109 protein-coding genes are annotated in these 115,343 nt (G+C 47.5%); all 109 read right to left on the bottom strand.

Annotated elements, in window-relative coordinates:
• Positions 1-176 precede the first annotated feature (176 nt).
• Positions 177-1,082 carry a helix-turn-helix domain-containing protein gene (locus tag FZD51_RS14595; RefSeq protein ID WP_148975765.1) on the bottom strand — a complete coding sequence of 302 codons (906 nt, stop codon included), beginning with the start codon at positions 1,080-1,082 and terminating at the stop codon, positions 177-179.
• A 20-nt stretch (positions 1,083-1,102) separates the two neighbouring features.
• A complete protein-coding gene (locus FZD51_RS14590; protein ID WP_148975454.1) occupies positions 1,103-1,897 on the bottom strand; it encodes a YmfK family protein in 795 nt (264 codons plus the stop codon).
• 210 nt (positions 1,898-2,107) lie between these two features.
• Positions 2,108-2,371 carry a DUF3243 domain-containing protein gene (locus FZD51_RS14585; protein WP_148975453.1) on the bottom strand — a complete coding sequence of 88 codons (264 nt, stop codon included), beginning with the start codon at positions 2,369-2,371 and terminating at the stop codon, positions 2,108-2,110.
• Between the two features lie 76 nt (positions 2,372-2,447).
• On the bottom strand, positions 2,448-3,170 hold the full coding sequence (ymfI, locus tag FZD51_RS14580; protein ID WP_148975452.1) for an elongation factor P 5-aminopentanone reductase: 723 nt from the start codon (positions 3,168-3,170) through the stop codon (positions 2,448-2,450).
• A gap of 60 nt (positions 3,171-3,230) precedes the next feature.
• Entirely contained in the window at positions 3,231-4,517 is a 1,287-nt protein-coding gene (yfmH, locus tag FZD51_RS14575; protein ID WP_148975451.1) for an EF-P 5-aminopentanol modification-associated protein YfmH, read from the bottom strand.
• Positions 4,518-5,798, bottom strand: coding sequence for an EF-P 5-aminopentanol modification-associated protein YfmF (yfmF, locus tag FZD51_RS14570; RefSeq protein WP_148975450.1), 1,281 nt, complete (start codon positions 5,796-5,798; stop codon positions 4,518-4,520).
• A gap of 212 nt (positions 5,799-6,010) precedes the next feature.
• Complete coding sequence (locus FZD51_RS14565) at positions 6,011-7,078, bottom strand: GGDEF domain-containing protein (protein WP_148975449.1); 1,068 nt, start codon at positions 7,076-7,078, stop codon at positions 6,011-6,013.
• A 152-nt stretch (positions 7,079-7,230) separates the two neighbouring features.
• Positions 7,231-8,190, bottom strand: a complete 960-nt coding sequence (locus tag FZD51_RS14560; RefSeq protein ID WP_148975448.1) for an ABC transporter permease — start codon at positions 8,188-8,190, stop codon at positions 7,231-7,233.
• Positions 8,191-9,240 (bottom strand): ABC transporter permease, encoded by a 1,050-nt coding sequence (locus FZD51_RS14555; protein WP_148975447.1) that lies wholly within the window; start codon positions 9,238-9,240, stop codon positions 8,191-8,193.
• Entirely contained in the window at positions 9,233-10,768 is a 1,536-nt protein-coding gene (locus FZD51_RS14550) for an ABC transporter ATP-binding protein (RefSeq protein WP_148975446.1), read from the bottom strand. The genes FZD51_RS14555 and FZD51_RS14550 overlap by 8 nt, the downstream gene beginning before the upstream one ends.
• A gap of 270 nt (positions 10,769-11,038) precedes the next feature.
• Positions 11,039-12,136: a BMP family lipoprotein gene (locus FZD51_RS14545; RefSeq protein ID WP_148975445.1), complete on the bottom strand. Its 1,098-nt coding sequence runs from the start codon at positions 12,134-12,136 to the stop codon at positions 11,039-11,041.
• Between the two features lie 89 nt (positions 12,137-12,225).
• A complete protein-coding gene (locus FZD51_RS14540) occupies positions 12,226-12,951 on the bottom strand; it encodes a GntR family transcriptional regulator (RefSeq protein WP_009791684.1) in 726 nt (241 codons plus the stop codon).
• A 405-nt stretch (positions 12,952-13,356) separates the two neighbouring features.
• Complete coding sequence (locus FZD51_RS14535; protein ID WP_148975444.1) at positions 13,357-15,711, bottom strand: DNA translocase FtsK; 2,355 nt, start codon at positions 15,709-15,711, stop codon at positions 13,357-13,359.
• Between the two features lie 270 nt (positions 15,712-15,981).
• The gene (locus tag FZD51_RS14530; RefSeq protein WP_009791636.1) at positions 15,982-16,200 is read right to left on the bottom strand and encodes a YlzJ-like family protein; all 219 of its coding nucleotides are present in this window, start codon (positions 16,198-16,200) and stop codon (positions 15,982-15,984) included.
• Positions 16,197-16,949, bottom strand: a complete 753-nt coding sequence (locus tag FZD51_RS14525; RefSeq protein ID WP_148975443.1) for a ClpP family protease — start codon at positions 16,947-16,949, stop codon at positions 16,197-16,199. Before FZD51_RS14525 ends, FZD51_RS14530 begins: the two co-directional genes overlap by 4 nt.
• A gap of 169 nt (positions 16,950-17,118) precedes the next feature.
• Entirely contained in the window at positions 17,119-18,792 is a 1,674-nt protein-coding gene (locus FZD51_RS14520; RefSeq protein ID WP_148975442.1) for a ribonuclease J, read from the bottom strand.
• A gap of 503 nt (positions 18,793-19,295) precedes the next feature.
• Complete coding sequence (gene dapA, locus FZD51_RS14515) at positions 19,296-20,165, bottom strand: 4-hydroxy-tetrahydrodipicolinate synthase (RefSeq protein ID WP_148975441.1); 870 nt, start codon at positions 20,163-20,165, stop codon at positions 19,296-19,298.
• A gap of 17 nt (positions 20,166-20,182) precedes the next feature.
• Complete coding sequence (gene dapG, locus FZD51_RS14510; RefSeq protein WP_148975440.1) at positions 20,183-21,427, bottom strand: aspartate kinase; 1,245 nt, start codon at positions 21,425-21,427, stop codon at positions 20,183-20,185.
• Between the two features lie 29 nt (positions 21,428-21,456).
• Positions 21,457-22,506 carry an aspartate-semialdehyde dehydrogenase gene (gene asd, locus FZD51_RS14505; protein WP_148975439.1) on the bottom strand — a complete coding sequence of 350 codons (1,050 nt, stop codon included), beginning with the start codon at positions 22,504-22,506 and terminating at the stop codon, positions 21,457-21,459.
• Positions 22,507-22,765: 259 nt separating this feature from the next.
• Positions 22,766-23,365 carry a dipicolinate synthase subunit B gene (locus tag FZD51_RS14500; RefSeq protein WP_009791644.1) on the bottom strand — a complete coding sequence of 200 codons (600 nt, stop codon included), beginning with the start codon at positions 23,363-23,365 and terminating at the stop codon, positions 22,766-22,768.
• Positions 23,355-24,263 (bottom strand): dipicolinic acid synthetase subunit A, encoded by a 909-nt coding sequence (dpaA, locus tag FZD51_RS14495; RefSeq protein ID WP_148975438.1) that lies wholly within the window; start codon positions 24,261-24,263, stop codon positions 23,355-23,357. The genes FZD51_RS14500 and dpaA overlap by 11 nt, the downstream gene beginning before the upstream one ends.
• A 294-nt stretch (positions 24,264-24,557) precedes the next feature.
• Positions 24,558-24,803: a YlmC/YmxH family sporulation protein gene (locus FZD51_RS14490; protein WP_148975437.1), complete on the bottom strand. Its 246-nt coding sequence runs from the start codon at positions 24,801-24,803 to the stop codon at positions 24,558-24,560.
• Between the two features lie 593 nt (positions 24,804-25,396).
• Positions 25,397-26,635, bottom strand: coding sequence for a M16 family metallopeptidase (locus FZD51_RS14485; protein ID WP_148975436.1), 1,239 nt, complete (start codon positions 26,633-26,635; stop codon positions 25,397-25,399).
• A gap of 93 nt (positions 26,636-26,728) precedes the next feature.
• Positions 26,729-27,682, bottom strand: a complete 954-nt coding sequence (locus FZD51_RS14480; RefSeq protein WP_148975435.1) for a polysaccharide deacetylase family protein — start codon at positions 27,680-27,682, stop codon at positions 26,729-26,731.
• Between the two features lie 225 nt (positions 27,683-27,907).
• Entirely contained in the window at positions 27,908-30,028 is a 2,121-nt protein-coding gene (gene pnp / locus FZD51_RS14475) for a polyribonucleotide nucleotidyltransferase (protein WP_148975434.1), read from the bottom strand.
• 238 nt (positions 30,029-30,266) lie between these two features.
• Positions 30,267-30,536, bottom strand: coding sequence for a 30S ribosomal protein S15 (gene rpsO, locus FZD51_RS14470; RefSeq protein ID WP_009795996.1), 270 nt, complete (start codon positions 30,534-30,536; stop codon positions 30,267-30,269).
• A 118-nt stretch (positions 30,537-30,654) separates the two neighbouring features.
• Positions 30,655-31,611 (bottom strand): bifunctional riboflavin kinase/FAD synthetase, encoded by a 957-nt coding sequence (gene ribF, locus FZD51_RS14465; RefSeq protein WP_148975433.1) that lies wholly within the window; start codon positions 31,609-31,611, stop codon positions 30,655-30,657.
• A 32-nt stretch (positions 31,612-31,643) separates the two neighbouring features.
• A complete protein-coding gene (truB, locus tag FZD51_RS14460) occupies positions 31,644-32,561 on the bottom strand; it encodes a tRNA pseudouridine(55) synthase TruB (protein ID WP_148975432.1) in 918 nt (305 codons plus the stop codon).
• A 91-nt stretch (positions 32,562-32,652) separates the two neighbouring features.
• A complete protein-coding gene (rbfA, locus tag FZD51_RS14455) occupies positions 32,653-33,024 on the bottom strand; it encodes a 30S ribosome-binding factor RbfA (RefSeq protein ID WP_022543722.1) in 372 nt (123 codons plus the stop codon).
• Between the two features lie 14 nt (positions 33,025-33,038).
• Entirely contained in the window at positions 33,039-33,320 is a 282-nt protein-coding gene (locus FZD51_RS14450; protein WP_009796000.1) for a DUF503 domain-containing protein, read from the bottom strand.
• Positions 33,320-35,566 (bottom strand): translation initiation factor IF-2, encoded by a 2,247-nt coding sequence (gene infB / locus FZD51_RS14445; RefSeq protein ID WP_022543721.1) that lies wholly within the window; start codon positions 35,564-35,566, stop codon positions 33,320-33,322. Before infB ends, FZD51_RS14450 begins: the two co-directional genes overlap by 1 nt.
• Before the next feature lie 19 nt (positions 35,567-35,585).
• Positions 35,586-35,888: a YlxQ family RNA-binding protein gene (locus FZD51_RS14440; protein ID WP_148975431.1), complete on the bottom strand. Its 303-nt coding sequence runs from the start codon at positions 35,886-35,888 to the stop codon at positions 35,586-35,588.
• Positions 35,888-36,169 carry an RNase P modulator RnpM gene (rnpM, locus tag FZD51_RS14435; protein WP_035403514.1) on the bottom strand — a complete coding sequence of 94 codons (282 nt, stop codon included), beginning with the start codon at positions 36,167-36,169 and terminating at the stop codon, positions 35,888-35,890. The genes FZD51_RS14440 and rnpM overlap by 1 nt, the downstream gene beginning before the upstream one ends.
• 16 nt (positions 36,170-36,185) lie before the next feature.
• Positions 36,186-37,376 (bottom strand): transcription termination factor NusA, encoded by a 1,191-nt coding sequence (nusA, locus tag FZD51_RS14430; protein WP_148975430.1) that lies wholly within the window; start codon positions 37,374-37,376, stop codon positions 36,186-36,188.
• A 42-nt stretch (positions 37,377-37,418) separates the two neighbouring features.
• Positions 37,419-37,892: a ribosome maturation factor RimP gene (rimP, locus tag FZD51_RS14425; RefSeq protein ID WP_170939423.1), complete on the bottom strand. Its 474-nt coding sequence runs from the start codon at positions 37,890-37,892 to the stop codon at positions 37,419-37,421.
• 339 nt (positions 37,893-38,231) lie between these two features.
• A complete protein-coding gene (locus FZD51_RS14420) occupies positions 38,232-42,554 on the bottom strand; it encodes a PolC-type DNA polymerase III (protein ID WP_148975429.1) in 4,323 nt (1,440 codons plus the stop codon).
• Positions 42,555-43,184: 630 nt separating this feature from the next.
• Positions 43,185-44,891: a proline--tRNA ligase gene (locus FZD51_RS14410; RefSeq protein WP_148975427.1), complete on the bottom strand. Its 1,707-nt coding sequence runs from the start codon at positions 44,889-44,891 to the stop codon at positions 43,185-43,187.
• A gap of 128 nt (positions 44,892-45,019) precedes the next feature.
• Positions 45,020-46,297, bottom strand: a complete 1,278-nt coding sequence (gene rseP / locus FZD51_RS14405) for an RIP metalloprotease RseP (protein ID WP_148975426.1) — start codon at positions 46,295-46,297, stop codon at positions 45,020-45,022.
• 248 nt (positions 46,298-46,545) lie between these two features.
• Positions 46,546-47,688, bottom strand: a complete 1,143-nt coding sequence (locus tag FZD51_RS14400; protein ID WP_148975425.1) for a 1-deoxy-D-xylulose-5-phosphate reductoisomerase — start codon at positions 47,686-47,688, stop codon at positions 46,546-46,548.
• Between the two features lie 43 nt (positions 47,689-47,731).
• Entirely contained in the window at positions 47,732-48,529 is a 798-nt protein-coding gene (locus FZD51_RS14395; protein ID WP_148975424.1) for a phosphatidate cytidylyltransferase, read from the bottom strand.
• Between the two features lie 19 nt (positions 48,530-48,548).
• A complete protein-coding gene (locus FZD51_RS14390; RefSeq protein WP_148975423.1) occupies positions 48,549-49,325 on the bottom strand; it encodes an isoprenyl transferase in 777 nt (258 codons plus the stop codon).
• A 286-nt stretch (positions 49,326-49,611) separates the two neighbouring features.
• Entirely contained in the window at positions 49,612-50,169 is a 558-nt protein-coding gene (gene frr, locus FZD51_RS14385; RefSeq protein WP_009795869.1) for a ribosome recycling factor, read from the bottom strand.
• Entirely contained in the window at positions 50,169-50,894 is a 726-nt protein-coding gene (gene pyrH / locus FZD51_RS14380) for a UMP kinase (RefSeq protein WP_148975422.1), read from the bottom strand. Before pyrH ends, frr begins: the two co-directional genes overlap by 1 nt.
• A gap of 104 nt (positions 50,895-50,998) precedes the next feature.
• Positions 50,999-51,880 (bottom strand): translation elongation factor Ts, encoded by an 882-nt coding sequence (gene tsf / locus FZD51_RS14375; protein ID WP_148975421.1) that lies wholly within the window; start codon positions 51,878-51,880, stop codon positions 50,999-51,001.
• A gap of 89 nt (positions 51,881-51,969) precedes the next feature.
• The gene (gene rpsB, locus FZD51_RS14370) at positions 51,970-52,671 is read right to left on the bottom strand and encodes a 30S ribosomal protein S2 (RefSeq protein ID WP_009795872.1); all 702 of its coding nucleotides are present in this window, start codon (positions 52,669-52,671) and stop codon (positions 51,970-51,972) included.
• A 144-nt stretch (positions 52,672-52,815) separates the two neighbouring features.
• Positions 52,816-53,415, bottom strand: coding sequence for a hypothetical protein (locus FZD51_RS14365; RefSeq protein ID WP_148975420.1), 600 nt, complete (start codon positions 53,413-53,415; stop codon positions 52,816-52,818).
• Between the two features lie 9 nt (positions 53,416-53,424).
• On the bottom strand, positions 53,425-53,730 hold the full coding sequence (locus tag FZD51_RS14360) for a hypothetical protein (protein WP_148975419.1): 306 nt from the start codon (positions 53,728-53,730) through the stop codon (positions 53,425-53,427).
• A 68-nt stretch (positions 53,731-53,798) separates the two neighbouring features.
• Entirely contained in the window at positions 53,799-54,560 is a 762-nt protein-coding gene (locus FZD51_RS14355) for a FliA/WhiG family RNA polymerase sigma factor (RefSeq protein ID WP_148975418.1), read from the bottom strand.
• Between the two features lie 264 nt (positions 54,561-54,824).
• Complete coding sequence (locus tag FZD51_RS14350; protein WP_148975417.1) at positions 54,825-55,322, bottom strand: chemotaxis protein CheD; 498 nt, start codon at positions 55,320-55,322, stop codon at positions 54,825-54,827.
• Positions 55,315-55,971, bottom strand: a complete 657-nt coding sequence (locus tag FZD51_RS14345; RefSeq protein WP_148975416.1) for a chemotaxis protein CheC — start codon at positions 55,969-55,971, stop codon at positions 55,315-55,317. Before FZD51_RS14345 ends, FZD51_RS14350 begins: the two co-directional genes overlap by 8 nt.
• Entirely contained in the window at positions 55,964-56,428 is a 465-nt protein-coding gene (locus FZD51_RS14340) for a chemotaxis protein CheW (protein WP_148975415.1), read from the bottom strand. Before FZD51_RS14340 ends, FZD51_RS14345 begins: the two co-directional genes overlap by 8 nt.
• A gap of 43 nt (positions 56,429-56,471) precedes the next feature.
• Positions 56,472-58,505, bottom strand: a complete 2,034-nt coding sequence (locus tag FZD51_RS14335; protein WP_148975414.1) for a chemotaxis protein CheA — start codon at positions 58,503-58,505, stop codon at positions 56,472-56,474.
• 20 nt (positions 58,506-58,525) lie between these two features.
• Entirely contained in the window at positions 58,526-59,617 is a 1,092-nt protein-coding gene (locus FZD51_RS14330; protein WP_148975413.1) for a protein-glutamate methylesterase/protein-glutamine glutaminase, read from the bottom strand.
• Complete coding sequence (locus tag FZD51_RS14325; RefSeq protein WP_148975412.1) at positions 59,618-60,490, bottom strand: MinD/ParA family protein; 873 nt, start codon at positions 60,488-60,490, stop codon at positions 59,618-59,620.
• Positions 60,483-61,628, bottom strand: coding sequence for a flagellar biosynthesis GTPase FlhF (gene flhF, locus FZD51_RS14320; protein WP_148975411.1), 1,146 nt, complete (start codon positions 61,626-61,628; stop codon positions 60,483-60,485). Before flhF ends, FZD51_RS14325 begins: the two co-directional genes overlap by 8 nt.
• Positions 61,625-63,661, bottom strand: a complete 2,037-nt coding sequence (gene flhA, locus FZD51_RS14315; RefSeq protein ID WP_148975410.1) for a flagellar biosynthesis protein FlhA — start codon at positions 63,659-63,661, stop codon at positions 61,625-61,627. Before flhA ends, flhF begins: the two co-directional genes overlap by 4 nt.
• 117 nt (positions 63,662-63,778) lie before the next feature.
• Entirely contained in the window at positions 63,779-64,861 is a 1,083-nt protein-coding gene (gene flhB / locus FZD51_RS14310; protein WP_009795885.1) for a flagellar biosynthesis protein FlhB, read from the bottom strand.
• On the bottom strand, positions 64,858-65,640 hold the full coding sequence (fliR, locus tag FZD51_RS14305; RefSeq protein WP_148975409.1) for a flagellar biosynthetic protein FliR: 783 nt from the start codon (positions 65,638-65,640) through the stop codon (positions 64,858-64,860). The genes flhB and fliR overlap by 4 nt, the downstream gene beginning before the upstream one ends.
• Before the next feature lie 4 nt (positions 65,641-65,644).
• Positions 65,645-65,914 carry a flagellar biosynthesis protein FliQ gene (gene fliQ / locus FZD51_RS14300; protein WP_009795887.1) on the bottom strand — a complete coding sequence of 90 codons (270 nt, stop codon included), beginning with the start codon at positions 65,912-65,914 and terminating at the stop codon, positions 65,645-65,647.
• Between the two features lie 12 nt (positions 65,915-65,926).
• A complete protein-coding gene (gene fliP / locus FZD51_RS14295; RefSeq protein ID WP_009795888.1) occupies positions 65,927-66,592 on the bottom strand; it encodes a flagellar type III secretion system pore protein FliP in 666 nt (221 codons plus the stop codon).
• Positions 66,589-67,278, bottom strand: coding sequence for a flagellar biosynthetic protein FliO (locus FZD51_RS14290; RefSeq protein ID WP_148975408.1), 690 nt, complete (start codon positions 67,276-67,278; stop codon positions 66,589-66,591). Before FZD51_RS14290 ends, fliP begins: the two co-directional genes overlap by 4 nt.
• Positions 67,279-67,306: 28 nt before the next feature.
• Positions 67,307-67,669 carry a response regulator gene (locus FZD51_RS14285; RefSeq protein WP_009795890.1) on the bottom strand — a complete coding sequence of 121 codons (363 nt, stop codon included), beginning with the start codon at positions 67,667-67,669 and terminating at the stop codon, positions 67,307-67,309.
• A gap of 21 nt (positions 67,670-67,690) precedes the next feature.
• Positions 67,691-68,917: a flagellar motor switch phosphatase FliY gene (gene fliY, locus FZD51_RS14280; protein ID WP_148975407.1), complete on the bottom strand. Its 1,227-nt coding sequence runs from the start codon at positions 68,915-68,917 to the stop codon at positions 67,691-67,693.
• Entirely contained in the window at positions 68,907-69,905 is a 999-nt protein-coding gene (gene fliM / locus FZD51_RS14275) for a flagellar motor switch protein FliM (RefSeq protein WP_009795892.1), read from the bottom strand. Before fliM ends, fliY begins: the two co-directional genes overlap by 11 nt.
• Before the next feature lie 44 nt (positions 69,906-69,949).
• Positions 69,950-70,378, bottom strand: a complete 429-nt coding sequence (gene fliL / locus FZD51_RS14270; protein WP_009795893.1) for a flagellar basal body-associated protein FliL — start codon at positions 70,376-70,378, stop codon at positions 69,950-69,952.
• Entirely contained in the window at positions 70,368-70,589 is a 222-nt protein-coding gene (locus tag FZD51_RS14265) for a flagellar FlbD family protein (RefSeq protein ID WP_009795894.1), read from the bottom strand. Before FZD51_RS14265 ends, fliL begins: the two co-directional genes overlap by 11 nt.
• A gap of 48 nt (positions 70,590-70,637) precedes the next feature.
• Positions 70,638-71,438 carry a flagellar basal body rod protein FlgG gene (gene flgG / locus FZD51_RS14260; protein WP_148975764.1) on the bottom strand — a complete coding sequence of 267 codons (801 nt, stop codon included), beginning with the start codon at positions 71,436-71,438 and terminating at the stop codon, positions 70,638-70,640.
• An 82-nt stretch (positions 71,439-71,520) separates the two neighbouring features.
• On the bottom strand, positions 71,521-71,907 hold the full coding sequence (locus tag FZD51_RS14255) for a TIGR02530 family flagellar biosynthesis protein (protein ID WP_148975406.1): 387 nt from the start codon (positions 71,905-71,907) through the stop codon (positions 71,521-71,523).
• A gap of 15 nt (positions 71,908-71,922) precedes the next feature.
• Positions 71,923-72,558, bottom strand: coding sequence for a flagellar hook assembly protein FlgD (gene flgD, locus FZD51_RS14250; RefSeq protein ID WP_148975405.1), 636 nt, complete (start codon positions 72,556-72,558; stop codon positions 71,923-71,925).
• A gap of 8 nt (positions 72,559-72,566) precedes the next feature.
• Entirely contained in the window at positions 72,567-73,856 is a 1,290-nt protein-coding gene (locus FZD51_RS14245; protein WP_148975404.1) for a flagellar hook-length control protein FliK, read from the bottom strand.
• 30 nt (positions 73,857-73,886) lie between these two features.
• Positions 73,887-74,492 carry a MotE family protein gene (locus FZD51_RS14240; RefSeq protein WP_148975403.1) on the bottom strand — a complete coding sequence of 202 codons (606 nt, stop codon included), beginning with the start codon at positions 74,490-74,492 and terminating at the stop codon, positions 73,887-73,889.
• The gene (gene fliJ, locus FZD51_RS14235; RefSeq protein ID WP_009795900.1) at positions 74,489-74,944 is read right to left on the bottom strand and encodes a flagellar export protein FliJ; all 456 of its coding nucleotides are present in this window, start codon (positions 74,942-74,944) and stop codon (positions 74,489-74,491) included. The genes FZD51_RS14240 and fliJ overlap by 4 nt, the downstream gene beginning before the upstream one ends.
• Positions 74,945-74,947: 3 nt before the next feature.
• Positions 74,948-76,264 (bottom strand): flagellar protein export ATPase FliI, encoded by a 1,317-nt coding sequence (gene fliI, locus FZD51_RS14230; protein ID WP_148975402.1) that lies wholly within the window; start codon positions 76,262-76,264, stop codon positions 74,948-74,950.
• Complete coding sequence (fliH, locus tag FZD51_RS14225; RefSeq protein ID WP_148975401.1) at positions 76,261-77,031, bottom strand: flagellar assembly protein FliH; 771 nt, start codon at positions 77,029-77,031, stop codon at positions 76,261-76,263. The genes fliI and fliH overlap by 4 nt, the downstream gene beginning before the upstream one ends.
• Entirely contained in the window at positions 77,015-78,031 is a 1,017-nt protein-coding gene (fliG, locus tag FZD51_RS14220) for a flagellar motor switch protein FliG (RefSeq protein WP_009795903.1), read from the bottom strand. The genes fliH and fliG overlap by 17 nt, the downstream gene beginning before the upstream one ends.
• 12 nt (positions 78,032-78,043) lie before the next feature.
• Positions 78,044-79,630 (bottom strand): flagellar basal-body MS-ring/collar protein FliF, encoded by a 1,587-nt coding sequence (fliF, locus tag FZD51_RS14215; RefSeq protein ID WP_148975400.1) that lies wholly within the window; start codon positions 79,628-79,630, stop codon positions 78,044-78,046.
• Between the two features lie 77 nt (positions 79,631-79,707).
• Positions 79,708-80,016: a flagellar hook-basal body complex protein FliE gene (gene fliE / locus FZD51_RS14210; protein ID WP_148975399.1), complete on the bottom strand. Its 309-nt coding sequence runs from the start codon at positions 80,014-80,016 to the stop codon at positions 79,708-79,710.
• 13 nt (positions 80,017-80,029) lie between these two features.
• Complete coding sequence (gene flgC, locus FZD51_RS14205) at positions 80,030-80,479, bottom strand: flagellar basal body rod protein FlgC (RefSeq protein WP_148975398.1); 450 nt, start codon at positions 80,477-80,479, stop codon at positions 80,030-80,032.
• 2 nt (positions 80,480-80,481) lie between these two features.
• Complete coding sequence (gene flgB, locus FZD51_RS14200; RefSeq protein ID WP_148975397.1) at positions 80,482-80,880, bottom strand: flagellar basal body rod protein FlgB; 399 nt, start codon at positions 80,878-80,880, stop codon at positions 80,482-80,484.
• A gap of 480 nt (positions 80,881-81,360) precedes the next feature.
• The gene (codY, locus tag FZD51_RS14195; RefSeq protein WP_148975396.1) at positions 81,361-82,140 is read right to left on the bottom strand and encodes a GTP-sensing pleiotropic transcriptional regulator CodY; all 780 of its coding nucleotides are present in this window, start codon (positions 82,138-82,140) and stop codon (positions 81,361-81,363) included.
• Between the two features lie 116 nt (positions 82,141-82,256).
• Positions 82,257-83,663 carry an HslU--HslV peptidase ATPase subunit gene (gene hslU / locus FZD51_RS14190; protein WP_148975395.1) on the bottom strand — a complete coding sequence of 469 codons (1,407 nt, stop codon included), beginning with the start codon at positions 83,661-83,663 and terminating at the stop codon, positions 82,257-82,259.
• 112 nt (positions 83,664-83,775) lie between these two features.
• Positions 83,776-84,318, bottom strand: a complete 543-nt coding sequence (gene hslV / locus FZD51_RS14185) for an ATP-dependent protease subunit HslV (protein ID WP_009795911.1) — start codon at positions 84,316-84,318, stop codon at positions 83,776-83,778.
• Positions 84,319-84,340: 22 nt separating this feature from the next.
• Positions 84,341-85,243 (bottom strand): tyrosine recombinase XerC, encoded by a 903-nt coding sequence (gene xerC / locus FZD51_RS14180; RefSeq protein WP_148975394.1) that lies wholly within the window; start codon positions 85,241-85,243, stop codon positions 84,341-84,343.
• A 62-nt stretch (positions 85,244-85,305) separates the two neighbouring features.
• Positions 85,306-86,613: an FADH(2)-oxidizing methylenetetrahydrofolate--tRNA-(uracil(54)-C(5))-methyltransferase TrmFO gene (gene trmFO, locus FZD51_RS14175; protein WP_148975393.1), complete on the bottom strand. Its 1,308-nt coding sequence runs from the start codon at positions 86,611-86,613 to the stop codon at positions 85,306-85,308.
• 231 nt (positions 86,614-86,844) lie between these two features.
• Positions 86,845-88,920 (bottom strand): type I DNA topoisomerase, encoded by a 2,076-nt coding sequence (gene topA / locus FZD51_RS14170; protein ID WP_148975392.1) that lies wholly within the window; start codon positions 88,918-88,920, stop codon positions 86,845-86,847.
• 455 nt (positions 88,921-89,375) lie between these two features.
• Positions 89,376-90,221: a DNA-processing protein DprA gene (gene dprA / locus FZD51_RS14165; protein WP_148975391.1), complete on the bottom strand. Its 846-nt coding sequence runs from the start codon at positions 90,219-90,221 to the stop codon at positions 89,376-89,378.
• A 100-nt stretch (positions 90,222-90,321) separates the two neighbouring features.
• Entirely contained in the window at positions 90,322-91,224 is a 903-nt protein-coding gene (gene sucD / locus FZD51_RS14160; protein ID WP_009795917.1) for a succinate--CoA ligase subunit alpha, read from the bottom strand.
• Between the two features lie 16 nt (positions 91,225-91,240).
• Positions 91,241-92,401, bottom strand: a complete 1,161-nt coding sequence (gene sucC, locus FZD51_RS14155; RefSeq protein ID WP_148975390.1) for an ADP-forming succinate--CoA ligase subunit beta — start codon at positions 92,399-92,401, stop codon at positions 91,241-91,243.
• 326 nt (positions 92,402-92,727) lie between these two features.
• Complete coding sequence (locus FZD51_RS14150; protein WP_148975389.1) at positions 92,728-93,027, bottom strand: EscU/YscU/HrcU family type III secretion system export apparatus switch protein; 300 nt, start codon at positions 93,025-93,027, stop codon at positions 92,728-92,730.
• Positions 93,024-94,901, bottom strand: a complete 1,878-nt coding sequence (locus FZD51_RS14145; protein WP_148975388.1) for a hypothetical protein — start codon at positions 94,899-94,901, stop codon at positions 93,024-93,026. Before FZD51_RS14145 ends, FZD51_RS14150 begins: the two co-directional genes overlap by 4 nt.
• A gap of 12 nt (positions 94,902-94,913) precedes the next feature.
• Positions 94,914-95,681, bottom strand: coding sequence for a ribonuclease HII (locus tag FZD51_RS14140; protein ID WP_148975387.1), 768 nt, complete (start codon positions 95,679-95,681; stop codon positions 94,914-94,916).
• A 161-nt stretch (positions 95,682-95,842) separates the two neighbouring features.
• A complete protein-coding gene (gene ylqF / locus FZD51_RS14135) occupies positions 95,843-96,715 on the bottom strand; it encodes a ribosome biogenesis GTPase YlqF (RefSeq protein WP_035403507.1) in 873 nt (290 codons plus the stop codon).
• A 30-nt stretch (positions 96,716-96,745) separates the two neighbouring features.
• The gene (gene lepB, locus FZD51_RS14130) at positions 96,746-97,297 is read right to left on the bottom strand and encodes a signal peptidase I (protein ID WP_148975386.1); all 552 of its coding nucleotides are present in this window, start codon (positions 97,295-97,297) and stop codon (positions 96,746-96,748) included.
• Positions 97,298-97,674: 377 nt separating this feature from the next.
• Positions 97,675-98,019 carry a 50S ribosomal protein L19 gene (gene rplS, locus FZD51_RS14125; RefSeq protein ID WP_009795926.1) on the bottom strand — a complete coding sequence of 115 codons (345 nt, stop codon included), beginning with the start codon at positions 98,017-98,019 and terminating at the stop codon, positions 97,675-97,677.
• A gap of 129 nt (positions 98,020-98,148) precedes the next feature.
• On the bottom strand, positions 98,149-98,898 hold the full coding sequence (gene trmD / locus FZD51_RS14120) for a tRNA (guanosine(37)-N1)-methyltransferase TrmD (protein WP_148975385.1): 750 nt from the start codon (positions 98,896-98,898) through the stop codon (positions 98,149-98,151).
• Positions 98,895-99,413, bottom strand: coding sequence for a ribosome maturation factor RimM (gene rimM / locus FZD51_RS14115; RefSeq protein WP_148975384.1), 519 nt, complete (start codon positions 99,411-99,413; stop codon positions 98,895-98,897). Before rimM ends, trmD begins: the two co-directional genes overlap by 4 nt.
• Positions 99,414-99,428: 15 nt before the next feature.
• Positions 99,429-99,815: a YlqD family protein gene (locus tag FZD51_RS14110; RefSeq protein ID WP_148975383.1), complete on the bottom strand. Its 387-nt coding sequence runs from the start codon at positions 99,813-99,815 to the stop codon at positions 99,429-99,431.
• Positions 99,816-99,932: 117 nt separating this feature from the next.
• Positions 99,933-100,163: a KH domain-containing protein gene (locus FZD51_RS14105; RefSeq protein WP_148975763.1), complete on the bottom strand. Its 231-nt coding sequence runs from the start codon at positions 100,161-100,163 to the stop codon at positions 99,933-99,935.
• Positions 100,164-100,174: 11 nt separating this feature from the next.
• Positions 100,175-100,447: a 30S ribosomal protein S16 gene (rpsP, locus tag FZD51_RS14100; RefSeq protein ID WP_148975382.1), complete on the bottom strand. Its 273-nt coding sequence runs from the start codon at positions 100,445-100,447 to the stop codon at positions 100,175-100,177.
• 169 nt (positions 100,448-100,616) lie between these two features.
• Positions 100,617-101,966: a signal recognition particle protein gene (gene ffh / locus FZD51_RS14095; RefSeq protein WP_009795932.1), complete on the bottom strand. Its 1,350-nt coding sequence runs from the start codon at positions 101,964-101,966 to the stop codon at positions 100,617-100,619.
• Between the two features lie 12 nt (positions 101,967-101,978).
• Positions 101,979-102,311: a putative DNA-binding protein gene (locus tag FZD51_RS14090; protein WP_009795933.1), complete on the bottom strand. Its 333-nt coding sequence runs from the start codon at positions 102,309-102,311 to the stop codon at positions 101,979-101,981.
• A gap of 108 nt (positions 102,312-102,419) precedes the next feature.
• On the bottom strand, positions 102,420-105,185 hold the full coding sequence (locus FZD51_RS14085) for a VWA domain-containing protein (protein WP_148975381.1): 2,766 nt from the start codon (positions 105,183-105,185) through the stop codon (positions 102,420-102,422).
• On the bottom strand, positions 105,169-106,935 hold the full coding sequence (locus FZD51_RS14080) for a vWA domain-containing protein (protein WP_148975380.1): 1,767 nt from the start codon (positions 106,933-106,935) through the stop codon (positions 105,169-105,171). Before FZD51_RS14080 ends, FZD51_RS14085 begins: the two co-directional genes overlap by 17 nt.
• A gap of 11 nt (positions 106,936-106,946) precedes the next feature.
• The gene (locus FZD51_RS14075) at positions 106,947-107,813 is read right to left on the bottom strand and encodes a DUF58 domain-containing protein (protein WP_262380922.1); all 867 of its coding nucleotides are present in this window, start codon (positions 107,811-107,813) and stop codon (positions 106,947-106,949) included.
• The gene (locus FZD51_RS14070) at positions 107,806-108,822 is read right to left on the bottom strand and encodes an AAA family ATPase (protein WP_148975378.1); all 1,017 of its coding nucleotides are present in this window, start codon (positions 108,820-108,822) and stop codon (positions 107,806-107,808) included. The genes FZD51_RS14075 and FZD51_RS14070 overlap by 8 nt, the downstream gene beginning before the upstream one ends.
• A gap of 5 nt (positions 108,823-108,827) precedes the next feature.
• The gene (locus FZD51_RS14065; RefSeq protein ID WP_148975377.1) at positions 108,828-110,396 is read right to left on the bottom strand and encodes a hypothetical protein; all 1,569 of its coding nucleotides are present in this window, start codon (positions 110,394-110,396) and stop codon (positions 108,828-108,830) included.
• 13 nt (positions 110,397-110,409) lie between these two features.
• Positions 110,410-111,249: an ABC transporter permease gene (locus FZD51_RS14060; protein WP_009795939.1), complete on the bottom strand. Its 840-nt coding sequence runs from the start codon at positions 111,247-111,249 to the stop codon at positions 110,410-110,412.
• Complete coding sequence (locus FZD51_RS14055; protein ID WP_148975376.1) at positions 111,246-112,181, bottom strand: ABC transporter ATP-binding protein; 936 nt, start codon at positions 112,179-112,181, stop codon at positions 111,246-111,248. The genes FZD51_RS14060 and FZD51_RS14055 overlap by 4 nt, the downstream gene beginning before the upstream one ends.
• Positions 112,181-114,547, bottom strand: a complete 2,367-nt coding sequence (locus FZD51_RS14050; protein WP_148975375.1) for a hypothetical protein — start codon at positions 114,545-114,547, stop codon at positions 112,181-112,183. Before FZD51_RS14050 ends, FZD51_RS14055 begins: the two co-directional genes overlap by 1 nt.
• Positions 114,548-115,343: the final 796 nt, after the last annotated feature.

Genomic DNA, 115,343 nt, shown 5'->3' with positions numbered 1-115,343 from the left:
GCTATGTAGTTTCGGCAGACTTGCGCTAAAGGCGGAGAAAACATCCATGCCCCCAGAAAAGTCTTACTCTATAGTTTTACAGCAAAAAAATAAATATAGCAATTTTTTCACTTTTTTATCGGGCTGAACCTTCTTTCTTTGGCCGCCGGGAGAAAAAATAGCCATCACACGGATGGCTATTCTGTCGTTTTTGTGTAGCGGATGGTAATATCCTGCTTTACACTCTGGGAAGAAGGAATAGCATATTCCAGCTTCTGGTCATTGATATACAGTTCAGTCTGGGAGGTGTTTCCAACTACGAGCACAGCCTCAGACTCTTTCGACAAATCGATTGTCTGGCTTCCGCCAGAACCTTTTAAAAGCATTCCCTCAAAGAAAGAATAGCCTTTGCCATTTTTGATGCTCACCCAGGTTTCGCCTGTGCTGACCACTTTCAGCACGAATTGATCAGCATTCTTCACTTCATATACAGTATCATTGCCAGCTGACTCGACGACAGCAACTTCCTGTGCAGGCGGTTCCGGCTTTTCTTCTTCAGCCGGCTCTTCTTCCTCAGCAGCACCATCGCCTTCTTCCTGGCCTTCCTCTTCCTTAGGCTCTTCTTTTGCAAGATCATCCGACTGTCCGTATTCAACACCCTGCGTATTGCCGTTATCGGCCGGCTCACCCTCATCTTTCCCGTTGTTTGCCATAACGATGAAATAATAGAGAAGCGCGATGACGCCGACAACAAAGACGCCAATCAGTATTTTCGGGAGAATGTCTGCCAGCTTGGAGCTGCTGCCTGAAATATTTTTCCTGGTCTGAACCCTTGATAGCTTTTCCGGTATGTCATCACTTGCAGCGGTGACAGGGATGTCATTCTTGTACTGCTCAAAAAGCTCTTCCGGATCTATGCCGACAGCCTCGGCATATTGCTTGATGAATGCCCGGACATAGAATTTGCCCGGCATCATGCTGTAGTTTCCTTCTTCAATGCCTACGAGATAGCGCTTCTGGATCTTTGTCGCTGTCTGAAGATCCTCAAGGCTCATGCCTCTTTCGATCCTCGCCTCTTTTAAATGATTGCCTAGTTCTGTCAATACAAACACCTTCCACCTTACTAAAAATCAAATCCTCCAAAATCAGTCCCGGAGAACATATCATTATTCTCAACCACATCATACTTGATCTCTTCATTGTGATCATGGCGCAGTTCAATAATATAATCAAAATCCTCCATCGAATATTCTGTGTTCTGTACAAAAATATCCGGATGCTCAACGACCTTGACTGCCGGAAGGCGCATGATTTCCCTCACCAGCTGCCAATGCCTTTCATTTGCCCTTCTGGTTGAAACGATCCCATCAATGATAAACAGATTATTTTCATTGTATTCGTCCTGAATCAGCTGATTCCGGATCGTCTGCTTAAGCAATGTCGAGGACATAAACAGCCATCTCTTGTTGGCGCAGACACTTGATGCCACGATCGATTCTGTTTTGCCGACGCGGGGCATGCCCCTGATGCCAATCAGCTTATGTCCTTCCTGCTTGAACAGCTCTGCCAGGAAATCGACGAGCAGCCCCAGCTCATCCCGGACGAAACGGAACGTTTTCTTATCGTCTGCGTCCCTCTGTATGTATCGGCCATGGCGCACCGCCAGCCTGTCCCTCAGCTTCGGTTCCCTGAGCTTTATTACCTTTATTGTGTCCATTGTATGTAAAATAGACTCCAGTCTTTGGATTTGTTCATGATCTTTTGCAAGGATCAGCAATCCCCTTCGCCCTTCATCAACTCCATTGATGGTGACAATATTAATCGAGAGCATTCCAAGAAGCGAAGAAATGTCACCAAGCAGACCAGGCCGGTTTTTTTGTATTTCGTATTCAAGGTACCATTCCGTTTTTTCTTCCATAGGTAAACCTCCCAGATCGTGACAAATCCGACATTTTCCTGCATATTTTTGTCTAGCTTCTATAATAAATGATTTTCCCTGAAGATGAAAGAAAAAACCAATGTCTTTCGAATCATTCCTCATATTTTTTCATTGACTGCAAATCAGCCTCCAAATGCAGAAAAAAAGAGAGGTTTGGCCTCTCTTTGGAATGAATCTGTATGGAAAGTTCTATTGCTGCTGTGTTCCGTCGTCCTGAACAAGCTTGACCATCATATTGGCAATGGCATGCTGCTCTTCCTGGCTTGCCACTGACCATAGATCAGCCAATACCTTTTCCTGATCATTTTGCGGATCAACCTGTTTTGCAAGATAGTCGCCGATCTGATAAGCAAGGTCATTGACCACATCTTTGTTCATGCCTTCATTCTGGGCATGGTGAAGACGGTCACCCAAGAAATCCTTCCAATGATTCCAGTTATCCAATACAGACATTGTTCGTACCTCCTTGTAGTATAGTACAAAGTTATTTTGCTTACAGGAGGGGCAAAATATGCATCTGTCTGTAATTTTACATGTACCAGCCGCCATTGATTCCCAGCACCTGGCCAGTGATATAGGAAGATTCTTCAGAAAGCAGGAAAGCTGCAGCATTCGCAACTTCTTCTGGTGCTGCCAGCCGCCCCATCGGTATTTCTTCCTCTATCTCCATTATTTCCGATTCACTGAATGATTCCATCATCGGTGTTTTTACAGCACCAGGGGCTATCGCATTCACTCTCACCCCATTTAGGGCGACCTCCTTGCTCAAAGCTTTCACAAAAGCGATCTGCGCACCTTTTGCTGCTGAATAGGCTGTTTCACAGGCGGCGCCTGCCTGGCCCCAGATGGAAGATACCATGATGATGCTGCCATGGCGCTTTTGGATCAATTTGGGCAGCAGCTCCCTGGTAAGCGCATAAGGAGATAGTACATGCACCCGCATCAGCCTTTCGAGAATCTGGTCGTCTGTATCTTCCAATAACCCATAAAAGCCTGCCCCGGAATTATGGATGATCGCATCCAGGGAGAAGATGCTGCCAGCGATTTTCTTATAGCCGAGAGGATCTGCCAGATCACCCTGGACCGGTATATATTCCCCTTCGAATCTTGCGAGCTCCCTCAGCAGTTCATCAATGGCCTCTATGTTCCTGTTATAGTGCAGGTAAAGCGAGTGCCCCTCTCCAGCAAGCTTGAGGGCAATTGCCCTTCCTATGCCTCCGCTCGCACCGGTAATCAACGTAAATTTCTTCATTTTCTGTCCCGCTCCCTTTTCCACAATGACAGAAAGCGCCGGAAACCGGCGCTTTCCTTTTTATTTGGGAACAACCTGGCAGACAGTAAATCTGTCCTCAGACAGAAAAACATTTGCTGTCTCTTTCAGCTGTTCTAAACTGATCTTCTCGATTTCAGGCACCACTTCGAACAGGTCCATACCATTGAATGCATAACGGGTGAACTGGTTGGCGATATATTCAGGCGAATTGACGGAACGGAGAAATGCCCCGATCTTTTTCTTTTTCGTCCTGTCCAGCGCTTCCTGGCTGAATACATCGCCATTCTTTGCTTCAAGCAGCATGCTCCTCAATGTGCCGGCAAGCTGATCCGGATCGCTTGTGTCGCCTCCGAGCATCGCAAAGCCGAATCCCTGCTCCTGTGTGTAATCATACGAGAAGGTTTCATCAATAAGCCCTTCCCTGTACAGCGTTTCGTAATTTTTGGAGCTTTTGCCGAACAGGATATCCAGCATAACATTCAGCGTCAGTTCATGCTTCAGCATCTCAGCGCCGTCCTGCTTCACATTAAGCGCTTTGACACCCAATAAGCATTTCGAGCTTTGCACATTCATCTTCAGAACCTGCTTCTTCTCCGCAACACCGGTCATTTCCTGCTCAAAACTGCGTTCGATTGCCGGCTGGTCACTATATTCCTTTTTCTCCTGATTGCTCCTGATCTGCCCCATGATCGCTTCAGGATCCACCGGACCGGTAACAAACAGCAGCATATTGCTCGGGTGGTAGAAGGTGTTATAGCATTCATACAAAAGATCCTTCGTAATATGGGAGATCGATTCCACTGTCCCGGCAATGTCAATTTTCACAGGATGGTTCTGGTACATATTCTGGATGAGGCCAAAATAAAGGCGCCAGTCCGGATTGTCATCATACATGGTGATTTCCTGCCCGATGATGCCTTTCTCCTTTTCTACGGTCTTTTCCGTAAAATAAGGATCCTGGACAAAGTCAATCAGTGTCTCCAGGTTCCGTTCAACGTCTGAGGTGCTGGAAAACAGATATGCTGTCCTTGTGAAAGAGGTAAATGCATTGGCAGAAGCGCCCTGCTTGCTGAACTGCTGGAAAACGTCGCCATCCTCTTTTTCAAACAATTTATGCTCAAGGAAGTGGGCGATGCCATCAGGAACCTTTACCAGCTCCTCCTGCCCAAGCGGGACAAAGTGATTGTCCACAGAGCCGTATTTGGTTGTGAAGGTAGCATAGGTTTTGTTAAAGCCCTGCTTCGGCAGTATATAGACATCAAGGCCATTGGCCATTTTTTCGTAATATAGTTTTTCTTTCAATTGGTCAAAAACGATCGTTTCCATTTATTCGCCCGCCTCCGTTCCTGTTAAGAAATATACGGTATCCATGCTGATTTTCTTTGCTGCGGCGACAATATCTTCTTTCGTGGCTTTGTCCATCTCATCCATCCACAGGTCAAGGGAAATTTCCTGGCCGGCAACTGCGTTATGATAAAGGATCTCTGTCATCCCCCTGGCAGTGTCGATTGTTTCAAGCAGCTGATTCTTGATCACTGCCTTTGTCTGTGCCATTTCTTCTTCCGTAAAGTCGCCGTTTACCATGGCTTCCATCTGGTCTTTGATTATGCCGACTGCCTGGTCATAATTTTTATTATCGATGCCGGACATGACCATCATCAATCCTTTATGGCTTTCAAGCCTGCTGGCGACGTAATAGGCAAGGCTTGCTTTTTCCCTGACATTGATAAACAGCTTGGAATGTGAAAAGCCGCCGAAAATGCCGTTGAAAACCTGGAGGGCGTAGTAATCTTTATCTCCATAGAGGATATTGGTCCGGTAGCCTATGTTGAGCTTCCCTTGTTTTACATCCTGGATTTCTTTAACTTCATTCACATCCCCAGCTTCAGCGGAAGAACCGCGCGGAAGCTGCTTAGGCTCTCTCGGAGAGAACTTCAGATACTCCCCGGCCATTGCTTCTACTTCATCAGGATCAACGTCGCCGATCACATAAAAATCGAGCTGATCTTCTGCAAATGCCCGTTCATAATACTGGTAGAGCTTTTCAGGAGTAATGCTGTCGACTTCATCCATTTCGCCGTTGACATGAAGGGCATAAGGCTCCCCTTTGCACATTTCTTCAACAAGCCTGAAATTGGAATATCTCATTTTATCATCAAAGACAGATTGAATCCGCTGCTTTTGCGTCCTTTTTTCCTGTCTGACTGTTTCTTCATTGAATTTCCCATCCTGCGCATTTGGCTTCAACAGGATTTCAGCCAGGAATTCAAAAGCCTTCCTTAACAGAGGTGCAGGATCCGAAAGAAATTTCTCATTGGCGATATCCATTGAAAAAGTAACAACATGGTACTCGCCCTTTTTCGCCAAGTCCACATACAGACTGGCGCCGTATAAATCATCAAGATGCGAGCGGAGAATTCCTGTGGCTGGAAATCTGCTTGAACTGCTCTGCAGGACATAAGGTAAAAGCGCTCTTACAGTCGCATCTTCTTTTTGAAGAGGGGCTTTCATTTTCCAAATCAGTGTATTGGTTTTGAATTTGCCGGTCTTGACTATATGGAGGTCATACCCTTCCATCTTTTTTACGATTTCATCCATAACGGCCATATACATCCTCCTAAATTCCTGCTTTTTTTATCTTATGTAGACGCTGCTCAGGTTATTTTTTAATCTTCTCCATAAAAATAAAACATATTCTAACTATAACGCTTCCTAAATTGAGATAGCAAATGATTGATGCGCAGGGAAGGTATGCCAAAGAGGGTATTTATGTGATAAACAAAGCAGCCCCTTTTATGGAGACTGCTTTTTGATTACACTTATCCGCTATTGGCACTCATGATTTTTTTTGATGGCAGCGTATTCTTCATGATAAGGCCGCTGCTGAAAATGGCCCTGCTTTTCCCGCTGGTTTTGGCCTGGTAAAGCAGGGCATCGGCTTCTTCAAGGGCAAGCTTTGCATTTCCGCTCTTTAAGAAACTGGCGCCAAAGCTCATTGTGACAGGCTGTTTCCCTCCGGCCAAAACCTCCTGAGCCACACTGTCCAGGAGGCCGGTCAGCATGTTAATGACCTTTTCCTCGCGGCTGCCCGGGATAATGAAGGCAAATTCTTCTCCTCCATAGCGGTAAATTCTGCAGCCGTTCAGCTTTTCAGCTCTCATGAAAGTGCTGCCCAGCTTTTTCAGCACTTCATCGCCTTCAAGATGGCCGTAATAGTCGTTGATACCTTTGAAATCATCTACATCAGCTAAAATGATGAAGCACGGCTCCGCTGTTTTTTCTATAGAGTTCAAGTGCTCATGAAAGGCTCTTCTATTGGCAAGCCCGGTCAGGTAATCTGTGTACACCATTCTTTTTAATTTTTCGATCTGAGACTTTTGCCTCAATTCCCTGGCAGCAGCACCACCGGCCAGAATCCCGGTAATCCATAGGATCCCCAATAACAAAAGAAGGCGTTCTGCACCTTGCCCTAAATCTGCCCCGGCCAGAATAGAACCTGAAAAGAACAATGCTGAAAACAGCGCACCTTTAGTGCCCATCCTGATGGCTGCATTCACGGTAAGCAGGATGGCCAGCGGATAAAAGACGGCAGCCCCGTTTCCAGAAAGCATAAACAGGACAGCTGCAGCAATATGGTCGCAGCCAGTCCATACAAGCGCAAGGCGCCTGCTTGCTTTTCCGTTTTTCATAAAGCTTGTACATATATGGGCGGCTGCAATATAGATGAAGGAAAATACGGCAAGGACTGCGGGAAGCGCTGTCTTCTCTGCCTGAAATGGAGCAGCTGGTGAATGGCTTATGAAGAGGACCAGAAGGAGAATGAACCATCTGCTATAGGAAACAATCTTATCTGTATGATAATCATAGGAAAACAAGGATTTTGGCATATGACGGCCCCGATCAGAAATGATAGAATATTAACTATTTAATTTTAAGGCAGGTTTTTCCAAGAGTCAATCTATTCAGTTAATTTTTTCCTTAAATGGCAATCTATTATAACAATTGAAAAACCCGGCCTGCATGACCGGGTTCTGAATGATTATCTTTTTCCTTTTATATATGGAGTACCAAGTGCCTTCGGTGCATCTGCGCGGCCGATGAAGCCTGTCAATGCCAGGATGGTCAGGACATAAGGCGCAATCAGCAGATAAACATTCGGAATGTTCTCAAGCAGCGGCAGGCTGGAGCCCACGATGCTTAAGCTCTGGGCAAACCCGAAGAACAATGCAGCACCCATTGCTCCCAGCGGATGCCATTTACCGAAGATCAGTGCCGCCAAAGCCATAAAGCCCTGCCCGCTGATGGTAGCGTGACCGAAGTCAGAAGAAATGGACTGTGCATAAACACCGCCGCCGACTCCAGCAAGCGCACCGGAGATGACAACTCCGATATAACGCATTCTTGTCACATTGATCCCCATCGTATCAGCAGCCATCGGATGTTCACCGACTGATCTCAGACGGAGGCCGAATGGCGTTTTGAACATCACGTACCATGCGATGATAGCAACGATGATAGCAACAAAGGATGTGTAATAGGTATTGGAGAAAAGGATTTCCCCAATGAATGGTATATCGCTTAATAAAGGTATATCGACCTTGCTGAAGCCCACCTGGATGATATCTGTCTGGCCTTTATCATAGATGAACTTGACAAGGAATAATGCCAGTCCGATTGCCAGCAGGTTGATGGCTACCCCGGAAACCGTCTGATCAGCCCGGAATGTGATGGAAGCTACCGCATGGATGAGGGCGAACAGTCCGCCGACGACCAGAGCTGCGACCAAAGCTAGCCATGGAGTTGCTTTTCCCAGTGAATCAACAAATGTCAGGTTAAATACAATTGCAGTGAACGCTCCTATAACCATTAATCCTTCGAGTCCGATGTTGACAACACCGGAGCGCTCAGAGAAATTTCCGCCCAATGCAGTGAAAATAAGCGGTGCTGCCCATAATAGCGTGGAAGGAACAATGATCAGCAAAATATCCATAAAGCCCACTTATTTCACCCCCTTCTTGCCAAACTTATCGATGACGATTCGAATCATGTAGCTCGCTGCTACAAAGAATACAATCAGCGCGATGATGATATCTACCAGTTCATTCGGCACTCCGGCCTCAAGAGGCATATTCAGTGCCCCTACTTTAAGTCCGCCGAACAGGATAGCTGCAAATACGATCCCGATCGGTCCGTTCGCCCCAAGGAGCGCAACTGCGATCCCGTCAAAACCGACGCCGGTGAATCCGCCTTTGATTGCTGCATAGCCGAAGGTACCCAGACCTTCCATTGCACCGGCAAGCCCGGCAAAAGCACCTGAAATGACCATTGATAAAATAATATTAGAGCTTACATTCATTCCGGCATACTGGGAAGCATGCTGGTTGAAGCCTACTGCCTTCAGTTCATATCCTTTGGAAGTCTTCTCCAGCAGGAACCACATGATGAACACACATACGAGTGCAATCAAAATGCCCCAGTGAAGCCTTGAATAGTCAGTGATGCTTTCAAAGAATGGTGATCTCAGAGTAGCTGACTCTGCGATATTTTCAGTTCTGTCCGCATTGTCAGTCAATACTGAACGGACAATATAGTTTGTTACATGCAGGGCAATATAGTTCATCATGATGGTCACGATCACTTCGTGAACCTTGAACTTAGCCTTCAGCAAGCCCGGGATGAAGGCCCAAAGTGCACCTGCTGCCGCTGCTGCCAGTACAGCAAGCGGAAGATGGATGAACTTAGGGAGATCATCGAAAGCAAGCCCGACCCAGACAGCCGCAAGCCATCCGACAATCAGCTGCCCTTCGACACCTATATTGAACAGCCCTGTCCTGAAAGCAAATGCTACAGCCAAACCGGCCAATATATATGGCGTTACCTGGCGGACTACCTCTCCAGTGTAATACACTTCGCCAAATGCTCCGTTCCACAATGCTGTATAACCGGCAACCGCATCATAGCCTGTCGCAATCATGATGATAGTGCCGACAATAACTCCCAGCAGAACCGCTATTAAAGGAATCATTATATTTTTCAAACGACTAGACATTAGACTTTTCACCCGCTTCCTTTCTTTTCGACCCTGCCATCAGCAGCCCCAATTCCTGCTCAGTCGTTTCAGCCGGATCCACGACCGCTACAATCTCGCCTTCATAAATAACGGCAATCCTGTCGCTGACATTCATGATTTCATCCAGCTCGAAAGAAAGAAGCAGAACAGCTTTCCCGTTATCCCGCTGCTCGATCAGGCGTTTATGGATGAATTCAATGGCCCCTACATCAAGGCCCCTTGTCGGCTGGGCAGCGATGAGCAAATCAGGGTCGCGGTCAATTTCACGGCCGATGATCGCTTTTTGCTGGTTTCCGCCTGACAATGCCCTGGCCTCCGTATACTCAGTCGGCGTTCTGACATCATATTCTTTTATCAGCTTGCGGGCTTTATCGTAAATTTCTTTAAAGTTCAATACCCCGTATTTGGAGAAAGGCTTTTTGTAGTATGTCTGCAGCACGATATTATCGCCAATCGGAAAATCGAGCACCAGTCCGTGCTTATGCCTGTCCTGAGGAATATGGCCGATCCCGCTTTCAGTGATTTTCCTCGGAGACAGATTTCTGATATTTTTGCCATTCAGGCTGATGGTGCCGTCCTCAGCTTTCCTCAGTCCGGTGATTGCTTCGATCAGCTCTGATTGTCCATTGCCGTCAACACCGGCAATTCCGACAATTTCGCCTGCTTTTATCTTTAAATTGAGATTGTTTACAACAGGGACGCCCCTCGAATCTTTAACCGTAAGCCCATTGATTTCAAAAGCAACCTCTTTCGGATCCGCAGCCTTCTTATCTGTTTTGAACGTGACTTCACGTCCGACCATCAGGCTTGCCAGTGCATTCGGGTCTGTCTCGCTTACGTTGACTGTGCCGATGCCGACACCTTTGCGGATGACTGTAACCCTGTCGCAGACCTCCATGATCTCTTTCAGCTTGTGCGTGATCAGGATAATAGATTTGCCTTCCTTGATCAATGTCCGGAAAATCTGGATCAGCTCGCCGATTTCCTGCGGAGTCAGAACTGCGGTCGGCTCATCAAAGATCAGGATTTCAGCTCCCCTGTATAACGTCTTCAGGATTTCAACGCGCTGCTGCATCCCTACCGAAATATCGGATATCTTTGCCTGGGGATCTACGGATAAGCCGTAGCGCTCAGAGATTTCCCTTACTTCCTGTTCAGCTTTTTTAATATCGATTCTCCCGGCAGTTGTTGTTTCTTTTCCGAGGATGATATTTTCAGTGACTGTAAACGTGTCGACCAGCATGAAGTGCTGATGGACCATGCCGATGCCAAGGTCATTGGCTATGTTCGGGTTTGTGATGCTGACCGGCTTTCCGTTGACGCGGATTTCGCCTTTTTCAGGCTGATAGAGGCCAAACAGCACGTTCATCAGCGTCGATTTTCCTGCCCCGTTCTCACCTAAGAGAGCGTGGATCTCACCCTTCTTCAATTGAAGAGTAATATTGTCGTTTGCGACAATGCCCGGAAATTCTTTGCGGATATTGAGCATTTCAATAACGTATTCCATTCTTCCACTCCTCGCACAAATTAATAGAAAATATAGTAGTAAGAGGTCATACCTTAGAAGCTGTAAAAAAATCCGGCAGGTGCCGATTCCTCCGGCCTGCGGCTTTGCATTCCGGTTTTCAAGGTTTCTTAAACATCTATATTTCAGAGAAGATATCTAAAACACTAAGTGAAAGGCAGAATCATTCTGCTCTTCAATTAATGTTCCAGCCTGCAATTTGCATTAAAAAGGAATAAGTGGGCCTTACAACCCCCTTATTCCCTTTTTGTATTATTCAGCCTTGAAGTTTTCCAGCTCAGCTCTTGTACCAGGTACAACAACATCGCCGCTCTTGATTTTATCCTGCCACTCAGTTACAGCAGCTTCAATGTCGGATTTCACAGAAACTTCTTCATTGATTTCTGCAAGGCCTACACCGTCTTCAGCTAAACCGTAAGTAGTGATTTCGCCGCCAGGGAAGTTTCCTTCCATAGCTTTTGTTGAAAGGTCTTTCACTGCATTGTCAACGCGCTTGAGTGCAGAAGTGATGATGACGTTATGGTCGCCGACAACACCTTCAGCTGTCTGGTCGGAGTCAACGCCGATTGCCCAGATTTCTTTAGAAGGATCTTTCTGCTTAAGGTCGCGTGCTTCTTTGAATAGTCCGTTACCAGTTCCTCCGGCAGCGTGGAAAATAACATCTGCTCCAGAAGAGTACATCTTAGCAGCAATTGTCTGGCCAAGTTCAGCTTTATCAAATGCGCCAGCGTACTGTACATCTACTTGTGCTTCAGGGTTGATCGCCTGTACACCTGCAAGGAAGCCGGATTCGAAGCGCTCGATAACTGCTCCTTCAATACCGCCGATGAAGCCGATTTTGTTTGATTTAGTTGTTAGGCCAGCTGCGATCCCGGCAAGGAAAGAAGCTTCCTGCTCTTTGAAAAGGATGCTTGCAACGTTAGGCTGCTGTACTTCTGCATCAACGATCGCGAAGTGTGCATCTTTCTGCTGCTGAGCGATTTCATCAACAGCTCCCTGCATCATGAATCCGATACCGAACACTACATCAAAGTCCTGGCGAACAAGGTTGTTCAGGTTTGTTGCATAATCAGCGTCTGATTGTGACTGAAGATAGTCAAAGCCGCCTTTGCCTTTTTCCAGGCCGTTTTCTTCACCAAATGCCTTAAGACCTTCCCAGGCAGATTGGTTGAATGATTTATCATCAACACCGCCGACATCAGTTACCATTGCAACAGAGAATGCTTTTTCTTTGTCTGTGCCGCCTTCACCAGTTGCATCGTCTTTTTCATCATTGTTTCCGCATGCACCAAGAATCGTGCCGGCTGCAAGAACAAGTGACATCGCCAAACCAAATTTACGCTTTTTCAAGGTTTGTACCCCCCAAGGAATTTGTTTGAAATTTTAGCAGGAATATTCTGAAAAACAGATTTGTTTTCGCTTTCACTTCCGCAAAAAAATTATATTCTCCTGCGAAGGACATGGAAGCTGAACTTGTCGGCCTTAAAATAATTCACCGAGTAAAGGACTGGTTCATCCATTTCGTCGTAATGCATCTGCTTTAACACAAGCAGTGCAGTTTCCGGTTCACATTCGAGAATCGGGGAAATCTTCTCGTGGTAGCCGATCGGTTCGATCTGGGCAACGGCATAGGTGATTTTTTTATTGGCTTCTTCTTCGAGCACATTAAAAATCGATTCCTGGTCGTGCGTGAAGCTTTCCGGAAGAATCTTTTCCGGCAGCTTGTCCACACAGTAGACCACAGGCTCCCCATTCGCTGTCCTGACCCTTTCGATAACCACAATCCCTTCCTCCGCTGAACATGAGAAACGGCGCACATCCTCTTCGGTCGGCCCCTGAGTGACTGAGCTTAAGAATACGGTTCCTGGTTTCATCCCTGCCTGCAGAATCATATTTGTCACGCTGTTAAGCTGCTCGATTCCTGAAGTGAAGAGAGGCTTTGCATTCACAAAGGTTCCTACACCATGCCTGCGGATAATCACGTTTTCTTCTTCAAGAATACGGAGCGCTTCACGCAGTGTAGCTCTGCTTACTCCAAGCTGCTTTGCAAGGTCAAATTCAGAAGGAAGCTTTTCTCTTTCTTTATAGAGCCCTTCTTCAATGTCCTGCTTTAATCGATCGATGACTTGCAGGTATAGATGCCGGTTATCTGACTTAATTGACATGCAGGGTTCCTCCAACCTTTGTTCTCAAGACATCAGACCTCTGATGTTTAATGATTCCTACTAATCGAAAATACTATAACACTTTTTATTTAATAAATAAATAGAATTTCGAGAATTTGTCGAAAAAAGGTGGTTTGAATCCCTTTATCAGAAAACACTTAAAAATCACCCGATTCAGAAACGGCAATACTAGGAAAAACCATTCTTTTTTAAGCGCTTTCCTGTTATTTATTCCCTAACTAAATTGAAAGTTCTTCCATTGTGCAAGACTCGCTGACTATAAAAACAGTGCCGGCCCTCCAATATTATGAAAGCGCTTTTAATAGTATAACCTTATTCGCTGCTGTTCTGCTATCTTTTTTTAAGCTAAAAAAAACCGGCCACCCTGGACCGGTCTTCTTCCACTTATGAACTTGCTTCCTCTGATGCCTTGGCAACCAGGACCGCCCTTGGCTTGCTGCCTTCGTATGGTCCTACAATCCCCCTCAGCTCCATTTCATCAATGAGCCTTGCCGCCCGGGTGTAGCCGATCCTGAAGCGCCTCTGAAGCATGCTGACGGATGCAGTCTGCATCTCCACAATCAGCTCCACCGCTTCTTCGTAAAGGTCGTCATCAACCTCTGACGCTGTTTCCGGCACATCATCGGGGATCATCTCTTCCTGATACTGCGCTTTCTGCTGGGAAATGACGAAATCGACTACCTCTTCTACTTCTTCATCAGAAAGAAAAGCGCCCTGGACCCTGACCGGCTTAGAAGCGCCGACAGGAAGGAAGAGCATATCCCCCCGGCCAAGGAGTTTTTCCGCGCCGCCCATGTCCAGGATGGTCCTGGAATCTGTCATGGAGGATACAGCAAAAGCGATCCTTGAAGGAATATTCGCCTTGATGACCCCTGTGATGACATCTACAGATGGACGCTGGGTCGCGATGATCAAATGGATCCCTGCGGCCCTCGCCATCTGTGCGAGCCTGGTGATGGCATCCTCAACGTCCGAGGACGCCACCATCATCAGGTCTGCCAGCTCGTCCACAATGACAACGATATAAGGCAGGAGGGGCTGCTGTGCCTCTTCTTCTGCATTATGGCGTTTAACATGCTCATTATAGCCTTCAATGTTCCGGGTCCCTGTATGGGAAAATAGTTCATAGCGCCGCTCCATCTCACTGACCACTTTTTTCAGCGCCTGTGACGCTTTCTTTGGATCGGTGACAACAGGTGCCAGCAGATGGGGTGCACCGTTATACACATTCAGCTCGACCATTTTCGGGTCGATCATCATCAATTTCACTTCATGCGGCTTGGCGCGCATCAGGATGCTTGTGATAATGCCATTGATGCAGACACTTTTCCCGCTGCCCGTTGCCCCGGCAACAAGCAGATGGGGCATCTTATTCAGCTCAGCCAGGACAGCTTCGCCGGTGATATCGCGGCCAAGGCCGATCATCAGCTTGCTGTCCGGCCTGTCGTTCTGCTTGGATTCGAGCACTTCACGCAGGGACACCATGGCAACCTCTGTATTCGGCACTTCAATCCCCACCGCAGATTTGCCAGGGATCGGCGCCTCGATCCTGATTCCCTTTGCTGCAAGGGCAAGGGCCAGGTCATCACTTAAACTTACAATTTTGCTTACCTTCACGCCCACATCGGGATGGACCTCATACTTGGTTACTGCAGGACCCAAATGGACCTGAGTGACCCGGGCCTTAACCCCAAAGCTCTGGAAGGTGCGCTCAAGCTTGGCGGCATTGGCATGTATCTGTTCATACTCACCGCTTTGATCCGCCTGCCTCGGCATAGTGAGGAGGCTCAGCGGAGGAAGCTCATAGTCGATATTCTCCACATTCTCCACTTCCGTAAAAGTGATGGCTGGTGCAGACTCATCCTCTGCTGCCTCTTCGCCTCCTGTCTTGGACTTTCGCTTTGCGGCATCCTTCACGGGTTCAGGCTGCTGCTGGTATGCCCGCTCAGCGAAGCTTGAAATGATCGGCTCAGGCGAAGGCTCTTCTTCAGCCGGCAGCGGCTGGGCCATATTGACGGACGGTTCAGGCTCCCGCTCTTCGGCTGACTGGCGAAGCTCTTCCTGCCTCTGCCTCCGCTCATCGCTTCTTTCACGGAACTTCCGCTTCGATTCCTTCATATCTTCCAAAAACGCTTCCCATTGCTTTTTGATGAAGCCCCAAATGGAGATGAACAGCTTGCCTGCCGCTTCCCCAAAGGTCTTTCCGGTCAGCAGCACGAGCCCGATTATAATCAGTAATGCAGCAATCAGCTTTGTGCCCGCTTCATCAAACAAAAAGTAAGACATCGCAAACAGCACCGAGCCAACCATCCCGCCGCCGAGATCGGTCGTGCTCGTTTCGCCGCCTGCCTCCATCCAGAATAGCTCCCATGTGTTGCCGATGACGCTCGGATCTTCAAACTTGCCGCCGTTTGAAAGCAGCTGGAAAAGTGTCACATGGCTAAGAAGAAGCATGGAAGCGATGACCAGGTACAGCCCCATCAGCTTTGTATGGAAAAGATACGGCCGTTCCCTTTTCCACATCAGATATCCTCCATACACAGCCATCCCCAAAAGCCCCAGTATGTACCATTCTCCCATGAAAAAACGGAAGAACATGACGATCGATGTCCCGACCGCACCGAGTTTTGCTATTGAAATCACTGACAGGGCAATCATGATCAATCCAGTCAGTTCATATTGCACGGTTTTTTTCAGTTTTTCTTTGCTCTTCGATTGCCTTCTTTTTCTTTTTGCCATTTCATCACCCTGTACTGCAGATTTCTATCCTGATTCATTATTGCCTCAGCCGGCATGCGGCAGACGTCCGACACTCACCTTAAAAACAAAGAAAACCCGGCAGACTGCCGAGCCCTAAAAAGGCGGAGCATAAACGGAACTGCCCTTTCTCCATCCCGGCAATCCGGCCGCACCGCTGCTTCCTTGAAAGCCGCAGCATTACAAGGAAAGCAGCCATATGGCTGCTCTTAGTATTATAACAATATTATAGCATATAGCCCGGATTTTGGGTTATACTATTGTAATTTTAGAACCGGGCATGCATCTATCATCCAGAAAATGATTCGGGTCTGTGCTCATGACCCTGATCACTGTATATTGCTGGGGCATATCACCGACAGCTTCGGCAAGCACAGGTATCCCTTCAAAAGAAAGGAATTTCTGTCTGGCAAACGCGCTTTCTTCCGGCTGGAAAATCAATTCCTGGGGCATCGATGTGTATAAAATCATTGCACCAGCCCCTCTTCCTTGCCTTTGTTCAGGTCAATCAGCTCATTCAGCTTCTTAAGGGCAGGCCCGACACCGCCGACTGCATCAATCAAGCCGCAGGATACCGCATCTGCACCGACAACATTCGTTCCAATATCCCTTGTCAGATTCCCTTTTGCAAACATCAGGTCCTTGAAATTCTGTTCTGACACCTTTGAATGCCCCGTTACAAAATTGATGACCCTGTCCTGCATCTTATCCAGATATTCAAAAGTCTGCGGCACCCCGATGACCAGTCCTGTCAGGCGGATCGGATGGATCGTCATCGTGGCCGTTTCCGCTATAAAACTATAGTCGCAGGATACAGCAATCGGAACACCGATGCTATGGCCGCCTCCAAGCACGATTGATACGGTCGGCTTCGAAAGGGAAGCAAGCATTTCAGAAATGGCCAGCCCGGCCTCCACGTCTCCCCCCACTGTATTCAGGATCACAAGCAGCCCTTCAATTTTCGGGTTTTGCTCTATTGCTACAATCTGGGGGATCAGATGCTCATATTTCGTCGTTTTATTTTGCGGCGGCAGCTGAAGATGCCCTTCGATTTGTCCGACAATCGTTAAACAATGAATGGTTGTATCCTGCGAAAGCTGGGGCACATTTGTCTGGCCCAGCTGCTGTATTTTTTCCATCAGTGCAGATGGTTTATCTTCCTTGGGCTGTTCCGGGCTTCCTCCGCCTTCATTGGCATTTTGAAAAAAATTCTCATCCATCCTGTATTCTCCTTTCAAGGCTTAATATCGTTAGTATGGACGCCAATGCCTTTTTCATTCCGGCACAGCCAAAAAACGGGCAATTCTTTCGCGCGGGAAGATTTACAGTTTTAATCAAAATAAAGGCCATGAAGCAGCTGCTTCATAGCCTCTAGACATATGCTGTAATCTATTGCTTCACTTCCATGATGATCGGCAGGATCATCGGACGGCGCTTTGTTTTTTCGTAGAAGAATTGATTGAGCTCGTCGCGCATATCCTGTTTGACAGCAGCCCAGTCAAAACTTTCTCTCTGGGAGCCGCGATGGACGATTTCCTTGACCATATCGGCTGCCTGAACCAGCAGCTTTTCAGATTCCCGCACATATACAAAACCGCGTGAAATGATTTCAGGCCCAGCCGCTATCTGCTTATCATGGCGGTTCAGCGTCACGACAACGATCAAGATCCCGTCCTGTGAAAGCAGCCTTCTGTCCCTCAGGACGATATTCCCGACATCACCAACGCCGATCCCGTCAATGAGTACATTTCCTGCCGGCACCCGGCCGCTTTGCTTGATTCTGCCATCCTTGATCTCAAAGACATCCCCTTTTTCAGGAATCAGGATCGAGTCCTGGCTGATCCCGCATTCTGCCGCTAGCTTTCCATGCGATTTCAGGGTTTTATATTCTCCATGCACAGGGATGAAATGTTTCGGCTTCATCAGATTGATCATGAATTTCAATTCTTCCTGGCTTCCATGGCTTGATGCAGTGGCACTGTTCTTTCCTGTGATCACGGTCGCTCCGGCCCTGTAAAGCATATCCATCGTCTTATAGATGAACACTTCTCCCCCCCTGATCGGGGCAGCAGCGAGGTAGACGGTGTCACCCTCCTGGATCGTCACCTGCCTGTGGGTCCTTTTCGCCATTTTCTGCAGCGCTTCGATCGGCTCGCCCTGGGAGCCGGCCGTCAGGATGACCACTTCATGGTCCCTGAAGCTGCCAAGCTCTGATAAAGGTATGAGGATGTCATCTTTGACAGCCAAATAACCGAGCTGGACTGCCAGGTCATATACCTTTTGGATGCTCTTCCCGGCCACGGCAACTTTCCTGCCGCTTTCCTCTGCCGCATCGAATATATGCTGGATCTGAATTAAATCAGAAGCAAAGCAGGCTGCGATGACCCTTCCTTTTGCGCTGTAGAATGCATGTGCCATCGCTTTTTGCACGACTGCCTCGGATGTTGAGTATCCCGGCCTTTCTGCATCTGTACTGTCTGACAGAAGGCATAGTACCCCATTATCGCCGATTCCGGCCATTTTTCCAATCTCCGCTTTGTACAATTCAGGAGCAGCCTGGTCAAACTTAAAATCGCCGGTGTAGACGATGCTTCCCTCTGAAGTATGGACGCAGATCCCGACTGAATCAGGGATGCTGTGATTGGTCCGGAAAAAAGATACACTCGAATGTTCAAATTCAAGCACAGAATCGGAATTGATTTCAACCAGTTCTGCTTTGCCCCTGTAGTCCTGCTCCTTCATCTTCGCCTTGGCCAAAGCAAGGGTCAGCTTTGTGCCATAGACAGGGACAGATACCTTTTTAAGCACATAAGAAAGAGCCCCAATATGGTCCTCATGTCCATGTGTCAGGAAAATGCCCCGGATTCTGTCTTTATTCTGTACCAGATAGGAAACATCCGGAATCACGATATCAATCCCAAGCATTTCGTTCTCCGGAAACATTAGCCCTGCGTCGATGACAAACAGATCTTCATCCACTACTGCAAGGTACATATTTTTGCCGATTTCCCCGACGCCGCCGAGGGCGATCAGCCTGATGCTTTCATTTTTTCTATTATTCACCTAAAAGCTCCTCCAATGCTGTTTCGGCTGTACCCCGGACAGGGGCGAGCCTTTTTAATATATATAGCTGTATAGCTTAACACGCTTAAAAACAGAAAACGTCCTTAAAACTTTTATGTATACTGACTGCATGGTTCAGCAAAAAAGCATGATGGCGGCCTAAAGCCGGGACCGGCTTAGGAACGGATCTGACAGGCAAACCTATTTCCTAGGATAAGCCATCACTCTTCCTTCCTGAATCCGGAGCAGCCCACACTGATTTCTGGCCTTCCTCACAGCTGGCCTGCTTTATGGCAAAGCAGCCCCTATTCATGGCCGCTTTTATCTATGAAAGAATATTCAAAAAATGTATTGCATAATCGGACGAGTTCAGTTACACCCATTATACTTGATTAATGAATTTTATGACAACCAATTTTATTTTTTCGTTTTGGAGGCAGCGGTCATCTCTTTAGGAAAAGACCGGGAGCAATGCTCTCCGGCCTGATTTAGGATCGTTTTATTTAGTTTTGGAACAAGCTGAGCAGTGCGGCTCTTTCCTGTTCGGTCAGAGGGACAAGCGGCAGCCTTACTGAACCCGTGTCGATGCCCTTCAGCTGAAGCGCAGTCTTGACTGGGACCGGGCTTGGTGCGGCAAAAAGGCCTTCCATGAGCGGAAGGAGCTTATGATGCTTGACAGCAGCTTCTCCGACATTTCCATCAAGGAAAGAAGAGATCATGCTCTGCATTTCAATCCCGATCACATGGGAAGCTACAGAAACCACTCCAGCTGCACCAATCGCCATCGCCGGAAGCGTCAATCCATCGTCTCCTGAATACAGAAGGAAGTCTTCATCCGTGCCGGCAATGATCGCTGTCATGCTGTTCAAATCGCCGCTCGCTTCTTTGACAGCCTTGATGTTAGGAATCTGTGACAATCTGATCACTGTTTCCGGAGCGATATTAACTACAGACCTTCCCGGGATATTGTAAACCATGACAGGCAGGGATGTGCTTTCAGCAACCGTTTTGAAATGCTGGTACAATCCTTCCTGGTTTGGTTTATTATAATACGGAGCAACGACCATAACGGCATCCACACCGATCTGCTCCGCTTTCTTTGTCATTTCAACAGAAGCATACGTATCATTGCTGCCTGTTCCTGCAATGACAGGGATTCTTTTATCGACAACTTTGACAACATGCTTGAACAGAGCCAGCTTTTCTTCTTTTGTCAGTGTCGGCGATTCCCCTGTTGTGCCGGCAACCACGAGGGAATCTGTTCCGTTCTCGATTAAATGGTTGATAAGCTGCGTTGTTTTTGTAAAATCCACATGGCCTTTTTTATCAAAAGGCGTCACCATTGCTGTAGAAACTCTTCCAAATAGAACCATTCTTTACAACTCCCTGCCTATATATCTGTCTGTTCGAATTCTAAGGACTCATGCTCAAGCTGAAAGGCATCATGCAGGGCATTGACTGCCTTGACAAGATCCTTCTGCTTGACCAGCACCCAGATGGTTGTATGGCTGTCCGCTGACTGGAGGATCCTGATGCTTTCCTCTGAAAGTGCTGTGACAATCTTTGAAGTGACACCCGGTACTCCCGCCATTCCGGCTCCCACAACGGAAACCTTGGCACAATGCCGCTCAAGCACCGGCTCATGGCCCAGCTGCTCAAGCGTTTTGACCGCTTTGTCAGCCATATCCTCAGAAACGGTATATACAACGCCATTCGGCGAAATATTGATAAAGTCGACGCTGATCTGTTCATTGGCCATCGCTTTGAAGACCTCTGCCTGCAGGTTGTACTGGTCCTTTTTGGCAAAGACCTTGATCTGCGTCACATTGGACAAATGCGCGATGCCGGTCACAGGGCGCTCTTTAATATCGCTGCCGCGGCTGTTTTTAGTGATGCTTGTGACCAAAGTTCCAAGTCCGTCGGAATATGTGGACCTGATCCTGATCGGCACCTTGGCCTGCATGGCGATCTCCACCGCACGGGGATGGATGACCTTGGCTCCCTGATAGGCAAGATTGCAGACCTCTGTATAGGTGACGACTGAAAGCGCCCTTGCATTCTCGGCGATGCGCGGGTCGGCCGTCATGATGCCTTCTACATCTGTGAAGATATCAATCCACTCTGCCTGAAGCGCAGCCCCGAGAGCAGCGGCTGATGTATCGCTTCCGCCTCTGCCGATGGTCGTGATATCTCCATTCTTGGCTGCCCCCTGGAAGCCTGCCACTACGACGACATCGGATTCCTCAAGCTCCCTGAGCAATCTGTCGCATTTCATTTCGATGATCTTCGCATTCGTGAAATCGCTATTGGTCCTGAAGCCGGCCTGTGCACCCGTCAATGCGGATGCCTCGATGCCTTCTTCCTTCAGCATATTGGTGAACACAATGCTCGAAATGGTTTCACCGCATGATAAAAGAAGGTCATTTTCCCGCTTGCTGATTTTGCTGCCGCTCCCGCCGATCAGCGACAAGAGGGTATCAGTTGCGTACGGATCTCCCTGCCGCCCCATTGCGGAAACGACAGCCACTACTTTATAGCCTTCCGACAAAGCTTTTTTAATATGCCTTTTTGCGTGCGCCCGGCTGCTGTCATCCCGTACGGATGTGCCTCCGAACTTCTGGACGATTATCTTCATCGTAACACCTCAAAAATATCCGTATCCACTTATTTCACCAATTCCAGTTTGATTAAGCTTTCAGCGATCTGCACAGAATTCCAGGCAGCGCCTTTCAACAGGTTATCAGAGACTACCCACATGTGGAAGCCTTTGTCATTGTCAAGGTCCTTGCGGATCCGGCCGACAAAGATATCGTTTTTGCCTACACAATCTGCAGGCATCGGGTAGATTTGATTTTCAGGATCGTCCTGAAGCACAACACCAGGGGCATCCTTAAGGATGTCTTTGATTTCCTGTGCACCCACACCTCCGGCTTCCAGCTCAAAGTATACAGACTCCGAGTGGCCGGTTGCTACAGGCAGGCGGACACAGGTAGCCGCCACCTGAAGATCTGGCATATCCATGATTTTCTTTGTTTCGTTGATCATTTTCATTTCTTCAAATGTAAATCCATTATCCTGGAACATATCAATTTGAGGGATGGCATTAAAGGCAATCTGATAATGCTTTTTGTCGCCTTTGACCGGAAGGATCTTCGGCTCATGCTCTTCATTATTAATGATCGCCTTAGTCTGGCTGTACAGCTCTTCAACTGCCGCAGCGCCAGAACCGGAAACAGCCTGATACGTAGAAACAATGACCTTGCTCAAGCCATGCTTCTTCCGCAGCGGTTCAAGGGCTGCAACCATCTGAATGGTAGAGCAGTTCGGATTGGCGATAATCCCATTATGCTTCCTAAGGTCTTCTTCATTCACCTCAGGGACAACGAGCGGCACGTTTTCCGCCATGCGGAATGCGCTTGTATTATCAACCACAATGGCGCCATGCTCAACAGCATGCGGAGCCAGCTCTTTTGAAACGCCGCCGCCTGCTGAGAATAATGCGATATCCACACCGGCAAAGCTCTCCGGCTTCGCTTCTTCCACAATATATTCATTTCCTTTATAACTTACCTTTGTGCCGGCTGAGCGGGCAGAAGATAGTAAAGTTAATTTCGATACAGGGAAATCTCTGCTTTCTAAAGTCTGCAGCATCTGCTGTCCAACAGCTCCGGTAGCTCCGACGACTGCAACGTGAAATCCTTTTTTGTTCTCCATCCAAAACTTCCCCTTCCAGCATACAAAATGATTAATCGGTTTTAGGCTGCTTTTTCTTTTACAGGCAATATAAGAGGACGGCAGCTGTTGTTTTCTTCGCCACCGCCATTCTTATTGTAGTATAGCATTCACTATGCTTCCAGTATATGAGATGATGGTCCAATGATTGAATAGCTGGACAAACTCATATTTAATATTTTCATTTTAACATATTCACCCGTTAAAGAAATAAACTTTTTTATGATGGAAGGTGCAGAGATCAGTTGCCGTCTTTATAGCGTTCAACAATGACCGGCTGGAGCTGTTTTCCCGTGATGGCCGCTTCAATCGTCTCAGAAAGCAGGGTCATCCTGGCAACCATGGAATTGGGCTTCTTAACTGGATCATCCTGTCCGAATGGGATGAAATATATATTCTTTACTGCCATCAGCCTCATCAGATTCATCCCGTTCAGTCCAAGGGCATCATTTGTGGAGATGCCGACTACAACAGGACTCTGATTCCTGAGCGTTGCCTTTGCCGCCATCAGAACCGGGGAATCTGTCATCGCATTGGCGAACTTGCTCATGGAGTTTCCTGTCAATGGCGCAATGACCATGCAGTCCAGCGGTATCTTCGGTCCGAGGGGCTCTGCCTTTACGATCGAATCAATCACCTTATTGCCAGTCAGGTTCTCGATTCTCGCAATCCAATCCTCCCCCGCTCCAAATCTTGTTTCAGTATTCTGAACAGTGCCCGTTACAACCGGGAGCACCTCTGCTCCTGCATTGACAAGCTTTTCAATTTCAGGAAATACAGCATCATAAGTACAATGTGAACCAGTAAGGCCAAACCCGATCTTTTTACCTTTAAGCGTCATGGTGTTGCCCCCTTTTATTTTGAAAGTCATCGGCCAGCAGAAGGGCCAGCACATTGGCCAGAATCTGCCCTGCTGTTTTCGGGGCAACGATTCCTGGAAGTCCCGGGGCCAGCAGTGCCTTGATGCCCCTCTTTTCGGCATAGCGGAAATCTGTCCCGCCAGGCTTTGATGCCAGATCAATGATCAAGGTATGGGCCGGCATCTTGCTGATGACCGAAGCACTGACAATATGATGCGGTATGGTGTTAATGCAAATGTCCGTGTCTTTGACAAATGACTGAATATCATCCAAATGGAACGGAGTGAGCCCCATTTCAGTAATCCTCGCAATATGCTCGCTCTTTCTTGCGCCAACCTTGACCTTTGCCCCTAAAGAGTGAAAGGTTCTTGCCACACTCATACCGACTCTGCCCAGGCCAAGCACCACCACATTGGATCCGTGAATGGTAAAATCAGTATGCTGGATGGCCATCATAATCGTCCCTTCAACAGTCGGAATCGAATTATAGATGGCAATGTCATCCCGCTCAAACAGCTGCACCAGCCTTCTGTCATTCTGACTGGTGATAGCATCCAGATAGGAATTTGTAATGCCGGAATATATGGTGCAGTGCGGCTGTGTCTGGGCGATCATATCTTCTGTTAAAAAAACCTTCTCATTTGAAAATATAGTCTCAACCTGCCCTTCCAGATTGGTGCCTGGCACAGGCAGGATTATACTATCCAGAGCTGAAAAATCTACTTCATCCACTTTCTCCTTCGATGCTCCGGTAAAAGCATGATCCAGCTGCTCAAAGCCAATCAGCAAGGTTTTGGCATCCAGTTCCGTCAGCTTCCTGATGATCTCCAGCTGCCGGGCATCCCCGCCCATCACTGCTATTTGCATCCCTGTCAGCATGAAATATTCACCTTCTTCTAAAGAATCTTACAGGAATCTAAGTCTCATACATAACTACTCCAACATCCTATGACAGCAACCCAGATAAGGTGAGTTTTTTAAGGCAGAAATATGGGCGGACAGATAATGCGGAAAATCAACCTAAACAAAAGGCGGAGAACGCTTGTCAGAGAAAACACTATCAAAAGGCCATAATGGCAAAACAAAAGGGGTGCAGAATGAAAGATCATTCCGCACCCCTTTTGCCAGCAGCCGCACGCTTCCCTAACGGCCGCCACTCCTTGCTCTGCTGATTCAGATGTCATCATCAGGCATATCAATGATGATCATATCATTGCCGATTTTTTTGATATGCTGCCAGGGCACTGTAATTTCCCCTCCCTGACGCTTCAGGCCGAACCATTTCAGCGACGGAATGAGGAGGGCCTTGATTTGTCCGTCCTTTTCATTTATTTCAAGGTCGGTCTGGCCCAGCACTCCGAGGCGCTCAGCTTTTTTCGCATCAACAATTTCCTTCCCGCTCAGTTCACTGAGTCTCACACAAATCCCCCCAGTCTTTGTCCTCAATATATATTTACGGCAGGAAATTGATTTTAGAAGCATTCCAGCTTCTCGATTGATAAAAACATAGGGGGCAAGATTGAGGGCTTTTGCCGGAGGCACCGGCAACCTCTATTCTGAAAATTGACTTTTAGAGGTGGTTAGTTGGATGGACTGACACCCTCTATCCAGGCATACTGGCTCTCAGGGGGTCTTAGTTGGCCGGACTAACACCCTCTACCCAAGCATACTGGCTATCAGAGGGTCTTAGTTAGCTGGACTAACACCCTCTATCAGGCATACTGGCTCTCAGGGGGTCTTAGTTGGCTGGACTAACACCCTCTATCCAGGCATACTGGCTCTCAGGGGGTCTTAGTTAGCTGGACTGACACCCTCTATCCAGCCAATCTGGCTCTCAGAGTGCCTTAGTTGACCGCACGCACCAGCACCCTCTATTCCGCCAATCACTCAGAGGGCCTCAGCTGGCCGCACTTGATGCCTCCTCTATCCAATTTTCCCGAAGTCCCATCTGACCTTTACCCGAAACATAACAAAAACCCGGCACTCACGCCGGGTTCAAGTCATTTCTCTATTTAAGCCAGATTCTTTGGCAGTACGCCGTCAGGGCTGATCAATGAAACAGAGAATTGGTCTGAGAAGATGGAGTTTGCCATTTCGTTAACTCCTGCTTCTGAGACTTTATCAATTTGTTCGACTATCTCATCGAGTGAACGATGCCTTCCGAGCAGCAGTTCGTTCTTGCCGTTGCGGCTCATGCGGCTGTTTGTGCTTTCAAGGCTCAGCATCAGGCTTCCCTTCATCTGTTCCTTGCTGTTATTCAGCTCTCTCTCAGTGATGCCGTCCCTCTTTAAGGTAGCAAGCGTTTCCTGGATTGTTTCAAACAATACATCCAGCTGTTTGGCTCCGGTTCCGCCGTAAATCGTAACCATTCCCGTATCCTGGAATGAAGAGTGATAAGAAAAGACAGAGTACGCCAGTCCTCTTTGTTCTCTAACGTCCTGGAACAGGCGGCTGCTCATGCTTCCGCCAAGGATATTGTTCAGAAGAATCAGGCTGTACATATCTTTATGGCCGACTGGAAGTCCTTCATAGCCTAAGCATAGATGAGCCTGTTCGGTCTCTTTTTTCCGTGAGACCCGGTTTGAATGAAAAACAGGCTCTTCCTGATTTCTTTCCTGCTTTCCGGCTTCATAGGAGCCGAACAGCTTCTCCACTTCCTGGATGAAAGAATCGGAGATATTGCCGGCAATGGAGATGACAACATTTTCTGGAGTATAAGTTTCATGCATATATTCCCTTAATGTGTCCCCTTTAAAGGTCTCCAGTGTTTCCTCAGTCCCGAGGATCGGATAGCCAAGCGGATGGCTCTCATATATAGCTTTTCCGAGAAGATCATGGACGATATCATCTGGCGTATCTTCATACATCTTGATTTCCTCGAGCACAACATTTTTCTCTTTATTTAATTCTTCATCCACAAAGGTGGAATTAAAGAACATATCGGCCAGTACATCAAGTGCAAATTTTGAGTGTGTATCAAGGACCTTGGCATAATAGCATGTGTATTCCTTTGACGTGAATGCATTAACCTGGCCGCCGATGCTGTCAAAGGATTCTGCTATCTCCCTGGCTGTTCTTGTTTTTGTCCCTTTAAAGAACATATGCTCCAGAAAATGAGAGACTCCGTTATTTCCGGGATGCTCATTCCTTGAACCGGTCCCGATCCAGACACCGATTGCAACTGAACGGACCGTCGGTATATTTTCCAGAACTACTCTTACACCATTTTGGCATGTATATTTCTTTATCAAAGCAACTCCTCCTGTTCTCTATCCTGGTGCATTTAGCGCGGTTTAGTTAGTATAGCTCATTATTGTTATTTTTTCCAAAATCCTGTTTATCTATCACTTTTTATCCATAATACGCTCTTCGCTTAACAATCTTGAAACTGAGGCAATTTCAAAGTCTTTTCCTTTGATTTGCGTGATCATACTGTCGAGTGACTTAGCTGCAGAATCGGTTGGATGCATTAAAATGATTGCCCCATTATGTACCTTTGGGACCACTCTGTTCAGCAGCTCTTCCGGGGAAGGCTTACGCCAGTCGACTGTATCGAGGCTCCACATGACCGTCTTCAGTTTCTTTTCGGCTGCAATCCGGACTGTTTCATCCCGGTAGCTTCCGCTTGGGGGAGCAAACCAGGTGACTTCCTGTCCGGTTGTTGCTTTAATGACCTGGTTGGTCTTTTCAATCTCTTCCCTGATGCGGGCCGAGGATATGGTTTTCATATCCGGATGGGTAAAGGAATGATTCCCGGCTTCATGCCCTGCTTCTGTAATCATCTTGGCAAGCTCAGGATTCTGCTGGACCCACCTTCCTTCAAGGAAAAAAGTGGCTGTTACCTTATGTTTCTTCAAAGTGGCAAGCATTCCCGATAAGTACTCATTTCCCCATGCAACGTTTATGATGAAAGATACCATAGGTTTGTCGGGATTTCCTTTATAAATGGGGGCAGGAGGCAAATCACCCAGTTTCTTTTCCGGTTCAATCTGCTCCAGCACCAATTTATCGGGATCGAATTTCTTCTCGCCCTTCATTTTTTTATAAGAAGCCTCTACATCAACCTTTACCCCATTGTAGCCGGGTATAGCTTTCCAGACCGGGTCGATCCTGGCATCTTGTGGAGCTATGTAATAGTTCTCAGATTCCTTCTCTATCCTTTGTATAAGAGAATCTGACTCTGCTGTTACAGCAAGGCTTTCCATTTTCAGCTGCGATACATAAAGATCTGTAAAAGGGTTATTGACCAGCATCAGCGAAAAAGCACCGATCAGCAGCATACCAGCTAATTTCTTCATTTTCTCAGCCCTCCTTCACTAATTTTTATGTGAAGGGTGGACAGGGTAGAACAGCGGCTGGAAATATACTGAGGGCTGCTTTGCCATGGTTCTGTATGTATAGAAAAAGCCAGGGATGTCCCTGGCTTTAAAATCCGGCTGCAGCCAAAGCCGGCGGGAAGCTGCATTCGTCTGCGTTCCCCTGCATGCCGGCCAAGCCTTCATCTTATGATGAACCGGTAAAAATTAATCCTGTGCCTTCTCCTGCTTTTCGCGCTGTTCCTTAAGAACTGCTTTGCGGGAAAGGTTGACTCTGCCCTGCCTGTCGATTTCTGTAACCTTGACAAGCAGCTCGTCTCCCAGTGACAGGACGTCTTCCACTTTGCCTACACGCTCTTCGGCGAGTTCGGAAATATGCACAAGTCCGTCTTTTCCATTGAAGATCTCAACGAATGCTCCGAACTTTTCAATTCTTTTGACTTTGCCAAGGTACATCTGGCCGACTTCAACTTCACGGACGATGTCTTCGATGATTTTCTTGGCTTTGTCGTTCATTTCCTGGTCTATGGAAGAAATGAAGACAGTTCCATCCTGCTCAATATCAATTTTTACGCCGGTTTCTTCAATGATTTTATTGATCTGCTTCCCGCTTGGCCCGATAACATCGCGGATCTTGTCCGGGTTGATCGACATTGTAAGAATCTTAGGCGCATACTTGGAAAGCTCTTTCTTCGGCTCTGCAATTGTCGCAAGCATAGAATCAAGGATCTGCATCCGGCCTTTCTTGGCCTGCTGAAGTGCTTCTTCAAGGATTTCACGGGAAAGCCCTTCAATCTTGATATCCATTTGCAGAGCGGTCACACCTTTCGATGTACCAGCCACCTTGAAGTCCATGTCTCCAAGATGGTCTTCCATTCCCTGGATGTCAGTAAGGATTGAGTAATGCTCTCCTGACTTAATAAGGCCCATCGCGATTCCTGCAACTGGAGCTTTAATCGGAACACCCGCATCCATCATCGCAAGTGTGCTCGCACAGATGCTGGCCTGGGAAGTGGAGCCGTTTGATTCAAGAACCTCTGAAACAAGGCGGACCGTGTAAGGGAAATCCTTTTCATTCGGGATAACCGGTTCAAGAGCGCGCTCACCAAGAGCTCCATGCCCGATTTCACGGCGGCCCGGACCTCTCATCGGCCCTGTTTCCCCTACGCTGAAGTTAGGGAAATTATAGTGGTGCATAAAGCGTTTTTCTTCTTCGATGCCAAGGCCGTCAAGGATCTGGACATCTCCGAGTGCGCCAAGCGTACAGATGCTCAGAGCCTGGGTCTGGCCCCTTGTAAACAGCCCTGAACCGTGTGTGCGGGGCAGCAGGCCTGTTTCAGATGACAGCGGACGGATTATGTCAAGTCCGCGGCCGTCCGGGCGAACTTTGTCTTCAGTGATCAATCTGCGGACTTCGGCTTTGACAAGCTTGTCTAGCACCTTTTTCACCTGTTTGATGGTATCTTCGTCTGCTTCCTGCTCTTCGTATTGTGCCAATACAGCATCTTTCACTGTTTTAATGGCAGCTTCACGGGCATGTTTCTCCTGCACCTGAATGGCTGAAACCATATCTTTTTCAGCAATTTCACGAACCCGGGATTCGATGTCTGCATCAATTTCGTATAATTTAATTTCGGTTTTTTCTTTTCCAACTTCAGAAACAATCTGTTCCTGGAAGGAAATGAGGCGCTTGATTTCGTTATGGCCGAACATGATGGCTTCAAGCATCGTTTCTTCCGGCACTTCATCCGCACCGGCCTCAACCATGTTGATGGCATCCTTTGTCCCGGCTACAACAAGATGCATATCGCTCCCGTTCTGCTGTTCAACTGTCGGGTTGATGACAAATTCATTATTGATTCTTCCTACTGTCACCCCTGCAATCGGGCCTCCAAAAGGAATATCAGAAACGCTCAGTGCCAAAGATGAGCCAAACATAGCGGCCATCTCGGATGAACAGTCCTGGTCAACGCTCATTACCATGCTTACAACCTGTACTTCATTTCGGAAACCGTCAGCAAACAGCGGGCGGATCGGCCTGTCGATCAGGCGGCTGGCCAGAATGGCCTTTTCACTTGGGCGGCCTTCACGTTTAATGAAGCCTCCAGGTATTTTTCCAACTGCATACAAGCGTTCTTCGTAATTGACTGTCAGCGGGAAAAAGTCAAGGTTTTTTGGCTCTTTTGATGCTGTTGCTGTACTGAGGACTGCTGTATCTCCATAACGGATCAGCGCTGCTCCATTGGCCTGCTTTGCAAGCTGCCCGATTTCCACTGTAAGCGTACGTCCGGCCCAGTCCAAGGAATAAATCTTCTTATCTTGTCCCATTGCTTATAAACCCCTCTCTGCGTGTAAACTTTTTAGAGGTTTAGCGAATTATTGTATTAGCCTAAACCATCGTAAAATTCTTTTATAAATCAAAAAAAGACATAGTTGTATTTAGTATGCACAATTTCTATGTAAAAAATCAATCTATGTATAAGGAAAGCCTGCTTTTTTATAAGCCGGCTTTCTGAAATATCACTTAAAGACGATAAAAAAGCGGGAAAAAATCCCGCTTTCAATACTATCGGCGTAAACCAAGCTTAGTGATTAACTCACGGTAACGGGTAACATCCTTGTTACGCAGGTAAGTCAATAGGTTACGGCGTCTACCTACCATCTTAAGAAGACCGCGGCGTGAATGGTGGTCTTTCTTGTGAGTGCGTAAGTGATCGTTTAAGTTGTTGATTGATTCTGTAAGGACAGCGATTTGAACTTCTGGAGATCCAGTATCGTTCTCATGAGTTTTGTACTCATTGATCAGTTCATTTTTACGTTCTTGAGTGATTGCCATCCTGTTCACCTCCTAATGTTTATCCCCTGTCACTGAGCAAGCGTCGGTGACTCGACTTGCCAAGCAAAGGTTCTTATTTTTGGTACGTTTATAAGAATACAGCTTTTCAGGACAAAAATCAAGTTAAACCTTCATTATTTTCAAAGTAGCCGACAGCTGCGTCTTTATCCCTCGAAATTTGGGCAACCAGTTCATCTACGCCTGAGAACTTCCTTTCTGAACGCAAATAGCGGTGCCATTCTATTTCTACTTCAGAGCCGTAAATTTCCCTGCTGAAATCGAAGAGGTGGACCTCTATTGAGGGCCGGTCGGCAGCCGGCTTATTGAATGTCGGTTTATAGCCGACATTGCAGACGCCTTCTGCCCAGCTGCCATCAACGCGCATCCTGGCGGCATACACCCCTGTAGGCGGATAGATATAACTGGTTCCGATGTCGATGTTTGCGGTTGGAAAGCCGATCGTCCTGCCCCGCTTATCTCCATGGATGACAGTGCCGCGCGTGGTATAATATCTGCCCAGCAGTCCCGGAAGTTCTTCTGTATGCCCCTCTCTGATTTTCTGGCGTATGAGGGTAGAACTGATTTTTTCCGAGCCGTCTGTGAGCTTGTCGACCACAGTGTATGTAAATTCTTCCCTTGAATGAAACGGAAGGGTCTCCATCGTGCCTTTGCCCATCCTGCCATAGCTGTAATCAAAACCAGCCACTATATGCCTGGCATTGAGGCCGATCAGATATTGGTCTGCAAACTCCTGCGGAAGCAGACTGGCAAAGCTGCTGCTGAATTCGACGACAAATAAATAATCGGCGCCAAGCTTTTCTATCTCTTTGATTTTATCTTCAAGAGGCGTTATATACTCTATATGCTGCACGCTTTTCCCCAGTACGACAGAAGGGTGGGGATCAAAGGTCATGACTGCGCTTTTCAGCCCTTTTTGCTCTGCCGCTTTTTTCGCTTCAAGAATGACTTTCTGATGTCCGAGATGAACCCCGTCAAAATAACCCAGGGCCATGGACAGCCCGGGAAAATCCGTTCTGGCAAATTGATGGGGATGTTTAATAGCAATGACTTCCATTGATGATACTCACCTTTTTCTATTGCTGGATACTATGCTTCGTTTCTAAGCACTTTGGACGGCTTCATAAGGCCGGGCTTTGCCGGATGGTGAAGATAGATGGCCAGGGCAGTCCCTGCCTCTGTCTGGACGACAATCGGGCCTGTTTCTGCCTCCAGGAAATCCGGTATATCCAGAAGTGCTCCATTTTTTACTTTCTCTGCAACTGTATCACTAATCGTGTATTTCGGCAAATGAGAAATCCCCTCTTCGAGCGGCCTGATTTTTGCCGCAAGCTCCCCGCTTTCCTGAAGAGCTTCAATCTCTTCGAATGTCAGGCACTCCTCTTTCTCAAAAGAGGCAGAGCGGATTCTTTCAAGGTCAGACATATGGGCAGGATAACCGAGGGCTTCTCCGATCATCACAGCAAGCGTACGGATGTAAGTCCCTTTGCTGCATTCGACCCGGAAGCGGAAAGAAGGATAGGGCCCTTCGAATTCCTGCTCCCCGCTCAGCAGCTCGATTGAGTAGATGCTGACCTTTCGTGTCGGCCTCTCTACCACGATTCCTTTTCTGGCATATTCATAAAGCCTTTTGCCATTCACCTTTACAGCAGAGTACATAGGCGGCGTCTGTGTGATCTCACCCTTCAGATTCTCAAGGACATCGAGGACTTGTGCTCTTGCAATTCTACCGGCAACAGGTTTTTCTTCTATTTTTTCACCAGATGCGTCTTCTGTTGATGTGGAAAAGCCGAGTGTGACTTCGCCCTCATAAGCCTTACCGGCATCTGTGATATATTCCGCAACTTTTGTGGCCCTGCCAATGCAGATGGGAAGGACTCCCGTCACATCCGGATCAAGTGTGCCGGTGTGGCCGATCCTTTTCATCCTCAGGATTTTGCGGAGCTTGAATACACAATCATGGGATGTCATCCCTTTAGGTTTAAATAACGGTATGATTCCTTCCATTTCCATACCCCTCCATTACTGTATGTACGCCGGCTCCCCGGCCTGGGCAGCCAAAAAAAGGATAGACCAGAGTCTATCCTTTTCCGGAAGCTTATTCTTTATCCTGTTCTTCTTTAGATTGGCCTTCTTCCTGTATTTTATGAAGAAGTGTGTCAATGCGATTTCCATAATCGATTGATTCATCAAACTCAAAGATGATTTCAGGTGTTTTGCGAAGACGGATGCGCTGTCCAATTTCTGAACGGATGAACCCTTTTGCTTTGGCAAGTCCTTTAAGCGTGTTTTCCCTTTTCTCTTCGTCGCCGAGAACCGAGATATATACGGTTGCCTGCTGCAGGTCTCCGGTAACAGCAACATCAGTTACAGTCACAAAGCCAATGCGGGGATCCTTGATCTTTCGGCCAATGATCTCGCCAAGCTCTTTCTTCATTTGTTCTCCAACTCTGTTTGCTCTATGGCTCATATGATCACCTCTTGTTAAAGCCACTCTATATCTGTGATTGTCCGTTCTATTTCCGGGAACGAATCGATTAGCTTGAGAGCGTTCTGCAGCTCCGCTTCAGCGGAGACACGGGCAGAAGCAACTGCCGCAACGGCAATTTTGGTCCTCTGCCACGTATCCTGGAAATCAACTTCGGCAACAGACAGATTATGCCTCTGCCTGAGCCGCATGATGATCCGCTGCAGAACGGCCCTTTTTTCTTTTAAAGAATGTGCATCATAAATCATGCATTCGCAGGCTGCAAGGCCAACTACCATTAACGTTCCACTTCTTCCATGATATATGCTTCGACAACGTCGCCTTCTTTTACATCATTGAAGTTTTTGATGGTAATCCCGCACTCATAGCCCTGGCTGACTTCTTTAGCATCATCCTTAAAGCGTTTGAGGGCATCGATTTCGCCTTCAAAAATGACCACTCCGTCACGGATGAGGCGGATGCCGCTGTCACGTGTGATTTTCCCATCTGTAACATAGGAGCCGGCAATCGTTCCAACCTTTGATACCTTAAAGGTTTGGCGGATCTCCGCCTGGCCGATGACTTTCTCTTCGAATTCAGGATCAAGCATGCCTTTCATGGCTGATTCGATCTCGTCGATCACTTTGTAGATGATCCTGTGAAGGCGAACATCCACTTCCTCAGTATCTGCTGCACGCTTCGCATTATTATCAGGCCTTACGTTAAAGCCGATGACAATGGCATTTGAAGCAGCGGCAAGGGTGATGTCTGATTCATTGATCGCACCGACTGCTGTATGAATGATCCTTACATTGACGCCTTCAACATCTATCTTATTCAAAGCAGCTGCAAGCGCCTCGGCGGACCCTTGAACATCCGCTTTGATAATGATGTTTAGATCTTTCATTTCCCCTTGTTTCATATGTTCAAACAAGTTATCAAGGCTGACGCGCGTCTTTTCGCTTCTCTGGGCCTGGATCGCCTGCTGTGAACGCACTTCGCCGACCTGGCGGGCTGTTTTCTCATCCTTGAATACGACAAAGCGGTCGCCTGCAAGCGGCACATCATTCAGACCGGTGATTTCAACCGGTGTGGATGGACCTGCTTCTTTGACGCGGCGGCCAAGGTCATTGACCATTGCACGCACACGTCCAAACGTCGTGCCGACTACGATTGGATCGCCGACCTTAAGTGTTCCATTCTGGACAAGAAGGGTGGCAACTGAACCCCTGCCTTTGTCAAGCTGTGCTTCAATGACCGTTCCGACTGCATTGCGGTCAGGGTTGGCTTTGTATTCTTCAACTTCGCTGACAAGAAGGATCATCTCAAGCAAGGAATCGATTCCATCACCTGTCAAAGCTGAAAGCGGAACAAAGATCGTTTCTCCGCCCCATGCTTCAGGCACAAGTCCGTGCTCTGTCAGTTCCTGCATCACGCGGTCAGGATTGGCAGCAGGCTTATCCATTTTGTTGACGGCAACGATGATCGGCACCTCGGCTGCCTTTGCATGGTTGATTGCTTCTACAGTCTGAGGCATAACTCCGTCGTCAGCTGCAACAACCAGGATCGTAATATCCGTGATCTTTGCTCCACGGGCACGCATAGTCGTAAACGCGGCGTGTCCCGGTGTATCAAGGAAAGTGATCTTCTTGCCGTTTTCTTCTACCTGATAAGCACCGATATGCTGGGTGATTCCGCCAGCCTCGCCTGCAGTCACCTTTGTGTTCCTGATGCTGTCAAGAAGAGTCGTTTTACCATGGTCAACGTGGCCCATGATCGTTACGACAGACGGCCTTTCAGACAGTTCAGCACTTTCATCTTCTGTGAAGTAAACCTCAAGGTCCGTTGTATCGATGAGGATCTCTTCCTCAACTTCCACGCCGTATTCACCGGCAATCAGCTCGATGGCATCTTTGTCAAGATCCTGGTTGATCGTAGCCATTACGCCAAGCATAAAGAGCTTTTTGATGATTTCTGAAGGTTCACGGTGAAGCTTTTTAGCGAGCTCCGCAACAGTCAATGAATCACTGAAGGTGATTTTAGCCGGAAGTTCTTTTTCTTTGCGGGGCTGAGGAGCATGGTTTGTATGCTGCTTCCCTTTATTCTGGTTATTGCGGTTGTTGCGGTTTTTATTATTGTTATTGTTGTTGTTCTTATTGCGGTTGTTGTTGTTATTGCCGCGGCTGCTGTTATTGTTGTTATTGTTTCCAAATGACTTGGATTGATTGCCGCCGCCTGAACGGTTTGCCGGTGCAGATGGCCTTGCTTTGTCGCGGCTGCCGCTGTTGCTGTTCTGCTCGCCTGAAGCTTTTGGCCTTGGCTGGCTATTCTGCTGCGGCTTTTGATTTCCGGCTGACTGATTAGGTCTGGCTGGTTTGGTGTCGGCCTTTTTGCCGAAAATTTCATCCAGCTTTTTAACAGCATCGTTTTCAATCGTTGTCATATGGTTTGAAACTTCCACGTTCATGTCTTTCAATTTTGTTATAACGTCTTTGCTTGAAATATTGAATTTCTTTGCATATTCATAGACGCGCATTTTACTCATATTTTCACCCCCGGTAGAATTAATCGAGCAGCGTCAACAGTTTTTTTGCAAACCCGCTGTCTAGGACAGCCACAACTACACGTGCTTCTTTTCCGATCGCTTGACCAAGAAGGTGACGATTTCCCACTATTTTATATGGAACGTGATAGGATTTACATTTGTCTGTTACTTTTTTTGCTGTATTCGCAGACGCATCTGCTGACAGCAGCACGAGCTTCGCCTTGCCGCCCCTTATTTCTTTGACGGAGAGCTCTTCACCCGATATGATCTTGCGTGCTCGATTGGCCAAGCCAAGCAATGACATCCATTGATTTGAGTTCATCAGGATAGTCGTTTCTCCTTCTCTATGAGCTCTAAAAGCTCTTCATATATAGAATCATCCACTGCTGCATCCAGATGATTTGAGAGTATGTTTTTCTTTTGTGCTGATAAGACTGCTTCTTTATCTCTGGAAAGATAAGCTCCCCGGCCTGACTTTTTCCCGGTCAGATCCAAAGAGACCTCGCCTTCCTTAGAGCGAACGATGCGAACCAGTTCTTTTTTCGGCTTCATTTCACCGGTAGCGACACATTTACGCATGGGAACCTTTTTATTCTTGTTCACGATCATTCACCCTTTCTTACTCCCTGTCTTCATCTGCGTCATAATCAGATTCAAAATCAGCATCTTCTTCCGCAGTGAAGTCTGTATCAGTATCAGTATCATAATCCGCATCATCAGCGTAATCTTCTTCATCAAAAGTAAGAAGTGACTCTTCACGAGGGAAAATGCCTGATTCACGTGCTTCAGTCTCAGATTTAATGTCGATTTTCCAGCCGGTCAGCTTGGCAGCCAGGCGCGCATTCTGCCCGCGCTTCCCGATTGCAAGCGAAAGCTGGTAATCCGGCACGATGACAGTGGTCGCCTTATCTTCTTCATTCACAATTACATCCAGCACTTTGGAAGGGCTCAATGCATTTGCTACAAAGACAACCGGATCCGGGGACCATTTAACAATGTCGATCTTCTCGCCTTTCAGCTCATTGACGACTGCCTGTACACGAGTCCCTTTTGGGCCTACACAAGATCCAACCGGATCGACTTCGCTGTTGTCAGCATGAACTGAGATCTTGGAGCGGTCTCCCGCTTCCCTTGAAACCGATTTAATTTCAACGGTGCCGTCATAAATTTCAGGCACTTCAATTTCAAACAGGCGCTTCAATAAGCCAGGATGCGTCCGGGAAACAAAAATCTGCGGCCCTTTAGTCGTTTTCTCAACTTTCGTGATAAAAACCTTGATCCTGTCATGAGGCTTATATTGTTCATTCGGCATCTGCTCATTGGCCGGAAGGATGGCTTCGATCTTGCCGAGGCTGACATAAATAAATTTAGGGTCCTGCCTCTGGACGATACCGGTCATGATGTCTTCTTCGCGGTCGATGAATTCTGAATAGATGATCCCGCGCTCTGCCTCACGGACACGCTGTGTTACAACCTGCTTGGCAGTCTGTGCAGCGATTCGGCCGAAGTCCTTCGGAGTGACCTCTAATTCAACCACATCTTCAACCTGATAATTCGGGTTGATAGCCTTGGCTTCATCCAGGCTGATTTCAAGACGCGGGTCAAAGACCTGCTCTACTACTTCCTTGCGGGCAAAAACCCTCATCGTTCCGCTTCCAAGGTTCAAATCGATGCGGACATTTTGCGCCTGGTTGAAGTTTCGGCGGTAAGCTGAAATCAAGGCTGCTTCAATGGCCTCGATAATGATATCCCGAGAAATTCCTTTTTCTTTTTCCAGCAACGTCAGAGCATCCAGCAATTCACTGCTCATGAGATTGTATCCCCCTTTAATCTCCTAAATCTCGTTTCTTCCTTATGAGAAAGTAACTGCCAAACGGGCATTGGCCACTTTTTCATACGGGATGGAAATTGTTTTTATTCTTGTTTTGACCCTGACTTCCACAGTCACTGTCTCACCATCAAATTGAGTGAGCTTACCTTCAAACGTTTTTTCGCCATCTATTGGTTCATACGTTTTAATGAGGACATTTTTTCCGATTGCACTTTTATAGTCCTTCTCTTTTTTCAGAGGGCGTTCAGCACCCGGCGATGAGACTTCCAGGAAATAGTTATAAGGAATAGGATCGAGTTCGTCGAGCTTTTCGCTGAGCCTTTCGCTGACAAGGCCGCATTCTTCAATGTCGACACCCTGCTCCTTATCAATAAATACGCGAAGGAACCACTCTTTTCCTTCTTTCACATATTCAATATCAACCAGCTCCAGATTAAGTTCATCCACGATAGGGGTGACCAGCTCTTCGACGGTTTCAGTCACTTTGCTCATAATTTCCCTCCTTTGGTGTTAAGGCATCCTTAAACCCGTATGTAAAATCCCGGGATGCTCAGGCCCATGCCTGTAAAAAGCCTGGCCCGGGCATTTAAAGAGACCCCCCCTCTAAGGGGGGGCTCTCAGCCGGAACATGCTTCTTTCACAGAGCAGATGCCTGGAGAAGCGTTCAGAAATTAGCGTACACAACACGAAAGAGTGGGTTGCCCCACTCTTTTTCGAGAGTTATCCTTAGTATTTCCAATAAAACTATACCATAACCAAATTTTTTATGCAAATGGAACAGCGGTGCTGGCAAGGGTTTGCCATGCCGGCAGAGTCAGCAGCCAAACGTCTGGTTTAGAATAATGACAGCTGGTTCTGATCCGGGAGCGACTCCAGGCAGCCGTGATTATCCAGGTACTCAAGGATCGTTTTGGATATCCTTCCTCTTTGCTGGAGATCTTCTTTAGAAAGGAATTCCCCTTCTCCCCTTGCTTTTACAATGTTAAGGGCGGCATTTGTGCCAAGCCCCGGAATCGCATTGAATGGCGGGATGAGAGAATCGCCGTCGATGATGAAATCAGTTGCATCCGAACGGTATAAGTCCACTTTAGAGAATTTATAGCCGCGTTCGTTCATTTCCAGAGCAAGCTCCATGACGGTAAGAAGGTTCTTTTCCTTTGGAGATGCGTCAAGTCCTTTTGCGTTGATTTCCTCGATCTTTGCCCTGATTGCCTGGGATCCGCGGACCATTGCTTCCACATCAAAGTCTTCAGCCCTGACCGTAAAGTAGGCCGCATAGTAAAGGAGGGCATGATGGACTTTGAAATAAGCGATCCGGACAGCCATCAGCACATAGGCGGCAGCGTGCGCTTTCGGGAACATATATTTAATCTTTTTACAGGAATCAATATACCATTCCGGCACTTCATTTTTTCGCATTTCTTCTTCCATATCATCAGAGAGCCCCTTTCCTTTACGGACCGACTCCATGATTTTAAAGGCGAAGGCTGGCTCCAGCCCCTGATAGATCAGATAGACCATGATGTCATCCCGGCACCCGATTACTTCACTCAGAGTACAGATGCTGTTATGGATAAGCTCCTGTGCATTGCCGAGCCATACATCCGTCCCGTGCGACAGGCCAGAGATCTGGACAAGCTCTGAGAAAGTGGTCGGCTTCGTATCCTCAAGCATCTGGCGGACAAAGCGCGTCCCGAATTCCGGTATGCCAAGCGTCCCTGTTTTACACATGATCTGATCTTGAGTGACGCCCAATGATTCAGTCCCGGAAAAAATCTTCATGACCTCGGGATCATCAGTCGGTATCGTCTTAGGGTCGATCCCGCTCAGATCCTGGAGCATCCTGATGACAGTAGGGTCATCATGGCCGAGTATATCGAGCTTCAGGAGATTATCATGGATTGAATGGAAGTCAAAATGGGTCGTCTTCCATTCAGATGTTCTGTCATCGGCCGGAAACTGGATCGGCGAGAAGTCGAAGATATCCATATAATCGGGTACAACGATGATGCCCCCAGGGTGCTGGCCGGTCGTCCTTTTCACGCCTGTGCATCCTGATGCAAGGCGGTCAATCTCTGCACCGCGGATCTGCAGGTTGTTGTCCTGCTGATAGGCCTTAACATATCCGTAAGCTGTTTTATCTGCTACCGTGCCGATCGTTCCCGCACGGTAAACATTGTCTTCACCGAACAGCACCTTTGTGTAATTATGTGCCCTCGGCTGATATTCGCCTGAGAAGTTCAAGTCAATATCAGGTACTTTGTCCCCTTTGAATCCAAGGAACGTTTCAAACGGGATATCATGGCCGTCTTTGCGGTAGGGAATATCGCAGGTTGGGCAGTTTTTGTCAGGCAGATCGAAGCCCGATCCGACAGAGCCGTCGTTAAAGAACTCGGAATGCTTGCAGGCCGGGCAGACATAATGCGGCGGCAGCGGATTTACTTCCGTGATCTCGGTCATGGTTGCGACAAAAGAAGAACCGACCGATCCCCGCGAACCAACGAGGTACCCATCATTCAGCGATTTTTTTACTAGCTTATGAGAGATGAGATAGATAACGGCAAATCCGTGGCCAATGATGCTCTTAAGCTCTTTTTCAAGCCTGGCCTCGACGATTTCCGGCAGTTCATCCCCATAAATCCGCCTTGCCATGTCATAGCTCATATTGCGCATTTCTTCATCCGCACCATCGATTTTCGGAGTGTACAAGTCGTCTTTGATCGGTTTGATGCTGTCTATCATATCGGCAACTTTATTCGTGTTTTCTACAACAATTTCCTTTGCCTTTTCCTTGCCGAGGAAGGAGAATGCATCGAGCATTTCATTGGTTGTCCGGAAATGTACATCCGGGAGCTGGTGGCGGTTAAGCGGATTGGCGCCGCCCTGTGAATTGATCAGGATCTTCCTGTATATTTTATCAACAGGATTCAGGTAATGGACATTCCCGGTAGCTGCGACAGGTATGTCCAGTTTTTCACCAAGTTTCACAATATTCGAGATGATTTCTTCCAATGCTTTTTCATCCCTGACCAGCTCCAATTCTAGCAGATGTGCATAGACAGCTTTTGGATGGACTTCAAGATAGTCGTAAAAGGAAGCCAGATCTTCAGCTTCTTCCGGCCCCTTTTGCATCATTGCTTCAAAAACCTCGCCGCGGTCGCAGCCAGAGCCGACAAGGATGCCTTCCCTGTACTTTTCAAGCAATGAACGGGGAACCCGCGGAACACGGTAAAAATAGTTCATATGTGAAATGGATACAAGTTTAAATAAATTCTTAAGTCCTGCCTCCGTCTGGGCCAGCAGTGTGCAATGGTACGGACGCGCCCTTTGGTAGGCATTGCCCTTGCCCATATTATCATTAAGCTGATTATGATATTCAATGCCTTTTTGCATGACCTCTTTGAGCATCTTGATCAATAGATAACCTGTGGCTTCAGCATCATAAATGGCTCTGTGATGCTGTGTGAGCTCCACATCGAATTTCTTTGCCAGTGTGTTCAGGCGGTGGTTCTTCATCTCAGGAAGCAGGAATCTTGCGAGCTCAAGTGTATCAATGACAGGGTTGGCGGCTTTGCCGAGACCATATCTTTTATATCCTGTATTCAGGAAGCCCATATCAAATGATGCGTTATGGGCGACCAGGATATCATTCTGGGACCACTCTTTAAACCTGCGGAGCACCTCTTCTACCTCTGGTGCATTCCTGACATCGTCATCCGTGATGCCTGTTAAATCTATCGTTGTCGCTGACAGAGGATGATGCGGGTTCGCAAATGATTCGAATCTGTCGATGATTTCGCCGTCATGTATTTTGACAGCCGCAAGCTCGATGATCGTGTCATAAACAGCGGAAAGCCCTGTTGTTTCCACGTCAAAGACGATATACGTACCTTCTGCCAGAGGGATCGGGGCAGCATTATAGGCAATCGGAACGCCGTCATCAATCAGATTGATTTCGACTCCGTAAAGGATTTTAATATCATTTTTCTTACCTGCACCAAATGCCTCCGGGAATGACTGCGCCACGGCATGGTCTGTAATGGCAATCGCCTTATGGCCCCATTTTTTCGCCTGTGATACCAGCGCACTTACCGATGAAACTGCGTCCATCTGGCTCATAGGGGTATGCAGGTGAAGCTCGACCCGTTTCTCGTCTTCAGGTGAAGTGTCTTTTCTTAGGACCGGCTTAATCTCATTAATGTCGTTCCCGATCATGACCAGGTCGCGTACAAAAGTATCGTTTTGAATGCTTCCGCGGACCTTCACCCACATGCCTTTTTGGACATGCTGGAACAGGGCTGCATCCTCTTTGTCGCGTGAGAACATTTTGACCATGATGGAGCTTGTATAGTCTGTGACCTTAAAGGTCAGCAAAGTCCTGCCGCTTCGGAGCTCCTTCGTTTCAGCTGCAAAAATAAAGCCTTCAACTGCAACTCTGCGCTCTTCATCGACAATTTCCTCAAGACGCCTGAAATCTGCATCGTCCTTGATGGTAAGGCCGATAGAAAGCGGTCCCTGCAGTTCGCCGGAGCCTGAATCTCCTTCGGCTTCTTTTTTCTGCATATCGATCATTGCCTGGCGGCCCCGTTCCTGGTCTTCCTGCTGCTTTGCCTTCAGGAACTGCTCATACTCAGCATTGGATGAAGAATCGGCATTTATTTCTGTATCGATAGTCAGCATAGGGAAACCAAACGTCTGGAAGACATTCGCTATCATGCCGGCATACTTCCGCTTGATCGCCAGCCCTTCCATTTCATTGCGGACGTTCAAGATGACCTTCGTCCCCTGCACCTTTGGCGTCTGTTCATTCAGAAGCTTGATCAGCGGTGGGGATATCCCTTCGATCTCCTGGATGCAGCTTTTCCAGTAATCCAGGAGAAGCTCTTCTGTGAAGTTCTGGTCTGCCACTTCTATCGTAAAAGAAGTGTTTGCTATATGTGAAAATGTTTTTTCCAGCTGGACAGAAAACCGGCTGAAGACACTGCATGGCAGTATGCTGTCAAACATGAAGTAGAAATGCCATTTCTTCGCTTGCTTTTCTATTACTACTTTGTCTATTTGCGCATTTTCGAAATGCTTTACAAAGGCATCTTCTGTGAGTTGAAGCTGCTGGAGCAAGAGGTGGAATCGCTCTTTTTTGCCTGTGGCATCGCTCATCGTTCTCTCTCCTATCCTTAAAATCTATTTTATTTATATGATTGTTTTTTTGGTTAGAAACATTAGTCATTATACCATAAAGAGTGGGTGTGTTTTGAAAAAGAAATTGTTTGAAAATGAAGTTGGTTTTGATTTGGCATGCCTACTTTTTAAAGGGTTTTACATTATCAATCAGAGCAATGATAAATAACCCTTGGAGTAATCTGGTTATGATTTTCAGAAAAATGTCTGCTGTATATGAGCCTGTTGATTTCCGTTCCAGGCACTTCGCTTTCCGTGGGGCGGAGTTGAGCCTCCTCACGCTTGCGCGCTGCGGGGTCTCAACATTTCCGCTATCTCCCACAGGAGTCTGCGTGCCTTCCACTCCAATCAACAGGGTCTTTGGAATTTTTTTTGCGAATTAAATTTCTAAAAACCAAACTCGGCTCTATTCCTGCAACTTGTTTTTAGTGTTAAATGGGGTGTTGATTTTGGGCTCGTTTTTGCTGTGCTCAATTGAGCCCAAAATCAACAAGGTACGCTGACACAGCCTTTTGAATGATATCCTGACATTAATTTAGCCTTTCTAATCCACGCAATTTCCCAGAATTAAAAACGGACCCCACAAAGGGATCCGTTCTTTGTCTAGCATTACTTTTGTGAAGCAAGGATGGAAGCAATATGCTCCAACAGCTGGTCTTTATGGATTTCTTCCATTTCGCCTGTGCTTCTTACTTTTACTTCGACGATGCCTTCGGAGGCTTTTTTGCCGGCTGTGACCCTTACTGGAAGTCCGATGAGGTCGGCGTCGGCAAATTTTACGCCGGCTCTTTCGGGCCTGTCGTCAAAGAGTGATTCGTAGCCTTTGCCGCGCAGTTCTTTGTAAAGCTCTTCTCCAAGGCCTGCCTGTGCTTCGTCCTTCATGTTTACGGCGATGACGTGAACCTTGAATGGCGCGAGATCTGCCGGCCAAATGAAGCCTTTGTCATCATTGTACTGTTCAGCGATTGCTGCAAGGATACGGGATACCCCGATGCCGTAGCAGCCCATGATCATCGGCTGGGTACGGCCGTTTTCGTCAAGGTAAACGGCATTCATTGCTTCACTGTAGCGGGTGCCAAGTTTAAAGACATGCCCGACTTCAATGCCCTTTGCAAAAAGGATTTTGCCGTTTCCATCCGGGGAGAGATCGCCTTCCTGGATAAAGCGGAGGTCTGCAAATTGAGAGACTTCAAAATCGCGTCCTGCATTGACATTGATATAGTGGAATCCTTCATCATTCGCACCGCATACGCCGTTCACTACTGCTTCCACAGCATGGTCTGCAACAATTTCAACATCTTTAGCGCCGATTGGGCCCAATGATCCTACAGAACAGCCGAGGATGCTGCGTGTTTCTTCCGGAGAAGCCAATTCAGCCGAAGCAGCTGAGAAGAGGTTCTTCAGTTTAATGTCGTTTACCTCGTGGTCACCGCGGACAAGAACAAGCACATATTTGTCATCAACCTTGAAAAGAAGCGATTTGATGCATTCCTCGTTTGATACATTCAGGAATGAAGACACTTCTTCAATCGATTTTTGATTTTCCGTCTGGACCTTTTCCAATTCCTTTGGAGCGGCATCGCTTTTCGCATATGCGTTGATGACTGGTGCCATTTCAACATTGGCAGCATAATCCGAAGAATCGGAATAAGCGATCGTATCTTCCCCGATATCGGAAAGCACCATGAATTCATGGGTATCTTTTCCGCCCATAGCCCCTGAATCAGCAATAACTGCCCTGAAGTTCAGTCCGCAGCGTGTAAAGATATTAGAGTACGCTGTAAAGAGCCTGCTGTATACTTCATCAAGGCTTTCCTGTGAAGAATGGAAAGAGTACGCATCTTTCATGATGAATTCGCGCCCGCGCAGAATTCCGAAACGCGGCCTCTGTTCATCCCTGAATTTTGTCTGGATCTGATACAGCGTCAATGGCAGTCTTTTATATGATTTTACTTCGTCACGGACCAGGCTGGTGATTACTTCTTCATGGGTTGCACCCAAAGCAAACTCCCGGTCATTACGATCCTTTAATCTCATAAGCTCTGGCCCGTATGTATACCATCTTCCTGATTCCTGCCACAGCTCAGCCTGCTGGAGCGCCGGCATCAGCAGTTCGCTCGCCCCTGCGTCATCCATTTCTTCCCTGACGATGGCCTCAATTTTCTGCAGCACTTTTCGTGCCATTGGCAGATAGCTGTACACACCCGCTGCGTTCTGGCGGATGAATCCTGCCCTGAGGAGAAGCTGGTGGCTTCTGACCTCGGCATCTGCCGGTACTTCTCTTAAAGTTGGTATAAGTGTCATGCTTTGCTTCATAATCAGCACCTCTTCGTTTCATATAATAATTCCTAATCAGGGTAAGGGCTTGTCCCGTTTCCCGGGTATCCGGAGAAAAAACTGGGCTATCGCCGGTTCTGGAGATAGCCGCAGATGTTTATTAGATTCTATTGCAGGAAGAATCGCTGGATATCATTCCATGTGACGACGAGCATCAGCAGCATAAGGAGGGCAAATCCGATAAAATGGACCATCCCTTCTTTGTTGCGGTCGATCGGCTTGCCCCGCAATGCTTCTACTGCAAAGAACATAAGCCTTCCGCCATCAAGTGCCGGAATCGGCAATAAATTCATGATTCCAAGGTTGATGCTCAGGATTCCAGCCCATTTCATCAGATAATAGATGCCTGATTTAGCCACTGTATCTGTAGACACATAGATGCCGACAGGGCCAGATAAAGCATCAATAGAGAACTGGCCTGTGACAAGCTTCCCAAGCATGACGAAAATTTCTTTCGTCCAAGTGTATGTTTCCTCTGCGCCATAAGCGATGGCTTTCAGCGGAGATTTCTCCATCGGGCTGTATACGCCGATTATGCCAATGGTTTCTTTGCCTTTTTCCCCTTCAACTTCCCTTGCCTCAGGGGTTACAGGAATTTCAAGCTCTTCTCCGTCGCGGCTGAGTATGAAATCCAGCTCTTTACCTGGGCTCTGCTGGATGATTTCCACCACATCGTTCCAGCTTGAGATTTCAGCTCCATTGATGCTCTGGACCTGATCTCCTTCAAGGAGGCCTGATTCCTTCGCAGCTCCATCAGGCGTCAGCCGGCCAAGCTCAGGTTCGTTTGTCGGCATCCCCTGAAGAAGGCCGATCAGTACAAAGACGACAAATGCAAGGATGAAATTCATCATCGGTCCGGCAAAAATGGCCATGGTCCTCTGTCCGAGCGTCTTGGAAGCAAACTGCCTGTCATATGGGGCGATGAGTGTCTCCACACCATCCTCGACAAGGAGTGCATCCTTGTTGATCGGATAGGAAACAAGCCTTTCTTCCTCTTCACCCTCGGCATAGCCGCGAATGACAAGATCATGCTCGATGTCGGCATATTCAACTTCAATCGGCCTTGCATCCGGATATTTATCTTTATTGTTAAGAATGATTTTGCTGACCCGTTCGTCACTATCCAAAATCAAGCCAACACGATAGCCCGGTTTAATTTCCACCATTTCAGGATCTTCCCCTGCCATCCTGACAAATCCCCCAATTGGAAGCAGTCGGATGGTGTAGACAGTTTCTCCTTTTTTATGGGAGAACACCTTCGGGCCGAAACCTATGGCAAATTCCCGGCAAAGAATGCCTGCCCTTTTGGCGAATACAAAGTGCCCCAACTCATGGAAAAAAACAAGGGCTCCAAAAATGATAATAAAGGCTATCACAGTATCCAAAAATATAACCACCTTTTTTTAGAGGTTGTTCAGTAAGAAAAGCGAAAGGCGCCCGCGCCGTGCGGCAAAGCCTGCCTGGCCCTCACCCTGCGGGCTTCAAGGGCAGCAGGCCGATAGGTTTTCATTCGATTTTTCGCCTGCAGGCTTTCCCGCAGGCAGATGGCGCACAGAGCCGTAATGCAGGCAAGCTTCAAGCGCCAAACTTTACAAGCCTTTTTGAATCTCGCTTTCCTGTACTGAACACCAGCTTATAGAAGCGAGTTTACCAGCTGCCTTGTCTGACGATCAACTTCCTGGATTTCCTCGAGGCCCGGGTTATCTGAAACAGCATGCTTTTCCATCGCTTTTTCAACTAGATCCTCTATCTGGAGGAAAGTGATTTTACCTTCCAGGAAAGCTGCAACCGCCGCTTCGTTAGCTGCGTTCAGGACAGCAGGAAGTGTTCCTCCCCGCCTGCCGGCATCAAATGCGAATTGCAGGCAGCGGAATCGGCTGTAATCCATCTCCTGGAAATGAAGCAGTCCGATTTCTGCCAGATTGAGCTTTTTGCCGCCAGGGTGCGGCAGACGGTCCGGGTATGTGAGTGCGTATTGGATCGGCACCCTCATATCAGGCGTCCCCAGCTGGGCGATGACAGAGCTGTCATGGAATTCGACCATAGAATGGATGATGCTTTCTTTATGAAGAAGGACCTCAATTTTTTCATAGGGCATGGAAAACAGCCAATGGGCCTCTATCACTTCAAGGCCTTTATTCATCATGGTTGCAGAATCAATGGTTATTTTAGCTCCCATAGACCAGTTTGGATGGTTCAAAGCCTGTTCAACCGTCACATCTTTGAGCTCTTCCCTTGTTTTATCGCGGAAGCTCCCCCCGGACGCTGTAAGGATAAGTTTATCGATATTCTTCTCTTTTTCCCCCTGAAGCGCCTGGAAGATAGCGGAGTGCTCACTGTCGACAGGAAGAAGCCCGACACCGTTTCTCCTGGCTGCATCCATGACGATATGGCCTGCAGTGACAAGGGTTTCCTTGTTGGCAATCGCAATCGTTTTTTTGGCTTCTATAGCCTGCAGGGTCGGCTGAAGGCCAACGCTGCCAAGGACAGCGTTAACGAGGACATCTGCTTTTGGATGTACGGCTGTTTCAATAAGCCCTTCCTGGCCATAGACAAACTTTATTCCAGGGAATTCGCCTGCAAGTGTTTCTGCATCATGCTTCTCAGCAGCGGCCACCAGCCCAGGCTTGAATTCCCCAATAATTTTCCTGCCCAGTTCAAGGTTTCTGCCGATGCTCATGCTGGCAAGGCTGAATTGCTCGGAATGCTCCCTTATGACATCAAGGGTCTGGGTGCCGATAGAACCGGTTGCCCCCATTAAACTAATATATTTCACTATTGTTCAACTCCTATTGTTTCAACAAGCTAGACTCTCCCGGCTAGTTAAGCAGCTGGAAGAAATGCAGAAGCGGCCATACGAATAAAAGGCTGTCAAACCTGTCCAGGATGCCGCCGTGCCCGGGAAGGATTGTCCCGGAATCTTTCACTTCATAATGCCTCTTAAGAGCCGATTCAGCCAGATCTCCTATTTGGCCGAATATAGACAGAACGAACGTGATGAAAGTAAGCTGCAGCAGTGTCGCGTCTATATCAGTCAGCAGGACGAACAGAACGGCAACGGCGACTGCACATACGACCCCGCCTATGAAGCCTTCCACCGTTTTATTCGGGCTGATTTCAGGCCACAGCTTGTTTTTCCCCATGGCTTTCCCGATAAAATAGGCACCGGAATCTGTTGCCCATACAATGAATAAAGAGAAAAAGATAAATAAAATACCTGCTTCACGTGTTTCAATAAAATAGTAAAAGCCTATCCCCACATATACGGATGCAAGAATTGAAAAGGCTGCATCATCAAAAGTAAATCTGTTTTTTGATGCCACGGTATAGGTCAGCAAAAGCAGGACAGCAAGCATCCCGATTTCTGTCTTTGATCCGGCAGCAAACTGCAATGCCGGCCATTCCTGTGCACCATCAGGAAGCATCAGCCCCCATAATAAAGCAAGTGTAATAATGCCGGGCACTGATAACATCTTGAGCCTGCGCATTTTCAATACTTCAAATAAAGCCGCGGCGGCAAGCACATAGGCAAGCAGCACAACCGGTGTCCCTCCGTATATGACAACAGGGATTAGTATAGCTCCAAATATGATCGCTGTTATGATTCTTTGCTTCATCTAGTTTTCAACACCTTTATTATACTCCTCCGAACCGCCTCTGACGGTTTTGGAACACCTCAATGGCCTCGAGCAATTCTCCCTCAGTGAAGTCCGGCCATAATACATCTGTGAACCAGAACTCCGTATAAGCCAGCTGCCACAGCATGAAATTGCTCAGGCGGATTTCTCCGCTTGTCCGGATCAGAAGATCGGGATCTTCCAGCCCATCAGTCATTAAGTAGGCTGAAAAAACTTCTTCATTCAGTTCGCTTTCTTCCATTATGCCACTTTGGCAATCATTTAAGACCCGTTTGACGGCTTCGAGTATTTCTGCACGGCTGCCGTAATTGAGAGCAAAGTTCAGAATGAGGCCATCATTGTCCTTTGTTTCTTCCATTGCCTTTTCAATCGCTCTGAGTGTATGGCCCGGAAGCTTATCTTTATAGCCTATCATCTGGACACGGACATTTTCCTCAACCAGCTCTGGAAGGAAAGTTCCCAGGAATTCTTCCGGAAGCTTCATGAGATAATCCACTTCAATCTTCGGCCGTTTCCAGTTCTCAGTCGAAAAAGCGTAAAGGGTCAGTGTCTTGATTCCGAGCTCGTTGGCAAGCTTAGTCGTCCTCCTGACCACCTTCATCCCTTCATGATGGCCCGCTATTCTCGGCAGGGCCCGCTTTTTGGCCCAGCGGCCATTCCCATCCATTATTATCGCTACATGAGAAGGTACTTTTTGTTCCCTTATTTTTATTATGCGCTCTCGGAGATCGGAAGAAGGTGCTTGGTTCTTCCATTTTTTAATTTTATTTAACATAAGACGGCTCCTTCAAAATGCGTTTCTCTTATCCTCCGAAAAAAGATCTTTCCCCAAAATGTACGATTTGCCTGTTCCCAAAATCCGCACGTTCTTATCATACCAAAAATAAATGAAGATATCTCTATAAAAAAGAATATGTAAACATAATAAAAATAAGAATACAAGAAGCAGCACATTATGGCAGGATGCCATAATTGTGCTCCATATCGCCATATGAGCAAAAGAACCCCCTATATACATAGAGGGTTCTTGTATATTTAGCTGATATAACCCGGAAAAAGAATTAAACCTCAAGAATTTCTTTTTCTTTGTCTTTTGTGATGCTGTCGACCTTTGTGATATGCTCATCTGTCATCTTCTGGATGTCATCTGAGTAGCCGCGAAGGTCATCTTCAGTAATCTCGCCGTTTTTCTCCAGCTTCTTCAGATCATCGTTGGCATCGCGGCGGATGTTGCGGATTGCGACCTTTGCATCTTCTGATTCTTTTTTGACTACCTTCACCAGCTCTTTCCTGCGTTCCTCAGTCAGGGCAGGGATGGCAAGGCGGAGCAGATTCCCGTCATTCGTAGGATTCAGGCCAAGATCAGATTTAATGATCGCCTTTTCGATTTCTCCCAGAATGCTCTTATCATAAGGCTGGATGACGAGAAGGCGGGCCTCAGGCACGGAAATTCCAGCAAGCTGGTTGACCGGTGTAGGCGCCCCATAATAATCCACAGTGATTCTGTCAAGAAGCGAAGCGCTTGCCCGGCCTGCACGGATGCTTGCAAGCTCCCGTGAATACGCCTGGATTGCTTTTGTCATACGTTCCTTCGAGTTTGAAATAACTTGTTTTGGCATTATTTATTCCCCCTGACGATCGTTCCGATTTTTTCACCGCATACGGCACGCTTAATATTGCCGTTATCCATAATTGAGAATACAATAAGCGGAATATTATTGTCCATGCATAAGGAGGAAGCTGTTGAATCCATTACGGCAAGCCCCTCTTTCAGGACATCCAGATAAGACAATTCTTCATATTTAACCGCATTTACATCTAGCCGAGGATCTGCGGAGTATACCCCATCTACATTATTTTTCGCCATTAAGATAACTTCTGCTTCGATTTCAGCAGCACGCAATGCTGCCGTAGTATCTGTTGAAAAATACGGGTTGCCGGTGCCGGCTGCGAAGATTACGACACGCTTTTTTTCCAGATGGCGGATTGCCCGTCTGCGGATATAAGGCTCTGCAACCTGGCGCATTTCGATGGATGTCTGCACGCGTGATTCGACATCAAGCATTTCAAGGCTGTCCTGAAGGGCAAGGGAATTCATGACAGTTGCAAGCATGCCCATATAGTCCGCATTCGCCCTGTCCATCCCCATCTCTTCCCCGATCTTCCCGCGCCAGATGTTGCCGCCGCCCACGACGACCGCCACTTCGACCCCAAGATCTGAAACTTCCTTCACCTGCTGTGCCACCGACTTGATGACGGCAGGATTAATGCCGAAGCCCTGCTCTCCTGCTAAAGCTTCACCGCTTAATTTTAAGACAACTCGTTTGTATTTAGGGCTGCTCATAAGAACCTCCATATGTATTGGAATTACATGATTTCTTGAAAAAGAGGGAACACAATGTGTTCCCCGATTACCTTCATAAAAGCAGATTCAACAGCTTTTATTTATTATTTTTTCACCTGGTTCATAACTTCTTCCGCGAAGTTGTCTTCGCGCTTTTCAATGCCTTCCCCTACTTCATAGCGAACGAATTCGCGAAGAGTTCCGCCAGTTGATTTTACGAAGTCGCGGACCTTTTGGTCAGGATTCTTAACGAATGCCTGGTCAAGGACACAAACGTCTTCAAAGTATTTGCTCAAACGGCCTTCTACCATTTTTGCAACGATGTTTTCAGGCTTGCCTTCGTTTAAAGCCTGCTGAGTCAGAACCTGGCGCTCGCGCTCAACTTCTTCAGCAGAAACTTCATCGCGTGACACATATTTCGGGTTCAATGCAGCGATGTGCATAGCTACATCTTTAGCAGCCTGCTCATCAGTTGAACCTTCAAGTACAGTCAGAACGCCAATGCGTCCGCCCATGTGCAGGTAAGCACCGAAAGCGTCGCTGTCAGTCTTGCTTTTCACTTCAAAACGGCGAAGGGAAAGCTTTTCTCCGATCTTAGCGATCGCAGCATTGATGTGCGCTTCTACAGTCGCACCGTTTTCCATTGTTTGTGAAGCAGCTTCTTCAGCAGAAGCAGGCTTGTTTTTAAGCAGGTGCTCTGCCAATTCTTTAACAAGAACCTGGAAGCCTTCGTTTTTTGCAACGAAATCTGTTTCAGAGTTCACTTCAAGGATGACAGCTTCATTGCCTTGTGCAAGGATGTAAGTTGTCCCTTCTGCCGCGATGCGGTCAGATTTTTTAGCTGCTTTAGCGATTCCTTTTTCGCGAAGGAAATCGATTGCTTTTTCCATATCACCATCTGTTTCCTGAAGCGCCTTTTTGCAGTCCATCATTCCAGCGCCAGTCTTTTCACGCAATTCTTTAACGAGTTGAGCAGTAATTGCCATAGTGAAATCCTCCTTAAATATATGTAATTTTCATATTTTCTTTAAAAAAAGGTGATAAAGGGTGCTCCCTATTATCACCTTTACAGACATTAAGCAGTTGTTACTTCTTCCCCTTGCTTAGCTTCAAGGATAGCATCAGCCATTTTACCTGTCAGAAGCTTAACAGCGCGGATAGCATCATCGTTTGCAGGGATTACAACATCGATTTCGTCCGGATCGCAGTTTGTATCAACGATGCCGACGATAGGGATGTTCAGCTTGTGAGCTTCTGCAACCGCAATGCGCTCTTTGCGAGGGTCAATGATGAATAGAGCGTCTGGAAGAGTCTTCATATCTTTAATTCCGCCAAGGAATTTTTCAAGACGTTCTTGTTCTTTTCTTAACTGTACAACTTCTTTCTTAGGAAGCACTTCGAAAGTTCCGTCTTCAGACATTCTTTCGATGTCCTTCAAGCGAGTGATACGCTTCTGGATTGTTTCAAAGTTAGTTAAAGTTCCGCCTAACCAGCGCTGGTTTACAAAGTACATACCAGAACGGAGAGCTTCTTCCTTAACAGAATCCTGAGCTTGCTTCTTTGTACCAACGAAAAGGATTGTTCCGCCGTTACCAGCAAGTTCTTTCACGTAGTTATAAGCTTCTTCTACTTTCTTGACCGTCTTCTGAAGGTCGATGATGTAGATGCCGTTACGCTCAGTGAAGATATATTTCTTCATCTTAGGGTTCCAGCGGCGAGTCTGGTGACCGAAGTGTACACCAGCTTCAAGCAGCTGTTTCATTGAAATTACTGACATGTTAGTTCCTCCTAATGGTTTGTTTTCCTCCGCCCATATCATCTTCAGTCAAAAACTGTACAAAACAGCACCAATTGCCTGAATCCATAGGCGTGTGTATTAACACCATGAGTAAATATAGCACAAGTGACTTTTACAATCAAGTTATTCCTGCCGATTTTGGCGAAATTTCAACAATAATGATATTTCAGTTTTTCCCCTGCCAAGTTTCCTGGCTATCTCCTCTTCGGCAAAGCCCTGCTCCTGCATGGTTCGGGCCTGTTCCAGGATGGATCCGTCTTCCTGTCCGCCTTCTTCAGGTTCTGCCCTGCTCCGGGAGGCTTCTCCAAGCTCGACAATATCCTCTGGGAAAAGCATATCCCGCTCCGGCATCGGCTCCTTCTTTTGGGTGTACGCCTGGACAGCCTTCTTCTGCATCGCGGACCCTTTTCTCAGATTGGGTGCGGGAGGGCCTTTCACTCTGCCCGCACCGGCATCTGCAGCTTGGGCAGCCGCAGTCCCATCGGTTTCAGAATGCACATCCCCTGCAGGCTGAGAGCTTTTTTGAATGTTCCTCAAAAGTTTTTCGTTATCTTCTTTTATTTCCACTATGAAAGCGGCTATGCTGTCTTCCACTTCCCTGAAAGACTGCCCCTGCCTTTTCTCCATTTCAAAAAGGCGATTTTGGCGCATATACAATAGTGCTACTGCAAAAATGAGAATCAGATTGATAATCAAACTGACTGCCAGCAGAAAAATGGTCATTGAATCCCTCTATCTTCTATAATCAATTGATGTTCCTTTGTAGGGGTGAACCTCTTTTACGATTTCATCCTTTTCTTCCTTTTCCTTTTCAGGCATCGATCCGCCGCTGTTTGGGCTGCGTTCCTTCTGCCAGCCGGCCTGAAGCCGGGAATGCTTCTTCACGACAGACTTCCTGTCCTTCTCCTCCTGCTTCTGCACAGCCCTTGCCGCCTGGTCGTTCATCATTTGGCCTCTCTGCTGCAGCTGCTCCTGGATCTTCGATGCATCCTGCATCCTTGGAAGGGCAACCTGCATTTCAATCAGCTTCAAACTCATATCGGACACTTCCCTTCAGATCGCTCCTGCTGTTATCAGCAGGGCATGAAACCTTCGGGCCAAGCCATTTACATGATCTTTTGAAGTGTATGCCTCAAGCTGAATATGGCTTTCGTATGGATCTGGGATATCCTTGAAGTGGACAGCCCCATCACCTGGCCAATCTCTGTCAGTGTCAGCTCTTCTTTGTAGAAAAGGCTGATGACCAATTGTTCTTTTTCATTCAGGCAGGAAACCGCATCGGCCATCTCTGACAGGAGTTCATCTTTTGCCACCTTCTCCTCCGGGACGACTGCGCGATGGTCTTTAAGGATATAGGTTGCTCCATCCTTCTCATCCTGATCCTGCGGCTGTTCATCCATTGACAGGACATTTGCGAAAAAATGCTCACTCATGACGGTCTGCACTTCATCTTCGTCGAGTTCCACTTCTTTCCCGATTTCAGCCGCCGTCGCCTTTCTCATTAAATGCTGCTCCAGCCTTTCCGCTGCAGCTTCGATCTTTTTTGCTTTTTCCCTTGTGCTCCTTGGAAGCCAGTCCTCTTTTCTCAGGCCATCTATAATCGATCCTCTGATCCGGAAGGAAGCGTACGTATCAAACTTCAGGTCCCTTGTGGGATCGAACTTTTCAAGCGCATCATACAACCCCATCAAGCCGAGGCTCCTCAGCTCATCCCTGGAAACATTTTTCGGGAGGCCGGCAGAGATTCTCTGAACATGATAGCTCACTAGAGGCATATATCTTTTTACAAGGGAATTGCCGGCCTCAGCATCACGGCTTTGCTGCCATAATGCCCAATATGCTTGTTCATCAGATGATTGTCCATGCATTCGTACGTATACCTCCTTAAGCGCAAGCCCGGTGTAGTATTTGTAAATTATATCAAAATTGCTTTCCTATTAATATTGCAGCTGTTGAAATTCTCAGATTCAGGAAACATTTCCTATATATCCGCAGTCAGCTCATCCCGCTTTTTCACTGTGCCAAAAGCGGAAAAAAATCAGCCCCATGCAAATGGCTGACTTTTTTCGGGAGATGGATTGTTTCCGGGGATGGTGCTATTTGAATTGTTTTCATGTTCGCGCAGGGCTGCCCTACAGCTCAGTGACCCCTTTGTTGACCGTTTTGATCTGCAGCATGGACGTCTTCGTGTTGAATTCTATTGTTCTGCCGCTGTTTCCTCCGACATCCTCTGCAATCAGCCTGATATGATGCATCTGCAGTGCTGTTTTGACTGCTTCCACATTTCTCGGCCCGATTCTCATAAGGTCGCTTCCTGAAGAAAATTGGAACATTTGCGCCCCTCCGGCAATCTTTGCCCTGAGAAATCCCGGACTTGCCCCATGCCGGGCCAACTGCCTTACGAGTTCTTCGATCGCTGTATCGGCGTACTTCAGCTTATTGATTGAACCGGCTCTCGCAAGGGAAGAATCAGGAAGCATGATATGTGCCATTCCCGCGAGGCCTGATGACTGGTCATATACCGCTGCTCCTACGCAGGAGCCAAGCCCCGAGGTGCGCAGTATGCCAGGCATTGATGCGATTTTCAAATCTGCTATGCCGACCTTGATGATGCTGGCAATTTCATTCATCGCCCGATACTCCCAAAGAGCTGAAAATCACTTCGAAGGAGCTGGGGTCCGGCAGCAGAAAGAAGTGCCCTTTTAATGTATGTGTGACAGCCGGCGCCACTTCAGTCAATGTTGTCTCGATGACAATTGCACTGTCGCTCACCTGGGAAAGCTCTATAAGGCCGAAGCTGATGATCGCTCCTGCCATATCGATTCCGAGTGCCGGCACTGAAGGATAGAGTGAAAGATTTGTAAAATCAGAGAGTGAGGACAAATAGGAGCCTGCCAGAATATTGCCCATTTCCTGCAGAGCTGACAGCCCTATTTCATCAAAAGGCGGTTCTGCCAGCTGAAATCTGTCATCAGCAGTCATCTGCCGGATGAAGGATTCTGCCTGCTCCACCGGAAGGATGAAGAACATGCTTCCAGGGGCATCGCCCTCGATTCTCAGAAAAACGCTGGCCACTACATTTTCCGGGCCCCCGGCCATTTCCATCATTTCATCAAATGAGACGATTTTAACGTTCGGGACTCTCATATCAATCTTTTTATCCAGCAGAGTCGACAGTGCGGTTGCTGCATGCCCTGCCCCGATATTGCCGATCTCCTTCAGCAGGTCCAGGTGCAAGGGTGAAATGCCGTGCAGGAAGCTGCCGGTCTGCTTACTCATGGCCTGCCAGCTTCAGTTCTCCGCCTTCCAGAATCTTTCCAAGATCTATAAGGATGAGCAGGCGTTTTTCCACTTTGACGACACCGCTTATGAACTCCGCCTCCTCGGCGCCGATCACATTCGGCGAAGGTTCAATAGAATCTTCTGATACGTCGATCACATCATTGGCCCCGTCAACCACGAGGCCGACTTCCATCTCATCCGCCGAGGCGATGATGACCCTTGTGCTGTCACTATACTCTTTCTGTTCAAGACCGAATCTTGTCCTCAGGTCAATGATCGGGGTAACCACGCCGCGCAGATTGATCACTCCTTTGACAGAGGAGGCTGCCCCGGGGACTCTTGTAATATGCTGTACTTTCTCGATTGATCTGACTTGAGAGACCGGTATCGCATATTCTTTATCTTTTAATAAGAAAATGATCAGTTTTAAATCTGCGGTCATTGTTTCACTCATTTCATACACTCCCTGAATTGGCAGTAGCTTTCATGCCAGTCTATTAATTTATTAAAGCATTGCAGTCAACAATCAATGCAACCTGCCCATCCCCAAGGATCGTAGCTCCGGAAATTGCAAAAATATCATTCAGATAGCCTCCGAGTGATTTAAGCACGATCTCCTGCTGTCCAATAAACGAGTCGACTACCAGTCCAGCCATCTTGTCCCCTTTGCGGACGATGACCACCGAATAATAACCATCTTCCTCCAAATGCACAGGAACATCGAACACATCCTTCAGGAACAGTAGCGGAACGACCTTGCCGCGGAAATCTATGACCTTCTGGTTGTGGGCATTCATGATATCCTCTTTTTTAATGATTGCCGTTTCGATAATAGACGAAAGAGGAATCGCATACTTTTCCTTCTGTACTTCAATCAGCATGACAGAAATGATAGAAAGCGTCAGCGGAAGCTGGATGGAGAAGGTTGAGCCTTTTCCTTCCTGGGAATCAATCGTGACTGTTCCGCCTAATGATTCAATGGTGCTTTTCACTACATCAAGGCCTACGCCCCTGCCTGAAACATCCGAGATTTTGTCTGCAGTGGAAAAACCGGATGCAAAAATGAGCTCATACACCTGTTTGTCAGTCAATGCAGCGCCTGCCTGCTCCGTTATGATGCCATTTTTCACAGCTTTTTGCAGGACTTTATCACGGTTTATGCCAGCTCCGTCATCGATCAGCTCAATGAAGACATGGTTGCCGCTGTGGTACGCTTTCAGAACGACTGTCCCTTCTTCATTTTTCCCGTTCGCCTTCCGTACTTCCGGTGTTTCAACTCCGTGATCCAGTGCATTGCGGATCAAGTGCACTAAAGGATCGCCGATTTCATCTATAACCGTTCTGTCCAGTTCTGTTTCTGCACCTACAATTTCAAGATTGATTTTCTTGTTCAGGTCCCTGGCCAGCTGGCGGACCATCCTAGGGAAGCGGTTAAATACCGTTTCAACAGGCACCATCCTCATATTGAGAATAATATTCTGAAGGTCTCCTGAGATGCGGGACATTCTTTCAACGGTTTCGTGAAGCTCCTGGTTGTTGAGCTCTTTCGAAATCTGCTCAAGCCTCCCCCTGTCAATGACAAGCTCTTCAAACAGATTCATCAATATATCCAGACGCTCTATATTCACCCGGATTGTTTTGCTGCTTGCCTGTTTGGCCGGTGCACCATTCCTGCTTTCTTCTTTTGGTTCTTCCACAGGCTGGATGATGCCGGCTGCAGCAGCTGCAGGCGCCGGTTCTTCTTCAGCCGGATTGGCAGGCATCAGGTCGATATTTATGATTTCTGCCTTTTCAATTTCTGATACTTTCATGATCTTCGCCTGAATCTCTTCTTTTGGCTCCTTTGTAACCAGAGTGACCGTAAAGGCTGAATCAAATTGCTCTTCCTCCAGCACATCCACAGGAGGATTGGACTTAATGATTTCACCGGACTTCTCCAATACTTCAAACACCATAAATACTCTCGCAGCCTTCAGGAGGCAATCTTCCCTCAAAGAAATGGATATCTCGAAGACGTCAAAGCCCTGTTCCTTTGACTGGCTGAGCACAGTCCGTTCAAATTCATCATAATCACTTCTCAGCTCTGCAGGAACTTCTGCTTCTGCAATAGCCGCAGCCGCCGCTTCCTGCCGCGTTTCCATTACTGGGGTTTGGCCATTTTCTATCAGCTCCAGCTGCTTTACCGCCGTACTGACGTCGCGCTTTCCATCCCCTCCTTCTGAAATGGACAACACCATGGCTTCCAGATCGTCGACTGCCAGGAAAACGGTATCCAGGAGTTCTGGCGTAACGCCTATCTTTTGATTTCTGATAGCGTCTAGAACATTCTCCATCTGGTGGGTCAGGCGGGCCAGGTCTTCATAACCCATTGTGGCAGACATTCCTTTTAACGTATGGGCAGATCTGAATATTTCATTAATTATTTTCAAATCGGCAGGATTCTTTTCAAGTTCAAGCAGATGTTCATTAATCGCTTGCAGATGTTCCCTGCTTTCTTCAATGAATACTTCTAAATATTGGCTCATTTCCATGGCGCTTTCACCCCTCTGAATTAAACATAGCTCTTTATTTTTTCAGCAATTTCTTCTATATTCGCAACTTTATCGACCAGTCCGGTTTCTATTGCGGTCCTTGGCATTCCAAATACAATCGCTGAATCTTTTGATTCTGCAATAGCAGAAGCATTTCCTTTGCTCTTGATTGCCGATAGGCCTTTTGTCCCGTCCGAACCCATGCCAGTCAGGATCACAGCGATCTTATGGCAATTTTCAATCATGCTTGCCGACTCAAACAGTATATCTACTGATGGCCTGTGGCCATTGACCGGCGCAGCTTCACTTAAGACAGCCATCAAGCCGGCTTTCGTCTGCTGTACTGTCAGGTGAAGGCCGCCGGGCGCTATGTAAGCTGTCCCTTTTTTCAGCAATTCACCATGCTCGGCTTCTTTTACACAGAGTTCTGACAAGAGATCCAGCCTGTCAGCCAATGACTTGGTAAAGCCCGGAGGCATATGCTGGACAACAAGCACTGGTGCATCCAGGGTCCCTGGAAGCTTGGAGAACACCTTTTGAAGCGCTCTCGGCCCGCCGGTTGAGGTACCTATGCACACAAGCTTGTCTGCTGCAGGCAGGCTGCCTGGCTTGAGGGACGGTCCGAAAGTCTCTGGTTCTATTTTACTATAATTTTCGTATAGCTTAATAGTATTTTTTCCATATAAAGGCTTGTCTGCCAGTTTGGCAGCTGATATCCGGCTTGCTGCAATGACCTTCTCTGCAAGCTCCTGTTTAATTTTGAACAAGTCCAGTGAAATAGAACCTGAAGGCTTTGAGATAAAATCGGCAGCTCCGAGCTGGATGCTGTTCATTGTCTTTTCTGCGCCTTCTTTGGTGGCACTGGCCAGCATGACGACAGGAAGGGGATGAACTTCCATGATTCTCTTTAATGCATCAAGCCCATTAAGCTTCGGCATTTCCACATCCATGGTAACAACATCCGGCTTCAGTTCCTCAATCTTCCTTAAAGCATCTTCGCCATCTTTAGCGGTTCCGCATATATTGATTTGTTCATTCTCAGAGAGGAAGTCAGAGATGAGCTTTCTCATGAAAGCAGAGTCATCCACTACGAGTACATTGATCTTGCCCATTTAGCTCCGCCCCTTTTCAAAAAGCAATTGCTTAAGCCGCGACATAAAGGGAACCTTCCCGTCCGCCTGCTGCTTTCCGTTCTGCTGCAGGAAAAAATCAGCAATGTCCAGAGTGGCCCTTGAAGCAGCCGAGCTTCTTTTATAAAGCAGATAAGGGGTCTGCTTCCTGACAGCCTGCTGAACGCTGCGGTCATCAGGAACAGCGCCAAGCCTTGTGACCTTTTTTCCCAGGAAGCTTTCCATTACATTTGAAATCCTGTTAAACGCCGAGGCTGCTTCTTTCTCTGTTTCTGCTTTATTGACGACTATACTAACCGGCATCTTATTGTCCCTGAGATGGATGAACTTCAAAGCAGCATAAGCATCGGTCAAAGAAGTCGGCTCAGGGGTTGTCACTGCTATCAGTTCATTCACGGATAAAATAAAATGAAGAGATTGGGTGCTGATTCCCGCACCCATATCCAGAATGATATATTCATATTTAGAAAACAGCTCCGAGAACTCCCGGAAAAATTGGCCAAGCACCGGTGCTGAGATCTCGGCCAGCTGAGAAAGGCCTGTCCCCCCTGCTATGTAATGGAGTCCATGAGGTCCCACTGAAATGATTTTCTCGAGTGAAGCATTGCCTGCAAAATAATCTGCAGCCGAATAAGGAGAAGCTAGGCCCAGCAGGACATCTATATTTCCCATTCCGATATCAAGATCCAGCAGCAGAACATCATGCCCTTTTTCCTGGAGCGAAAGGGAGAAGTTCAGGGAAAAATTCGATTTCCCTACTCCTCCTTTCCCGCTTATTACAGCGATAGTCTTTGCTGAAGCCTTATCTTCCCCGTTCCTCAGTTTCCTTCTAAGCTGTTCTGCCTGGTCATTCATATTTTGATTCTCCCATTATCGCCCCGGCTATTGTTTTCGGGCCGGCGGGCACAAGATCATCCGGGACATTTTGGCCGGTAGTCAGATAGGCTGCCCCTTTTCCTGTTTTATCAATTATGTTGAGCAGGGGTCCAAAAGTCGACGTTTCATCTGCCTTTGTGAATATGAACCTGTTGATGTCCACCACAGAAAATTGTTTGATTGTTTCTTCCATATCCCTTTGCTTGGATGTTAACGATAGGACCAGATAGGTCAGGCTGCTTTCTGCCTCAAGCAGGCTTTTAAGCTCCTGGACATATTTCGGGTTGCGGAAATTGCGTCCGGCTGTATCAATCAAAATGACCTCAAAGTCCTTGAAAGTGTCCACTGCAGCCTTGAAATCTTCCTCTGTATAGCATACTTCCATAGGCACATCGAGAATATCTGCATAAGTTTTCAGCTGGTCGATGGCAGCGATCCTATACGTGTCTGTAGTGATGAAGGCCGTTTTTTTCTTTTGCTTTATCACACATTCAGCGGCTATTTTAGCCAGAGTAGTCGTTTTTCCAACGCCTGTGGGTCCGACAAAGTTAATGATTTTGTGATCAAACGCAATCCCGCCGTATTGGGCTGACTCGAGCTTTGCCGTCAAAAGTTCCCTCAGCCATCCATTAACCTTGTTAAAATCAGGTTCTAAGTCAGATTTATACCATTTTACCAAAAGCTTTTCCATAAGCTCTTCAATGATTGAAGGTTCCACTTCCTGTCCTGCCAGCTCTTCCTGTACTTTTTTGAGCGGAAGCGGCAGGGAAGATCGTGCTTTAAAGCTCCCTCCGGCAGAGGACTGCTGCATTAAACGCTTAAGGTCCCGGATTTCCGCTGCCAGTTCTTCCGAAGAAGGTCCCCCTGCTTTTGGAAAAAATTCAGCTGCCTTTACAGGCGGAGGCTCGATCACTTTTTCTTTTAATACTTCCTTAGGCTGGTTGGGCTCGGGATCTATTGCTGCAATGACTTCTATATTCCTTTTCTTGAAGAACCCTAAGAATCCGTTTGTCTGCACCATTTTGGAATTCAGAATGACTGCATCGCTGCCAAGCTCTTCGCGGATGATTTTCATTGCTTCAGGCATTGAAGGTGCCGTGAATTTTTTTACTTTCAATCGATGTTCACCACCCCTACACTTTGTACTTCTACATTTGCTTCCAATTCATTATAGGAAAGAATCGGAACGAGCGGGAAATACCGTTCTGTCAATTGTCTCACATACATCCTTACTGCCGGCGAGCAAAGAACGATAGGCGACTGGTCCATGATTGAAAGCTGCTCCACCTGGGAAGCGATCGATTCCAGGATGCTTTGTGAAACAGCCGGATCCATTGAAAGATAATTCCCATGCTCAGTCTGCTGGATGCCTTCTGCTATCAGCTTTTCGATTTTCCCTGACAACGTCACAACTTTCAGAGAATCGCCCTGTGCGGAATATTGGTTGGTGATCTGGCGGGCCAGCGCCTGCCTTACATATTCAGTGAGCAGATCTGTATCGGATGTCACTTTGCCAAAATCAGCCAGCGTTTCAAAGATGATCGGCAGGTTGCGGATAGAGACATTCTCCTTAAGCAGCTTTGCCAGTACCTTTTGTACTTCGCCCACTGACAATGGATTTGGCGTGACTTCATCTGCAAGGATCGGGTAGCTTTCCTTCAGATGGTCAATCAGCTGCTTTGTCTCCTGCCTTCCAAGCAGATCATAGGCGTTCGATTTGATGATTTCAGTGATATGGGTAGAGACGACCGAAGGCGGATCCACTACCGTGTAGCCGAAAATTTCTGCCTGCTCTTTCGTTTCCTCTGTTATCCATTTGGCCGGGAGCCCAAAGGAAGGCTCGACCGTATCAATCCCGTCGATGCTGTCATCTTCAATCCCGGGGCTCATGGCCAGATAGTGGTCAAGCAGCAGCTCACCGCGGGCCATTTCATTTCCTTTAATCTTCAGCCTGTATTCATTCGGCTGCAGCTGGATATTATCCCTGATTCTCACCACAGGAATGACCAGCCCCAGTTCAATTGCAAGCTGCCTCCGGATCATCACGATCCTGTCAAGAAGATCTCCGCCCTGATTGGCGTCTGCAAGCGGGATAAGCCCATAGCCAAACTCAAACTCAATGGGATCGACATTCAGAAGGCTGACCACACTTTCCGGACTCTTCATTTCATCTGTTTCCAGCTCTTCCTCTATCTCCTGAAGCTGCTCTTTATCAGGCTCCTTCACCCTCGATAGCATAAATCCGCCAAAAACAAACAATCCGGCAATCGGGAAAGTAAGGATATTGCTGATAGGCGTAAACAGTCCAAGCAGGAAGATCGTCGCTCCGGTTACATACAGCATCTTTGGGTATGCGAGTATCTGTGAAGTAATATCCTTGCCCAGGTTCCCTTCAGATGCTGCCCGGGTCACGACAATTCCTGTCGCGGTTGAAATAAGCAATGCAGGGATCTGGCTGACGATCCCGTCACCTACTGTCAGCAGCGAATAGCGGCTGGCCGCATCAGCGAAGCCGAGTCCCTGCTGCATCATGCCAATGACAATCCCGAATATAAGGTTGATCAGGACAATGATGATCCCGGCAATGCTGTCCCCTTTTACAAATTTGCTCGCACCATCCATCGAGCCGTAGAAATCAGCTTCCCGGCTGACCTTTTCCCGTCTTTCCCTTGCTTCATGCTCAGAAATCATCCCCGCATTCAGATCAGCATCGATGCTCATCTGTTTTCCTGGCATTGCATCTAGCGTAAATCTTGCCGCAACCTCTGAAACACGCTCAGAACCTTTCGTTATAACAATAAATTGGATAATAATCAGGATAAGGAAAACAACCATCCCTACTATTACATTTCCGCCGACAACGAATGTACCGAACGTCTCAACGACACCGCCTGCTTCACCTTTTGATAAAATAGACCGGGTCGTGGATACATTCAGTCCAAGCCTGAATAATGTCAGCAGCAGCAGGAGCGATGGAAAAATGGAAAACTGCAGCGGTTCATTCATATTCATGGATATCAGCAAAACGAGAAGCGCCAGTGATATATTCATGATGATCAGGATGCTTAACAGCCACGATGGAAACGGTATGATAAGCATGGCCACAATCAGGATGACACTGACGACAACCGATAAATCTCTACCAGACATAATCTCTCTCCTAACAGAAATGCGTAAGGCACTAGGTTCGATGGAACACAGACGAAGGACGCCGCTCTAATCGGCAGCGTCATCACGGCCGGATTGTGCAGGCCTCTTCGCTGCTGCTTACATTTTGTTCTTGGTGCGGTATACATACGCAAGGATTTCCGCAACCGTTTTAAAAAACTCCTCAGGTATGGTGCTGCCGATTTCGGTCTGGCTGTACAGGGCCCTTGCCAGCGGCCTGTTCTCCACCGTAATTACCTCATTTTCTTTGGCTATATATTTGATTTTCTGTGCGACATAATCTGCGCCCTTTGCCACCACATACGGTGCATCCTGCTTTTCCTCGTCATACTTCAGGGCAATGGCAAAATGGGTAGGATTGGTGATGACCACATCGGCGTTCGGCACTTCCTGCATCATGCGGCTCATCGCCATTTCTCTTTGCTTCTGCTTGATCTTTGACTTGATCAAAGGATCGCCTTCAATGTTTTTATATTCATCTTTTATGTCCTGCTTGGACATCCGGATGTTTTTCTCGAAATCATACTTCTGATAGAGATAATCCAAAACAGATAAAAAGAGAAGCGCAGCTGATGCAAATAAGCCCATCTGCACTGTAAGACTGGCCAAAATGATCAGTGCCGCCCCCGGGGATTTCTGTGAAAGCATCAGGATTTCGTCAATCCGCATCCATAAAACGACAAATGTGACCGCACCGACAAATCCGATCTTTAAGACCGACTTCAGCAGCTCCACTATGGCCCTCATGGAAAAAATTCTTTTAAATCCTTTAATAGGATCGATTTTTTCCAGCTTAAACTGAATGGCTTCGGTTGAAAATAAAAATCCAACCTGCATATAATTGGCCGCTGCCCCGGCAATCATGGCAATCAGCATGACCGGTCCCAGAAACAGAGCCAATTCCTTCATGACTGCAAGGAAAATGGCCTGCACATTGCTCTCGGTCAGTTCCATGAGCATAAATTCCTGAAAAGAGTGAGTCAGCAAATACATGATGATATTTTTTAAATATCCCCCTGCAAAAAGGAGAAACAGGAATACAGCCAGCAGGACCAATGCTGTATTGACATCCTGGCTTTTGGCAACCTGCCCTTTTTTACGGGAGTCCTGACGCTTCTTCGGGGTGGCCTTTTCTGTCTTCTCCCCGCTGAAAAACTGTAAATCAAGCCTGATCCTATTCATCCGGACGCTCCCCCTATCAGATCCATCAGGCCTTTCATTGTACTGGCCATCACGCCGAAAAGCTGTGAAACCACATAAAGCAGGACACTCATAACAGCGACAAGAACAATGAAGCTGACACCGATTTTTAGCGGAATTCCAACTACAAACACATTCAGCTGGGGAACGGTCCTTGCTACAATCCCGAGTGCCACATCCACCAGGAACAGACACCCGACCACCGGCACAGACATCTGGAATGCCGATATGAACATCGAATTAAAGGCCCGCAGCATATATTCAGCCATCCCTTCATCCCCGAACGGGATCCACGGCTGGTCGAGAGGTATGGCCTGATAGCTGTAGAAAATACCATCAATGAGCAGGTGATGCCCATTGACCATCAGGAGGAAAAACAGAGATATCGTGTATAAATACTGGCCCATGAGCGGGCTTTGCGCACCTGTTTGCGGATCGATTACATTGGCGATGGCAAAACCCATCTGAAAGTCGATCAAACCGCCTGCTATTTGAATGGCTGAAAGGATTAAATATGATATAAAGCCTATGACAAGTCCAACCAGTGCTTCTTTCATAATCAGCAGATAATAGGCACCATTAATCTCAAATGCCGGGGCATCCGCCGCATAAAAGATGATCCAGGCCAGAAAAAAGCCCAAGCCAATTTTATGGGTATTAGGGATTGAACGGTAAGAAAAAAGCGGCATCAGCAGAAAGAAAGAAGTCACTCTTACAAATATCAGTAAAAAAGCAGGAAACGCCGGAAGTAAATCTAGCATGTCATCATCCTACAAATCTAGTCAGATTTGAAAATATTTCATTTGTATAAGAAAGCATATGGCTGAGCATCCACGGGCCGAAGAAAACCACACCGAGAAGGACAGCAACGATTTTTGGCACAAATGCCAAGGTCTGTTCCTGGATCTGGGTGGTCGCCTGAAAGATGCTGACAATCAGCCCCACGACAAGCGCAAGCACCAAAAGCGGCCCGCTGATATATAAAACACTCATAATCCCTTGCTCTGCGATCGATATAACTGTTTCGGGACTCATTCATTCACCTGCTTAAAAACTTTGTAGTAAAGATTTGACCACGAGATACCATCCGTCCACAAGAACGAACAGCAAAATTTTAAACGGAAGCGATATCATGACCGGCGGAAGCATCATCATCCCCATGGACATAAGCACACTGGCCACTATCATATCAATCACAAGGAAAGGGATAAAAATCATAAATCCAATCTGGAAAGCGGTTTTGATCTCACTGATGGCAAATGCCGGAACAAGCGCTGTCAGCGGAATATCCTGTATGGATTCCGGCGTTTCGGCACCGGAATATTCCAGGAACAATGCTAAATCCTTCTGCCTTGTATGGGCGCTCATAAAGTCCTTGAAAGGGACAGAAGCTTTTTCGTACGCCTGTTCAAGATTGATTTCATCATTAAAAAGCGGAGTCAGCGCCTGTTCATTGACCTCCTGGAAGGTAGGTGCCATGATGAAGAATGTCAAAAATAGCGAGAGGCCTACAAGCACCTGGTTGGGTGGCATTTGCTGGGTAGCAAGCGCCGTTCTGACAAAAGAAAGAACAATGATGATCCTGGTGAAACATGTCATTAAAATCAAAATGCTTGGCGCCAGCGATAAAACCGTCAGCAGCAGGAGCATTTTTACGGAAGTGGATACATTATCAGGGGAGCTCGCATTGAAAAATTCCATAAATTCATTCATTGATCTTTTGGCCCCTTCTGCTCCATTTCCTGGTGAATTTTCCTGCGCTCTCTGCTCAGCTCTTCCAGCTGTCCTTTTAAGACAGACTGAAAATCGCCATTGCTGCCTTCAGAGGATTTTGTTTTAGCCGCGTTTGCCTTTCTGGCTGCCTTTGCTCTTTGAATCACTTTTGTCACAATATCGCTTGGCTGAACAAGCTGTTCCATTTTGTTGTTATAATCATTGATGATCTGATGATATTCTTCTTCATCTTCTATTTCTTTTAACAGCTGTATATTATCACCCACACCCACTACAAGGAGCTGCCTGCCCACTTTGATGATCTGAATGCTTTTGCTGGCTCCGAGCGAGGTGCCGCCGAGGTTTTCGACAAGCTGGGAAGATTTATAGGTCCGGCTTTTTTTGTTGATGAATTTCAGAAGAAAGTACAGCAGGCCAATGACAAATGCTGTAGCAAAAATCATCTTGGCTATATCCCAGCTGTTAATTCCAACTCCGCCTGATCCTTCTTCCTTTGCAGCCGAGCCGGCTCCCTTTGCAGGCTCTGCGCAATCTCCCGCATTCTGCTCAAAACAGTCTTTGACGCTGTTATTCAGCTGCTCTGCATGGGCCACAGATTGAAGGCCCGGCAAAGCAGCTGCAGCAAGAAACAGGGTTATGAGCAATTGTTTAACTATTTGCAACATGATGCACCCTCTATTTTTAAAATTGCGTTTAGCCTAAGGTTTTTGAGATAGCTTCCAAAACCCTGTCAGCCTGGAAAGGCTTAACGATAAAATCCTTTGCGCCGGCCTGGATGGCATCGATGACCATCGCCTGCTGACCCATGGCCGAACACATGATGACCTTTGCAGAAGGATTAAGCTTTTTGATTTCTTTCAGTGCAGTGATGCCATCCATCTCCGGCATCGTGATGTCCATTGTCACCAGGTCAGGCTGTGTTTCTTTGTATTTTTCTACAGCCTGGGCCCCATCCGCTGCCTCGCCGACAACGTCATAGCCATTCTTGGACAGGATGTCCTTAATCATCATTCGCATGAATGCCGCATCGTCCACTATCAAAATCTTCTGTGCCATAATACTTAACCCCCATAATAGTTATCTTAAATTTTTGATCCTGTCGCTCTGGCTGATGATATCTGTAACCCTGACACCAAAATTCTCTTCAATAACAACCACTTCACCTTTTGCAATCAGGCGGCTGTTGACAAGAATGTCCACCGGTTCTCCTGCAAGCTTGTCCAGTTCAATGATAGATCCCGCGGAAAGCTCAAGTATATCTTTGACAGAACGCTTAGTCCTGCCCAGCTCTACTGTTACCTGCAAAGGGATATCCAGGAGCATATTCAGATTCTTTGTTTCAGACTCCTGAAGCTGCTGGGGCTCAAAGTTTGAAAATACAGCAGGCTGAACCTGCGGCGGCTGTCCGCCTGGATATTGGGCTCCAAGATGCTGGGGAGCCGCCTGGGCAGCCGGACGCTGCGTTTGTGTTTCCATACCGGAGTATTGCGCAGTTCCCTGTCCATAGCCGGTAGGGGCTGCTGCCATATCCGGCACTGGTTCTGCCGGCTGTTGCTGGAATGCCGGCTCCTGTGCCTGCACAGGGTCAGGCTTGCTCAAATCGGCAGCCGGGTTTTCAGCCTGCGCGCCCGGATTCATAAGCTCTTCAACTAGCCTTTTCGCAAATTCCAGCGGGACCACCTGCATGATGCTTGAATCAATCAGATCCCCAATTTTCAGCCTGAACGATACCTTCACAAGCATATCGTCATCCGGGATCCTATCTGTACCTTCCCCTTGCTGCACATCCAGAAAGTCAATGGATGGCGGTGAAATATCTACCCGTTTGCTGAAGATGGTGGACATGGAAGTTGCAGCGGAACCCATCATCTGGTTCATTGCTTCCTGCACGGCGCTCAGCTGGATTTCGCCAAGCAGATCTGCGGGGTTCATCCCGTCTCCGCCCAGCATGAGATCTGCAATGATTGCAGCGTCTGATTGTTTAATGACAAGCAGATTGCTTCCTGAGAATCCTTCTGTATAGCTGACCTGGATGGCCACATACGGGTGCGGAAACTCCTCTTGAAGCTTTCTTTTTAATATGACAGAAACAGTCGGGGTTGTTATTTCAACCTTTTGATTCAAAAGTGTAGATAAAGCAGTGGCAGAACTGCCAAAAGAGATATTCCCGATTTCACCAAGCGCATCCTGTTCCATCATGGATAGGTAATCTTCAACTGAAAAAATATCGTCTTCCTCTGTGTCGTCGGTTCCTCTTAAAAGGGCATCTATTTCATCTTGCGAGAGCATATCGTCACTCATCATCGCTGTCTCCCCCCTTCAATGTATCAAGTATTTGAATAGCCAGCTTTTTATTCGCCTTACCGGGCTGTCCTGTAAATTTAGGGATATCCCCGATTTTGATCGTCAGCGGACGGTCAATCGCCTGATTCAGCTCAATGACATCCCCGAGATCAAGCATAAGGAAATCCTGGATGGAAATGTCGGCAGAACCCAGTTCTGCTGAAACCGGCACCTGTGCCTTCTGTATGCTGTCCTCAAGCCTGCCGAGCTCCTCTGGCTCCCTTTCCTTTTTCTCTGTCTGCATCCAGTAATGGACAGAAAGTTTGGGAATGATCGGTTCAAGCACAACATGGGGTATGCAGATATTAATCATCCCGCTTGTTTCGCCGATCATGGTGTTCAGCGATATGACGACAACCGTTTCATTTGGGGAGACCATCTGCAGGAATTGCGGATTGATCTCGAATTCGGCAAGGAAAGGGTCGATTTCTGTAATCGTGCTCCATGCCTCCCTCAAATGCTCAAATGCCCGTTCAAAAGTATTGGACATGATCTTTGTCTCGATTTCTGTCAATGTATCGACTTTATTGATGCTCGAACCCCTGCCGCCCATCATCCGGTCCATCATCGCATAGGCAATATTAGGATTGACCTCCATCAGGATCCTTCCATCGAGCGGGGGCACCTCGAATACATTCAATATTGTCATTTTCGGAATCGATCTGATAAATTCCTCATATGGTATCTGGTCGGCAGAAGCCACCGAGATCTGGACATAGGTCCTTAATTGCGCTGAGAAGAAGGTCGTCAATAGACGGGCAAAATTTTCGTGTATCCTGGTCAGGCTACGAACCTGGTCTTTTGAAAACCGGAGTGCCCTCTTAAAATCATATACTTTCACTTTCTTCTCAGACTGTTCTTTCTTTAATTCATCTGCATCCATTTCCCCTGTTGATATAGCGGAAAGCAGTGCATCGATTTCATTTTGCGATAAAACCTCACCAGACATGAACCCTCACCTCCATCTTCGTAATCTGCCGAGGAAAATCCGGATTATTGGAGGAGAGACTCAGTGATATAGACACTCTCTACTTTTCCGTTTTGCATCAGGCTGTTGATTTTTGATTTAAGGTCCTCCTGCAGGCTGATTTTGCCTTCTTTGCCCTGCAGGTCTTCCGCCTTCTTCTCTGAAAGCTCCTGGATGATAATATTCTTGACCTGGAAATCCCTCTTCTCAAGCTCTTCCTTCGCTTTTTTGCTGTCAGTCTCAACCTTGAAGGAGATTCGGATAAAATCATCGCTGGCCAAATTCGTTGTAATCTGGTTAATGTCCACAGATGCTTCCAGCACTTCTTCAATTGAAGGCTCTTTCTCCTCTGCACCGTCTGTATATTTCATGACAACGACCAATGCCACCGCACCAACCAGAGTGATAGCTATGAGCAAAAACAGCATGATCATTAAGAGTTTATTATTCTTCATTTTCCATTCCCTCCAGCTGTTTGTGCCCAAGCAATCCGATAGACTGATAGAACCCGATAATCTTCCTTTTCACCGAGTCCTCATCATCCTTCACCACATACTTTCTTCCATTGGCCAGTGTAATGGTCGTGTCTGGAAAAGATTCGACCGTTTCAATATAAACAGCATTAATTGTAAATGTCTTTCCATTCAGCCTTGTAACAGTAATCATTGTAAGCGCCAGGACCGAAGGAAGCCTCCAGCCCTGTCCCTCCTCAGCTTAACGTTTTAAATTTACCAGTTCCTGCAGGATTTCGTCGGAAGTTGTGATGATGCGGGTATTCGCCTGGAATCCGCGCTGAGCCACAATCATTTCAGTGAATTCCTCAGAAAGGTCTACATTGGACATTTCGAGGGAACCTGATACGAGTGATCCGGCTCCAGAAGTACCAGGTAAAACATTTTGCGCTGGTCCTGAGTTGGCAGTAGACTTATAAAGGTTATTCCCTACTTTTTCAAGCCCTCCATTATTTGAGAACCTTGCAATTCCGATGGTAGGTCCAGTTGTTGCCGTTCCGCCTTGAACATAAGAGATGCTGCCGTCTGCTCCTATGCTAAGATTTTCAATTTGACTGATATTAGCAATCGTAATCGCATTTCCTGGTGTCGTGCTATCAAGAATTTTTTCTCCTGAGGCTGTTACAAGATTGCCGGTGTTATCAAAATAAAAATTTCCGGCTCTTGTGTAAAAGGTATTAGTACCTTTTTGAACCTTAAAGTAACCATCACCTTGTATACCTATATCCAAAATTCTTCCTGTAGTCTGCAAACTACCTTGAGTATCAATGGTATCAATAGCAGACATTTGAGATCCCAATCCCACTTGCTTTGGATTGATTCCACCTACTCCGTTACCTGCCCCGGTCGCCCCCGAAACCGTCTGGCTCACCATATCCTTAAAAGTAACCCGTCCCTTTTTATATCCAAAGGTATTAACATTGGCAATATTATTGCCGATTACATCTAACTTTGTCTGGAAGTTTTTCATTCCGCTAATTCCTGAATACATTGAACGCAGCATTTTATCTGCTCCTTTCATGTTAAGTCTGCTTCAGTCAGTCGGCAGACTATGGCTTCCTCAATGAGGTCCGGCCTATTTAGTGTTAATCCATCAGTATCGTTCCGTCAATATTCGTAAAAATCTGGCTGTTTGCTTCCTTCCGTTCCATCGCCGTGATCACCGTGTTATTACGGACGCTTACTATCAATGCTGCTTCCGGAAGCAGCACGAGTGATTCAGCTATCCCCTTGCCTTTTGCTTCAGCTACCTTACTTTCAACCTGCTTCCAGCGGTCAGCGGTGATTTGTATATTCCTCTGCTGCAGCCTTTCATTGGCATGCCTGCTGATATTCAGCTTTGCTGGAATATTAATGGCATTCTGCAGATGATTTGAAAAAGAAGCAAGATGTGTATTTCTGTGTGCCTGCGGCTTTCTTGGAACTGCCGGATTTAATTGCGATTGAATTGGAAGATACACTTGCTTGCCCATCCAACCACTTCCTGTCTATTCGATTCCGGTAATTTGCGATGAGTTCACTGCTGTACCATTGCCAAGCTGGAAGAGCGTAGTTCCGCCTTTAAGGCTGACCGATTTAACAAAATCCTTTTGCTCAGCCCCATCTTCCCCAATAAAGGTTATCATTCTTCCAATCAGCATGCTCGCCTGCATAAGGCTGTTATCCTGGGATCCTCCCTTGACTTCGGAAATATTGGCTGGTCCCAGTTCTGTCCCATCTTCCAGGATAAAAACAGCATTGCCGTTCTTGAACTGGATGGAGGCAACTCTTCCTGCTCCTTCCTCGATCGAAGGCTGTGCATTCGGATCTTCTGATTCTGCGACTTTATGCCATTTGATTTCCTTGCCGGCAAATTCACTATAAGATATCAGAGAATCCTGTTCCTGCATTTGGACGAGCTTTTGTATGCTTGTGTTCATGTTTGTCATCTGCTCCAGAGATGAGAATGTTGCCATCTGGGCAATAAAATCTTTATCCTGCAAGGGGTTTGAAGGATCCTGGTTTTGCAGCTGAACCATCAATATCTTTAAGAAATCATCTTTGCCCAAAATATCTGACCCGGTTTTCCGTTCTTCCTTTTTATAGCTTGAAAGCATCAAAGACGAATCAATTGTATTTGCCATGCTACCACCTATGCTTCTGTATTTAATAGAATTTCTTCAAAAGATTCACCGGCCGATTCTTCATCTCTTCCAGCCTGCTGTTTTTGCCTGTCAGGCTGATTTTGCCCCTGCTGCTGTTGCTGGGCATCACGCTGCGGCATTCTCTCCTGCTGGCTCAGCTGCTGTGAAATTTCAATCCGTTCTACCTGGATATTCTGAGAGTGGAGTGCCTGTTTAAGTCCATTCACCTGGGAATCAAGCATTTCCTTAGCTGCACCTGTTGATGTAAGAATCCTGGCTGTAAGCTGGGAATCCTTTTGAATCAATTCAATCCGCAGCGAGCCTAGATTTTCGGGATTGAGACGCAGGAACATCCGCTGTACCCCGCCTGTTTTTGTGAGCTGGCTTTTTGCAAGGATAGATTCAAATTGTTCGATAAGCTGCTCAGTTGAGACCATTTTCCCCTGGTTAGGCTGCATCAGTGTCAGATGCTCAACTTTTGTCATCTGCGGCATCAGAGTGAACGAAGATGCACCAGCATCCAGCCTGGAGATGGTTTTTCCGCCTTCTGGCAATTGATATTTTCCTTCATTGCTCTTGGGCTGGCCCAGGTTTAAATCATTTGAAAGCTGGGTAAAAGTTTTCTGCAAATATTGAACCTTTTCTTTGCTTGCCGCTGACATGATAAAAGCGTCAAGTTTTTCAAGCAATTGCCTTGCTCCTTTGGCGAGCGGCTGTTCTCCAGCAAAGTCGGCATTTTTTTGAAGAAGGTCGTATAACTTTACAATTTTGGCTGCATCCATAAATTCTTTGGATAATGCGCCGGGTGACTTATTTTCCGCGAGAGCTGTCACTTGAGCCAGGACGTTCATGATGGTTTCCATGAATTGCATTGTCTCTTCTTTTTCCGCTTCAGCAGTTTCAATACGAGGATCGGTTCCCTCTAATATTAACTCCACCCTATCTGTTAGCAAAACTTGCAACTGATCCAGTATGTCTGCCATCCTTTCGTCAGACAATCCAAGATAGCTCTGAATCTGTTCAAGCAGACCGGTATCTTCACCGCTCAAAAGCTGGTCGAGCAGCTGATGTCCGTCCTCCAGATCAAGCAGGGAATCAGCAGACATGAATTCAGCCAGTGACATGAGAGCCTCCTGATCCACTTCAGGAGATTTCCCGCTTGGGTCCTGCTGGATTTCTCCCTGGCCTGCCATTAGCATTGACATCATAGCTGTGAATCCCCGGCCTGACCCGGTTTTACCCGCATCAGCAGCTGCGGAACCTGCACTGACGATTGCCCCCAAACCTGTTAGCTGCATTCTTTTCACCCCCTTTCATATCACGCTTAGTCATTCTGAAGCTGACCGGCTGCTTTCATTTGTCAAAAGCTCTGTGAACTTTGCAGCATCTTCAGGCAGCATTTTTTCCATGATGCCCGCCAGCGTGTCAGGCTTTACATTCGTGAGGATCTGAAGGGCCTCATCATCATTCATCTGTGCAAGGATGGGCGCAGCATTTTTGGCTGACATCGTTTCATATGTTTTTACAATATCCTTGAACGCACGCTTGTTTTCCTCTTGTATAGCCAGGAGTTCGTCTATCTGATTCTGCAGCTGCTGTTTTTCCAGCTCATTTTCCTCAATTTCGCTGTCTTTTGATTCCAGCTGGGACTCCAGCCGCTCAATCTGTGCTTCTCTGTCCTCAATGGCTGCCCCAAGCTCGACGATCCTCTGATCAGATTCTTTATCAGCAGCTGACCGATCTTTATCGATCATCTCTGAGATACCAGGGATTTTGCTGCCCAGTTCCCTGCCTGCTTCAAATACATTGGTCCCATTTACTGTCAATACAATCAACGTAACTGCAATCGCAAAAAGGAGAGGAATCACAACCAATATAAAAAACATTTGAAACTTGCTGTATTTTTTTTCTGTCTCTTCTGCCGTTTTATTCATTGCCCCACCTGGCTTCCCCGATTGGCATACAGCTGAATCGAGATATCATCCATCTGCCTGTTTTCTTCCAGCTTCATAGATTCTGCAAAACGGACAATATCTTTCTCTTTCATCTTTTCGTACTTTTTCACTTCTATATTTTTTTCCGTTAATTTATCCTGATAATAATTCATCTGATTTCTCGCATTGAATACAACCTGCTGGTAGTGTTCGATCGTTTTTTCAAGGCTATGGATAAAATGCTGATAATGCCTGATTTCCTGGACCGGCAATCCGCTGGCCAGCTTGGAGAACTGGAACTCCTCCAGGTCTTCTTTCTTCTTAAGGAGCTCATAAAGCTTTCCTGCCGCTTCTTCAAACCTTCGGACAGATTGGTTATAGCTGTCCAAAGCTTCATCCTTTTCCCTTTCCCGTATCGACATTACCTTTTCAAATCTGTATTGATATTGCATGAATTATTCACCTGTTTCCATTAAACGGAGCAGGTGCTGTATGCTGTCCTGCATCGTTACTTTTTCTTCTGTTCCCTGTTTTAAAAATGCGATGATTTCCGGATAGAGGCGGACAGCCTGGTCAATCTCCCTTGATGTCCCTTTTTTATATGCTCCTATATTGATAAGATCTTCGGAGTTTATATAAGTGCTCAGCCTTTCGCGCAGCATTTCTGCGCTTTTTTTATGCTCATACGGAACGATATTGTTCATCACCCTGCTGACGCTTTTTAATACATTGATGGCCGGGTACTGGCCTTTGTTGGCCAGGGCCCGGTCAAGGACGAAGTGCCCGTCAAGTATTCCCCTGACAGTATCAGCTATCGGCTCATTCATATCGTCGCCGTCCACCAGCACCGTGTAAAAAGCTGTAATCGATCCCTTATGATTCGTCCCTGTACGTTCAAGCAGCTTTGGCAGCACCGCGAATACAGACGGTGTATAGCCTTTCGTGGTCGGCGGCTCCCCTATCGCAAGGCCTACTTCCCTTTGCGCCATGGCAACCCTTGTCACCGAGTCCATCATCAATACAACATTCAAGCCTTTATCACGGAAATATTCAGCGATTGCGGTGGCTGTATATGCACCCTTTATCCTCATCAGTGCAGGCTGGTCAGAAGTGGCGGCAATGACGATCGACCTCTTGAGGCCCTCTTCGCCAAGATCATTCTCGATGAATTCCCTGACTTCCCTGCCTCGCTCTCCGATGAGCGCTATCACATTCAGGTCAGCCTTTGTATTTCTGGCGACCATTCCCAGCAGCGTACTCTTTCCGACGCCGCTGCCTGCAAATATGCCAACCCGCTGGCCGTAGCCGACTGTCAGGAGACTGTCGATCGCCCTTACCCCGACCTCCACCGGTGCGGAAATCGGCGGGCGGTTCATCGGGTTTGGCGGGTCCTGCTCAGTCGGTACAGAAGCCAGCCCCTTGGGCAATGCTTTTCCGTCAAGCGGGTGCCCGAGCGCATCTATTACCTCGCCAATAAGGGACGTCCCGATTTTGATTTCCAGAGGCTTTAAAGTCGCTTCCACCAGGCTCCCCGGGGCTATCTCACTAATAGCTGTATATGGCATCAAAATGACATTTTCCTCTTTAAAGCCTACAACCTCAGCCATGATCTTCCGCTTTTTCCCCGAACCTACATGGATGATGCATACATCTCCGATGGAGCTTTCAGGTCCCTGTGACTCAATCATCAGGCCCACTACCTTTTTCACTTTACCGTAGCGTTTGTAGGTATCAATCTGCCCTATCTCACTAATCAGATCTGCAGCCTTCAATTGTTTTCACTCTCCAGCAGTTCAATCAGCTTCCTTTTCATTTCTTCAAGCTGGCTGTCAACACCGGCATTGATCCTTCCGCCGGGAGATTCAATGACGCAGCTGCACTCTTCCAGCTCTTCGTCAGGATAGATATAAAGATTAGTTTCCCTTGGATAGATGGCCAGCAGCTCATCCTTATGCTCAAGCAGGAAGCTGTATCGGCCGGGATGGACATGGAGCTGGACCTCCCGGTATTCCCGCGACTCCTTGAGGGCTCTCTTGACAACCGGCAGGAATCTGCTGCTGTCTTCCTCAAGCACACTGCTGAGAATTCTTTCGGCCACTTTGATGCCAATATCAAGGATCGTCCCTTCCGAAGATTCAATCGTGTTCTGGTAATCAGCTTTGGATGATTCAACAATTTCTTTTGCAAACCCTATCGTTTCGCTGAACTCCATAAAGCCCGATTGCCTTCCTTCCGCCAGGCCTGCCTGGAATCCGTCAAGCCTCGCTGACTCTCTTGCCTCTTCTTTCTCCTGCTCGAATCGAACCCGCTCCTGTTCTATATGCTCCATCAGCTGCCGGGCTTCTTCATTCGCCTGCTGAATGATGGACTCTGCTTCTCTGCGGGCCTCATCTATAAGCAGCTGCTGATTAAATGGCGCTTCTTCCTGCAGCTCGGCGGCTGGCAAATCCTGATTCAGCAGTTTAATGGATATGACTTTTTTCTGCTGCTCTGAAGGCTGGGCCCAATGCGACTTGATCAGCCTAGACAATGATATCATCCCCTCCGCCGCGCGCTACGACGATTTCCCCGGCTTCTTCAAGGCGGCGGATAATGGCTACGATCCTTGACTGGGCTTCCTCTACATCCCTCAGCCTGACAGGGCCCATATATTCCATTTCCTCCTTGAAGGTTTCAACCATCCGGGTAGACATGTTTTTGAAGACAATATCTTTGACATCATCACTGGAGACCTTCAATGAAAGCATCAGGTCTTCGCTCTCACAGTCCCTGATCACCCGCTGGATTGCACGGCTGTCAAGGGTGACAATATCCTCGAACACAAACATCCTCTTCTTGATTTCCTCTGCAAGTTCAGGATCCTGGATCTCAAGGGCGTCCAGGATTGTCCGCTCTGTTGTTCTGTCGACTCCGTTAAGAACATCGACAACCGCTTCAATGCCGCCTGTTTGCGTATAATCCTGAGTGACTGTTGCAGAAAGCTTCCGTTCGAGAATCTGCTCAACTTCATTGATGATCTCTGGCGATGTGCTGTCCATCACCGCTATTCTTCTGGCAATATCCGCCTGCATCTCCTGAGGCAGCTCAGACAATATCTGCCCTGCCTGAGGAGGATCCAGATAGGAAAGAATCAGCGAGATTGTCTGGGGATGCTCATTTTGGATAAAATTAAGTATTTGCGCCGGATCTGCCTTCCTGGCAAAATCAAATGGCCGGACCTGAAGGGATGAGGTCAGCCTGTTAATGATCAGGGCTGCCTGTTCCTCTCCTAACGCTTTTTCCAGGACCGTTTTTGCGTAGCCGATGCCTCCCTGGGAGATATAATCCTGCGCGAGGGCAATATTGTGGAATTCTTCAAGAATTTCTTCCTTGGAATGGGACTCGACCTTTCTGACCCCTGAGATCTCAAGCGTCAGCTTTTCTACTTCTTCTTCACTTAAATGCTTGTACACCGAAGCGGCAACATCAGGTCCAAGTGAGATCAGCAGTATGGCTGCTTTTTGCTTTCCCGTTAATTCTTTCAATTCTTTTTTTGCCAATTAAAAACCCTCCTAGTCTTCTGCAATCCATGACCGCAGAAGCTTCGCAAAGTCCTCCGGTTTTTCTTTTGCCATCTTTTCAAGCTGCTTCCTTCTCAGGCTGCTTTCTGTTTCCTGTTCTTCGTTCACATCTTTGATGGTGACAGGTTCAACCTGTTCTTCCAGTTCTGCCTGCTCTTCGTGGCTCTTTCTCCTCGCCCTGATAAACAGGAACACCAGCAGAAGGATGATCGCAACCAGAACACCGCCAATGGCGTATACCCACCAAGGAATAACAGCAGCACTTTCTTCAGGGAATTCGGTTTTGCCCTGGAACTGCTGAACAGATACAACCACTTTGTCAGCAATATCTTCATCAGTAAGTTCTGCACCGGCAGCTTTCTTATCGATAGTGGTCCTGACAATGGTGCTGAGAATCTGTGTAATATCATCGACCCGCTCCTGAGGAAGGGAAGTCGGATCGTCAGCTGTCGGCGGCTCTACCATTACCTGAATGCCGAGATCTCTTACCTTATAAGGGCTTTCTACAATTTCTTTCCGGATTTTATTCACTTCATTATTGATCGTTTCTTCAATCCGCTCGTAATCCCCATTTGAGCCTTCAGCTGCTCCCGGATAATTAGTAATCTCATTATCACCGGTGCCAGCAATACCTCCCGCTTCTTCCGCGCTTCCCGTAAAGGTTTCAGTGATTTTCTTGGCACTGATCGCAATGCCTTCCATATTTTCTTCATCTACAGGCGTAACCAGGTTTTCTTCCCTGTTTTCCTGGGTAAAGTCAATATCAGCAGAAACGGAAACCACTACTTTTTCCGGGCCCATCAGCGTACTGAGCATGCTTTGCACCTGGCGCTGGACATCTCTCTCAATCTGTTTTTTCAGATCGAGCTGGGCCGTGATTGTTTTGCCTGAAGTATTATTGCTGTTTTCCAGATCAAAATACTCAAAGAATTGGTTTGTTACGACGATATTATCTGTAGGCAGATTAGGAACACTTTTTGAAATCAGATGATACAGGGATTTGATCTGTTCTGTTTCGAACTGATACCCCGGCTTTGTGTTCAAAACGATGCTCGCAGATGCTTCTTCTGTCTGGTCATTGATGAAAATTCCCTTTTCAGGAAGATTGATCATGACTTTGGCATCGTTGACACCTTCTATCCCTTTTATCAGATTGGACAGCTCTGTCTGCATAGCATCCAGCTTCAGAACGTTGAATTCATTTTCAGTCATTCCTATTCCGGCATTCTGGCTGAAAAACGAATAATCAATGCTGCCTGATTTCGGGATGCCTTCAGCGGCAAGCTCTACCTTCAAAGTATCCACAACTTCCTCCGGGACCATGATGGTTGAGCCCCCATCGGCTATTTCGGAAGCAATTCCTCTTCCGTCCAGGCTTTCCTTTATTGCCCCTGTTTCAGATGGTGACAGATTGCTGTATAAAGGAACCATTGTTGTCCTCCCTGCCAGGAGTACGGCAGCCGTAGCAATCAATATGAGCAAAATAAGAGAGCCGGCCATCAGCCCCTTCTGCTTCTTAGTCCGGCTCTGCCAAAATTCTTTTAATGGGTTGAAAAATTTTTGAAGCTTTTCTTTCATCACAATCCCCCGGTTATCCTGTCTAGCAAGCCGCAGCTAATAACCGCTAAACATCATAATCTTTAATCAGCAATCTATTAAACCTGCATTCTCATGGTTTCCTGATATGCCTCTATCACTTTATTCCTGACTTCAAGCGCAGCCTGCATGGTAATGCTGGCTTTCTGCGAAGCAATCATCACTTCGTGCAGGCCGACATCTTCTCCCCGGGCAAGCTTTTCTGTCATAACATCAGATTGCAGCTGGGAGCTGTTTATATTATCAATTGATTGCTTAAGCATGGAAGCAAAGCTTTTTTGTCCTTCTGCCGCGCTTCCGGCAGCCTGTCCTGTGATCTTCGCTGGCTGCATGATGCTTGAAACAGGCGAAAAAGATATATTATTCATTATCTAGTCTCCTTTATTTTCCTATCTCCAAGGCTTTCATCATCATGCTTTTGGAAGCATTGAATACTGTGACGTTTGCCTCGTAAGAACGTGTTGCGCTTATCAGGTCCACCATTTCCCTCAGGGGATCTACATTCGGCATCTGTACATAGCCTGCTTCATTTGCATCAGGATGACTCGGGTCATAAACAAGCTTGAACGGTGTCTGATCTTCCCTGATTTCCGATACGCGCACGCCGCTGCCTGCGCTGCCTGCATTCATAGCTGTGTTCAGGAATGAAGAAAAGTTTTTTTCCTGCGGCTGCATCACAACTTCTTTCCTTGCATAAGGCTGCCACTCGCCATTGACAAGCTTGCCCCTTGTTGAATCAACGTTTGCCATATTTGACGAAATGACGTCCATCCTCAGCCTTTGCGCTGTCAGGGCAGAGGACGTTGTATTCATGCTATGAAACATGCTCATGATTATCTTCCACCTCTTATTACATTCTGAAGACTCGTGAATTTCCCGCTGATCCTCTCAACCAGTGCGTTATAGTATATCTGGTTCTCTGCCAGCTCTGACATTTCTTTATCCATATCCACATTATTGCCATTATGAGTAAAGTCCGTATTTTTATTGATGATGACTCCAGACTGCCCGCTGCCTTCAGCACTAAAGCTGTAATGGCGGACATCCGTCCGTTTCGCCTCTATCCCGCCCATGGCCATTTCTGACTGAAGAACAGACTTAAAGCTTACATCCTTTGCTTTATAGTTCGGGGTGTCTGCATTCGCAATATTCTGCGCGACGACCTTTTGTTTCAAGGACGCTTGATTTAAAGAATTTTCAAGTGTCGATATAGTATTAGAAAAAATATTCAATTTCAGCACCTGCCAGCATAAAGTAGAAAAAATGTTAATTCTTGTTGAAAATTGATGATTATAGGCGAATTTTCAATCTTAATCACTATTGTAATGAATTTGAAATAATATGTCTATGAAGTTAAAGTTAAATTTAATAATACATAAGTCCTATTTTGAGGTTTCATTCTTTGGAACGAACAAAATCCTTTTTTATGCAGAAAGCTTTACCACTTCATGCTTTCTTCCCTTACAGAATGCGGGTTTACTATTAAAATTCAGGCTGCTGAACAATTAGTTCCTTTTTCCTATAACTATTATTAATATCTCTCGCCTTTAAGCAAAAATATGACTTTTATCATTATTAAGATATAATATTATTTCTATGATTTACCAAGTCTCTCTGACGAATTATGTAAAATTCCTGTAACGTCCGTAATAATTGCTCTTTAATCCAAAATAAAAAACCTGTTTCCTCAGAAACAGGTTTTTCGGGATATATCAGCTTGTTTTCAGTTTTTCCAGTTCGACGAGGAACTTATCGTTCAGGACTTTAATATATGTTCCCTTCATGCCGAGTGAACGCGATTCAATGACTCCTGCGCTTTCCAGCTTTCTCAATGCGTTTACGATGACAGAACGCGTAATTCCGACTCTGTCGGCAATTTTTGAAGCAACAAGCAGGCCTTCTTTGCCGTTAAGCTCTTCAAAGATATGCTCGATTGCTTCAAGCTCGCTGTATGAAAGGGAGCTGATAGCCATTTGTACAACAGCCTTGCTGCGCGCTTCTTCTTCGATCTCCTCCGCTTTTTCACGCAGGATTTCCATACCGACAACTGTTGCACCGTATTCGCCAAGAATAAGATCATCGTCATGGAACTGCTCCTGAAGCCTTGCCAGGATCAGCGTACCTAGGCGCTCTCCGCCCCCGATGATTGGTACGATCGTGGTCAGACCGTTCTTGAACAGCTCCTTGTTTTCAACTGGGAAGGCAGTATAATCGCTTTCTACATCAAGATTTGAAGAAGTCTCCTGGATATTGAACAGGCTCTTGGTGTATTCTTCAGGGAATTGACGGTCTTCAAGCATTTTTTTCATGCGCTCATTTTCGATCTGCTGGTTTACTGCAAAGCCAAGAAGCTTTCCGCGGCGGCTTACCACAAAGATATTCGCTTCAATCACTTCACTAAGCGTCTCGGACATTTCTTTGAAGTTTACCGGTTTTCCCGCAGCTTTCTGCAGCATTGCATTAATTTTTCTTGTTTTCGTTAATAAATCCATTGTTCTTCCTCCTATTGGCTGTGACACACTGCTTATTCTATGATATAACCTGTGTTCATCCCTTAGTGGCATTGGTACGTATGTGTTTGTTGTACCCTAACACCTTTTTGTTAAAACTATAAGATAAACTGGCTCAGGTCTTTATTGCGGGAGATGGCACCAAGTTTCTCCTCAACATATTGAGGGGTGATGGTCACCTTGCCCATTGAAATTTCCGGTGCTTCGAAAGACAGATCCTCAAGCAGCTTCTCAAGGATTGTATGAAGTCTTCTTGCGCCGATATTGTCTGTATTCTGATTAACCTCGTATGCCACTTCAGCGATTCTACGAATAGCATCGTCAGAAAATTCAATTTGTATACCTTCTGTTTCTAATAATGCAGTATATTGTTTTGTCAGTGCATTATCAGGCTCAACCAAAATTTTATAAAAATCTTCGACTGTGAGCTTTGTCAGCTCTACGCGGATCGGGAATCTTCCCTGAAGCTCCGGGATCAAATCAGACGGCTTGGCGATATGGAATGCCCCTGCTGCCATGAAAAGGACATGATCTGTTTTGACAGAGCCGTATTTGGTAACGACCGTTGAACCTTCAACAATAGGAAGGATATCACGCTGTACGCCTTCCCTTGATACATCGGCATTTGATCCTCCGCTTGATTTGCTGGCGATCTTATCAATTTCGTCAATGAAAATGATGCCGCTCTGCTCTGCCCTGAAGACAGCCTCCTGGGTCACTTCATCCATATCGATCAGCTTCTGTGCTTCTTCATTCGAAAGGACTTTGCGCGCTTCCCGGACAGTCAGCCTCCGCTTCTTCCTTTTCTTTGGCATAAGTCCGCTCAGCGCATCCTGCATATTCATGCCCATCTGCTCCATTCCGGAGCCTTGAAGCATATCAAACATGGACGGCTGCTGCTCTTCGACCTCGACGGTGATCAATTCATTTTCAAGCTCGCCCATAGCGAGCTTTTCCCTGGCGATCTTCCGTTTTTCTGTAAGGCTGTAATCCTCCGCTGGTTCATTTTCCTGATCCTGCTGGCCGCCTCCGCCGCCAAACAGCATTTCCAGCGGATTTTTGTAGGAAGCAGCTTTTTTGCCTGAAGGGACGAGCATATCTACAATGCGGCGGTTCGCATTCTCTTCTGCCCTTTCTTTCACGCTTTGCATTTTTTCTTCCTTCACTAGGCGGACCGATGTCTCCACCAGATCACGCACCATTGATTCTACATCACGGCCAACATAGCCGACTTCTGTAAATTTCGTGGCTTCGACCTTTACAAATGGAGCACCGACAAGCTTAGCCATCCTGCGGGCAATTTCCGTCTTCCCTACACCGGTCGGTCCGATCATCAGGATATTTTTCGGGCTGATTTCATCGCGGATAGCTTCCTCGAGCAGGCCGCGGCGGTAGCGGTTCCTTAGCGCAACTGCCACTGCTTTCTTTGCATCTTTCTGTCCAATGATATATTGGTCAAGCCGTTCAACAATTTGTCTGGGTGTTAAATTTGTACTTAAGCTCATATTCAGCACTCCTTTGTATTAGCCGGCCAAGACAATCAAGCCTGTGGCGTCAGCCTCAAATTTCAGGCGCCTGCCCCGCGGACGGAATATCCGCTGCAGGGGGAGCAGCCTTCTACAGCTCTTCCACTATTATATTTTCGTTCGTATATACACAGATTTCAGCTGCCACCTCAAGCGATGACCTGGCGATTTCCTTTGCTGTCAGGTGTTCCCCCGCATATTTTTTCAGGGACCTTCCAGCAGCCAGCGCATAATTGCCGCCTGAACCGATTGCCAATATCCCGTCATCAGGTTCAATCACTTCCCCGGTCCCGGAAATGAGAAGAAGATCTGATTCGTTCATGACGATAAGCATGGCTTCGAGCTTTCTCAGGACCTTATCGCTTCTCCACTCTTTCGCAAGCTCAACGGCCGCCCTTTGCAGGTTGCCATTATACTCCTCAAGCCTGCTTTCGAACAATTCGAACAGGGTGAATGCATCCGCCACCGATCCTGCGAAGCCTGCAATCACTTTTCCGTTGAACAATTTCCTGACTTTTCTTGCTGTATGCTTCATGACGACAGCATTTCCGAATGTGACCTGGCCATCCCCTGCCATGGCGCACTTCCCGTTATGCTGTACGGCAAAAATAGTTGTAGCATGAAATTGAGACATTGATTATTCCTCCTTTTGGAGCTTATGCCCGCGGGTGGGTGTTCAAATAGGTCTTGCGCAAATATTCATTTGTAACATGTGTATATACCTGGGTGGATGAAAGGAAGGCATGCCCCAGGAGCTCCTGTACAGTCCTCATATCAGCACCATTTGATAAAAGATGCGTGGCAAAGGAGTGCCGAAGCATGTGCGGGTGAATAGTGCCTTCCAAAGAAGATTTCTGGATCATTTTATTTAATATTTCCCGGATGCCCCGCGGTGTCAGGGGGCCGCCCCGGAAATTGACAAATAGTCTGTCGTGGCTTTCCCTGCCTGTTAACAGTTCTTTTCTGCCTTCAGTTATGTATAGCTCCAAAGCATCCTGTGCGAAGCTTCCGAAAGGGATATACCTGTCCTTCTGCCCTTTCCCATGCACCAGCACAGTCGATAAAGCCATATCGATGTCCTTCAGGCTGATCTGGCTGCATTCACTGACCCGCATGCCTGTGGCATACAGAAGTTCAAGGAGAGCCTTATTCCTTTTTCCAAGGGGGCTATCTGTTTCACAGCTTTCAAAAAGGCAGTTCAGTTCTTCTTCATAAAAAAATTCGGGCAGCCTTTTTTCCAGCTTCGGGAGCGAAACGGCAGAAAAAGGGTTGTCATTTGCCAGTTTCTCTCTTGCCAGAAACTTATAAAAGCTTCTGAGACTGGATATTTTGCGGGCTGCCGATTTCCTGGAAAGCTTTTGCTCGTATAACTTGGTCAAATAAAGCCTGACATCAAAATATTCAACATCAATAACTGATTGAATGGCTTGTTCAGACATGAACAAGAAAAATTCTTTAATATCATGCTGGTAGTGTTCAATAGTATATTGTGAATAATTTCTTTCTATTTGTAAATATTCAATAAATGATTGTAACGAATCGTTCACATTTGGGCTCATAATGATTCACCTCACAAGAGCTACTAAATAGTATCACAATTTAGTAGCCCGTGCAATAAAATTTACATATTTTTCACAAAGTTCTGAATTGTTTCCAATGCTCTGTTAGCATGCTGTTCATTGCGCTCCTGCTTGCCTTTGATCTTGGCAGGCAGTTCAGGGAACAGGCCGAAATTGGCATTCATCGGCTGGAAGTTCTTAGAGTTTGTTGTCGTGATATATCTTGCCATGCTGCCGATGGCCGTTTCATGAGGGAATTCCAGAAGTTCTTTGCCCTCTGCCAGCCTGGCTGCGTTGATGCCTGCGATCAGGCCGCTTGCTGCCGATTCCACATATCCTTCCACACCTGTCATCTGCCCGGCAAAGAACAGGCCGTCACGGTTTCTGAATTGATAGGTTGCCTCGAGAACTTTCGGCGAGTTGATGAAAGTATTGCGGTGCATGACGCCATAGCGTACAATCTCTGCTTCTTCCAATCCCGGAATCAGCCTCAGCACTTCCTTTTGCGGGCCCCATTTCAGATGCGTTTGGAAACCTACTATATTATAAAGAGTTCCTGCAGCATCATCCTGCCTCAGCTGGACGACTGCATACGGGCGCTTGCCTGTCCGCGGGTCTTCCAGGCCCACCGGCTTCATCGGCCCAAACAGCATGGTTTTCTTTCCCCTGTTTGCCATAACCTCGATCGGCATGCATCCTTCAAAGAAAATCTCTTTTTCGAATTCTTTCAATGGGACCGTCTCGGCACTGATCAGGGCGTTATAGAATGTTTCAAATTCTTCTTCTGTCATCGGGCAGTTGATATATGCTGCTTCCCCTTTATCATACCTTGATTTAAGGTAAGCCTTTTCCATGTTGATGCTGTCTTTTTCAATGATAGGCGCTGCAGCATCATAAAAATATAAATGATCCTCGCCTGTCAGCTCCTTCAGCTGCTTGGACAGTGACTCACTCGTTAGAGGACCGGTTGCAATGACAGTGATCCCTTCTGGAATTTCAGTCACCTCTTCATTCATCACGGTTACATTAGGATGATTCCTGACCTGCTCCGTTACCTTTCCGGCGAATTCATGCCGGTCGACTGCCAGTGCTCCTCCTGCCGGTACGGCACATGCATCAGCCGAATGGATGATAACAGAGTCAAGCATCCTCATTTCCTCTTTCAGTACGCCAACCGCGTTTGTCAGGTTATTGGCACGGAGAGAATTGCTGCAGACCAGCTCGGCAAATTTATCTGTATGATGGGCAGGGGTCTGTTTAACAGGCCTCATTTCATACAAATTTACTTTCATTCCTCTTTTCGCGATCTGCCAGGCTGCTTCACTTCCGGCAAGCCCCGCCCCGATGACATTGATTGCTGCTTCTTTCATTTTACGAACCTCCAGGTATACTTATGAATAGTTAAACTGGTTTATTGATCCAGCCGGACTTCTTATCTCTTTTAAAGGGCCTGTCCAATCTTTAATTTTGTTCCCAAAATGGACGGCATTCATTCATATCCAATCTGCATTGTACAATACGTATGAAAAATAAAAAAGTTTCAAGCATTACACTGCCATATTTTTCCGAGAAACAGAAAAGAGTGAGCATAAAGCCCACCCTTAGCCTTGCTTTTCTTCTTTATAGTCACATTCAATGCATTGAACCTGGACGCCCTTTTTAAGCTTTTTCTCAACCAGGACATTATCGCATTTCGGACACTGTCTGGCAAGCGGTTTATCCCAAGAGATGAATTCGCATTCCGGGAACCGGTCGCAGCCGTAGAAGATGCGGCGTTTTTTACTTTTTCTTTCTATTATATTCCCCTCTTTGCAGTTCGGGCATTTCACACCTATTTCTTTCACAATCGCTTTTGTGTTCCTGCATTCAGGGAAATTGGAGCAGGCCATAAACTTGCCGTAGCGCCCCATTTTATAAACCATTTCATGTCCGCATTTTTCACAATCTTCTCCTGCGGGCTCATCCTTTATTTCTACTTCCTGCATTTCTTTTTCGGCTTTATCCAGATGCTTCTCGAAATCTTTGTAGAATTCTTCAATGATATTCTTCCAATTTTCTTTGCCGTCTTCTACATCATCAAGATCCTGCTCCATCTTGGCCGTAAACTCGACATCCAATATTTCCGGGAAAAACTCGAGAATCAGTTCCAGGACTATCTCTCCAAGTTCCGTAGGGATGAAGCGTTTATTATCAAGCGCTACATAGCCGCGTTTCTGGATTGTATCAAGTGTCGGGGCAAAGGTTGACGGCCTTCCGATCCCGAGCTCTTCCAGCGTCTTTACAAGCCTAGCCTCTGTATAGCGGGGAGGCGGCTGGGTGAAATGCTGCTTCGGCTCAATATCCTTTTTCAGGACCTCATCGCCTTCCTTCAGGTCTGGGAGCATATTATCTTTTTCTTCAGCCTGATCGTCGCTGCCTTCGACATAAACTTTCATAAAGCCGGGGAACTTCACTTTTGAGCCGGTTGCCCGGAAGACAACTTCCCCGTTCTTCAGATCCACACTCATTGTATCCATGATTGCGGATGCCATCTGGCTTGCCACGAAACGTTCCCATATCAGTTTATACAGACGGAGCTGGTCTCTTGATAAAAACTCTTTAAGACTTGCCGGCTCCCGCAGGGTGCTTGTCGGCCTGATCGCTTCGTGCGCATCCTGTGCATTGGATTTCTTGGTTTCTTTCTTTTTCTCCCCAGGGAGGTATTCCTTGCCATAAGACTCAGTGATATAGCCTGCCGCCTCGGTCTGTGCAATTTCAGAGATCCTAGTCGAGTCTGTTCTCATATAGGTGATGAGACCGACTGTCCCTTCTGATCCAAGATCTATTCCTTCGTACAGCTGCTGGGCAAGCATCATTGTTTTCTTGGCCCTGAAATTTAATTTCCTGGCTGCCTCCTGCTGAAGGGAAGATGTTGTGAAGGGAGCAGCCGGATTCCGTTTCCGTTCCTTCTTTGAGACGGAAGCAACAGTGAACTTGTTCCCCTTCATCATTCCGAGGATCTCTTTTACATCCTGTTCTGATTTTAAATCCGTCTTCTGTCCCTGCGCACTGTAGAAGGACGCTTCGAACACAGACTTTCCTTTCAGGAATTCACCATCAATTGACCAGTATTCTTCAGGGATAAATTCCTTGATTTCCTTTTCCCTGTCGATGATCAGCCGGACTGCCACGGACTGCACCCTTCCGGCACTCAATCCCTTTTTTACTTTCTTCCATAATAAAGGGCTTATATTATAGCCGACGAGCCTGTCCAGGATCCTGCGCGCCTGCTGGGCATCCACCAGATCCATATTAATCGGCCGCGGAGTTTTAAATGATTCTTTGATGGCATCTTTTGTGATTTCATTGAAAACCACACGGCAGTCAGAATGGACATCCATGTCCAGGCTGTGCGCCAAATGCCAGGCTATGGCTTCCCCTTCGCGATCCGGGTCAGCTGCGAGATAGATTTTCTTGGCTTTCTTTGCAGCTGTTTTAAGTTCTTTTAACACTGGGCCCTTGCCGCGTATCGTGATATATTTTGGTTCAAAACGGTTTTCCACATCAACGCCCATCTGGCTTTTAGGGAGATCTCTTATATGACCCATCGATGCTCTTACTTTATATTTTTTTCCCAAGTATCTTTCAATCGTCTTCGCCTTGGCAGGCGACTCAACGATCACTAAATAATCTGCCATTAAACATCCTCCTTAAGAGGGATAAGATTGGCCGCCTGCTGTCTTTTGTAGGCGGGCGGCGCTGATTTTTATTTATTTTTGGTTGATATTCTGCAGAAGCACGGCAGCTGCAGATTCATATTTAAATATTCTTCATCCTGCAATCCGGCAGGGGGTGAAATATTCCATTATTATTGTCCATGCTGCTATGGCTTGTCAAATCTCTGATAGCATCATGTATGGATGGCAAAACATGGCCGGCTCGACAAGCAAACGGTTTCAGCCTGTTTTGCAGCCTTTACATTGCGTCTGTTGCACAATGTATAACAGATTTTAAATAATTTCAACCTTTTTGACATAAATTTTCTAATTTCAGACTATTTTCAGCAAAAATGCACTGTGATGAATTATACAATTAAACTGCATACTTTTATGCCTTTTTTAAGAAAATCTTTGTTCTGCATAACGGGATTTTCTTAAAAATTCAGTTCTTCAAGGATCTCACTTGCATCTGCAATCAGCTTTGCGCCCTGCTGGATCAATTCGTTCGTGCCGGCGGATGCCTGGCTGAATATGCTGCCTGGCAAGGCAAACACATCCCTGCCTTCATTGACGGCATAGTTTGCCGTAATCAGCGATCCGCTCTTGCTTTTTGCTTCTATTATAAAGGTCCCCTGGGAAAGCCCGCTGATGATTCTGTTCCTCATTGGGAACTGCCATCTGTCAGGCCGTGCATCAGGCGGATACTCAGAAATGACAAGCTGATCTTCCATCATCCTTCTGGCCAGCTGTTCATTGGATTTTGGGTAAATATGATTAAGGCCTCCAGCAATGACACCGATCGTCCGGCCGCCGAGCGAAATGGCTGTTTCATGCGCCTCGGCATCCACTCCGGCTGCCAGTCCGCTTACGATGGCCACTCCCTTTCCCACCAAGCCCGGAAATACTTTTTTAATTGCGCTCCTGCCGTATCCTGTTATCTGCCTGGAGCCTACAACCGCAAGCTTGGGATCCAGATGCAACAAGCTGATGTCTCCTTTTGCGTATAGTACCCAGGGAGGCTGATAGATCTCCTTAAGAAGCGGGGGATATTCAGGGTCAAAGATTGTAATGCAGTGAATGCCGTATTTCTCGTATAGCCTGATTTTCTCTATCGTTGTCTCCAGGCTGCTTTTAGTTGGGAAAAAGAGTTTACGATCGGGTTCAGAGAAAGCTGCTGACAGGGAGGTTTTCATGTGGGGATCTTTCTTTAGGAAATGATAAATGCTGCTCCAGGAACTTTTGTGATGGAGGGAGATAAATTTCAGCTTGAATTCGTCCATTTGCGGACCTCCTGATAGGAATTTTTTAAGAGAGGGAGTTAAAAAAGAAGGAGAAATAGTCCCCTTGAGGCAAGGGGACCGGAAAGTCTGATCTATGTGTTTAGTGCGTTTTGCATTCGTCGAAAAGGCCTTTTTCTTTCAGGACCTTAATCAAAGTTTCACCCATTACGGATGGAGTATCGGCAACCTGGATTCCGCATTCGTTCATCACACGGATTTTTTCGTCAGCAGTGCCTTTACCGCCTGAGATGATGGCGCCGGCATGGCCCATGCGCTTCCCTGGAGGTGCAGTACGGCCGCCGATAAAGCCGACAACAGGCTTTGTCATATTAGCTTTTACCCACTCAGCTGCTTCTTCTTCAGCCGTTCCGCCGATTTCACCAATCATGATGACCGCTTTTGTTTCCGGATCTTCATTGAATGCTTTTAATACATCGATGAAGTTTGTTCCGTTGACAGGGTCTCCGCCGATTCCAACTGCAGTGGACTGGCCGATTCCAGCCTGTGTGAGCTGGTGGACAGCTTCATACGTCAATGTACCGGAGCGGGACACTACGCCGACATGCCCTTTTGTATGGATATATCCTGGCATGATGCCGATTTTGCACTCATCAGGCGTGATGACGCCAGGGCAGTTAGGGCCGACCAGGCGGGTCTTCTTGCCTTCCATATAACGCTTCACTTTAACCATATCAAGAACAGGGATATGCTCTGTAATACAGATGGCCAGGTCAAGCTCTGCATCGACCGCCTCAAGGATGGCGTCTGCAGCAAAAGCAGCCGGAACATAAATGACAGAGGCAGTTGCGCCTGTTTCTTTGACAGCTTCCTGAACTGTATTGAAGACAGGTACTCCTTCGACTTCCATGCCGCCTTTGCCCGGAGTTGTGCCCCCGACGATTTGTGTGCCGTATTCCAGCATCTGCTTTGTATGGAAAAGGGCAGTTGAACCTGTTATCCCTTGAACTATTACTTTTGTATCTTTATTAATGAATACACTCACGTCAAATTCCCCTTTCTTAACCTACTAGTGAAACGATTTTTTCTGCCCCGTCACTCATGGAATCCGCTGCGATGATATCAATATCGGATTCTGCGAGAATCTTTTTGCCAAGGTCTACGTTCGTGCCTTCAAGGCGTACAACAAGCGGCACTTTCAGGCCAACCTGCTTTGCAGCCTCTACAACGCCTTCTGCAATGACATCGCATTTCATGATTCCGCCGAAGATATTGACAAAGATTCCTTTTACATTCGGATCAGAAAGGATGATTTTGAATGCTTCTGTTACTTTCTCTGCTGTTGCACCGCCCCCAACATCAAGGAAGTTGGCCGGGTCGCCGCCGTAATGCTTGACAATATCCATTGTCGCCATTGCCAGTCCGGCACCGTTGACCATGCAGCCGATGTTTCCGTCAAGGGAGATGTAGCTGAGGTCATATTTTGAAGCTTCGATTTCTTTTGGATCTTCTTCTTCCAGATCGCGGTACTCAAGAATATCCCTTTGACGGTAAAGTGCATTAGAATCGAAATTCAGTTTTGCATCAAGCGCCATTACCTTGCCGTCGCCAGTGACAACAAGCGGATTGATTTCTGCTATAGAGCAGTCCTTCTCAATATAAGCATTATAAAGCGCAAGCATGAACTTTGCTGCCTGGTTGACAAGCTTGGCCGGGATATTGATATTGAACGCGATGCGGCGTGCCTGGAATGCTGTCAGGCCGATTACCGGATCGATTTCTTCCTTGAAAATCTTTTCAGGTGTTTTTTCAGCAACTTCTTCGATTTCTGTGCCGCCTTCTTCAGACGCCATCAGCACTACGCGGGAAGTTGCGCGGTCAAGCACAAGGCCGACATAATATTCTTTCTGGATATCACAGCCTTCTTCAATCAGGAGGCGCTTCACTTCTTTCCCCTCAGGGCCTGTCTGGTGAGTGACCAGTGTTTTCCCCAGGATTTCAGATGCATATGTACGTACTTCATCGAGGTTTTTCGCAACCTTGACGCCGCCTGCTTTTCCGCGTCCGCCTGCATGGATCTGCGCCTTAACTACAACTACCTCTGTGCCAAGTTCTTTAGCTGCTTCTACTGCTTCTTCAACTGTAAAAGCGACCTTTCCATTCGGAACCGTTACCCCGTATTTTCTGAGGACTTCTTTTCCCTGGTACTCATGAATATTCATTTCCCATCCTCCTATCAAACTCTTCAAAAAATAGACTGCGCTTTCATTTTATAAAATGAGCACACCCTTGTCTACAGTTATGACTTAAATATTATATTTCTTTAAAAATTTTAAAATTTAAATCTATAAAAAACCCTGTAAAGTAAAGCGTTTTCATTTTTTATTTTTAAAAATTGTTTTTTCAGCATAGAAATATATTTATGAAATGATGATCAATTACCGTTCGGGAGCAGGTCCTTTCCGCGGCTTTCTATGCGGGGAAATATGACTTTGAAAAGCGCTCTTTCCTCAAAAGAGCTTTTCTGCCCAATACGAATAAGGACAGGCTATAATCCCTGTCCCCTGCTGTGCTCTCCGGCCCGGCGGTCGGCTTTATATACAAAGGCGAAAATTTCTGCCACTGCCTGGTACAGCTCCTCCGGGATATTTTCATCGATGTTCAGCTTTCCGAGCAATTCAACCAGTGACGCGTCTTCCTGAATGGGAATATTATGCTCTTTCGCTTTTTCGAGGATATTCTCGGCTGTCAGTCCCTTTCCTTTGGCCTTAACCTTAGGTGCTTCATGTCCGTCCCTATAGGATAGGGCGACGGCTTCCTTCCTGATCTTCGGATCCTGCTGTTTCATATTTTTATATCAACTCCGCTGTATTTCCCTGAATCGGACAATGGCCGGTACGCCATCCCTGTTGTTTGCGGCTGGACGCCGCTGCCTTTCTCGAAAACAATGGAAGAAAGCCTGTAATCCAGTTCTTCCAGCCCTTTTTTCAACCCGTCTGTAAAAGGGGCTGCCCACTCCCTGATGCGGCTGTCCCCGTTAAAGACCTTGATCTGCACGATTCTGTTCTGGACCTGGACATCGACTATCGTTTCCTTTAAATGGTCCAAGTCCAGGTAGAAAATGACGCGGCAATAGGCAGGATCGATCCTTCCATCGGCCAGCTTCCTTCCGCTCCATTGCATGGTCATTTCCGCTGTCCTGTTCCACAGCGGGACAGGCAGCTGGAATATATACTGCTGCAGCGGTCCTGTTTCTTGAGCCAACAGCTGGTGTCCCGTCAATTTATTCAGCAGTTGCTCCGCTGCCTCTTTGTGCTGAATGGGAGGGCCTTCCTTCAGAAACTGCAATAGCATCATTTTAAGTGATTCATTCTTCAAGCCGCTGTCATCCCCGCCCGAGAGGAAGCTGAACACTCCATGATCATGGGAATAGCCCAGGCTTTTCAGTATGTGTGTAAGCCTGGACTGCAGCAGCCCGTCCCCGGCAGCGGCAGCCGCGGCTGATTTTGCCGAGATTTCGCCAAGCAGTACCTGCCTGGCGTCCATGCTTTTTTCTCCCTGCCCTTCTGGATCGCTTTCAGTTAATAGCTTGATGCTTTCGGACACCTTTTCAGGATCAGGCATTTGCGGATGCAAAATCCGCAGAAGCTGAATGGCTTCTGCCGGCTTCATATCTCTGCCGGCAAGCGCTGAAAAAAGCTGGCTTTTCCATGCTTCTGCAGTTCGTTCCGGCTGCAGGGCAGCCGAAGCTGGGCGTCCTGCAGGATCGTTATCTGCATTTGAATTCAACATAGATGCATTCTGTGCAGTTTTCGCCCCCTCCATCCCTTCTCCTGACTCGTTAGAGGATATATGCATATTCCCCTGCAATCTGCCGGCAAAAGCCTTTAAGAGGTCTTCCAGTGATCCTGCCGGCCTCCCAGCCTGTCCACTGGAAACAAGAATCCGCTGAAGAAGGCCGGCCTCCTTCAGTCCTTTTGGCAGGGCGCCGGCTGCTTCCAGCAGGTGCCTGGCCCCTTCGGCCCGCTTACCATCCTGGCTTCCCAGCCATTCTTTCACTAAGAACGAGAGTGATTCTTCCCCCTGCTTCATCTTCAATGAAGCGCTAAGATCTGCCGCCATATGAAGAAGCGCTTTCCCCGAAGTGCTCACACCAGGGTGATCCAGCAGGTCCACAAGCTCTGTGAGAAGGGCTTGGATGGGCTTTCCGCCCTGTGCAGCCATCAAAGAATCCAATACCCTGCCTGAAACCGGCAGCTGCCTTGACAAGGCCTGCTTGATTGCTTCAAGCTGATCCTGTGAAGGGCGGCTGCCGCCGAGCCATTCTGCAATCGCGGACAGGCCCTCTTTTGTAATGGGCAGCTGCTCTTTTACCAAAAAAGACACCATATCAATATTCGTCTTGGCGGAGGCAAGTGCCAGCTTATTAAGCAATACTTCCTCAGCGCCCATTCCCTTTTGTGTTTCAGCACCAGGAAGAAGCTTCAGCCGCGGAGCCCCATCCCCCGGCAGGACCTGCAGCCAATACCGCTCATTTACCGTCAATGCTGTTTCAAGCTGCGCTATCACCTTCTGCCCTCCAATCATGACCTCTGCAGTCTGATTGGGATGAAGCTTGATGACCTTTGCGCTTACGATTTGCCCGGGGTTCAAGGCAAGCGGCTTAGGACCGCCGCTGTTTCTGTTCTGCAGTATTGAACCGACAATATTCAGCGGATCCATTTCCCTTCACCTCTAATACATGCCCTTGATCGGGGCAAAGCTTTTTCGATGTTCATTGATGATCCCGTGCTTTTGAATAGCCTCAAGATGCTCCCGTGTGCCGTAGCCCATATTCCTGCCGAAGCCATAGTGAGGATAGAGTTCGTCAAGTTCCCTCATATACCGGTCCCTCGTTACCTTGGCTATCACAGAGGCAGCTGCAATCGTCACACTTTTGCTGTCGCCTTTTATGACTGCCTCTGCCTGAAAGGGAACATCCAGATCAACCGCATCTGTCAATAAATAATCCGGTGTACTGCCCATATCTGCCAGGGCCAGGAGCATCGCTTTCTTTGAAGCTTGGAGGATATTAATCCGGTCGATTTCCCCTGCACTGATACGGCCGATTCCGACAGCAGCTGCGCCGGACATGATTTCTTTGTAAAATTCGTCCCTCTTTGCTTCAGACAGCTTCTTGGAGTCATCAAGGCCAGGAAGATAAAATCCTTCCGGCAGTATGACTGCTGCTGCGATGACAGGGCCGGCGAGCGGACCCCTGCCGGCTTCATCCGTGCCTGCGATCATTGTCCAGCCGCTTTTCTTCAGCCTCCGCTCAAATACAGTCATTTCCTGATACCGGCCGTAAAGCCTGGCCTCCCCGGCCCTTTGTCTGTCCCATCTCGCGAGCAGCTGCTGCACCCCTTTGCGTCCATCAGATTTGAGCTCCCCGAAGAATGGGTCTTTGTCGTCTTTCAGATCCTTCAGCTTCTCGCTGATTTCACTGATTGTAAGCTGTTTCATTTAATCCACCCTTATGCCATTATGTAGAAGGAAGGGCCAGTCATGCTGCGCGACCCTTCCGGATAAATACCAAAAAATAAAGGCCCCATGCAGAGGCCTTTATTCATTGCTGCTATTCTATTTTACCATTTTAAAACGGTATTGCGGACAAAAAAGCCGATTTACTCTGCAGGTTCTCCTGCTGCAAAATCTGACGGGTGTTCAAATGATAACGGGCCAAGCTTTTCTGTCCGGATTTCACGGATGATCAGCTCTGCGACTTTATCATAATCGACTTCACCCCCGCCCATTAGGCAGCCCCTCAGCCTTCCGATTTTATCGAAGGCTTCTACTGCTTCCTCAGGGAATTCTTCAAGGCTGTATCTTTCCAGCAGCCTTCCAGGGTAGTGTTTTTCAAGAAACTTCAATGCATAAATGGCGATGTCATGAAGATTTAATATCGTATCTTTTATCGCTCCGGAAAGAGCCAGCTTTAGGCCCACTTCCTGGTCTTCAAATTTCGGCCATAAAATCCCCGGTGTATCCAGGAGTTCCATTTCCTTGCCGGCCTTTATCCACTGCTGCGCTTTTGTCACCCCGGGCATATTGCCTGTTTTGGCAATATTTTTCTTTGCAAGCCGGTTGATGAGCGTTGACTTGCCGACATTCGGGATCCCTACGATCATTCCCCTGATTGCCCTTGGCTTTACACCTTTGGCTCTCATCCGGTCAAACTTTTCCTTCAATATTTCCTGTGCTGCAGAGGAGATATCCTTCATGCCGGACCCTGCCTGTGAGTTAATGGCAAGCGCTTTGATCCCTCTATCGCTAAAATAGCGGATCCAGGCTTTTGTGGCTTCTTTATCAGCCATATCGGCCTTATTGAGCAGCACAAGCCTCGGTTTATGCTGGATGATCTCGTCGATCATCGGATTTCTTGAAGACTGCGGCAGACGCGCGTCGACAAGCTCAAAAATAATATCAACAAGCTTCAGCTTTTCTGTGACCTGCCTGCGGGCTTTTGCCATATGCCCTGGAAACCATTGTATTGTCAAGGCTGCCACCCTTTCTGACTAGAATAATTGCTATTTTACGATGCGGAAGTCCTCAAGGGGCCAATAGATGATATTTGTATCCCCAAGCACCTTTTCCATCGGGATCGTGCCGATATGGCGGCTGTCCTTGCTGTAGCGCCGGTTATCGCCCATTACGAAGAGATGACCCTCCGGCACGGTCTCCTGCCCGATTTTATCTTCAAGTGTAAAAGGCTCTGTCAGCGGCCCGTCGATGACCTCTTTCTTGTATTCATCAAGATACGGCTCCTCGACCGCTTCGCCATTTACATATAAGATATCATCTTTGTATTCGATCCTGTCACCCGGCAGGCCGATTACCCTTTTTATGTAGTCCTTATTTTCCGGGGCGTGAAAGACGATGATGTCAAATCTCTTTGGATCGCCAATCTTATACGTGAACTTATTCACGATCATCCTGTCCGTATCATGGAGCGTCGGCATCATCGACAGTCCATCCACCACAATCGGGGCGAATAAGAAATAGCGGATGACAGCCGCAAGGAGCACAGCGATGATCAGCGCCTTTGTCCATTCCCAGAATTCACTTTTGCTCTTTCCCATGTTAGTTCCCACCAATCTCTGCTAAAAAATATATCCAGCGTCCTATTGATTATCACTTTGATTCATTCTTTACATTTACATTATTTCACTGCAATAAACACGATGGGATGTATAATTCCTAGTATTGGCCTATTTTCTGCCATTTAAGCCCCTGCACCTCCAGAGCCCTGAAATAATCCGGAAGCCGGGCAAGTGCAGCTGCAAAAGGAGGCCGGGTGAAAAAAGCCAAATGAAAAAACCCGGCTGGCGCCGAGTTTGGCCAAGGCCGGATCCGGCTGATTAGCACGTCATACTTAACGCTTTTATGTGAAAAAGGAGCTTGATATACAAGCTCCTTCTTCGCAATTGGCGGTGCAGAGCGCACCGCCGCTTTACTATTATCGGATTTCTTTGATACGAGCTTTTTTACCGCGCAGGTTACGCAGGTAGTAAAGTTTCGCACGGCGTACTTTACCGCGGCGCATAACTTCAAGCTTCGCAATTTTTGGTGTGTGTACAGGGAATGTACGCTCAACGCCTACACCGTAAGAAACTTTACGTACTGTAAAAGTTTCGCTGATTCCACCACCACGACGCTTAATTACAACACCTTCATACACCTGAACACGTTCGCGGGTACCCTCGATAACTTTAACGTGTACACGTACAGTATCACCAGGACGGAACGCAGGAACATCAGCGCGAAGCTGTTCTTTTGTAATTTCTTCGATTAATTTATGCATCGTTTTCAACTCCTTCCAACAGATGCTCTTGCACAGACTTTCTTTATTGCAGCGGAACATCGTTATAAGACCCGGCCGATCACTCAGCCCAAGCCACAAAAACTATCATAACATAAACAGTGCCTGTCATCAATAGCTATTATGCTCTTTTTTTATTTCTTCGAGAAGGCGCAGCTGCTCTTTTGTAAGCTCTGCTTCTTCAAATAGATCCGGACGGCGGAGAAAGGTCCTTTTCAAAGACTCTTTCATCCTCCACTCATCAACAAGGCGGTGGTTGCCTGAAGTCAAGATATCAGGCACCTTCATCCCCCTGAAGTCGGCCGGCCGTGTATAATGCGGATGCTCCAGAAATCCGGTGCTGAACGAATCCTTCATATGGGATTCCTCATTTCCGAGGACACCCGGGAGAAGGCGGACAATGCTGTCGATCAGCACCATGGCCCCCAGCTCACCCCCGGTAAGCACGAAATCCCCTATGGAGATCTCATCTGTCACAAGATGCTCCCTTATCCGTTCATCGTAGCCTTCATAATGGCCGCACACAAAAATCAAATGATCGAGGGATGAAAGCTCCTCCGCCTTTTTCTGAGTATACCGCTCACCCTGGGGACATAGGAGGACCACTCTCGGCTCCCCGGCGCCTGCCTTCCCTTTTAAGTCGGCAACCGCGTCAAATATCGGCTGGGGCTTCAGCACCATGCCGGCTCCCCCGCCATAAGGATAATCATCAACCGTTTTATGCTTATTGTCGGCATAGTCCCTGAAATTGACTACATTGTAGCTGACGGCGTTATTTTCTTCGGCCTTCTTCAGGATGCTGTGGCCGAAAACACCGCCGAACATCTCGGGAAATAGAGTAAGTACATCGATCTTCATCATGACAGCAAGCCTTCCATCGGTTCAATGATGATGAGTTTTTCTTTCACATCCACTTTTTTGACAACATCTTCAATATAAGGGATCAGTAAATCTTTCTGCCCCTTTTTGCTGACCACCCATACATCGTTGGCGCCTGGGGTCAGGATTTCCGTTATTTCCCCTATTTCTTCTTCATCAATTGTTTTCACGGTACAGCCGAGGATTTCATGGAAATAATACTCATTTTCCTCCAGCTGCCCCAGCTGATCTTCAGAGACCTTCAATATTGCGCCTTTAAGCTTTTCCGCCTCATCCAGGCTGTCCAGGCCCTCAAAAGTAAGCAGATCAAACGATTTATGCTGTCTGTGTGTTTTTACAGTCAGCTTCACAGGTTCCTTCGAACCCGCCTGGAATAAGAATAAATGGCGGCCTGCCTTATAGCGCTCTTCCGGAAAATCGGTGCGCGATACGACCCTCACTTCGCCCCTGACACCGTGTGTATTGACAATCTTCCCTACATTGAACCACTTTTCCATCTTTGCCGATCACCTCTAGCGAATTTCTTTAACGACTCCATCTTCAATGATGATGGTCTTGTTTGCGGATACCTCATCCCAGGCGTCGCCAATGCCGATCTCCACGACAGCCTGAACTTCTTTTTCCTTCAGTTCACTGCCTAATGGTAGCATATGTAGTTGTTCCATTTGAAACTCCAGCAGCTTGATCTTTTCTTTGCGCCTGCCGGTTTCTTTTTCAAAATTGGCTGTCAGGCCTGCCTGCTGGAACTTTTTCGATTTCTCTATCTTTCTCGCTTCAAAACGAAGCTGTTCACATTCTTTCAAAAGCTGCGTTTTTCTTTCCATATAGGTTTCAAGAAGCTTCCTTTTGCTTTTTTCGGTTAAGATCTGTTTAACTGTGGCGGTTTGAAGTATTTTCACCCTTAAGCCTCCTTCAGCGTCCTGGTACCGAACCAACTTCTAAAAGCTCCTGAATGGTAAAAAAAGGAGGGGATCCCCCTCCTTTTTCTAATTCCTCCGGCCATGCCTCGGGAAGGTTCATTCAGTTATTTCCAAAAAAATCCTTTTTTGCTGTGATGATCCTGCTGCATACACAACAGTCCGTATCGATTTAGCGACGCGCCCTTGCTTCCCGATCACTTTCCCCATGTCACTCTTGTTGACAGAAAGCTGATAGGTAACGCGGTGGTCATCTTCCCGGACATCCACCAGGACATCATCGGGAAAATCAACCAAGGGCTTAACGATCGTTTCGATAAGCTCTTTCATCACGCGCAGAATTACTTGCCGTTCTTAGCGTTATGGAATTTCTCCATAATGCCTTCTTTAGAGAACAGGTTGCGTACTGTGTCAGAAGGCTTAGCGCCATCGCTCATCCATTTAAGAGCAAGCTCTTCGTTGATTTCAACCTTAGCAGGCTGTGCAACTGGATTGTAAGTTCCAACTGTTTCAATGAATCGTCCGTCACGAGGAGAACGAGAATCTGCTACTACAATACGATAGAAAGGGGATTTTTTAGCTCCCATACGTTTTAAGCGAATTTTTACTGCCATGTTAAATAAGCACCTCCGAATAGTTTCACACAAGATAGTATAATATCAATAGATAAATGGTTTGTAAAGTGTTTTTTCTTTACATGTTATAAAAACTTGATTCCCGCGGCTGTTCAGCCATGCTTTGGAGCACGCCGGGACAGCATTTCCAGGCGCAGAAGGACAAAAATCAAAACGGATTGAAAGGCAGCTTGAAGCCTTTCTTTTTCCCCTTTTGCTGCATCCCTGTCATCTGCTTCATCATTTTTTTCATATCCTCGAACTGCTTGAGAAGACGGTTCACTTCGGGTACGGTCCTGCCGCTGCCCTTCGCAATCCTCTTCCGGCGGTTCGCGTTGATGATTTCCGGATGCGTCTTCTCTTCCTTTGTCATCGATTTGATGATGGCCTCAACATGCGCGATCTGCTTTTCATCGATCTGCATGTTATTAAGCCCCTTGATTTTGTTGGCGCCGGGCATCATTTTCAGAATTTCATCCAGCGGCCCCATATTGCGGACCTGGCCCAGCTGGTCAAGGAAGTCATCAAAGGTAAAGGAAGCTGTCCGCATTTTCTTTTCGAGCTCTTTTGCCTTTTCTTCATCAACGTTGGATTGGGCCTTCTCGATCAGGGTGAGGACATCTCCCATGCCGAGTATCCGGGACGCCATTCTTTCCGGATGGAAGGCTTCAATCGCATCCATCTTTTCCCCGAGTCCGACGAATTTGATCGGCGTGCTGGTAACAGAACGGATGGAAAGCGCAGCTCCCCCCCGTGTATCGCCGTCAAGCTTTGTCAGGACAACGCCTGTCAGCCCCAGCTGCTCGTTGAAGCTCTGGGCGACGTTCACTGCATCCTGCCCTGTCATTGCATCTACGACAAGGAAGATCTCATCCGGCTTGGAAAGCTCCTTGATCTGTTTGAGCTCATCCATGAGGGCTTCATCCACATGAAGGCGCCCTGCCGTATCGATCAGCACATAATCATGGTGGTCTTCCTTCGCCTTGGCGATGGCCTGCCTGGCTATCTCAACAGGCGATACCTGGTCGCCGAGAGAGAATACAGGCATATTGATCTGTTTGCCGAGCGTTTCAAGCTGCTTGATGGCAGCCGGACGGTAGATGTCCGCGGCCACCAGCAGCGGATTGCGGTTATGCTTTTTACGGAGCAGGTTTGCAAGCTTCCCTGTGGTGGTCGTTTTACCGGCACCCTGGAGCCCGACCATCATGATCACGGTCGGCGGGCGATTGGATACCGCCACTTTGCTCTGCTCCCCGCCCATCAGTTCGGTAAGCTCCTCTTTAACAACCTTTATAACCTGCTGGCCCGGCGTCAGGCTCTTCAGCACTTCCTGGCCGATTGAACGCTCGCTGACCTTTTTCACAAACTCTTTGACAACCTTAAAGTTGACGTCTGCTTCCAAAAGGGCCAGGCGCACTTCGCGCATCATCTCTTTGACGTCCGCCTCGGATACCTTCCCTTTGCCGCGGATCTTCTGTATCGTATTTTGCAGTCGGTCGGCTAATCCTTCAAATGCCATATATGCCGCCTCCTAATCTAATTTCTCTAGCTCAGCCACTGCTTCCATCAGAAATTGATGGGAAGGACTGCCTTCTTCAAGAAAAGTTCTCATTTCGCGAATAAGTTTGCTGCGCTGTTGAAATTTATGAAATAACAGCAGCTTTTCTTCATATTCCTCCAGCATTGCTTCGGTACGCTTGATGTTATCGTACACTGCCTGCCGGCTGACATCATATTCCTCGGCAATCTCACCGAGAGAATAATCATCCAGATAATACAGGGACATATAGCTCCGCTGCTTCGGCGTCAACAACGACTGATAAAAGTCATACAGATAGTTCATCCTCGTCGTCTTCTCCAGCATAGCTCATTCCCCCTTGTTAAGTGAAAAGCCTTTACAATAAAACAGTTTACACAGAACCCCAAACTGTGTCAAGGAAATCCGGGCCCGGCGCCGCTTCTTCGGCCTTTGTCAGCGTTTCCTCTTTTTGGCTTCCAGCAGTCGTTTCATTCTCTCTTCCCGCTCATCCGGGCTGATGCTTGCTCCGGAGCGTCCTTTTGGTTTCCGGACCTCAGCCTGCCGCGCGGCGGGTTCTGCTTCCCGAGCGCGGGACTCCGCAACCTGGACGCCTTTCTGCCGGCCAGCTGTTCGCACCTTGGCGGCTGTTTTCTCTAATGGCCTGCTTCCACCGGCCGCTGGAGCCTTCCTGGTCCTTCGTCTTTCCGGAATCAGCCTGAGCCCGAACCTCCTGGCCGCTATCTCGGCAAAGAAGAGGAGGAATGCCGCAAGAAGCAGCCATTCACTGATTGAGGCCTTTTCAAAACTTCCTGCCTTCAGCGGGCGGAATGCCTCCTTGCCTTCTTCGAGCCGCTCTCCTCCCGTCAAGGCAGATATCTCCTTAAGGAGTCCTTCATTTTCTTTTTGCATCAAATATTCTTCTGAATATGGGAGAGTAAAGCCGGTTTTATAGGTCCTTGTTTCTCCCGACAGGCTTTGCTGGCTGATATTGACATAAAACATGCCAGGCTCTGAAGGCATTTTAATTTCGTACTTGCCGGGAGCTGCCAGTTTAGTGCTTGCATCAATTTTTTCCCCGCTATCTGAAATAACTGCTATTTCTGCAGGCAGGGCAGCCTTGCTGCTGTTTCCTTCAAGCAAAACGGCCGTTTCTTCATTTTCCCTCCGGACTGACAGGCTGTAAGTTTCGCTCTCATATTTTGGAAGCGAGATGCTGGCGAGTTTATTGATGAACTGCGGCCATTTTTCCCAGCGGGCCCAGTCCCCCGACCATTTTCCGCTTATATCCGAAGTAAAGGCGATCGTATGGCCGATGCCATACTGCCATTCAGCCAGGATAGGATCCTCTTTCTCACTGAGAAGGGGGACCTCTGCACCCTGTTTGGCTTCAGAGGCAATATAGGCATTCATCTGCGGAACACCGCCTGCAAAAAAATCGCCCCATTCCGGAAACGGCCGCAAAGATGGATAAAAAGGATTGTCTTCGATATATGTTCTCGTCGCCATAACGGTTTCCCTTGATAGAATGCTCGGAATCACCGATGAGTCCGTGACATCGTAGAAGCGCCCGGTACCAAGCTCAGCCAGCTCTTCCAGCAGATTCCGGTCGGCATCGCTTCCAAGCGCCACAGTCGATAGAGTAATATTGTTTTCTTTCCCCGTTTCTATCATGCTTTCATAATCAGCGCTTCTGGCAGACTGCCCGTCTGTCAGGAGGATGATATGCTTCCGCTGGAGCTTAAGGTTCTCCAGCTCTTCGTACGCTTTTTCGAGGGAGGTAAAGATCTCCGTGCCTCCCCCGGGAGTGACTGAGCCAATTTTGTCTGCCGCGTCCTTTTTATTGTCAAGCGGTCCGGTTTCCACGATAACCCACGGGCGGTCATCAAATGCTATGAATCCCAAAGTATCTTTCTCGCGCAAGAGTTCAACTGATCTTGCTGCCGCCTCTTTTGCCAGTTCCAGCTTGCTCCCTGCCATGCTTCCAGAACGGTCCATTACAATCATAAGGCCGAGGGAGGGCATTTCCTTCTTCCCTTTAATGTCCATGTTGACAGGCAGCAGCTTTTCGATCGGCGTTTTGAAATAGCCGCCAAGACCAAAGCTGTTCTCTCCCCCCGCCATAATGAATCCTGAGCCAAATTCCTTTACAGCCTTTTCGATAAGCATCATCTGATTCCCGGAAACCACCGTTGCAGGTATATTATTGAAAATGATGGACTGATATGGAAGAAACCCGGAAAGTGAGGTAGGCAGTTTTTCCGGCACGATGGAATCCGCCAGAAGTCCTGACCCGTCCAGTATGTTTTCAAGCTGGCTTTTTTCCTGCTCTACAATCAAAACCTTGGGAGTCCCTTTAATATTGACAGCAGACTGAAGGCTATTGTTTTCTATGAATCCGTCCCCTTCAGCGGAAATTTCAGCCTTGATTGCGGATAAGCCTGTTTCATCCATTTTGTGCTTGAAGGTGTAGACATTTTTTCCTTCTTTAACCGTGATACTCTCTTTCAGGACTTCCCGGCTGTTTACAGAAAGCCTTAAATCAGCTTCTTTTGCAGAATTGCTGTCTATCGTCATTGTAATGGATGCTTCTTCACCCTCATACAAGGCCGGCGGAACTTCCAGGCTGGAAATGGACATATCCTCTTTCCTGCTGCTGTCCAGCAGGACATAATCAAGCTCTATCCCCCGGTTCTTCAAAAGCTTTGCCGCTTCACGGCTGCTGCCGGCCGTTTCCCTTCCGTCTGATAAAAGGACAATCCGCCCAGGGGTTTCCTGCGGCATGAGAGTCGAAGCCAGCTGAATGCCCGCCTCGAGATTCGTTTCACCCTTCCCGGTGTCAGTACTGAACTCCCGGAACTCTCCCTTCATACTGGCCAGCGAGCTTTCAGCAGCAGCTGTTTCTCCAGCCGATATCACGGCATATGAATCTTCCTTTCCTTTGGACTGGATTCCGGCATCGATGAAATCCAGCAGCTCTCCTTCCCTGCCCTGAACACTGGCAGAGCGGTCGGCGATGAAAACCACCGTTTTTCCCGGAGCAGGCAGTCTGATTGAAGGGACAGCCAGCGCAAAGGCAAGGAGAATGAACACGATGGCCCTCATCACAGCTGTTCCCTTCCTATTTCCCCTGCCCTTTACTGTCTTGATAAACAAGAATACCAGGAGCAGGGAAGGAATGATGAGCAAAAGCATAAAAGGATGTTTAAATTCTATTCCCACGCCTGAACACCTCCCATTCTGCAGCTATCAGGATGAAAGCGAATAATGCGAGCCAAAACCAAAGTCCGTTCTGCTCTTTTTCCTCATAGACGTTTGAAGCTCTTTTATCATTCATCGTAAAGGAAGAGGCATGCCTGGCAGCTTTTTCCCTGTCATCGAGCAGGACAGAGAAAAAATAATGTTCTTCCCCTGCGGCAGCCTGGTAGACTCCCGGCTTATAGGGAGCAGCAAAGTTTTCCTTTGCCAGATCCAATGAATACAGATTTTCATTTTCATCATTGTAAATATCCAGCGAACCAGAGCCTGCCCCTGCATTGAGCCACTTCTCTTCCCCTGGTGAAAAATAGCCCAGAAAATCAGACTGGGCGGCCAGCCATTGATAGGCATTATACAAGAAGACCGGAAAACCGGGCTGCAAAGGCCAATCAGAATCTTCCAAAGCGAAATTGATCAGCAAAGCCGGAGTCCCATTCTGTGTTCCCTTCTGGATCAGAGGGCGCCCGCCTGACTGCAGGAGGGTTTCCCAATCACCTTTAAGCGGCTCGTACGAGGAATCTATGAAAATATTTTCTGCCTCCACATGTTCAAGAATCGGATCATCCGCGGCCACCGGCGGTTCTTCCAGCTTTTCCCTGCCTGTTTCCGCATTGAAGATGATTACAGGCCTTCCCTCTGCCGCCTCAAGGCTGCCGGCATCTGCAAGGTATATGCCTTCTTCCCCGGCTGCAGCTGTTGAAGGATCGGCCTGAACCAGTTCAGCTCCCCATGTTTCAAAGCCTTTCAGCACAAAAGGACTGATGCTGCCAACGGCAATCACCTTTTGGCTCGGCTCATTATAGATCGCTGTCAGCTCATTGTCGGCTTGATAAGCATCATCCGCCTTTATTTCTGCCTTATAGTACGGATGCTCGGGAAGGCCGGGAATCTGGATCACTGATTGCCCGTTTCCTTCAATCTCCACTTCCTGCTCAAAGAGCACCTGGCCCTCATATAGTACCCGGAAGGAAAAAGCAGCCTCCTCCGCTGACTGGTTCTCAACGGCAGCCCCTCCGGCAATCCCCTCTCCTTCCCGGACAACACCAAAAGATAAAAGTGCAAGATTCTGCCCTTCTTTTCCGAAATTATGGACTTCAGTATAATTTCCTTCATCCAGGGCCGCGGCTGCTTCTTTTTCAAGTCCGTCAGAAAATATATATATAGCCGAATTCTTTGCATCTGCCAATGAATTGGCCAGCTGCAGCGCTTTGGTCATGTTTTCATGTTCATAAGTAATTTCAAGATCATTGATTGACTTTTTAACAGCAGCTTTCTCCTTTTCCCCTGACAGGAGGATTTCCGGATTCTCCCCGGCTCTTATCAGAGTAACCTCCTGGCCGGCCAGGCTGCCGGCAAGCGAAAGCATCTTCTCCCTTGCCTTCTCAAAGACCGGTTCACCATCTCTTTCAGCAAGCATGGATGCAGAGGGATCGACAACAAGTATCAAGCGGCTCCCCTTTAATTCTTCTCCTAACCAGAAAGGCCGAACGAGCGCAAACAGCAGCAGCAGCAGGGCAAGAAGCTGCAGCCAGAATAACAGATTCTGCTGAAGCTTCTTCAGCCAGGGCGATGCCTGCCACTCATTCACTGCCTCAAGCCATAGCATATTGGAAGGAATGATTTTCTCATCAAACTGCTTCCGGAAAAAGTAGAATAATATAAAGGCGATGATAAAAAAGCCTAATAAAAAATAGATAGGGCTAAAAAAGAGCATTGTGTTTCACCTCAATTCAACATGCCTTTACCAGGCAGGATGCGCAATAAAATGGTCTGGATGTCTGTGTCAGCTGTAATCGGCACAAACTGCCCCCCATATTTCCTGCAGGCCGCCTCAAGCTGCCTGCCATGCTCTTCCAGCCTCTTCTTATATCCATCAACAATCACGGGATTCATACTGACATTAACTGAAGTTCTGCTTTCGCTGTCTACCAGCCTGATATCTCCACTGTAAACCGGCTCGGTTTCCTCACTTGCCAGAATCTGCAGCAGCCAGAAATCCTGCTTCATGGCCCCTATCCTCTTCATTGCAGACTCAAGCCCGCTGAGCGGCTCCATTGTGTCGGTAATGAGGATGGACAGCTGCTGATTTTTTTGCAGGGCACGGCTTAAATGGTCTGAATAACCCTCATTGATTCCGGCACCTTCCAGCTGAAGGATTTCTGCATATACCTGCTTGCTGTAATTGGCTCCTTTTCTTCTGAGGGGGGCTTTACTTCCAGAGGGCAAAGAGGCGAAATAGAGCCTGTCTCCACCTGAAAGGGCGATATAGCAGAGTGAGGCGGCCAATTCTTTAGCCAGCTTCCATTTTTGGTCAATGCTTTGCATGGAAGAGGATGTGTCCAGATAAACAGCAGCTGAAATCTCCTGTTCATCCAGGAACCGTTTTATATAATGCTTTTGGGTGCGCCCGAAAACATTCCAGTCGATTTGCCTGACATCGTCTCCCGGCTGATAGAGCCTGAAATCGGAAAATTCAAGAGAAGAACCAAAGCTGCTGGACTGCCTTGTCCCTTTATGGGCGCCGCGCTTCTTCGTTTTGACCTGCAGGCGCTTTTTCTGCAGCCTTGAAAGAAGTCCGCCTCCTTTATGCATGCTGACGGCCATCCCAGGCAGGATTCCTGGATTCGACCAGATCCCGGATGATTTCATCTGCCGTAATGCCGCTGCTGTCAGCTTCGAAGTTCACGATGAGGCGGTGGCGGAGCACCGGGAGCGCTGCCTTCCTTAAATCTCCCATGGAAACATGGTATCTCCCCTGTGACATCGCCCTTGCTTTCGCCATCATGATCAGGCTCTGCAGTCCCCTTGGGCCGCTCCCGAACTGGATGTACTGCCTGACCATCCCCGTTGCATCCGGCGACTCTGGATGCGTGGCTGAAATGATCGATACAGCCTCATCAATCATTTCTTCACTGACCAGAATCTCCTTTGCCAAAGCCTGGATCTCCAATACATCTTTTTTTGCCGCCGCATTTTGGACAGGGGCGGGCCGGGTCCCTGTCGTCCTTAATACGATCTCTTTTAATTCTTCCTTCGTCGGGTATGAGACCTGAATCTTGCATATGAACCTGTCCAGCTGTGCTTCCGGCAGCGGATAGGTCCCTTCCATATCAATCGGGTTCTGGGTGGCCAGAACAAAAAATGGATGGTCCATCATTTTTGTCTCACCCATGATTGTAACTGTTTTTTCCCCCATCGCTTCCAGCAGCGAGCTTTGTGTTTTTGGCGTCGCACGGTTGATTTCATCTGCGAGGATGATGTTTCCGAATAAAGGCCCTTCATGAAAAACGAAAGCTTGCTTCCCGCTCCCGTCAGGCTGCAGAAGCATGGTTCCTGTTATATCTGATGGCATGAGGTCCGGAGTGAACTGGATCCGCGAAAACTTCAGATCCATGCTTTCCGATATTGTCTTGACCAGCATGGTCTTCCCCATGCCGGGGAGACCCTCAAGCAGTACATGGCCGCCGGCAATGATGCTCCACAGCACCTGATCGATCACGTCCTCCTGTCCGACGATAAATGACCTGATTTCTTCCTTCACTTTATCCAGGATAGCGGCCGCTTCTTTAAATTGATTTGCTTTCTCTTCTATTGACGCCATATTTCTCACTCTCCATCAGGATCTATATTGGTAAAATAGTTCTTTACGATTTCCGCCAGTTCATCAGGCAGCTTGTAGCGCTCAGAGCTTTCCCGGTAAGACCTTTCATAAGATTCATAGACTTCGCTGTACGGCCTTGCGCTCCCCCGAAGGATGGGCCCGGCTCCCTCGCTTTGTCCGGCCGGCCCTCCTTCGCCTAGTTGTCCTGAATCCGTTTCCGTATTCACCTGGCCCGCGATCCTATCCGGTACAGTCAGGAGCTCCCTCGAGCCTTGGCCAAGTCCGGCACCTGACCCCATTCCGCCTGATCCTGAGCCAGTTCCTGATCCTGAACCTGAACCCGAACCTGAGCCGGTGCCTGATCCTGAGCCGGTGCCTGATCCTGAGCCAGTTCCTGAACCCGAGCCGCTTCCGGATCCATTCCCGGCGTTTCCTTTGCCAGGCTGCTGGCCGCCGCTGCCTGCGCTCTGGCCAGGACTCTGCCCGGGGGCTGGCTGTCCCGAGGATCCCGAAAGAGCCAGCTGTCCCGGGTTCATTCCACTAGCAGACATTTGGCTGTGCAGTTTTGTCCCTGCCTGGCCGACAGCCTGCTGTGCGGAAGCGAGCCTGGACAATGCATCGGAGGAGTTTAAGGCTTGCTCCAGCTGTTCTGCCAGCTTGGCGAGCTCTTCATCTGTCAAAGGCCCGTCCTTTTGAGCCAGCTCCTGGAGAGCTTCTTTTTGCTTGTCTGAAAGTTCCTCCGGATTTTTCTGCAGTTCCTTCAGCTCATCCATAGCTTTGTTCAGGTCTTTATTATCCAGTGCAGCCGCAAGGGAGCTTAAGCCGGCATTATCAAGCCGGCTTTTAGTTTCTTCAAGCTTCCTTTGCCTTTCTTGTTCCTTCATTTTCTGCAGCTCCAGCGACTTACTCTTTTTTTCAAGCTCTTTCAAAGCCTCTGCGGCAGAGTCAAGCTTGCTGATTTCTTTTGCCGCTTCCTCTATCAGCTTCCGTGTTTCCGGATTCTTCTCTTTCTCTGCTTTTTCATTGAGCTGTTTTTCAGCGGATTCTACAATTTCTTTTTCTTCGTCAAGCTGGCTTGCTCTTTCCATTTTCGTGCTGGGAAAATAAGCAGCGGCTGAAACTGCGAGAAGAACAGCCAGCGCTCCGAGGAACCATTTAGGGTAGAAGAACTGCTTTTTGCGTTTCAGGACAGACTCATGGTCCCTCTTCATATAAGTTAAGGCCTCTTCAAGCTGCAGGAGCTCCATAAGCCCTTCGCTGTCCAATAGTGAGTATGCTGTAAGCACCCTGTCATCAGGTACAAAGCGGTTGTAAACGGCAGCTGCCTCCCGAAATCCCGGCTTCCGGATCCAGAACCTCCAGATAGAAAAAGATAGAGACGCAAGAGCAGCTGCAAAAAGATATGCCGCCAGATCCGTGATGACCACCGTCCGGGCCAAAAGCAGGACGATAAGTACGGAGGCGCCTCCGTAAAAAAGGAGAAGCTGAAGCTCCTTCATTGCCGCTGCAAAGAGAAGCTGGCGCCGGACAGGCTTCAGCAGATTTAAGAACTGCTCCCTGTTTTGTTTGGCCATACGCTTACAACTCCTATCCCTTTTTCATATTTGGCCTGAGCTTTCTTATGCTGATCAGCAGCGCCAGCACAAAAATCACCGAGCTTGCGATCAGGTGGGCGATCCAGAGCGGAAATTCGATTCCTGTCTCATTAGCAAGCTCCCTCAGAAAGTCAGGTGTAAAAATGCCGAGAAGGACCATGGCAGGATTCAGCATGGCGGTAAAATAAGCAAACGGGCTGTCTGTCTGCACATTGGGATTCATATTTCCTAACTGCATCAAAATCATCGTCAGAAATGCCGTTCCCCCGACCAGAAAAAGCGTGGCCCCATAGGTTGTAACCATGGAAACGACTGTTTTTCTGATCAGCGTTGAAAACAATACCCCAAGGCTGCCGTAAACCATGATCGTAAAGATGTAAAACCCGAGTGTCAGGGCCACCTGTCCAGGCGAAACCCCTCCAAACAGGAATACGATGCTGTACAGCGGAAGGCTGGCAATGATAAGCAGGAGCAGGAAGGAAATAGCAGATACGAGCTTGCTGATGATGATGCTCGCGGAGCTCTGTGTCGTCGTCAGCATGATATTAAGGGTCTGCCTCTCCCGTTCACTGCTGATGACCCCTGCTGTCAGCCCGGGTGTAATGAACAATATCAGGGCAAGCTGCAGGAAGGACAGGACAATGAACATCTCCCTGCTCTGGTCAGGCTTGAAATACCCCTGGCTGTTCGACATCATATTAATAAAAATGAAACCCAATATAATAACTCCTAATGCCAGGAGATAAAATAATACGCCGAGAAAGCTCTTGAACGAGCGGAACCGCAGTTTTATTTCTTTATTCAGGACGGGATTTACGGCAAAATTTTTCATGAAAGTTCCACTCCTTTCGTAATTTCCATGAATACATCTTCAAGGTCGGTTTCCGCTTCTGCAAAGCTTGCAATTGAAAGACCGGCTTCTATCGCGTTTTTCAGCAGAGCAATCTGGCCGTCATCATCGCCTTTGTAGACAAACTGGAGTAAATTTTCACCTTCCCCGGGCTTCAGCCCGCTCACACCGGGAGTGTCCTCAAAAAATGAAAAGGCTTTATGGACATCCTTAAGGACTTTGACCATGATCAGTTTCTCTCCGCGCAGTTTTGCCTGTATTTCTGTGACTGACCCTTCAGCTACCAGCTTCCCTTGATCGATGATCCCGATCGTGTCGCACATTTCTGCAAGCTCCGGAAGGATATGTGAGGAAATAAGAATGGTCTTGCCCATGTTCTTCAGCTCCTTCAATATCTCCCTCATTTCCACGCGCGCCCGCGGGTCGAGCCCTGATGCAGGTTCATCGAGGATAAGGACTTCCGGGTCATGGATGAGGCTCCTTGCCAGACAGAGCCTCTGTTTCATTCCCCTTGAGAGCAGGTCAACGTAAGAATCGCGTTTATGCTCAAGGTTGACCAGGTCCAGCAGCTGGGGAATGAGCTTTTCTCTTTCCTTGAAATCGATCCCATAGCTCGCACCGTAAAAATGGAGATACTCTTCTGCCTTCAGCTGGTCATATACACCAAAAAAATCTGGCATATAGCCGATTTGCCTGCGCACCATCTTCGGCTCCTCAGCAACATTATAGCCATTTACGTAGGCGGTTCCTGATGTAGGCGCCAACAGTGTCGCCAAAATAGAGAAGGTGGTCGATTTGCCGGCGCCGTTCTGGCCGACGAACCCGAAAACCGAACCTTTCTCTATTTGGAGGTTCAAGCTGTTCAGGGCAGTAAATTTACCATATCTCTTCGTTAAGTCAATAATCTCTATCATTAGGACGCCTCCCCTTTAATCGTTATTTTCGGCATCGTGATCTGAGGGTCCTTCGATGTCTTGATAATGCGGACAACCACTTTTCCATCTTTGCCAATATAGCGGCCGATATCTTCCTGGATAGTGAGCTTTGATTCGAACGGCTCCATTTCGCCGGAATCATGGTTCAGTATGGCATATTCAGCAAATTTGGCCTTCGCCGTTACGGACAGCTCACTGAATGCCAGGGATTTCCCTTTCACTTGTGCAGGCAGAGACGCAATGAACTGGTATTCCCCATCATCAGCCATCATTTGATCTTTGCTGCCATTGACGTTCTTTTCGTAGACCATGCCCTGCACCGCCTCAAGCTCGGTATCAAGCACCTCATTGGACAGGGAGAACTCGCCTGTAAAATCAACCTTCGCTTCAAATGGTTCAAAGATGAGATTCAGGCCCGAAACTTTTTCTTTTTTGGACAGAAGATCCGCCTCAATGACACTGTCCCTCGTGAGTCCGGCCAGCATCGGGCCTTCAGCAGTCCCGCTCCCTGAGAAAAGGAATGCAGATGCAGCATATTCAAGCCTTTCTTTCTTCATCAGATCCAGATCCCGGTTCGGCCCCGGATAACCATAGCCGGCGCCGGACATATACGGAGCGGTGAGAAAGTCATTCTTCACTTTTTCGTCGACTTTCAGCGACTCACCTTTTTTCAGGCTGCCGATCTTAATCTTATTTGAGCCGGTCCAAATATACAGCTCTTCAAAATCATAGGGGAAGCTATTTGTCACAGTGCCTGACAGGCGTTTGTCCTTAAGCGTCAGATCAGCCTCCAGGCCGCCTTCTTTTTCTTTTTGCGATTTGCCGAATATGGTCCTGGATGACCAGTACTCTACTGCATTAAAAACAATCCTCGTTTCCTTGCGGCTCTGTTCAATGACACCGCCGCCGGAATGATCAGACCCCGGCCTGTTCAAAGTGCTGGGAATCGCATTGAATTCCCCGCGCGGAACAGAAAATGCATATTCACCGCTTGTATTGGAAAGCAGGGTTGCCGCCTGAATACCGATAAGCTGGCTGTTCACTGCTTTATAGACGCCCAGTTGATTGACCTGAGGCTGTCCAAGCCTGTCTTTTGCCCCGATGCCGAAAATGGCCCCTGACATCAGCACAGCCAGAGAAGGGATGATCCACCATGCATGTTCGCGTTTGTCCCGCTTCTTCAAAATAAAATAAAGGATCGGGACAATGACGATTATATAGCCGATGAGCAGCAGCAAGAGCTGACTGATTGAAAAGCTGGAAGCAGGGAAATATTCATTCGCTTCAGCAAATTCATAGGTCAGCGGATCATAAATATCCGGTCCATATTGGCTTCCTGCGGCAGATGGGGCAGGGACTGACTGCAGAATCCCGCCAAACCAGCTGCTGTAGCCAGTCCAGGAAGACAGCGGCTCATCTCCGAGTGAAAAGGCAGTCTGCAGGATTGTGCCGCTGCCATAGTCTGCTTTTACTGCTGCAGGGACATCCCCGCTTAGTGAGAGAATCTCCGCCTGATTTTCAACAGGGCCGTAAAACATAGGCAGCTCCTTGAAAGGAGGCTCATTTTCTCCTTTATCCGCAAGAAAGGAGGCAGAAGACTTCCCTTCTTTATCCGGTTTCATCGGCAGAAGAGGATAGAGGACACCAAAGGATTGGCCCGCATCAGGAGCGGCACCGGCAATCAGGATTCCACCATTCCCGATCCAATCCCTGATGGCATTTTGCTGGGCCTCTGTCAGGTCGGAAACAGCAAATTCGTCGAGCAGGAGATAGTCGAGCATTTCAAGCCCGAGCCCTTCTTCAGGCAGCTGTTCTTTTTTCAGCTCCAGTGTCTCTACCGCTGCGGAGGGAAGGATCCTCAGCTCCTTGAGCCGGTCATAGTCCTCGCTCAGGATGCCCATTGTCATTTCTCCGCCTTCTATGTATTTCGCCTTCAGCTTCGTGTCGCCGGAGAACTTGACTTTTTTCCCGTCCTTCCAGCTCCCTTTATAAAGGTGGATGGCAGGGAGGTTCTGATAAGATGATGGGTGGTCCTCCGAATTGCCAGGTATTGTGATGTGAAAGGTTTTCGAAGAATTCTCAGGCAGATTTGCCTTGATGCTTATGGCTCCGCCGGAATTATAGGAAGGATGGAAATCAATCAGCAGATCCCCGCTGAACGCCTCTCCTGTATTTTCAGCTTTGATAGTCAAGGGAAAGCCTTTTCCCCTTTTAACTTTTCCGTCCAGGCCTGCTTCTACTGAAATGCTGATGTCTGCCGGTGCTGCATAAGCAGGCTGGTTTAAGATGAGAAACAGCAGCAGTGCAGCAATCACAGCAATGATTGCTTTTGTATGTTTACGCAAAAAAAACTCCCCCCAGATTAATATTCCACTACAATAGACGAACAGGAGCCGGCAAAAGTTTGCAAATCTTGTAAAATATAAATTTATTGCAGACTTTGCTTTTCCGGCAAGCGGGAGCCGGCTCATGTATAATAGACGAAATAAATCAGGATGTCCCTACAAGGAATGAGAAAAAAATCCAATTTAAAGCGCAAAAAAACAGCCTGCGTTTTGCAGACTGCTGGATCATTTTAAAAAGTTTTGCTCGTAGACGAAGAATGTTGATTCTTGTTTCAGGCACTTCGCTTTCCGCGGGACATTGAACCCTTTTCATCGAGCTTTTTTTTTTTGCCTTCCCCTCCAATCCACGGGTTTTTTAGCAATTAAAGAAGGGTAGGTCTTCCAATCTTTTTCACTAGCACATGAGTTACTTTTCTGAACAAGGGTGTTGATTTCCGYTCCAGGCACTTCGCTTTCCGCGGGGCGGMGYTGAGCCTCCTCGYSSTGCSYSCTGYGGGGTCTCARCYTTKCCGCTATCTCCCGGTCGAGTAAGCGGGAGCACATTCAGTTTTCCCTGCAGTGCTCCTCACTCCTCACAGAACCGTGCGTGCAGTATTACCGCACACGGCTCTTCCTATCATCCTTCACAGACTATAACCAATGTCATCTCTTAGTTTATAGATATTCACTTTTATCCTCGGCTTAGGCAAAGGGTACTTTTCAAGGAATAATTTAAATTTCTCCCAGCTGAAAGACTTCCTTTGGCTTCTCCGATTCATCCACTTAAAGAGTAGTTTCCGGATTCTATCCAGGAAGT

The sequence above is a fragment of the Bacillus infantis genome, assembly GCF_008180445.1.
Lineage (GTDB): Bacteria > Bacillota > Bacilli > Bacillales > Cytobacillaceae > Bacillus_AB > Bacillus_AB infantis_B.
Note: the sequence above shows the minus strand (reverse complement) of the source record. Positions and strands in the feature narration are given on the sequence as shown.

Excerpts from the sequence above, each read along its gene's own strand:
- lepB (WP_148975386.1), bottom strand. The coding sequence starts at position 97,297 with ATGGGAAAGAGCAAAAGTGAATTCTGGGAATGGACAAAGGCGCTGATC.
- FZD51_RS14550 (WP_148975446.1), bottom strand. The coding sequence starts at position 10,768 with ATGGAATACGTTATTGAAATGCTCAATATCCGCAAAGAATTTCCGGGC.
- FZD51_RS14360 (WP_148975419.1), bottom strand. The coding sequence starts at position 53,730 with ATGAGTTTGAAGCTGATTGAAATGCAGGTTGCCCTTCCAAGGATGCAG.
- FZD51_RS14540 (WP_009791684.1), bottom strand. The coding sequence starts at position 12,951 with ATGTCAATTAAGTCAGATAACCGGCATCTATACCTGCAAGTCATCGAT.
- nusA (WP_148975430.1), bottom strand. The coding sequence starts at position 37,376 with ATGAGCAGTGAATTGCTGGATGCTCTGACGTTGCTGGAAAAAGAAAAA.
- FZD51_RS14140 (WP_148975387.1), bottom strand. The coding sequence starts at position 95,681 with ATGAAACAGCTTACAATCAGTGAAATCAGCGAGAAGCTGAAGGATCTG.
- trmD (WP_148975385.1), bottom strand. The coding sequence starts at position 98,898 with ATGATGAAGATCGATGTACTTACTCTATTTCCCGAGATGTTCGGCGGT.
- pyrH (WP_148975422.1), bottom strand. The coding sequence starts at position 50,894 with ATGAGCAGCCCTAAATACAAACGAGTTGTCTTAAAATTAAGCGGTGAA.
- flgC (WP_148975398.1), bottom strand. The coding sequence starts at position 80,479 with ATGAGCATGTTTCATAGCATGAATACAACGTCCTCTGCCCTGACAGCG.
- flgG (WP_148975764.1), bottom strand. The coding sequence starts at position 71,438 with ATGCTGCGTTCAATGTATTCAGGAATTAGCGGAATGAAAAACTTCCAG.
- ffh (WP_009795932.1), bottom strand. The coding sequence starts at position 101,966 with ATGGCATTTGAAGGATTAGCCGACCGACTGCAAAATACGATACAGAAG.
- codY (WP_148975396.1), bottom strand. The coding sequence starts at position 82,140 with ATGGATTTATTAACGAAAACAAGAAAAATTAATGCAATGCTGCAGAAA.
- FZD51_RS14065 (WP_148975377.1), bottom strand. The coding sequence starts at position 110,396 with ATGGCCAAACAAAACAGGGAGCAGTTCTTAAATCTGCTGAAGCCTGTC.
- dpaA (WP_148975438.1), bottom strand. The coding sequence starts at position 24,263 with ATGCTGACAGGGATGCAAATAGCAGTGATGGGCGGGGATGCCCGGCAG.
- FZD51_RS14355 (WP_148975418.1), bottom strand. The coding sequence starts at position 54,560 with ATGCATGGACAATCATCTGATGAACAAGCATATTGGGCATTATGGCAG.
- fliH (WP_148975401.1), bottom strand. The coding sequence starts at position 77,031 with ATGATATCATTGTCTAGGCTGATCAAGTCGCATTGGGCCCAGCCTTCA.
- FZD51_RS14365 (WP_148975420.1), bottom strand. The coding sequence starts at position 53,415 with ATGACCATTTTTCTGCTGGCAGTCAGTTTGATTATCAATCTGATTCTC.
- asd (WP_148975439.1), bottom strand. The coding sequence starts at position 22,506 with ATGGAGAACAAAAAAGGATTTCACGTTGCAGTCGTCGGAGCTACCGGA.
- hslU (WP_148975395.1), bottom strand. The coding sequence starts at position 83,663 with ATGAGCTTAAGTACAAATTTAACACCCAGACAAATTGTTGAACGGCTT.
- FZD51_RS14555 (WP_148975447.1), bottom strand. The coding sequence starts at position 9,240 with ATGTCTAGTCGTTTGAAAAATATAATGATTCCTTTAATAGCGGTTCTG.
- dapG (WP_148975440.1), bottom strand. The coding sequence starts at position 21,427 with ATGAAGATAATCGTCCAGAAGTTCGGAGGCACATCCGTACGGGATGAC.
- FZD51_RS14585 (WP_148975453.1), bottom strand. The coding sequence starts at position 2,371 with ATGTCTGTATTGGATAACTGGAATCATTGGAAGGATTTCTTGGGTGAC.
- FZD51_RS14055 (WP_148975376.1), bottom strand. The coding sequence starts at position 112,181 with ATGATAGAGATTATTGACTTAACGAAGAGATATGGTAAATTTACTGCC.
- rpsO (WP_009795996.1), bottom strand. The coding sequence starts at position 30,536 with ATGGCAATCACTCAAGAACGTAAAAATGAACTGATCAATGAGTACAAA.
- FZD51_RS14395 (WP_148975424.1), bottom strand. The coding sequence starts at position 48,529 with ATGAAGCAAAGAATCATAACAGCGATCATATTTGGAGCTATACTAATC.
- fliM (WP_009795892.1), bottom strand. The coding sequence starts at position 69,905 with ATGTCTGGTGAGGTTTTATCGCAAAATGAAATCGATGCACTGCTTTCC.
- flhB (WP_009795885.1), bottom strand. The coding sequence starts at position 64,861 with ATGAATAGGATCAGGCTTGATTTACAGTTTTTCAGCGGGGAGAAGACA.
- rbfA (WP_022543722.1), bottom strand. The coding sequence starts at position 33,024 with ATGAGCCATAGAGCAAACAGAGTTGGAGAACAAATGAAGAAAGAGCTT.
- rplS (WP_009795926.1), bottom strand. The coding sequence starts at position 98,019 with ATGCATAAATTAATCGAAGAAATTACAAAAGAACAGCTTCGCGCTGAT.
- FZD51_RS14500 (WP_009791644.1), bottom strand. The coding sequence starts at position 23,365 with ATGACGCTTAAAGGTAAAAAGATCGGGTTTGGCCTTACTGGTTCACAT.
- FZD51_RS14330 (WP_148975413.1), bottom strand. The coding sequence starts at position 59,617 with ATGGGCAAGATCAATGTACTCGTAGTGGATGACTCTGCTTTCATGAGA.
- fliF (WP_148975400.1), bottom strand. The coding sequence starts at position 79,630 with ATGAAAGAAAAGCTTCAAAAATTTTTCAACCCATTAAAAGAATTTTGG.
- FZD51_RS14080 (WP_148975380.1), bottom strand. The coding sequence starts at position 106,935 with ATGCTCTTTTTTAGCCCTATCTATTTTTTATTAGGCTTTTTTATCATC.
- ymfI (WP_148975452.1), bottom strand. The coding sequence starts at position 3,170 with ATGAAGAAATTTACGTTGATTACCGGTGCGAGCGGAGGCATAGGAAGG.
- ribF (WP_148975433.1), bottom strand. The coding sequence starts at position 31,611 with ATGGAAGTCATTGCTATTAAACATCCCCATCAATTTGCCAGAACGGAT.
- FZD51_RS14530 (WP_009791636.1), bottom strand. The coding sequence starts at position 16,200 with ATGATTTTATACACATCGATGCCCCAGGAATTGATTTTCCAGCCGGAA.
- FZD51_RS14070 (WP_148975378.1), bottom strand. The coding sequence starts at position 108,822 with ATGGCGTCAATAGAAGAGAAAGCAAATCAATTTAAAGAAGCGGCCGCT.
- FZD51_RS14105 (WP_148975763.1), bottom strand. The coding sequence starts at position 100,163 with ATGAAAGAGCTTATCGAAACGATCGTTAAGCCCTTGGTTGATTTTCCC.
- flhA (WP_148975410.1), bottom strand. The coding sequence starts at position 63,661 with ATGTCTGGTAGAGATTTATCGGTTGTCGTCAGTGTCATCCTGATTGTG.
- fliE (WP_148975399.1), bottom strand. The coding sequence starts at position 80,016 with ATGAATAATATATCTTTTTCGCCTGTTTCAAGCATCATGCAGCCAGCG.
- FZD51_RS14150 (WP_148975389.1), bottom strand. The coding sequence starts at position 93,027 with ATGAAACAGCAGGATCCGAAGATCAGGAAGGAAGCCGTCGCCCTATCC.
- FZD51_RS14450 (WP_009796000.1), bottom strand. The coding sequence starts at position 33,320 with ATGGTAGTTGGCCTTGCAGCCTGCGAATGCATGATTTATGATGCACAT.
- truB (WP_148975432.1), bottom strand. The coding sequence starts at position 32,561 with ATGGAAGGAATCATACCGTTATTTAAACCTAAAGGGATGACATCCCAT.
- FZD51_RS14285 (WP_009795890.1), bottom strand. The coding sequence starts at position 67,669 with ATGGCACAGAAGATTTTGATAGTGGACGATGCGGCATTCATGCGAATG.
- FZD51_RS14340 (WP_148975415.1), bottom strand. The coding sequence starts at position 56,428 with ATGAGTGAAACAATGACCGCAGATTTAAAACTGATCATTTTCTTATTA.
- FZD51_RS14335 (WP_148975414.1), bottom strand. The coding sequence starts at position 58,505 with ATGGAAATGAGCCAATATTTAGAAGTATTCATTGAAGAAAGCAGGGAA.
- FZD51_RS14060 (WP_009795939.1), bottom strand. The coding sequence starts at position 111,249 with ATGAAAAATTTTGCCGTAAATCCCGTCCTGAATAAAGAAATAAAACTG.
- FZD51_RS14075 (WP_262380922.1), bottom strand. The coding sequence starts at position 107,813 with ATGCATAAAGGAGGCGGACTTCTTTCAAGGCTGCAGAAAAAGCGCCTG.
- trmFO (WP_148975393.1), bottom strand. The coding sequence starts at position 86,613 with ATGAAAGAAGCAGCAATCAATGTCATCGGGGCGGGGCTTGCCGGAAGT.
- hslV (WP_009795911.1), bottom strand. The coding sequence starts at position 84,318 with ATGTCTCAATTTCATGCTACAACTATTTTTGCCGTACAGCATAACGGG.
- FZD51_RS14525 (WP_148975443.1), bottom strand. The coding sequence starts at position 16,949 with ATGGATGAGAATTTTTTTCAAAATGCCAATGAAGGCGGAGGAAGCCCG.
- FZD51_RS14440 (WP_148975431.1), bottom strand. The coding sequence starts at position 35,888 with ATGAACTCAAATCAATGGATGTCATTGCTTGGCTTGGCCAATCGAGCA.
- FZD51_RS14240 (WP_148975403.1), bottom strand. The coding sequence starts at position 74,492 with ATGAATAAAACGGCAGAAGAGACAGAAAAAAAATACAGCAAGTTTCAA.
- FZD51_RS14420 (WP_148975429.1), bottom strand. The coding sequence starts at position 42,554 with ATGAGCGATGCCACAGGCAAAAAAGAGCGATTCCACCTCTTGCTCCAG.
- FZD51_RS14410 (WP_148975427.1), bottom strand. The coding sequence starts at position 44,891 with ATGAAGCAAAGCATGACACTTATACCAACTTTAAGAGAAGTACCGGCA.
- FZD51_RS14535 (WP_148975444.1), bottom strand. The coding sequence starts at position 15,711 with ATGGCAAAAAGAAAAAGAAGGCAATCGAAGAGCAAAGAAAAACTGAAA.
- fliQ (WP_009795887.1), bottom strand. The coding sequence starts at position 65,914 with ATGAGTCCCGAAACAGTTATATCGATCGCAGAGCAAGGGATTATGAGT.
- infB (WP_022543721.1), bottom strand. The coding sequence starts at position 35,566 with ATGAGTAAAATGCGCGTCTATGAATATGCAAAGAAATTCAATATTTCA.
- fliL (WP_009795893.1), bottom strand. The coding sequence starts at position 70,378 with ATGAAGAATAATAAACTCTTAATGATCATGCTGTTTTTGCTCATAGCT.
- fliJ (WP_009795900.1), bottom strand. The coding sequence starts at position 74,944 with ATGCAATATCAATACAGATTTGAAAAGGTAATGTCGATACGGGAAAGG.
- FZD51_RS14090 (WP_009795933.1), bottom strand. The coding sequence starts at position 102,311 with ATGCTGGAGAAGACGACGAGGATGAACTATCTGTATGACTTTTATCAG.
- dprA (WP_148975391.1), bottom strand. The coding sequence starts at position 90,221 with ATGGACGAATTCAAGCTGAAATTTATCTCCCTCCATCACAAAAGTTCC.
- FZD51_RS14290 (WP_148975408.1), bottom strand. The coding sequence starts at position 67,278 with ATGTTGCAAATAGTTAAACAATTGCTCATAACCCTGTTTCTTGCTGCA.
- rpsB (WP_009795872.1), bottom strand. The coding sequence starts at position 52,671 with ATGTCAGTAATTTCAATGAAACAGCTGCTTGAAGCTGGTGTACACTTC.
- xerC (WP_148975394.1), bottom strand. The coding sequence starts at position 85,243 with ATGAGCCCAAATGTGAACGATTCGTTACAATCATTTATTGAATATTTA.
- fliY (WP_148975407.1), bottom strand. The coding sequence starts at position 68,917 with ATGATGAGTGACGATATGCTCTCGCAAGATGAAATAGATGCCCTTTTA.
- FZD51_RS14590 (WP_148975454.1), bottom strand. The coding sequence starts at position 1,897 with ATGGAAGAAAAAACGGAATGGTACCTTGAATACGAAATACAAAAAAAC.
- frr (WP_009795869.1), bottom strand. The coding sequence starts at position 50,169 with ATGCCAAAACAAGTTATTTCAAACTCGAAGGAACGTATGACAAAAGCA.
- FZD51_RS14390 (WP_148975423.1), bottom strand. The coding sequence starts at position 49,325 with ATGTTAAATAAAATTAAAAAATGGAAGAACCAAGCACCTTCTTCCGAT.
- FZD51_RS14325 (WP_148975412.1), bottom strand. The coding sequence starts at position 60,490 with ATGAATGACCAGGCAGAACAGCTTAGAAGGAAACTGAGGAACGGGGAA.
- sucC (WP_148975390.1), bottom strand. The coding sequence starts at position 92,401 with ATGAATATTCATGAGTACCAGGGAAAAGAAGTCCTCAGAAAATACGGG.
- FZD51_RS14265 (WP_009795894.1), bottom strand. The coding sequence starts at position 70,589 with ATGATTACTGTTACAAGGCTGAATGGAAAGACATTTACAATTAATGCT.
- FZD51_RS14565 (WP_148975449.1), bottom strand. The coding sequence starts at position 7,078 with ATGCCAAAATCCTTGTTTTCCTATGATTATCATACAGATAAGATTGTT.
- flgD (WP_148975405.1), bottom strand. The coding sequence starts at position 72,558 with ATGGCAAATACAATTGATTCGTCTTTGATGCTTTCAAGCTATAAAAAG.
- rpsP (WP_148975382.1), bottom strand. The coding sequence starts at position 100,447 with ATGGCAGTAAAAATTCGCTTAAAACGTATGGGAGCTAAAAAATCCCCT.
- topA (WP_148975392.1), bottom strand. The coding sequence starts at position 88,920 with ATGGCAGATTATTTAGTGATCGTTGAGTCGCCTGCCAAGGCGAAGACG.
- dapA (WP_148975441.1), bottom strand. The coding sequence starts at position 20,165 with ATGGTTCTATTTGGAAGAGTTTCTACAGCAATGGTGACGCCTTTTGAT.
- fliR (WP_148975409.1), bottom strand. The coding sequence starts at position 65,640 with ATGCTAGATTTACTTCCGGCGTTTCCTGCTTTTTTACTGATATTTGTA.
- yfmF (WP_148975450.1), bottom strand. The coding sequence starts at position 5,798 with ATGGCCGTTATGGATGAAATCGTAAAAAAGATGGAAGGGTATGACCTC.
- FZD51_RS14480 (WP_148975435.1), bottom strand. The coding sequence starts at position 27,682 with ATGAAGAAATTAGCTGGTATGCTGCTGATCGGTGCTTTTTCGCTGATG.
- yfmH (WP_148975451.1), bottom strand. The coding sequence starts at position 4,517 with ATGGAAACGATCGTTTTTGACCAATTGAAAGAAAAACTATATTACGAA.
- FZD51_RS14145 (WP_148975388.1), bottom strand. The coding sequence starts at position 94,901 with ATGGATCCGCTGAATATTGTCGGTTCAATACTGCAGAACAGAAACAGC.
- rimM (WP_148975384.1), bottom strand. The coding sequence starts at position 99,413 with ATGGAAAAGTGGTTCAATGTAGGGAAGATTGTCAATACACACGGTGTC.
- fliP (WP_009795888.1), bottom strand. The coding sequence starts at position 66,592 with ATGAATGAATTTATGGAATTTTTCAATGCGAGCTCCCCTGATAATGTA.
- tsf (WP_148975421.1), bottom strand. The coding sequence starts at position 51,880 with ATGGCAATTACTGCTCAACTCGTTAAAGAATTGCGTGAAAAGACTGGC.
- pnp (WP_148975434.1), bottom strand. The coding sequence starts at position 30,028 with ATGGGACAAGATAAGAAGATTTATTCCTTGGACTGGGCCGGACGTACG.
- FZD51_RS14245 (WP_148975404.1), bottom strand. The coding sequence starts at position 73,856 with ATGCAGCTAACAGGTTTGGGGGCAATCGTCAGTGCAGGTTCCGCAGCT.
- FZD51_RS14255 (WP_148975406.1), bottom strand. The coding sequence starts at position 71,907 with ATGGGCAAGCAAGTGTATCTTCCAATTCAATCGCAATTAAATCCGGCA.
- FZD51_RS14345 (WP_148975416.1), bottom strand. The coding sequence starts at position 55,971 with ATGAGTAAGCAGACCGGCAGCTTCCTGCACGGCATTTCACCCTTGCAC.
- FZD51_RS14350 (WP_148975417.1), bottom strand. The coding sequence starts at position 55,322 with ATGAATGAAATTGCCAGCATCATCAAGGTCGGCATAGCAGATTTGAAA.